The 115,343-nt window shown below is 61.1% G+C and carries 85 protein-coding genes, 2 tRNA genes, 3 rRNA genes and 2 pseudogenes (2 of these 92 running past the window's edge); 52 read left to right on the top strand and 40 right to left on the bottom strand.

Features of this window, described 5'->3' with window-relative positions; translation table 11 throughout:
- The 9 genes from J4D25_RS17160 to soxR all read right to left on the bottom strand — a co-directional run.
- Nucleotides 1–868: the 5' portion of a metal ABC transporter permease gene (locus J4D25_RS17160; protein ID WP_003226663.1), read on the bottom strand. 32 nt of this gene lie to the left of the window's left edge; the window shows 868 of its 900 coding nt (coding positions 1–868); the start codon lies at nucleotides 866–868; the stop codon falls past the left edge of the window.
- A complete protein-coding gene (locus J4D25_RS17155; RefSeq protein WP_198530257.1) occupies nucleotides 868–1,626 on the bottom strand; it encodes a metal ABC transporter ATP-binding protein in 759 nt (252 codons plus the stop codon). The genes J4D25_RS17160 and J4D25_RS17155 overlap by 1 nt, the downstream gene beginning before the upstream one ends.
- A gap of 74 nt (nucleotides 1,627–1,700) precedes the next feature.
- Nucleotides 1,701–2,627 (bottom strand): metal ABC transporter substrate-binding protein, encoded by a 927-nt coding sequence (locus J4D25_RS17150; RefSeq protein WP_057713872.1) that lies wholly within the window; start codon nucleotides 2,625–2,627, stop codon nucleotides 1,701–1,703.
- Nucleotides 2,628–2,662: 35 nt separating this feature from the next.
- Nucleotides 2,663–3,238, bottom strand: coding sequence for a DUF6162 family protein (locus tag J4D25_RS17145; protein ID WP_057713873.1), 576 nt, complete (start codon nucleotides 3,236–3,238; stop codon nucleotides 2,663–2,665).
- A complete protein-coding gene (locus J4D25_RS17140) occupies nucleotides 3,235–3,564 on the bottom strand; it encodes a hypothetical protein (RefSeq protein WP_057713874.1) in 330 nt (109 codons plus the stop codon). Before J4D25_RS17140 ends, J4D25_RS17145 begins: the two co-directional genes overlap by 4 nt.
- Nucleotides 3,561–4,103, bottom strand: coding sequence for a hypothetical protein (locus J4D25_RS17135; protein ID WP_057713875.1), 543 nt, complete (start codon nucleotides 4,101–4,103; stop codon nucleotides 3,561–3,563). The genes J4D25_RS17140 and J4D25_RS17135 overlap by 4 nt, the downstream gene beginning before the upstream one ends.
- Complete coding sequence (locus J4D25_RS17130; RefSeq protein ID WP_057713876.1) at nucleotides 4,100–5,302, bottom strand: PepSY domain-containing protein; 1,203 nt, start codon at nucleotides 5,300–5,302, stop codon at nucleotides 4,100–4,102. The genes J4D25_RS17135 and J4D25_RS17130 overlap by 4 nt, the downstream gene beginning before the upstream one ends.
- Before the next feature lie 289 nt (nucleotides 5,303–5,591).
- Nucleotides 5,592–6,050: a VOC family protein gene (locus J4D25_RS17125; protein ID WP_057713877.1), complete on the bottom strand. Its 459-nt coding sequence runs from the start codon at nucleotides 6,048–6,050 to the stop codon at nucleotides 5,592–5,594.
- A gap of 126 nt (nucleotides 6,051–6,176) precedes the next feature.
- A complete protein-coding gene (soxR, locus tag J4D25_RS17120) occupies nucleotides 6,177–6,632 on the bottom strand; it encodes a redox-sensitive transcriptional activator SoxR (protein ID WP_057713878.1) in 456 nt (151 codons plus the stop codon).
- 96 nt (nucleotides 6,633–6,728) lie between these two features.
- On the opposite strand from soxR, the gene J4D25_RS17115 reads away from it, so the two are divergent.
- The 5 genes from J4D25_RS17115 (at nucleotide 6,729) to J4D25_RS17095 (ending at nucleotide 11,441) form a co-directional block, all read left to right on the top strand.
- Complete coding sequence (locus tag J4D25_RS17115) at nucleotides 6,729–7,100, top strand: antibiotic biosynthesis monooxygenase (protein ID WP_057713879.1); 372 nt, start codon at nucleotides 6,729–6,731, stop codon at nucleotides 7,098–7,100.
- A 117-nt stretch (nucleotides 7,101–7,217) separates the two neighbouring features.
- The gene (locus tag J4D25_RS17110) at nucleotides 7,218–7,487 is read left to right on the top strand and encodes a hypothetical protein (RefSeq protein WP_057713880.1); all 270 of its coding nucleotides are present in this window, start codon (nucleotides 7,218–7,220) and stop codon (nucleotides 7,485–7,487) included.
- Between the two features lie 101 nt (nucleotides 7,488–7,588).
- Nucleotides 7,589–8,203 carry a LysE family translocator gene (locus tag J4D25_RS17105; RefSeq protein ID WP_057713881.1) on the top strand — a complete coding sequence of 205 codons (615 nt, stop codon included), beginning with the start codon at nucleotides 7,589–7,591 and terminating at the stop codon, nucleotides 8,201–8,203.
- Between the two features lie 206 nt (nucleotides 8,204–8,409).
- The gene (locus tag J4D25_RS17100; protein ID WP_057713882.1) at nucleotides 8,410–9,567 is read left to right on the top strand and encodes a cysteine desulfurase family protein; all 1,158 of its coding nucleotides are present in this window, start codon (nucleotides 8,410–8,412) and stop codon (nucleotides 9,565–9,567) included.
- 65 nt (nucleotides 9,568–9,632) lie between these two features.
- Nucleotides 9,633–11,441, top strand: a complete 1,809-nt coding sequence (locus J4D25_RS17095) for an aminopeptidase P family protein (RefSeq protein WP_057713883.1) — start codon at nucleotides 9,633–9,635, stop codon at nucleotides 11,439–11,441.
- Between the two features lie 108 nt (nucleotides 11,442–11,549).
- Here J4D25_RS17095 and J4D25_RS17090 read toward each other — a convergent pair whose 3' ends face one another.
- Nucleotides 11,550–12,140, bottom strand: a complete 591-nt coding sequence (locus J4D25_RS17090; protein WP_057713884.1) for a 2-hydroxychromene-2-carboxylate isomerase — start codon at nucleotides 12,138–12,140, stop codon at nucleotides 11,550–11,552.
- Nucleotides 12,141–12,179: 39 nt separating this feature from the next.
- Complete coding sequence (locus J4D25_RS17085; protein WP_057713885.1) at nucleotides 12,180–12,908, bottom strand: SDR family oxidoreductase; 729 nt, start codon at nucleotides 12,906–12,908, stop codon at nucleotides 12,180–12,182.
- A gap of 93 nt (nucleotides 12,909–13,001) precedes the next feature.
- Between J4D25_RS17085 and J4D25_RS17080 the strand changes: the two genes are divergently transcribed.
- Nucleotides 13,002–13,562, top strand: coding sequence for a TetR/AcrR family transcriptional regulator (locus J4D25_RS17080; RefSeq protein WP_057713886.1), 561 nt, complete (start codon nucleotides 13,002–13,004; stop codon nucleotides 13,560–13,562).
- A 14-nt stretch (nucleotides 13,563–13,576) separates the two neighbouring features.
- Here J4D25_RS17080 and J4D25_RS17075 read toward each other — a convergent pair whose 3' ends face one another.
- A complete protein-coding gene (locus tag J4D25_RS17075; protein ID WP_057713887.1) occupies nucleotides 13,577–13,858 on the bottom strand; it encodes a hypothetical protein in 282 nt (93 codons plus the stop codon).
- Nucleotides 13,859–14,027: 169 nt separating this feature from the next.
- Nucleotides 14,028–14,915 carry a threonine/homoserine exporter RhtA gene (rhtA, locus tag J4D25_RS17070; RefSeq protein ID WP_057713888.1) on the bottom strand — a complete coding sequence of 296 codons (888 nt, stop codon included), beginning with the start codon at nucleotides 14,913–14,915 and terminating at the stop codon, nucleotides 14,028–14,030.
- Nucleotides 14,916–15,528: 613 nt separating this feature from the next.
- Here rhtA and J4D25_RS17065 point away from each other — a divergent pair.
- The 6 genes from J4D25_RS17065 (at nucleotide 15,529) to mrdA (ending at nucleotide 22,919) form a co-directional block, all read left to right on the top strand.
- A 16S ribosomal RNA gene (locus tag J4D25_RS17065) occupies nucleotides 15,529–17,065 on the top strand.
- Nucleotides 17,066–17,187: 122 nt separating this feature from the next.
- Nucleotides 17,188–17,264, top strand: a tRNA-Ile gene (locus J4D25_RS17060).
- Nucleotides 17,265–17,274: 10 nt separating this feature from the next.
- A tRNA-Ala gene (locus tag J4D25_RS17055) sits at nucleotides 17,275–17,350 on the top strand.
- Between the two features lie 234 nt (nucleotides 17,351–17,584).
- Nucleotides 17,585–20,476: ribosomal RNA gene (locus J4D25_RS17050) — 23S ribosomal RNA — on the top strand.
- 156 nt (nucleotides 20,477–20,632) lie between these two features.
- A 5S ribosomal RNA gene (rrf, locus tag J4D25_RS17045) occupies nucleotides 20,633–20,748 on the top strand.
- The 16S, 23S and 5S rRNA genes sit together here with 2 tRNA genes alongside, the layout of an rRNA operon.
- A gap of 278 nt (nucleotides 20,749–21,026) precedes the next feature.
- Entirely contained in the window at nucleotides 21,027–22,919 is a 1,893-nt protein-coding gene (gene mrdA / locus J4D25_RS17040) for a penicillin-binding protein 2 (RefSeq protein ID WP_057713889.1), read from the top strand.
- Between the two features lie 12 nt (nucleotides 22,920–22,931).
- On the opposite strand, the gene J4D25_RS17035 is transcribed toward mrdA, so the two are convergent.
- Nucleotides 22,932–23,891: a LysR family transcriptional regulator gene (locus J4D25_RS17035; RefSeq protein ID WP_057713890.1), complete on the bottom strand. Its 960-nt coding sequence runs from the start codon at nucleotides 23,889–23,891 to the stop codon at nucleotides 22,932–22,934.
- Between the two features lie 155 nt (nucleotides 23,892–24,046).
- On the opposite strand from J4D25_RS17035, the gene J4D25_RS17030 reads away from it, so the two are divergent.
- The 6 genes from J4D25_RS17030 to J4D25_RS17005 all read left to right on the top strand — a co-directional run bounded on the left by J4D25_RS17030 (nucleotide 24,047) and on the right by J4D25_RS17005 (nucleotide 29,639).
- A complete protein-coding gene (locus J4D25_RS17030) occupies nucleotides 24,047–25,348 on the top strand; it encodes an MFS transporter (RefSeq protein WP_057713891.1) in 1,302 nt (433 codons plus the stop codon).
- On the top strand, nucleotides 25,345–26,100 hold the full coding sequence (locus tag J4D25_RS17025; RefSeq protein WP_007988289.1) for a class II aldolase/adducin family protein: 756 nt from the start codon (nucleotides 25,345–25,347) through the stop codon (nucleotides 26,098–26,100). The genes J4D25_RS17030 and J4D25_RS17025 overlap by 4 nt, the downstream gene beginning before the upstream one ends.
- Nucleotides 26,097–27,038, top strand: coding sequence for a glyoxylate/hydroxypyruvate reductase A (locus J4D25_RS17020; protein WP_198530233.1), 942 nt, complete (start codon nucleotides 26,097–26,099; stop codon nucleotides 27,036–27,038). Before J4D25_RS17025 ends, J4D25_RS17020 begins: the two co-directional genes overlap by 4 nt.
- A gap of 206 nt (nucleotides 27,039–27,244) precedes the next feature.
- Nucleotides 27,245–28,624 (top strand): MFS transporter, encoded by a 1,380-nt coding sequence (locus tag J4D25_RS17015; protein ID WP_057713892.1) that lies wholly within the window; start codon nucleotides 27,245–27,247, stop codon nucleotides 28,622–28,624.
- A gap of 18 nt (nucleotides 28,625–28,642) precedes the next feature.
- Nucleotides 28,643–29,035, top strand: a complete 393-nt coding sequence (locus J4D25_RS17010) for a RidA family protein (RefSeq protein WP_057713893.1) — start codon at nucleotides 28,643–28,645, stop codon at nucleotides 29,033–29,035.
- The gene (locus J4D25_RS17005) at nucleotides 29,028–29,639 is read left to right on the top strand and encodes an RraA family protein (RefSeq protein ID WP_057713894.1); all 612 of its coding nucleotides are present in this window, start codon (nucleotides 29,028–29,030) and stop codon (nucleotides 29,637–29,639) included. The genes J4D25_RS17010 and J4D25_RS17005 overlap by 8 nt, the downstream gene beginning before the upstream one ends.
- Here the strand turns inward: J4D25_RS17005 and J4D25_RS17000 are convergent.
- The 9 genes from J4D25_RS17000 to J4D25_RS16960 all read right to left on the bottom strand — a co-directional run bounded on the left by J4D25_RS17000 (nucleotide 29,636) and on the right by J4D25_RS16960 (nucleotide 39,704).
- Nucleotides 29,636–30,553: a LysR family transcriptional regulator gene (locus J4D25_RS17000; protein ID WP_057713895.1), complete on the bottom strand. Its 918-nt coding sequence runs from the start codon at nucleotides 30,551–30,553 to the stop codon at nucleotides 29,636–29,638. The genes J4D25_RS17005 and J4D25_RS17000 overlap by 4 nt on opposite strands.
- Nucleotides 30,554–30,699: 146 nt before the next feature.
- Nucleotides 30,700–31,830 (bottom strand): glycosyltransferase family 4 protein, encoded by a 1,131-nt coding sequence (locus J4D25_RS16995; protein WP_057713896.1) that lies wholly within the window; start codon nucleotides 31,828–31,830, stop codon nucleotides 30,700–30,702.
- Between the two features lies 1 nt (nucleotide 31,831).
- Entirely contained in the window at nucleotides 31,832–32,962 is a 1,131-nt protein-coding gene (locus J4D25_RS16990; protein ID WP_057713897.1) for a glycosyltransferase family 1 protein, read from the bottom strand.
- On the bottom strand, nucleotides 32,946–34,322 hold the full coding sequence (locus J4D25_RS16985) for a glycosyltransferase family 1 protein (RefSeq protein ID WP_057713898.1): 1,377 nt from the start codon (nucleotides 34,320–34,322) through the stop codon (nucleotides 32,946–32,948). The genes J4D25_RS16990 and J4D25_RS16985 overlap by 17 nt, the downstream gene beginning before the upstream one ends.
- On the bottom strand, nucleotides 34,319–35,578 hold the full coding sequence (locus tag J4D25_RS16980; RefSeq protein ID WP_057713899.1) for an ABC transporter ATP-binding protein: 1,260 nt from the start codon (nucleotides 35,576–35,578) through the stop codon (nucleotides 34,319–34,321). The genes J4D25_RS16985 and J4D25_RS16980 overlap by 4 nt, the downstream gene beginning before the upstream one ends.
- Complete coding sequence (locus tag J4D25_RS16975; protein ID WP_057713900.1) at nucleotides 35,578–36,375, bottom strand: ABC transporter permease; 798 nt, start codon at nucleotides 36,373–36,375, stop codon at nucleotides 35,578–35,580. Before J4D25_RS16975 ends, J4D25_RS16980 begins: the two co-directional genes overlap by 1 nt.
- The gene (locus tag J4D25_RS16970; RefSeq protein ID WP_057713901.1) at nucleotides 36,376–37,818 is read right to left on the bottom strand and encodes a mannose-1-phosphate guanylyltransferase/mannose-6-phosphate isomerase; all 1,443 of its coding nucleotides are present in this window, start codon (nucleotides 37,816–37,818) and stop codon (nucleotides 36,376–36,378) included.
- 3 nt (nucleotides 37,819–37,821) lie between these two features.
- Nucleotides 37,822–38,793, bottom strand: a complete 972-nt coding sequence (gmd, locus tag J4D25_RS16965; protein ID WP_057713902.1) for a GDP-mannose 4,6-dehydratase — start codon at nucleotides 38,791–38,793, stop codon at nucleotides 37,822–37,824.
- A complete protein-coding gene (locus tag J4D25_RS16960; protein WP_057716581.1) occupies nucleotides 38,790–39,704 on the bottom strand; it encodes a GDP-mannose 4,6-dehydratase in 915 nt (304 codons plus the stop codon). Before J4D25_RS16960 ends, gmd begins: the two co-directional genes overlap by 4 nt.
- Before the next feature lie 423 nt (nucleotides 39,705–40,127).
- Between J4D25_RS16960 and J4D25_RS16955 the strand changes: the two genes are divergently transcribed.
- The 5 genes from J4D25_RS16955 to J4D25_RS16935 are packed head-to-tail and all read left to right on the top strand — an operon-like array spanning nucleotide 40,128 to nucleotide 45,856.
- Nucleotides 40,128–41,714, top strand: a complete 1,587-nt coding sequence (locus J4D25_RS16955) for a glycosyltransferase (RefSeq protein WP_057713904.1) — start codon at nucleotides 40,128–40,130, stop codon at nucleotides 41,712–41,714.
- Nucleotides 41,708–43,012, top strand: a complete 1,305-nt coding sequence (locus J4D25_RS16950) for a glycosyltransferase (protein WP_057713905.1) — start codon at nucleotides 41,708–41,710, stop codon at nucleotides 43,010–43,012. Before J4D25_RS16955 ends, J4D25_RS16950 begins: the two co-directional genes overlap by 7 nt.
- The gene (locus J4D25_RS16945; RefSeq protein WP_057713906.1) at nucleotides 43,009–43,875 is read left to right on the top strand and encodes a bifunctional 2-polyprenyl-6-hydroxyphenol methylase/3-demethylubiquinol 3-O-methyltransferase UbiG; all 867 of its coding nucleotides are present in this window, start codon (nucleotides 43,009–43,011) and stop codon (nucleotides 43,873–43,875) included. The genes J4D25_RS16950 and J4D25_RS16945 overlap by 4 nt, the downstream gene beginning before the upstream one ends.
- Nucleotides 43,872–45,029, top strand: a complete 1,158-nt coding sequence (locus J4D25_RS16940; RefSeq protein ID WP_057713907.1) for an acyltransferase — start codon at nucleotides 43,872–43,874, stop codon at nucleotides 45,027–45,029. Before J4D25_RS16945 ends, J4D25_RS16940 begins: the two co-directional genes overlap by 4 nt.
- Entirely contained in the window at nucleotides 45,023–45,856 is an 834-nt protein-coding gene (locus J4D25_RS16935) for a class I SAM-dependent methyltransferase (protein WP_057713908.1), read from the top strand. Before J4D25_RS16940 ends, J4D25_RS16935 begins: the two co-directional genes overlap by 7 nt.
- A gap of 74 nt (nucleotides 45,857–45,930) precedes the next feature.
- Here the strand turns inward: J4D25_RS16935 and J4D25_RS16930 are convergent, their stop codons facing one another.
- From J4D25_RS16930 to J4D25_RS16910, 5 genes are all read right to left on the bottom strand, one after another.
- Nucleotides 45,931–46,719: an SDR family oxidoreductase gene (locus J4D25_RS16930; protein ID WP_057713909.1), complete on the bottom strand. Its 789-nt coding sequence runs from the start codon at nucleotides 46,717–46,719 to the stop codon at nucleotides 45,931–45,933.
- A 46-nt stretch (nucleotides 46,720–46,765) separates the two neighbouring features.
- Nucleotides 46,766–48,313: an amino acid ABC transporter permease/ATP-binding protein gene (locus J4D25_RS16925; RefSeq protein ID WP_057713910.1), complete on the bottom strand. Its 1,548-nt coding sequence runs from the start codon at nucleotides 48,311–48,313 to the stop codon at nucleotides 46,766–46,768.
- 64 nt (nucleotides 48,314–48,377) lie between these two features.
- Complete coding sequence (locus J4D25_RS16920) at nucleotides 48,378–49,172, bottom strand: ABC transporter substrate-binding protein (protein WP_057713911.1); 795 nt, start codon at nucleotides 49,170–49,172, stop codon at nucleotides 48,378–48,380.
- Between the two features lie 46 nt (nucleotides 49,173–49,218).
- Nucleotides 49,219–50,289, bottom strand: coding sequence for an isopenicillin N synthase family oxygenase (locus J4D25_RS16915; protein WP_057713912.1), 1,071 nt, complete (start codon nucleotides 50,287–50,289; stop codon nucleotides 49,219–49,221).
- Nucleotides 50,290–50,303: 14 nt separating this feature from the next.
- Complete coding sequence (locus J4D25_RS16910) at nucleotides 50,304–51,155, bottom strand: sugar phosphate isomerase/epimerase (protein ID WP_057713913.1); 852 nt, start codon at nucleotides 51,153–51,155, stop codon at nucleotides 50,304–50,306.
- 563 nt (nucleotides 51,156–51,718) lie between these two features.
- On the opposite strand from J4D25_RS16910, the gene J4D25_RS16905 reads away from it, so the two are divergent.
- From J4D25_RS16905 to J4D25_RS16870, 8 genes are all read left to right on the top strand, one after another.
- The gene (locus J4D25_RS16905; RefSeq protein ID WP_057713914.1) at nucleotides 51,719–53,029 is read left to right on the top strand and encodes an MFS transporter; all 1,311 of its coding nucleotides are present in this window, start codon (nucleotides 51,719–51,721) and stop codon (nucleotides 53,027–53,029) included.
- Between the two features lie 25 nt (nucleotides 53,030–53,054).
- Entirely contained in the window at nucleotides 53,055–54,284 is a 1,230-nt protein-coding gene (locus J4D25_RS16900; protein WP_057713915.1) for a Zn-dependent hydrolase, read from the top strand.
- 151 nt (nucleotides 54,285–54,435) lie between these two features.
- The gene (locus tag J4D25_RS16895; RefSeq protein ID WP_057713916.1) at nucleotides 54,436–55,461 is read left to right on the top strand and encodes a histone deacetylase family protein; all 1,026 of its coding nucleotides are present in this window, start codon (nucleotides 54,436–54,438) and stop codon (nucleotides 55,459–55,461) included.
- Between the two features lie 221 nt (nucleotides 55,462–55,682).
- Nucleotides 55,683–57,587 (top strand): sigma-54-dependent Fis family transcriptional regulator, encoded by a 1,905-nt coding sequence (locus J4D25_RS16890; RefSeq protein WP_057713917.1) that lies wholly within the window; start codon nucleotides 55,683–55,685, stop codon nucleotides 57,585–57,587.
- Entirely contained in the window at nucleotides 57,587–59,305 is a 1,719-nt protein-coding gene (locus J4D25_RS16885; protein ID WP_057713918.1) for an ABC transporter ATP-binding protein, read from the top strand. The genes J4D25_RS16890 and J4D25_RS16885 overlap by 1 nt, the downstream gene beginning before the upstream one ends.
- A complete protein-coding gene (locus J4D25_RS16880) occupies nucleotides 59,295–59,972 on the top strand; it encodes a S8 family serine peptidase (protein ID WP_057713919.1) in 678 nt (225 codons plus the stop codon). Before J4D25_RS16885 ends, J4D25_RS16880 begins: the two co-directional genes overlap by 11 nt.
- Nucleotides 59,969–61,267, top strand: a complete 1,299-nt coding sequence (locus J4D25_RS16875) for a lycopene cyclase family protein (protein WP_057713920.1) — start codon at nucleotides 59,969–59,971, stop codon at nucleotides 61,265–61,267. The genes J4D25_RS16880 and J4D25_RS16875 overlap by 4 nt, the downstream gene beginning before the upstream one ends.
- 94 nt (nucleotides 61,268–61,361) lie before the next feature.
- Nucleotides 61,362–62,360: an acyltransferase gene (locus tag J4D25_RS16870; RefSeq protein WP_057713921.1), complete on the top strand. Its 999-nt coding sequence runs from the start codon at nucleotides 61,362–61,364 to the stop codon at nucleotides 62,358–62,360.
- A gap of 103 nt (nucleotides 62,361–62,463) precedes the next feature.
- Here the strand turns inward: J4D25_RS16870 and J4D25_RS16865 are convergent, their stop codons facing one another.
- Nucleotides 62,464–63,954, bottom strand: coding sequence for an aldehyde dehydrogenase (locus J4D25_RS16865; protein ID WP_057713922.1), 1,491 nt, complete (start codon nucleotides 63,952–63,954; stop codon nucleotides 62,464–62,466).
- A 525-nt stretch (nucleotides 63,955–64,479) separates the two neighbouring features.
- Between J4D25_RS16865 and peaA the strand changes: the two genes are divergently transcribed.
- The 4 genes from peaA (at nucleotide 64,480) to peaD (ending at nucleotide 69,037) form a co-directional block, all read left to right on the top strand.
- A complete protein-coding gene (gene peaA, locus J4D25_RS16860) occupies nucleotides 64,480–66,060 on the top strand; it encodes a quinohemoprotein amine dehydrogenase subunit alpha (protein ID WP_057713923.1) in 1,581 nt (526 codons plus the stop codon).
- A gap of 81 nt (nucleotides 66,061–66,141) precedes the next feature.
- A complete protein-coding gene (peaB, locus tag J4D25_RS16855; protein WP_057713924.1) occupies nucleotides 66,142–67,572 on the top strand; it encodes a quinohemoprotein amine dehydrogenase maturation protein in 1,431 nt (476 codons plus the stop codon).
- A gap of 1 nt (nucleotide 67,573) precedes the next feature.
- Nucleotides 67,574–67,897, top strand: a complete 324-nt coding sequence (gene qhpC / locus J4D25_RS16850; protein WP_008016081.1) for a quinohemoprotein amine dehydrogenase subunit gamma — start codon at nucleotides 67,574–67,576, stop codon at nucleotides 67,895–67,897.
- 21 nt (nucleotides 67,898–67,918) lie between these two features.
- Nucleotides 67,919–69,037: a quinohemoprotein amine dehydrogenase subunit beta gene (gene peaD, locus J4D25_RS16845; RefSeq protein ID WP_057713925.1), complete on the top strand. Its 1,119-nt coding sequence runs from the start codon at nucleotides 67,919–67,921 to the stop codon at nucleotides 69,035–69,037.
- 282 nt (nucleotides 69,038–69,319) lie between these two features.
- Here peaD and J4D25_RS16840 read toward each other — a convergent pair whose 3' ends face one another.
- Nucleotides 69,320–69,721, bottom strand: coding sequence for a lysozyme inhibitor LprI family protein (locus tag J4D25_RS16840; protein WP_057716582.1), 402 nt, complete (start codon nucleotides 69,719–69,721; stop codon nucleotides 69,320–69,322).
- A 62-nt stretch (nucleotides 69,722–69,783) separates the two neighbouring features.
- Nucleotides 69,784–70,182, bottom strand: coding sequence for a GFA family protein (locus J4D25_RS16835; RefSeq protein ID WP_057713926.1), 399 nt, complete (start codon nucleotides 70,180–70,182; stop codon nucleotides 69,784–69,786).
- Between the two features lie 197 nt (nucleotides 70,183–70,379).
- On the opposite strand from J4D25_RS16835, the gene J4D25_RS16830 reads away from it, so the two are divergent.
- Nucleotides 70,380–70,868: an SRPBCC family protein gene (locus J4D25_RS16830; protein ID WP_057713927.1), complete on the top strand. Its 489-nt coding sequence runs from the start codon at nucleotides 70,380–70,382 to the stop codon at nucleotides 70,866–70,868.
- Between the two features lie 285 nt (nucleotides 70,869–71,153).
- Here J4D25_RS16830 and inhA read toward each other — a convergent pair whose 3' ends face one another.
- Complete coding sequence (inhA, locus tag J4D25_RS16825) at nucleotides 71,154–71,840, bottom strand: isonitrile hydratase (protein WP_057713928.1); 687 nt, start codon at nucleotides 71,838–71,840, stop codon at nucleotides 71,154–71,156.
- Between the two features lie 89 nt (nucleotides 71,841–71,929).
- Between inhA and J4D25_RS16820 the strand changes: the two genes are divergently transcribed.
- A complete protein-coding gene (locus tag J4D25_RS16820; RefSeq protein ID WP_057713929.1) occupies nucleotides 71,930–72,913 on the top strand; it encodes a GlxA family transcriptional regulator in 984 nt (327 codons plus the stop codon).
- Nucleotides 72,914–72,951: 38 nt separating this feature from the next.
- Here the strand turns inward: J4D25_RS16820 and J4D25_RS16815 are convergent, their stop codons facing one another.
- On the bottom strand, nucleotides 72,952–73,584 hold the full coding sequence (locus J4D25_RS16815; protein WP_057713930.1) for a BRCT domain-containing protein: 633 nt from the start codon (nucleotides 73,582–73,584) through the stop codon (nucleotides 72,952–72,954).
- Between the two features lie 11 nt (nucleotides 73,585–73,595).
- Nucleotides 73,596–73,985, bottom strand: a complete 390-nt coding sequence (locus tag J4D25_RS16810) for a hypothetical protein (protein WP_057713931.1) — start codon at nucleotides 73,983–73,985, stop codon at nucleotides 73,596–73,598.
- Nucleotides 73,986–74,235: 250 nt separating this feature from the next.
- Between J4D25_RS16810 and J4D25_RS16805 the strand changes: the two genes are divergently transcribed.
- The 9 genes and pseudogenes from J4D25_RS16805 to J4D25_RS16775 all read left to right on the top strand — a co-directional run bounded on the left by J4D25_RS16805 (nucleotide 74,236) and on the right by J4D25_RS16775 (nucleotide 103,068).
- Complete coding sequence (locus J4D25_RS16805) at nucleotides 74,236–75,408, top strand: MFS transporter (RefSeq protein WP_057713932.1); 1,173 nt, start codon at nucleotides 74,236–74,238, stop codon at nucleotides 75,406–75,408.
- Nucleotides 75,409–75,595: 187 nt separating this feature from the next.
- Nucleotides 75,596–76,330 carry a thioesterase II family protein gene (locus J4D25_RS16800; RefSeq protein WP_057713933.1) on the top strand — a complete coding sequence of 245 codons (735 nt, stop codon included), beginning with the start codon at nucleotides 75,596–75,598 and terminating at the stop codon, nucleotides 76,328–76,330.
- A gap of 259 nt (nucleotides 76,331–76,589) precedes the next feature.
- Nucleotides 76,590–85,796 carry a non-ribosomal peptide synthetase gene (locus tag J4D25_RS16795; protein ID WP_109790566.1) on the top strand — a complete coding sequence of 3,069 codons (9,207 nt, stop codon included), beginning with the start codon at nucleotides 76,590–76,592 and terminating at the stop codon, nucleotides 85,794–85,796.
- A 72-nt stretch (nucleotides 85,797–85,868) separates the two neighbouring features.
- Nucleotides 85,869–86,927: a TauD/TfdA family dioxygenase gene (locus J4D25_RS16790; RefSeq protein WP_057713934.1), complete on the top strand. Its 1,059-nt coding sequence runs from the start codon at nucleotides 85,869–85,871 to the stop codon at nucleotides 86,925–86,927.
- 11 nt (nucleotides 86,928–86,938) lie between these two features.
- Nucleotides 86,939–90,037, top strand: a complete 3,099-nt coding sequence (locus tag J4D25_RS16785; RefSeq protein WP_057713935.1) for a non-ribosomal peptide synthetase — start codon at nucleotides 86,939–86,941, stop codon at nucleotides 90,035–90,037.
- Nucleotides 90,034–91,443, top strand: a pseudogene (locus J4D25_RS27370) (condensation domain-containing protein); the annotation flags it as partial. The gene J4D25_RS16785 and the pseudogene J4D25_RS27370, both read left to right, overlap by 4 nt.
- Nucleotides 91,444–91,476: 33 nt before the next feature.
- Nucleotides 91,477–97,518 (top strand): annotated as a pseudogene (locus J4D25_RS27365) (amino acid adenylation domain-containing protein); the annotation flags it as partial.
- Between the two features lie 135 nt (nucleotides 97,519–97,653).
- Nucleotides 97,654–101,838 carry an amino acid adenylation domain-containing protein gene (locus J4D25_RS27360; RefSeq protein WP_373423042.1) on the top strand — a complete coding sequence of 1,395 codons (4,185 nt, stop codon included), beginning with the start codon at nucleotides 97,654–97,656 and terminating at the stop codon, nucleotides 101,836–101,838.
- Nucleotides 101,839–102,102: 264 nt separating this feature from the next.
- Entirely contained in the window at nucleotides 102,103–103,068 is a 966-nt protein-coding gene (locus J4D25_RS16775; protein WP_057713937.1) for an alpha/beta hydrolase, read from the top strand.
- Between the two features lie 147 nt (nucleotides 103,069–103,215).
- On the opposite strand, the gene J4D25_RS16770 is transcribed toward J4D25_RS16775, so the two are convergent.
- On the bottom strand, nucleotides 103,216–103,575 hold the full coding sequence (locus J4D25_RS16770) for a DUF6124 family protein (RefSeq protein ID WP_057713938.1): 360 nt from the start codon (nucleotides 103,573–103,575) through the stop codon (nucleotides 103,216–103,218).
- Between the two features lie 504 nt (nucleotides 103,576–104,079).
- Here J4D25_RS16770 and J4D25_RS16765 point away from each other — a divergent pair.
- The 5 genes from J4D25_RS16765 to J4D25_RS16745 all read left to right on the top strand — a co-directional run bounded on the left by J4D25_RS16765 (nucleotide 104,080) and on the right by J4D25_RS16745 (nucleotide 106,787).
- The gene (locus J4D25_RS16765) at nucleotides 104,080–104,487 is read left to right on the top strand and encodes a VOC family protein (RefSeq protein ID WP_057713939.1); all 408 of its coding nucleotides are present in this window, start codon (nucleotides 104,080–104,082) and stop codon (nucleotides 104,485–104,487) included.
- 50 nt (nucleotides 104,488–104,537) lie between these two features.
- Complete coding sequence (locus J4D25_RS16760; protein WP_057716583.1) at nucleotides 104,538–104,993, top strand: GNAT family N-acetyltransferase; 456 nt, start codon at nucleotides 104,538–104,540, stop codon at nucleotides 104,991–104,993.
- 19 nt (nucleotides 104,994–105,012) lie between these two features.
- Nucleotides 105,013–105,465, top strand: coding sequence for a hypothetical protein (locus tag J4D25_RS16755; RefSeq protein WP_057713940.1), 453 nt, complete (start codon nucleotides 105,013–105,015; stop codon nucleotides 105,463–105,465).
- Nucleotides 105,466–105,671: 206 nt separating this feature from the next.
- Nucleotides 105,672–106,208 (top strand): glyoxalase superfamily protein, encoded by a 537-nt coding sequence (locus J4D25_RS16750; RefSeq protein WP_057713941.1) that lies wholly within the window; start codon nucleotides 105,672–105,674, stop codon nucleotides 106,206–106,208.
- 66 nt (nucleotides 106,209–106,274) lie between these two features.
- A complete protein-coding gene (locus tag J4D25_RS16745) occupies nucleotides 106,275–106,787 on the top strand; it encodes a PaaI family thioesterase (RefSeq protein WP_057713942.1) in 513 nt (170 codons plus the stop codon).
- 241 nt (nucleotides 106,788–107,028) lie between these two features.
- Here J4D25_RS16745 and J4D25_RS16740 read toward each other — a convergent pair whose 3' ends face one another.
- From J4D25_RS16740 to pvdM, 5 genes are all read right to left on the bottom strand, one after another.
- The gene (locus J4D25_RS16740; protein WP_057713943.1) at nucleotides 107,029–109,446 is read right to left on the bottom strand and encodes a TonB-dependent siderophore receptor; all 2,418 of its coding nucleotides are present in this window, start codon (nucleotides 109,444–109,446) and stop codon (nucleotides 107,029–107,031) included.
- A 126-nt stretch (nucleotides 109,447–109,572) separates the two neighbouring features.
- Entirely contained in the window at nucleotides 109,573–111,222 is a 1,650-nt protein-coding gene (locus J4D25_RS16735; RefSeq protein WP_057713944.1) for a cyclic peptide export ABC transporter, read from the bottom strand.
- Nucleotides 111,223–111,417: 195 nt separating this feature from the next.
- Complete coding sequence (locus J4D25_RS16730; RefSeq protein ID WP_057713945.1) at nucleotides 111,418–112,305, bottom strand: formylglycine-generating enzyme family protein; 888 nt, start codon at nucleotides 112,303–112,305, stop codon at nucleotides 111,418–111,420.
- A 29-nt stretch (nucleotides 112,306–112,334) separates the two neighbouring features.
- Nucleotides 112,335–113,615 carry an aminotransferase class V-fold PLP-dependent enzyme gene (locus J4D25_RS16725; protein ID WP_057713946.1) on the bottom strand — a complete coding sequence of 427 codons (1,281 nt, stop codon included), beginning with the start codon at nucleotides 113,613–113,615 and terminating at the stop codon, nucleotides 112,335–112,337.
- 30 nt (nucleotides 113,616–113,645) lie between these two features.
- The gene (pvdM, locus tag J4D25_RS16720; RefSeq protein ID WP_057713947.1) at nucleotides 113,646–114,995 is read right to left on the bottom strand and encodes a pyoverdine-tailoring dipeptidase-like protein PvdM; all 1,350 of its coding nucleotides are present in this window, start codon (nucleotides 114,993–114,995) and stop codon (nucleotides 113,646–113,648) included.
- A 252-nt stretch (nucleotides 114,996–115,247) separates the two neighbouring features.
- Between pvdM and J4D25_RS16715 the strand changes: the two genes are divergently transcribed.
- Nucleotides 115,248–115,343: the start of a hypothetical protein gene (locus J4D25_RS16715; protein WP_057713948.1), read on the top strand. Its footprint extends 1,524 nt past the window's final position; 96 of the gene's 1,620 nt are visible here — the first part of the coding sequence; the start codon lies at nucleotides 115,248–115,250; the stop codon falls past the right edge of the window.

Here is a 115,343-nt window from a genome sequence, read left to right as displayed (position 1 = left end):
CGCCGCGCGCGATGGCGGCCAGGGCGAAGGCGATACCGGCCACTAGGATGATCGCGGCGCCGGACGGGATCGGCAGGTCGAAGACAATCGGTGCAAGAATCCCGCACAGTGTGCTGACCGTGGCGATCAGCACCGAACACCAGAAAAAGCCCTTCAGCGATTGACTGAGCAGGCGTGCCGCGGCGGCCGGAATCACCAGCAGGGCGCCCACCAGTATCGCGCCGATGACCTTCACGGCGGCGACGGTGATCAGCGTCACCAGAATCACGAACAGATAATCCAGGGTTTTCACCGCCACCCCGCGCACCGCCGCCAACTGCGGGTTGAAACTGGCGAGCATGATGCGGTTGTACAAAGGCAAGGCCAGGGCCATGACCAGCGAACCGACGATGGCCAGCACCAGCAGGTCATTGCCATTGACCGTCAGCACCGAGCCGAACAGCACGTTTTCCAGAATGTGCACGTTGATCTTGCCCGCCAGAATCAGCAGCAGGCTAGCGCCCAAGGCGAGCGACACCGAGAGAAACACGCCAATCAAGGTATCTGGCGCCAGACCGGTGCGGTTGCGCAGGTAATTGAGCAGGATGCCGAACAGCAGGCAGTAGCCGAACAGGCTGCCGTAGGGGCCGGTGTAGGGTTCGCCGAGCAGGATGCCGATGGCCACGCCGGTCAGAGCGGCGTGACCGACCGCCTCGGAGAAAAACGCGAAGCGCTTGACCACCACCAACGTGCCCAGGCCTCCCAGTACCGGGCCGATCAACAGGCCGGCGAGCAGGGCGTTAACCACGAATCCATAGGCCAGCGCCTCGGGCAGATAACCCGACGACGCCCAGCCCTGGACCATCAGGCGAAAAGCTTCGTAACTCATCAGGCAAGGCTCCGTGGGTGGGTCGAGAACAGATTCAACAGACGCTCCGGTGTCAGCGCCTGTTGCGGCGTGGCGTCGAACAGCACCCGGCGATTGAGCCCGGTGACGTGATCGGCCAGGCGTCCGACCGCTTCCAGGTCGTGCTCGATCCACAGTACGGTGATGCCCGCCGCTCGCCAGTCGCCGAGCAAGCGTTCGAACACCCGGATACCAGCTTCATCGAGGGCCGACATCGGTTCGTCGAGCACCAGCAATTGCGGAGACGGAATCAGCCCCTGGGCCAGCAACACCCGTTGCCGTTCGCCGCCGGACAGCGCGCCCATGCGGCGCTTGCGTTTGTCCTGCATGCCGACCCGCTCCAGCGCCTCGCCAATCGCCGTCGCGTAGTGTTTGCTCAAGCCGAGAAAGGCCGGGCGACGCTGGCACATGGCGGCCATGAAATCGTCGACGGTCATTGGCAAGCCCCGGTCGAACTCCAGTGCCTGTGGCACATAGCCGATGGTCCCCGGCTCGCCTGGCCAATGCAGGCTCAAGCGGCCCTGGTGAGGCATTTGCCCGAGCAGGGTCTTGATCAGCGAACTCTTGCCGCCGCCATTGGGGCCGACCAGTGCGTGCACGCTGCCGGGGCGGACTTGAAATGTCACGTTGTCGAGGATCGTCGTGCGCCCGAGGGTCAGGCTGACGCCTGCAAAATCCAATGTCGGCCCCGAAACCTGTGGGAGCGAGCTTGCTCGCGATGGCGGTGTATCAGGCAACATGGTGGTCGACTGACACGACGCCTTCGCGAGCAAGCTCGCTCCCACAGGGGATTCACTGAGTGTTTCTTTGGCGGTCATGCGCCCGACTCCTGAATCGCCCGCACCACAGTGTCGAGGTTGCCGGTCATTTCCTTTTCGTACTTGTCGGCGGTGTATTCGCCGTAGGAAATATGCGACAGCGGATACAGCTTCACGCCGGATTCGCGCTGGATGGTGTCGACGTAAGTGGAAGGAAAGTCCATCTCCGAGAAGATCACCTTCACGTCCAGTTCACGCAGTTGATCGATGGTTTTTTTCAGCTGGCTCGGGCTTGGCTCGATACCGTGGGCCGGCTCGACCACGGCCGTCACTTCGAGGCCGAATTCGCGCAGCAGATAGTCGTAGGCCGCGTGTACCGTGGCCACCCGCAGTTCCGCGTTCGGTGCCTGGGTCAGTTTGGCCAGGGCGTCGGCGCGCATCTTGCGCAGGCGCTTGCCGTAGGCGCGGGCGTTCTCGGTGTAGGTTTTGGCATTGGCGGGATCGAGCTTGCCTAGCTCCCGGGCAATGTTGTTGACCTGGGCAATCGAGGCGCTGATCGACAGGAAGGTGTGCGGGTTCACCACCTTGCCGGCACCGCGCGCGGCCACGCCGGTGGCGGCCAGTAGCGGTACGTTCTCGTTGGCTTCGATTACCGGCACGTTCGGGGTTTCGCTGGCGGCGATCATGCGGTCGGCGAAGTCGTCATGGCCGACACCGTTGAGCACAATCACGTCCAGCCCGCTGATGCGCTTGATGTCTTCGGCGCGGGGCTCGTAGGCATGTGGGTTGAAACCGGCCGGAATCAGCGGCACCACCTCGGCCTTGTCGCCGACGATGTTCGCCACGTAGCTGTAGTAGGGATGCAGGGTGATGCCGATGCGCAGGCGCTTGGCTTCGTCGGCGCTGGCCAGGGATGGCAGCAGGCAGGCGAGCAAACCGACCAGCAGCAGGCGCAAAAAAGAACATTGAGATGAATTGGGCATGGGAAAGCGGTCTTCTCTCGGAAAAAGGCGAGGGTTCAGTGCCGGTGCTGGCGGGTCACACCGGCATCGAATTGCGCGATGACCTGCTGCCAGCCGGCGCTTTCGAGCGCGGCATCGCTGAGGTCGGCCGGTGCCGTGAGCGTGCTGGTGCGGTTGAGCCAGATGTCCGGTGCAGCGTCGGCGGTTGCGCTCAGGCGCAGCAGAAACGAACCGGCGACCGTCGGCATCTGGCTCTGGCCGAAATAGGCCTTGGCGTCGAGCATTTGCCAGGCATGGCCACCCCGGCTGACGGAGCTGGCGTCCCGGGCAAACGGGGCAAACCCTTCCTCGGCCAGCAACTCGGGTGTCGGCAGCGCTTGCTGTTCCTGGCGCAGCAAATGGATCTCGTCCAGCGTCACCCGCAAATCGGCGTAGATACCTTGCTCGGATGCACTGAGGTCACGGCGCGCATCCAGTTGATGGCTGCTGACGCTGCTCACCTCATGGGATTCACCGCGCCAGAGCACCACCGAGCCGGCCACCGCCAGGATCGTCAGGCACAGCAGCAGAACATAAAGGGTTTCGTGACCGGCCCCGGCCGGGCGCACGACTTGGGTCGTTGGAGTGCTCATGGTGCCTCGATGTCCGCTTGGTCGATTTCCACGACGTGACCGGGGCCGGCATCGAACAGCACATAGAACTCGGCGCCGGGCTTCTTGAAGGTCAGGGTCGAATCAGGCCCGAGCTTGCCCGGCACCAGGATGGTTTCGTCGTAGCCGATCACATCGAGGGTCACGCCAGGAGCGCCGCTGCCGTCGGAAAAACCGCCGGTGCACTTGATCTGCTCCGCGTCGATGGCCTTGCATTCGCACATCGGATTGTGGGCCAGGGCGGCGGCGCTGAAGCCGGCGCAGAGCACCAGCAACACGGCGTTGAGCGGGCGAAGAGGGGTGATCATGGTTTGCCTCCTTGTTTGTTCAGCCAGGCGATAGTGGCGGGGGAGGCCTGGCTCAAAGGAATGGATGCCTGATGCATGGCGCCGTCCCAGCCTTCCATGGTGATCCACAGTTCGGCGTCGGCCGTGGACTTTTCCGGGACGGGCAGCGAGGCACCCATGCGGTACGGGGTGCCGAAGAAAATCACCCCGGCGGCGCGCAGGCTGCGGGGCTTGCCGATACGCAGGTAAGTGGCCTTGACCTGGCCGATACAGGCCTCGCACAACGCGGCGTTGAAACCTTTCATGTAACCGGCCGGGCCGTCGAGCATGGGCGCGGCATTGCGCAATTCCGCCAGGCGCAGGCTCCAGGGACCGACCCGGACTTCGCCGACCTCCCGTTCGCCAAGGCCACTGTCGCCGCGCATCAATGCCTCGTCGGCGAAGTACTTGGGCATGAAACCCAGGGGAATCAGCAGTAACAGGACGTTCAGATGAAAGCGCCATTTGTGCCAGAACACGTGCAGGCGCGAGGGTTGCGAGACCGCAGTGACTTTGCTCACAGGTGGGCCTCCGACGGTTCGTTGTTCGTGACCGGTTGCGCGGCGGTGCCACGCTGTTTTTTGTTGCTGCGCTTGAAGGCATTGGCCGTGGCCAGTGCCGTGCGTTTGGTCCAGATCAGCAGACCGCTGAGCACCATCATGCTCAGCAACAGGCCGAAGAACGCCCAGATCAGCTTGATCCACAGGCCACCGAAATCGCCGGTGTGCAGCGGGCGCATGGACTCGGTGACGAACTCCAGGGTCGAACGGTCCGAGATCAGGCGCGAGGCGGCGATTTCGCCGTTGTACGGGTTGATCGTGGCGGTCTGGAACATCAACGGATACCAACCGCGTCCGCCGACATCCAGGTGGCTGTAGGCATTGCCCGGCAAGCTGACAAAGCTGGCCTCCAGCCCGGAGATTTTCTGCGTGGCGATTTCAATTGCGCGGTCGAGGTCGATACGCGGCGGGGGCGAGCCATCGGCTGACAGCGGCACCGCTTCGCGGGACATCGCCGGGATGATCTTTTCCGTGGAAATGGAAATCTGGTTATCGAACAGCAATGCCTGAATCAGGAACCAGGTGCCGGTGATGGAAATCACCGCGATGAACCAGATCGACCAGATGCCGCTCAAGCGGTGAAAGTCGCCCCAGAAAATCCGCGCGCCGTGGCGAATACGCAGGGTTGGCCGAAAAAAGCCTTTCCAGAAGCGTTTGTAGACCACCAGCCCCGTGACCAGTGACGCCAGTAGCGGCAAGCCGAGAAACGACACCAGGTACCAGCCCCAGCTGTAACCGTTGGTGAACGGCACCAGCCACCAGCCGTGCAGCGCCCGGGTGAAGGCGCGGAAGTTGAACTCCGGCGCGACACCCTGGATCACGCCGCTGTACGGATTGACATAAATCACCACCGAGCGCCCGTCGGGGTAGCTGACTTCGACGTCCAGGGCAAAATGCGACTCGTCGGGGCGGCTGATGCTCTGCACCACGGTCTGCGGTTCGGCCTTGTTGATGGCCTCGATGACCTGCTGATAACTGAGTAGCGGGGCGTCGTCCGAGGGCTGGCTGGCGCGCATTGGCGGGTTGGCCAGCCAGACGATCTCCTGACTGATGACGGCCAGGGTTCCGGTTACACAGACGATCAGCACGAAAAACCAGATCGGCAATGCCAGCCAGCTATGGACCAGAAACCAGATTTTTGAACGGGACTTCTTTGACATGTTGGAGGTCTTGCCTGGATGAGGGGCAGCTCGGCTGCGGGCTTCGCAGGGATGAGCGCCCAGAAGGTCCGGTCGTGGCTTTTGCCTACGCGAAAGGACTGCATCTAAGTAGGACGGATGAGCAGGGGAAATCCCGAAAGGGGAAATGAAAGAAAATGTTTCTCATTGTCGACAGGTCGCGGGCGGGCTTGCTTGCGCAAGTGATTGGCATGTCGGCGGTGCTGCTGAAGACGGGACCCTTGTGGGAGCGAGCCTGCTCGCGAAGAGGCCCGCTCCATCACCAGGGATTTCAACCCTGGGCAAACATCTCCTTGGCCCGTTGTTCGATCTGTTCCTGGGTAAGGTCTTCCTTGTGCGTGGCCAGGAACCACAGGTGCCCGTAGGGATCTTTCAAGGTCCCTGAACGGTCGCCGTAAAACTGATCCTTAACCTCCGATACAACGGTTGCGCCGGCATCGATCGCCTGTTTGTAGGACTTGTCGACATCCGTCACGTACAAATGCAGACCCACGGACGGCGAATTGTCCGGGTTGCTCAGCGGTCCTTGATCGCATGGCGTGCCCAGCATGATCGGGCAATCGCCGATGCGCAGTTCCGCGTGGCCGACACCGCCATCGGGCATGTCCAGGCGCATGATTTCAATGGCGCCGAAGGCTTTTTTGTAGAAGGCGATGGCTTCGGCGGCTTTGTTGATGCCCAGATAGGGGGTGACGCTGTGATACCCCTCTGGAATGGGTTTGACGCTCATGATGGAACTCCCTGTTGTTGTTTTGTGAATGGAAAGTACCTGTGCCGTTGTACGACCGAATAAATATAGGCCAGCCTCTTTCGCCTCACCGAGTGCCCGACGAGCAGCAGCGCCATTCAAGTGCTATCAGGTCGGCTCCAACCAGTGCGCTCCCGGCCCGCGCTCTCCCAGCACATCGCCTGCGTTGCGCAATGGACAAGCCTCCATCGACAGGCAACCACACCCGATACAGCCGTTGAGGCGATCGCGCAGCAGGGTCAGTTGGTTGATGCGCTCATCCAGTTCCCGGCTCCATTGCGCCGACAGCATTTTCCAGTCCGCCGCCGTCGGCGCCCGGTTGTCGGGCAGTGACTTGAGGGCTTCGCCGATTTCCGCCAAAGGAATTCCCAGGCGCTGGGCAACCTTGATCAAGGCCACCCGTCGCAGCACTTCCCTGGGATAGCGGCGCTGGTTGCCCTGATTGCGGTTGCTCTTGATCAGCCCCCTGGACTCATAGAAGTGCAGCGCCGTGACCGCCACACCGCTGCGCGCCGCGACTTGGCCGACGGTAAGTTCCTTGTGCAGGTTTTCCGGGGTGATCATTTAAAAATTGCCTCTTGACCTCTAGTTAACTTGAGGTTTTACCCTGCACACCTTCGGATCGCAAGATTCGCCTTACATGTGAGTGGGGGACATTTCATGCAAGCCTCAGAGAACAATCGCAGCTTTACTCAACTGATCGAGTTCCAGATCGAGCCGCATCAACAACCCGCGCTGGTATTGGCATTGTCGGCGCAGACCGAACATCTGGCCCGGCAGCACCGCGGCTTTCTCAGTGCCAGCATCCAGGCCAGCGATGATGGCCGGCGGGTACTCAATTATCTGCAATGGCAAACCCGCGAAGCCGGGGAGGCTGCGTTCCGGTCCTTTGAAAACGGCGAAGAGGATTTCTGGCAGTTGATCCGCGCCCATCAGGCGAAGGCCGTGACCTTCGGCTCGTTCCAGGTCCTGCACAGCCTGGAGCGCAGCCACGACAATGCATTGCACTGCAGCCTGGTGGGCTGGCGCTGACAAGGGCAATGATCGCCATTTCTTGATAGCCACTATTGAAAGCGTTGATTTCTGCTGCCCGGGAGGCGCGGGTAGCCTGTGTTCATTGCCTCGAACCCAGTTGCCAGGACGCCAGAAATGAAACCGATGATCGCCACTTTGCTGATGCTCGCCGTCTCCGTACTCGCCGGATGTGCCAGCCATGTTTCCCCTGAGCTTCGGCCTTACACGGCGGAAGAAAGCAAGGAACTGGCGCTGGAAGCGCTGAACCGCCGCGGATTGTCCTTCGACGAATACCACGCGAAAAAAGCCGAGCTGCTCGGTCAGCCGCAAAAGTCGTTCGGTTTCGACAACCAGGGTGAAATGAACGTTGGGCGATCTGTACAGCTTCACGGTCGTCCGAGCTGAGGCGAAACTGTACTGCTCCAAGTTTCGCGTAACTGTCCATGGGTTTCGCCGAAGGTGTGCGATAGGGTCAACACCTGACCGACCCTGACGGACTGCCACCCATGACGCTCTCACTCGACCTGCTGCTGGGCTTCGCCCTGTTTGCCCTCGTCACCTCGATCACGCCCGGCCCGAACAACACCATGTTGCTGGCCTCCGGGGTGAACTTCGGCTTCAACCGCACGATTCCGCACATGCTCGGCATCACTTGTGGCTTCTTCGTACTGGTGGTGGCGGTCGGCTTTGGCCTTGGCGCGGTGTTCCAGACCTACCCTTTGCTCTACACCGTGCTGCGTTATGTGGGGGCGGCGTATTTGCTGTATCTGGCGTGGAAAATCGCCCATTCCGGGCCAATGTCGGAGAGCCAGCAGGGCGAGGCGAAACCGATCAGCTATCTGGGGGCCGCCGCGTTCCAGTGGGTCAATCCCAAGGCCTGGATCATGGCCATCGGCGCTATCAGCACTTACACGCCGATGCAGGGGTACTTCACGAATGTGATCGTGATCGCGGCCGTCTTTGCGATCATCAACCTGCCGAGCGTGGGTGTCTGGGCCGCTTGCGGCACGCTGTTGCGCAATGTTCTGAAGGATCGCCGCTGGCTGCGCCTGTTCAATTGGGGCATGGCCGCGCTGCTTGTGGGTTCGCTGTATCCGCTGATACTCGAAAGCTTTAGCTGATGCATTGCTTCAACCGGTTGCCCGATGCCTGTTAAGCTGACTTTTCAGGAGCGTTCCTACGCACTTTTAAATGAAGTAATTCTTCTTTAACGGCATCCGATCAGGTATTGGTAACGTTCTGAAAACCGCGCGCAGCTCACAAGGCTGCGCTTTGCCGTTTGCAGTCACGAGCTTCCTGATCCCGGAACACGCTCTGCGAGTCTTTTATGAATAAACGTCCGTTGTATTTCGATTACGCCGCCACCACGCCGGTGGATGAGCGGGTCATCAAGGTGATGATCGAGTGTCTGGGCTTTACCGGCAATTTCGGCAACCCTGCTTCCAGTTCCCACGTCTTCGGCCAGCAGGCCCGGCAATCAGTCGAACAGGCGCGACGCCAGGTCGCCGAACTGGTCGGCGCGACACCCGGGCAGATCGTCTGGACCTCCGGCGCCACCGAATCCAACAACCTCGCGCTCAAAGGCGTGGCCCAAGCCCGCCGCATTGGCGGGGGCCATATCATCACCAGCCAGATCGAACACAAGGCCATTCTCGATACCGCCAGGCAACTGGAGGATGCCGGTGTAGCCGTGACTTATCTGGCGCCGGACGCCGAGGGCCTGATCACGGCGCAAGCAGTCAGCGAAGCCATGCGCGAAGACACCTTCCTGGTGTCGCTGATGCTGGTCAACAACGAACTGGGCACCCTCAACGACATTCCCGCCATCGGTCAGATCGTGCGTGATCGCGGGGCGTTGTTCCATGTCGACGCCGCACAGGGCGCGGGCAAAGTGGCGATCGACCTCGCACTGTGGCCGGTGGACCTGATGTCGTTTTCCGCGCACAAGCTCTACGGCCCCAAGGGCATCGGCGCGTTGTACGTCGGTCCGCGTGCACAACAGCGTTTGCAGGCGCAGATCCATGGCGGCGGGCATGAGGGCGGTTTGCGTTCCGGCACGCTGGCGACCCATCAGATCGCGGCCATGGGCGCGGCCTTTGCACTGGCGGCGGCTGCGTTCGATGAAGAGAAAGCCACCATCGTGCGTTTGCGTGAGCGCTTGCTCGAGCAATTGCAGAGCGTTCCCGGCGTGCGTCTCAACGGCAGCCCGACCCGGCGCATTCCCCATACCCTGAGCCTGACCTTCGACGAAGGCGAGTTCAACCCGGCGGCGTTGCTGGCCTCGATCGCGTTTTCCGCGACCTCGGCCTGCAATTCCGCGAGCAATACCCCATCCCATGTACTGCTGGCCCTGGGGCACGATGCCCGCTCGGCCGGTCGCACCATCCGCTTGAGCCTCGGGCGTTTCACCACCGAGCAGGACATCGACCAGGCGGTTCAACTGATCAAGGCAGCCTGCGCCAGTGCTCCGGCATTCTGGCAATAGGGCGACGAAGCGCCGACATTGATCGGCACTCAACAATAATGATGAAGTGGTTAGCAGGAGACACGATGAATACGCAGCTTTCGATCAATGGATCGGTGCCCCAGCGCCTGGCGCAAACCCGCGAACTGATGAGCCGGGAGGGCATTCACGCCTTGCTGGTGCCGTCGGCCGATCCGCACCTGTCCGAATACCTGCCGGGCTACTGGCAGGGGCGCCAGTGGTTGTCGGGTTTCCATGGTTCGGTCGGCACCCTGATCGTGACTCCGGATTTTGCAGGTGTCTGGGCCGACAGCCGTTACTGGGAGCAGGCGACCAAGGAACTCAACGGCAGCGGCATTGACCTGGTCAAGCTGCAACCGGGTCAACCCGGACCACTGGAATGGCTGGCCGAGCAAACCCCCGAGGGTGGTGTTGTCGCGGTCGATGGCGCGGTCATGGCCGTGGCTTCGGCACGGACCCTGGGCGGTAAACTGGAAGAGCGTGGCGCTCGCCTGCGCACCGACATCGACCTGCTGAACGGCGTCTGGAGCGACCGCCCCGGCCTGCCGAACGAACCGATCTATCAGCACTTGCCACCACAGGCGACCGTCAGCCGTGGCGAAAAACTCGCCAAACTGCGTGAAACCCTGCAGGCGCGGGGTGCCGACTGGCATTTCATCGCCACCCTGGATGATATCGCCTGGCTGTTCAACCTGCGTGGCGGCGACGTGTCGTTCAACCCGGTGTTTGTTTCCTTCGCCTTGATCAATCAGCAACAGGCCACGCTGTTTGTCGCCTTGAGCAAAGTCAGCGCCGAACTGCGCGCCATCCTCGAACGGGACGGGGTGACCTTGCGCGATTACAGCGAAGTCGCTACTGCATTGCGTGCCGTACCGAGCGGCGCGAGCCTGCAAGTCGATCCGGCGCGGGTCACGGCGGGCTTGCTGGACAACCTCGACAGCGGGGTGAAACTGATCGAAGGCCTGAACCCGACCACCCTGGCCAAATCGCAAAAAAGCCTGGCCGATGCCGAACACATCCGGCAGGCCATGGAACAGGACGGCGCAGCACTGTGCGAATTCTTTGCCTGGCTGGACTCGGCGCTGGGGCGCGAGCGCATCACCGAACTGACCATCGACGAAAAACTCACCGCGGCCCGTGAACGCCGTCCGGATTATGTGTCTCTGAGTTTCAACACCATTGCCGCGTTCAACGCCAATGGCGCGATGCCGCACTACCATGCCACCGAAGAAGAACACGCGGTGATCGAAGGGGACGGCCTGCTGCTGATCGACTCCGGCGGCCAGTATCTGGGCGGCACCACCGACATCACGCGCATGGTTGCTGTGGGCACACCGACCGATGAGCAAAAACGCGATTGCACCCGAGTGCTCAAGGGGGTGATTGCCTTGTCCCGCGCCCAGTTCCCGAAAGGCATTCTGTCGCCGCTGCTCGATGCCATCGCCCGTGCGCCCATCTGGGCGGAAAGTGTCGACTACGGTCACGGCACCGGTCATGGCGTCGGTTACTTCCTGAACGTCCACGAAGGTCCGCAAGTCATTGCTTATCAGGCCGCGCCAGCCCCGCAAACCGCGATGCAACCCGGCATGATCACCTCCATTGAACCGGGCACCTATCGTCCGGGTCGTTGGGGTGTGCGCATTGAAAACCTGGCGATGAACCGTGAGGCGGGCAAAAGCGAATTCGGCGAGTTCCTCAAGTTCGAAACACTGACCCTGTGCCCGATTGACACGCGTTGCCTGGAAACCTCGCTGTTGTCCGAGGACGAGAAGCAGTGGTTCAACGCTTACCACGCCGAAGTGCGCGAGCGCCTGAGTCCGTTGGTCGAAGGTGCCGCGCTGGAGTGGCTCAATACCCGCACGGCGGCTATCTGATCGGGAGCTTTTATTGGTTCCGGCGTAGCTATTTGTTTATGTGCAGCTCAGGCGCTTTATCCAGCGCCTGAGCCATAGAGCGGCGAAGGGGCGGTTGGTGGTCGAGTTTCAGCTCAAGGCTTCGAGCACGAAGTCCAGCCGATCCTGGCCGAAGTACAGCTGATTGTCGACAAACATGCTTGGGGCTCCGAATACGCCTCGCTGTACGGCTTTTTCGGTGTTGTCCTTGAGCAGGGCTTTTACTTCTTCATCGGCGGTCAGGGCCAGCACCTCTTGCGGATCGAAAGCGTTTTCGCTGAGCACTGCCGCGACGGTTGCCGGTTCATCCAGGCTGCGACCCTCGACCCATATGGCCTTGAACAGGCAATCGATGAAAGCTGCAAAGCGTTCAGGGTGGCGCAACTGCATGCCTGTTACGGCGCGCATGAGCATCAAGGTGTTGATCGGGAAGTGGGGATTGAATTTCAGAGGCACGCCATAGCGTTTGGCGTAGCGGTCCAGATCCTCAAACATGTAGCGGCCTTTGGCGGGGACAGTCGCCGGAGAGGCGTTACCGGTGGCTTTGAACACTCCGCCCAACAAGAGCGGAATGTAGATCAACCGGGTGTCGGTTTGCGCGCAGATCTTCGGTAGCTGAGTGTAGGCCAGATAGGTGGCGGGGCTGCCGAGGTCGAAGTAGAACTCCACGGTTTTGCTCATGTTCAAGGCGCTCGTCTTGTTGTTGTGTGTGGGGGGGAATTACCAGCGTTCGCTCCAGGGACGCAGGTCCAGTTCGAAAGTCCAGGCGTCGCGGGGCTGGCTGTGCAGGTACCAGTAATTCTCGGCAATGTGTTCGGGGTTAAGGATGCCGTCCTGATCCTTGGTCGCGTATTTCTCGGGGAAGCTGTCGCGGATGAAATCGGTATCGATGGCGCCGTCGACGACGACATGGGCAACGTGAATATTCATAGGGCCGAGCTCTCGGGCCATGCTTTGCGCCAGCGCACGAATGCCGTGCTTGGCACCGGCAAATGCGGCGAAGCCGGCTGCGCCACGCAGGCCTGCAGTGGCGCCGGTGAACAGGATCGTGCCCCGCTGGCGCTTGGCCATGCGTTTGGCCACTTCACGCGCATTGAGAAAACCGGAAAAACAGGCCATTTCCCAGATCTTGAAATACTTGCGTGCGGTTTCTTCGAGAATGCTGCACGGCACGTTCGCGCCGATGTTGAACACGAATGCCTCGATAGGGCCGATCTCGCTTTCTATCTGCTCGACCAGTGCGACTACGTCGTCTTCCTTGCGGGCGTCGCAGGCGAAACCGTGGGCCTCGCCACCATCGGCCTTTATGGCATCCACCAGTGGCTGGAGCTTGTCCGCACTGCGGCGGGTAACGCAGGTGACAAAACCCTCCCGGGCAAAACGCTTGGCAATGGCGCCACCCGTGGCATCACCTGCACCGACGATAAGAACGACCTTCTTGTTATTCATGGGTAGATCCCTTTTGGTAAACGATCGTTAACTAAACGAACGTTATGCTATGATTCGACAGACGTCAAGGCGAGCAAGCTAGGGAGAAAGGCAATGCGTTATTCGGCCAGTCACAAGCTGGAAACCAGGCAAAGGCTGCTGGAAAGCAGTGCGGTATCGGCCAAGAAGTCCGGATTTTCAACGGTGGGCGTGGACGGCCTGATGAAAGCGATTGGCTTGAGTGGCGGCGCCTTCTATAGCCATTTCTCGTCGAAAGACGAGTTGTTCGCCAGCATTGTCGAGCGTGAGTTGGGGCAAAGCCTGGCGCGACTGGGGGAGGGAAAGGACCGTGACAAGCTTGAACGCTGCTTGAAGCAGTACCTGAGTATGTCTCACGTCGAGAATCCGGAAACCGGTTGTGCATTGCCGGCATTGGGGGCGGAAATTGCCCGTTCCGACCTGACTGTCCGTCAACAGGCAGAGCACTGGATTTGTCGGCTTCAGGAAAGTTGGGCGGGTATTCTGCAAAGCGACAGCCTGGCGTGGGCGATTCTGTCGCAATGTATTGGCGCGCTGGTCGTAGCGCGCATGCTGGCTAGTCCGGATATCCAGCGCACAGTGCTGAACTCCAGCTACGAGGAAATTGGCCGTCAGATCGCAAGCCCGAGAACCTGACCCGACGGCCCTGCCTATTTGCAGATGACAATCATGCTGCGGCTGGTATAGCCCGCAGGATTGAGGCCAAACGGGTAATCGCCGGGCTCTTCCACTGCATCTCCCGACTTGGCAATGACCTTGTATCCCTTGGGGGCGCAGGAATTGGCGGCGCTGGCGTAGCACTTGTCCCAGGACGAAGACAGTCCGGAACAGTTGATGTGCAGCCCTTTCTTACCGTGCTTGATCTGTGTTTCCGAAGTCGCTGCGCAGCCCGCAATTGCAAGTACGGCGATCAGCATCAAAAATCGTTTCATTACTGTCCTTATAGCGTCCCCGGATCTTGTGCCCGGGTTTGGCCGCTTTCACTTTCGCTTGACGCGTACCGATATCCCTATCTGAAATGGTCCATGTCATGACACTGGGGTGCGGGGCTAAACATGGCCTAATTGAGCGGCAAATACCAGAGCCGTTTCATATCTGCTTTCAATCCGCCGCTACGGCTGGTCTGGTGCTAGTGCTCATGGTCATGGTGGCACCGACGGATGCCAGAATGATGCACATGATTGCCATCCATTGTGACAGCGAGAGGTATTCATGAAGGAACAGCAAGCCAGATAGCGCGCCGAAGGCTGGCTCGATACTCATCAGTGTGCCGAAGGTTCTGGCCGGCATGCGGGTCAGCGCGACCATCTCCAGGGTGTAGGGGAGGGCTGTGGACAGGATGGCGACGCCAAGGGCTATAGGGATCAATGACGGGCTCAGCAGAGCTGAGCCTGCATGGACAATACCGATGGGGGCTACGAAGAGCGCAGCGATCATTACCCCCAGCGCGGCGGTTTGCACGCCATTGTCGGCCCCGGCTTTTTGACCGAACAAAATGTACAGTGCCCAGCAGACCCCTGCGCCCAAGGCATAACCGGCGCCTACAAGATCGATGCCGGTGGTCGTTTCTCCCGTCGGTATCAGTAACAGTAAGCCTGCGGCAGCCAGGGCAATCCACAAAAAGTCGATCGCGCGACGCGAGGCGTAGATCGCCACCGCCAGTGGGCCGGTGAATTCAAGCGCCACCGCGATGCCCAGCGGGACGGTTTGCAACGACATATAGAAGAGGAAGTTCATGCCGCCCAGCGCCATTCCGTAGACGATGACGGTGCGCAGGGACTTTGCAGTGAATTTTGCCCGCCATGGACGCAGTATCAGCATCATGATCACACTGGCAAAAATCAGTCGTAATGTTGTCGTCCCCTGAGGACCGACAACGGAGAACATGCTTTTGGCCAGGGAGGCTCCGGACTGGATCGATGCCATGGCTATGAGCAGCAGCCCAACCGAGAACAGAGTAGAGGCTAGGCTGCGAGGCTGGTCATTCATTACGTGGCATCGTCCGAAATATAGGAATCAGGGCGTTTCTATTTGTGTTGGGCAATATACTGCGCATTCCTTGCAGGCGCGTCTATATATAAGCAGTGTTTTTGCACATATCGATAGAAAACCTAAATCAGTGCTTGACGGCAGATTTCAGATCTCTATAATTCGCCCCACTTCCGGCGCAGTCGAAACGGAAAACTCCTTGGTAAACAAAGAGTTACGCAGTTTTCGGCAGCAGGTTGCTTCAGTTTATCGAAGTCGAAAGGGAGTTGAAAAAGAGGTGTTGACAGCAGCGTGTAACGCTGTAGAATTCGCCTCCCGCTGATGAGAGATCTGAAGCGCAAGTGGTTGAAGTTACAAAGGAAACTTTGAAAGCTTCTGAAAATAATCACTTGACAGCAAATGAGGCTGCTGTAGAATGCGCGCCTCGGTTGAGACGAAAGATCTTAACCAACCGCTCTTTAACAACTGAATCAAGCAATTCGTGTGGGTGCTTGTGGAGTCAGACTGCTAGTCAACAGATTATCAGCATCACAAGTTACTCCGCGAGAAATCAAAGATGTAACCAACGATTGCTGAGCCAAGTTTAGGGTTTTCTCAAAACCCAAAGATGTTTGAACTGAAGAGTTTGATCATGGCTCAGATTGAACGCTGGCGGCAGGCCTAACACATGCAAGTCGAGCGGATGACAGGAGCTTGCTCCTGAATTCAGCGGCGGACGGGTGAGTAATGCCTAGGAATCTGCCTGGTAGTGGGGGACAACGTTTCGAAAGGAACGCTAATACCGCATACGTCCTACGGGAGAAAGCAGGGGACCTTCGGGCCTTGCGCTATCAGATGAGCCTAGGTCGGATTAGCTAGTTGGTGAGGTAATGGCTCACCAAGGCGACGATCCGTAACTGGTCTGAGAGGATGATCAGTCACACTGGAACTGAGACACGGTCCAGACTCCTACGGGAGGCAGCAGTGGGGAATATTGGACAATGGGCGAAAGCCTGATCCAGCCATGCCGCGTGTGTGAAGAAGGTCTTCGGATTGTAAAGCACTTTAAGTTGGGAGGAAGGGCAGTAACTTAATACGTTGCTGTTTTGACGTTACCGACAGAATAAGCACCGGCTAACTCTGTGCCAGCAGCCGCGGTAATACAGAGGGTGCAAGCGTTAATCGGAATTACTGGGCGTAAAGCGCGCGTAGGTGGTTTGTTAAGTTGGATGTGAAAGCCCCGGGCTCAACCTGGGAACTGCATTCAAAACTGACAAGCTAGAGTATGGTAGAGGGTGGTGGAATTTCCTGTGTAGCGGTGAAATGCGTAGATATAGGAAGGAACACCAGTGGCGAAGGCGACCACCTGGACTGATACTGACACTGAGGTGCGAAAGCGTGGGGAGCAAACAGGATTAGATACCCTGGTAGTCCACGCCGTAAACGATGTCAACTAGCCGTTGGGAGCCTTGAGCTCTTAGTGGCGCAGCTAACGCATTAAGTTGACCGCCTGGGGAGTACGGCCGCAAGGTTAAAACTCAAATGAATTGACGGGGGCCCGCACAAGCGGTGGAGCATGTGGTTTAATTCGAAGCAACGCGAAGAACCTTACCAGGCCTTGACATCCAATGAACTTTCCAGAGATGGATTGGTGCCTTCGGGAACATTGAGACAGGTGCTGCATGGCTGTCGTCAGCTCGTGTCGTGAGATGTTGGGTTAAGTCCCGTAACGAGCGCAACCCTTGTCCTTAGTTACCAGCACGTTATGGTGGGCACTCTAAGGAGACTGCCGGTGACAAACCGGAGGAAGGTGGGGATGACGTCAAGTCATCATGGCCCTTACGGCCTGGGCTACACACGTGCTACAATGGTCGGTACAGAGGGTTGCCAAGCCGCGAGGTGGAGCTAATCCCACAAAACCGATCGTAGTCCGGATCGCAGTCTGCAACTCGACTGCGTGAAGTCGGAATCGCTAGTAATCGCGAATCAGAATGTCGCGGTGAATACGTTCCCGGGCCTTGTACACACCGCCCGTCACACCATGGGAGTGGGTTGCACCAGAAGTAGCTAGTCTAACCTTCGGGAGGACGGTTACCACGGTGTGATTCATGACTGGGGTGAAGTCGTAACAAGGTAGCCGTAGGGGAACCTGCGGCTGGATCACCTCCTTAATCGACGACTCAGCTGCTCCATAAGTTCCCACACGAATTGCTTGATTCATTGAAGAAGACGATAGAAGCAGCTTTAAGCTCCAAGCTGATAGCTCCAAGCTAACAGTTACGCGCTCGAAATTGGGTCTGTAGCTCAGTTGGTTAGAGCGCACCCCTGATAAGGGTGAGGTCGGCAGTTCGAATCTGCCCAGACCCACCAATTTTGTTATGGGGCCATAGCTCAGCTGGGAGAGCGCCTGCCTTGCACGCAGGAGGTCAACGGTTCGATCCCGTTTGGCTCCACCATATAACTGCTTCTGAAAGTTTAGAAATGAGTATTCCGATGTGAATATTGATTTCTAGTCTTTTGATTAGATCGTTCTTTAAAAATTTGGGTATGTGATAGAAAGATAGACTGAACGTTACTTTCACTGGTAACGGATCAGGCTAAGGTAAAATTTGTGAGTTCTCTTAGTTGAGAAATTCGAATTTTCGGCGAATGTCGTCTTCATAGTATAACCAGATTGCTTGGGGTTATATGGTCAAGTGAAGAAGCGCATACGGTGGATGCCTTGGCAGTCAGAGGCGATGAAAGACGTGGTAGCCTGCGAAAAGCTTCGGGGAGTCGGCAAACAGACTTTGATCCGGAGATGTCTGAATGGGGGAACCCAGCCATCATAAGATGGTTATCTTGTACTGAATACATAGGTGCAAGAGGCGAACCAGGGGAACTGAAACATCTAAGTACCCTGAGGAAAAGAAATCAACCGAGATTCCCTTAGTAGTGGCGAGCGAACGGGGACTAGCCCTTAAGTGGCTTTGAGATTAGCGGAACGCTCTGGAAAGTGCGGCCATAGTGGGTGATAGCCCTGTACGCGAAAATCTCTTAGTCATGAAATCGAGTAGGACGGAGCACGAGAAACTTTGTCTGAATATGGGGGGACCATCCTCCAAGGCTAAATACTACTGACTGACCGATAGTGAACTAGTACCGTGAGGGAAAGGCGAAAAGAACCCCGGAGAGGGGAGTGAAATAGATCCTGAAACCGTATGCGTACAAGCAGTGGGAGCCTACTTTGTTGGGTGACTGCGTACCTTTTGTATAATGGGTCAGCGACTTATTTTCAGTGGCGAGCTTAACCGAATAGGGGAGGCGTAGCGAAAGCGAGTCTTAATAGGGCGTCTAGTCGCTGGGAATAGACCCGAAACCGGGCGATCTATCCATGGGCAGGTTGAAGGTTAGGTAACACTGACTGGAGGACCGAACCGACTACCGTTGAAAAGTTAGCGGATGACCTGTGGATCGGAGTGAAAGGCTAATCAAGCTCGGAGATAGCTGGTTCTCCTCGAAAGCTATTTAGGTAGCGCCTCATGTATCACTGTAGGGGGTAGAGCACTGTTTCGGCTAGGGGGTCATCCCGACTTACCAAACCGATGCAAACTCCGAATACCTACAAGTGCCGAGCATGGGAGACACACGGCGGGTGCTAACGTCCGTCGTGAAAAGGGAAACAACCCAGACCGTCAGCTAAGGTCCCAAAGTTATGGTTAAGTGGGAAACGATGTGGGAAGGCTTAGACAGCTAGGAGGTTGGCTTAGAAGCAGCCACCCTTTAAAGAAAGCGTAATAGCTCACTAGTCGAGTCGGCCTGCGCGGAAGATGTAACGGGGCTCAAACCATACACCGAAGCTACGGGTATCACTTAGGTGATGCGGTAGAGGAGCGTTCTGTAAGCCTGTGAAGGTGAGTTGAGAAGCTTGCTGGAGGTATCAGAAGTGCGAATGCTGACATGAGTAACGACAATGGGTGTGAAAAACACCCACGCCGAAAGACCAAGGTTTCCTGCGCAACGTTAATCGACGCAGGGTTAGTCGGTCCCTAAGGCGAGGCTGAAAAGCGTAGTCGATGGAAAACAGGTTAATATTCCTGTACTTCTGGTTATTGCGATGGAGGGACGGAGAAGGCTAGGCCAGCTTGGCGTTGGTTGTCCAAGTTTAAGGTGGTAGGCTGAGATCTTAGGTAAATCCGGGATCTTAAGGCCGAGAGCTGATGACGAGTGTTCCTTTGGAACACGAAGTGGTTGATGCCATGCTTCCAAGAAAAGCTTCTAAGCTTCAGGTAACCAGGAACCGTACCCCAAACCGACACAGGTGGTTGGGTAGAGAATACCAAGGCGCTTGAGAGAACTCGGGTGAAGGAACTAGGCAAAATGGCACCGTAACTTCGGGAGAAGGTGCGCCGGTGAGGGTGAAGGACTTGCTCCGTAAGCCCACGCCGGTCGAAGATACCAGGCCGCTGCGACTGTTTATTAAAAACACAGCACTCTGCAAACACGAAAGTGGACGTATAGGGTGTGACGCCTGCCCGGTGCCGGAAGGTTAATTGATGGGGTTAGCTAACGCGAAGCTCTTGATCGAAGCCCCGGTAAACGGCGGCCGTAACTATAACGGTCCTAAGGTAGCGAAATTCCTTGTCGGGTAAGTTCCGACCTGCACGAATGGCGTAACGATGGCGGCGCTGTCTCCACCCGAGACTCAGTGAAATTGAAATCGCTGTGAAGATGCAGTGTATCCGCGGCTAGACGGAAAGACCCCGTGAACCTTTACTATAGCTTTGCACTGGACTTTGAATTTGCTTGTGTAGGATAGGTGGGAGGCTTTGAAGCGTGGACGCCAGTTCGCGTGGAGCCATCCTTGAAATACCACCCTGGCAACTTTGAGGTTCTAACTCAGGTCCGTTATCCGGATCGAGGACAGTGTATGGTGGGTAGTTTGACTGGGGCGGTCTCCTCCTAAAGAGTAACGGAGGAGTACGAAGGTGCGCTCAGACCGGTCGGAAATCGGTCGTAGAGTATAAAGGCAAAAGCGCGCTTGACTGCGAGACAGACACGTCGAGCAGGTACGAAAGTAGGTCTTAGTGATCCGGTGGTTCTGTATGGAAGGGCCATCGCTCAACGGATAAAAGGTACTCCGGGGATAACAGGCTGATACCGCCCAAGAGTTCATATCGACGGCGGTGTTTGGCACCTCGATGTCGGCTCATCACATCCTGGGGCTGAAGCCGGTCCCAAGGGTATGGCTGTTCGCCATTTAAAGTGGTACGCGAGCTGGGTTTAGAACGTCGTGAGACAGTTCGGTCCCTATCTGCCGTGGACGTTTGAGATTTGAGAGGGGCTGCTCCTAGTACGAGAGGACCGGAGTGGACGAACCTCTGGTGTTCCGGTTGTCACGCCAGTGGCATTGCCGGGTAGCTATGTTCGGAAAAGATAACCGCTGAAAGCATCTAAGCGGGAAACTTGCCTCAAGATGAGATCTCACTGGGACCTTGAGTCCCCTGAAGGGCCGTCGAAGACTACGACGTTGATAGGTTGGGTGTGTAAGCGCTGTGAGGCGTTGAGCTAACCAATACTAATTGCCCGTGAGGCTTGACCATATAACACCCAAGCAATTTGACTACTCGAAAGAGCATCAGATTGCGGTGTGTGAAGACGAAAGAACCGAAAGTTCGACGCTCACAAAACACCGAAAGCTGTCACATACCCAATTTGCTGAAGCGAGGCCAGCCGGCCACGACTCAGTACCCGAATTTCTTGACGACCATAGAGCGTTGGAACCACCTGATCCCATCCCGAACTCAGCAGTGAAACGATGCATCGCCGATGGTAGTGTGGGGTTTCCCCATGTGAGAGTAGGTCATCGTCAAGATTAAATTCCGAAACCCCTATCTGCGTATGCAGGTAGGGGTTTTGTTTTTGTCCGCAATGTAGGCACGAGCCCGCTCGCGAAAAACCCGCGAGCGCTGCGGGGCGTCAGGTTTCCCGCGTCATCGTTGGCGTTCTTCGCGAGCGAGCTCGCTCCTACAAGGTCATTGTAAAAAAAATCACATAAACCTGACTCCGCGCTTTTGCTAAGGTGCAGCTCATTTTTAATGGACTGAGTTTGCGCCCACGGATCGGCATTCTTTTCAAAGAGTTGCTGTAGAAATGCCCGAACCGATACCCATCAAGGACCACGAGAAAGAGACACGCCTGGTCAATAAAAGGCTGATGGCCTGCGGCTTGTTCGTTGCCGCTGTCACCTGTGCGCTGGTAGTGCGCCTGTATGTCCTGCAGGTAGTCGAGTTCGACTATCACTCGACCATCTCCGAAAACAATCGCGTACATGTCCTGCCAATTACACCGACTCGCGGGTTGATCTACGACCGCAACGGCGTACTCCTCGCGGATAACCGTCCCAGCTACAACCTGACCATCACCCGCGAACGTGCTACCGATGTAAACGAAGAGCTGGACGAGGTAGTCAATCTCCTGCATTTGCCCGCTGAAGACCGCTCGCAGTTCGACAAGGCGATGAAGCAGGCACGTCACCCCTTCGTACCCGTGACGTTGTTCTATGAACTGAGCGAAGAGCAAATTGCCGTACTCGCCGTCAACGAGTTCCGCTTGCCGGGCCTCGATGTCGAGCCTCAGTTCGTTCGGCATTATCCATTGGGCGAGCACTTCGCCCATTCGGTCGGCTACGTCGGACGTATCAACGAGAAAGAATCAAAGGCTCTGGATACCGTGGAGTATCGAGGCACCCAATCCATCGGCAAGACCGGGATTGAAAAATTCTACGAGAAGCAACTGCACGGCCATGTCGGTTATGAGGAAGTCGAAACCAATGCCCAGGGCCGCGTGCTGCGAGTGCTCAAGCACACTGACCCGGTGCCAGGCGAAAACATTGTCCTGAGCCTCGACGTCAAGCTTCAGGAAGCCGCCGAGCAAGCCTTGGGCGATCGCCGTGGCTCGGTGGTCGCACTGGATCCCTCGACCGGTGAAGTGTTGGCCATGGTCAGCAACCCGAGTTTCGATCCGAATCTGTTCGTCACCGGTATCAGTTCCAAGGAGTACTCCACGCTACGGGACTCCATCGACCGACCGCTGTTCAACCGTGTGCTGCGCGGTCTCTATGCGCCGGGTTCGACCATCAAGCCGGAAATGGCAATCGCTGGCCTCGATGCCGGTGTCGTCACGCCACAGACCCGTGTGTTCGACCCCGGTTATTACCAGCTGCCGGATTTCGATCACAAATACCGCAACTGGAACCACAGCGGCGACGGCTGGGTGGATATGGATGCGGCGATCATGCGTTCCAACGACACCTACTTCTATGACCTGGCACACAAGCTCGGTATCGATCGTCTGCACGACTACATGGCCATGTTCGGACTGGGTGAGAAAGTCTCCCTGGACATGAATGAAGAGTCCGCCGGCCTGATGCCATCCCAAGCCTGGAAACGCGCCACCCGTCGTCAGGCCTGGTTTCCGGGCGAGACGGTGATTCTCGGTATCGGCCAGGGCTACATGCAGGTCACGCCACTGCAGTTGGCCCAGGCGACGGCGCTGATTGCCAACAAAGGCGTGTGGAATCGCCCGCACCTGGCCAAAACCGTGGACGGTGTCGCGCCGGTGGATGAGCATCCGATGCCGAACATTCTGCTCAAGGATCCTCGCGACTGGGAGCAGGTCAACCATGGCATGCAGATGGTGATGCACGATGCCCGCGGGATTGCCCGGGCCGCAGCCGCGGGCGCGCTGTACCGTATCGCCGGCAAGAGTGGTACCGCGCAAGTGGTGGCGATCAGGCAGGGTGAGCGTTACAACCGGGAGAAAACCCGCGAGCGTAACCGCGACAACGCCTTGTTCGTTGGTTTTGCCCCGGCCGAGCACCCGAAAATCGTGATTTCGGTGATGATCGAAAACGGCGAGGCCGGTGGTCGTGTCGCCGGACCGGTCGTGCGGGAGATCATGGACGCCTGGCTACTTGATCAGGACGGGCACCTCAAGCCGCAGTACGCAGCGCCGAGCAAGGCACCGGGCGAACCTCACGTCTGAACCTTCATGGCTTCACAGCACAGGCTCACGGATGCTGAGCATGTGCTGGAAGCTCTCGAGGAACACCGTTTCGGCCTGGCTCATCTTCTGTTCGCGATTCCACAACAACTGAATATCGAAATCCACCACCCCGTCTTCCGGCGGCAAGCGCCAGAGCAGACCTTGCTCGACATCCCGGCGCACCAGATGGGTGGGCAAGGCGCCGATGCCGTAACCCGCGCAGATCAAGCGGTAAATTTCTTCGAAACTGGTGGAGGAGGCGACGATCTTGCCGGTGAAGCCTTGCTGGTCGCGGAACAGCGTCAGGGGTGAAAGATTGCCGCCGAGTTGATCGCTGGTGAAGCTGACGAAGTTTTCCGCCGCCAGTTGTTCCAGAGTCAGATTCTGTTGCCCGAACAGCCGGTGACGTTGGCCACAAAAGTAAGCATAGGTCTCGCGAAACAGTACCCGTTGTTCCAGTCGTGGCTGTGGCAAGCGGCACAGGCCAACGCCGACTGTCGCAGTTTTTTGCAGCAGCGAACTGATGATGTTCGAACTGCCCATGACCTCGACTTCCAGCTCGATTTTCGGATGGGTTTCATGGAAATCAGCGAGGAAGTCATCGTAATGCCGAGCCTGCACACCGCTGACGGTGAGGATGCGGATCTTGCCCACCACGTCGTCGTGACGACTCTCTACTACCGTCCCCAGGCGTGAAATATCCCCGTAGATATCCGCCGCTATGCGCAGGACTTCTTCCCCGGTTTCCGTCAGATCAAAGCGTCGTCCGCTGCGGGCAATCAACACGCATTCCAGTTGTTCTTCCAGTCGTTTCAGCGCCTGGCTGACGGCCGACTGGGTGATGTGCAGTCGCGCGGCGGCGCGGCTCATGCTGCCTTCCTGGCCGATGACCAGATAGGTGCGCAGCAGGTTCCAGTCGAGGCGGTCATTGAGAAAGCGACGCCCGACCCACGGGTTGGAATTAGAAGGCATAAAACCTCATGCAGTAGCGGTGCTAATAGTAAAGATAAGGAATTGAAAATTGACTAATCCTGGCATGGAAGCGATAAAGCCCACAAGTGCCACAGAGCGCAACCGTCATCAGCCTTAACACCTGCCCAAAAACTATAAGTACACAGGGTCCTTGCATGCACACTACTCCCCAACCGCGCCGAGCCGCGGCCGCTGCCTTCATTGGCACGACCATCGAGTTCTACGACTTTTACATCTACGCCACCGCGGCGGCGCTGGTCCTTGGGCAAGTGTTCTTCCCCAGCAGCGACCCGGTCATGAGTACCCTGGCGGCGTTCGGCAGTTTCGCGGTCGGCTTCATTGCCCGTCCCATGGCCGGGATGGTGTTCGGTCATCTGGGCGATCGTCTCGGGCGCAAGAAAATGCTGTTGGTGACCATGGCCTTGATGGGCGTCGCCACGGCGGGTATTGGCCTGTTGCCGAGCTACGCCAGTGCCGGCATCTGGGCACCCATTGGTCTGATCGTGCTGCGTGTCATTCAGGGCATTTCGGTCGGTGGTGAGTGGGGTGGGGCGGTGTTGATGGCGAGCGAACACGCGCCGGCCAAGCGCAAGACGTTCTACGCATCGTTCGCCCAGCTCGGCAGTCCCGCCGGTTTGTTGCTGGCACTGATCGCTTTCCGTCTGGTGACGTCCCTTGAGCCAGAGGATTTCCTCGCCTGGGGTTGGCGCTTGCCGTTCCTCGCCAGCGGCGTGTTGATGATGGTCGGGCTGTTGATCCGTTCCGGCGTTCACGAGTCGCCGGAATTCGCCAAGGCCAAGGACAACAACGAGACCGCCAAATACCCGGTGATGGACGTGATCCGTACCTGCTGGCGGCAGATCCTGTTCGCCGCCGCTGCCGTGACCATCGGCTCGGCCGGGTTCTTCTTCACCAACACCTTCATGATCACCTATGTCACCCAATATCAGGGCATTGCCCGTTCGACGATTCTCGATTGCCTGTTTCTGGTGACCGTCATCCAGTTGCTCTCACAACCGCTCTCGGCGCTGATCGCCGAACGTATCGGCGAAGGTCGTTTTCTCAAATGGGTCGCGTTGCTTTGCATGGTCACGCCATACCCGATGTTCCTGCTGGTAGGCACGCAGAACATTGTGTTCATGACTGCCGGCATTGCCCTGGCGGTGGTGATTCTTTCGGCGCTTTACGCGGTGATCGCCGGCTACATGACCCAGGCCTTCCCGGTGCACCTGCGCTACTCGGGCATTTCCATCGCGTACCAATTGGCTTGCGCCGTGGCCGGCGGCACCACGCCGCTGATCGGCACCCTGCTGGCCAGCAAGTTTTCCGGACAATGGTTGCCGCTGGCGGTGTTCTTCACCTTGCTCTCGGCCCTGTCCCTGATCGGTGTTTGCGGCCTGGCCCGCCTGCGCGCCAACCCGGTCGTCACCCACGCTGCTAAAGAGGTGTATTCGTGAGTAAACCTGCACACATCGACCCGGTTGAATGGCAAGCCCGTTGCGAACTGGCTGCGCTGTATCGACTGGTCGCGCACTTTCGCATGACCGACCTGATCGACACCCATATCACCCTGCGGATTCCGGGACCTGAGCATCACTTCCTGATCAACCGCTACGGGGTGATCTTCGACCGCATGCGCGCCTCGGACCTGGTGCGCATCGATCAGGAAGGGCGGGTGGTCGACCCGGAGTACGCGGGCCATCGGGTCAACGCTGCCGGCTTCGTGATTCACTCGGCGATCCACATGGCGCGTCCGGACCTGAACTGTGTGATCCATACCCACACGGCGGCCGGCATGGCGGTCGCGGCGCAGAAGCAGGGCCTACTGCCGATCAGTCAGCATGCGCTGAAGTTCTACGGCAAGCTGGCCTATCACACCTATGAGGGCATCGCGCTGTCGCTGGATGAGCGCGAGCGCTTGATTGCCGACCTCGGTCCGCACCGGGCGATGATCCTGCGCAACCACGGTTTGCTGGTGGGTGGATCGGGCGTGGCCCAGGCGTTCCAGGAAATCCACTTCCTGGAGCGGGCCTGTCAGGCCCAGGTGCAGGCGCTGGCTGGTGGTTCGGCACTGCATTACCCGTCGCCGGAAGTCTGCGCGCACACCGCCGAGCAGTTCGACCGTGATGAGCAGGACAACATCATCGACCTGGCCTGGGAGGCCGCCCTGACGTTGATCGAATCCCAGCGCGAGTCATATTTGTCATGAACGCCGTCATCAACACTGTGGTTCTGCTGTCCCGCGACACCTTGCTGCTCAAGCAATTGCAGGCGGCGTTTGCCCGCAGTGCGCCGCAGCTCACCGCCGTGCTGGCCGACGATTCCCGGGCCGCCAATGCACAGATGGCGGCGTGCTGGTTTCCCTTGCCGGGCAGTCTCGGTGCCTTGCCGAACCTGCAGGTGATTCACTCGGTGGCCGCCGGTATCGATCACCTCGATCACGATCCGTCGTGCCCGGACCTGCAGGTTTGCCGTGTGGTCGACCCGGGCCATCGCCAAGGCATGACCGAGTACGTGCGCTGGGCGGTGATCCACTATCACCGCGGTTTCGATCAGGTGTTGTCGCACCAGCGGGAGCAACGCTGGGAGCGGCCGCTGCAACGGGCGGCGGGGCAGTTCAAAGTCGGTGTGATGGGGCTCGGATCGCTGGGCAGTGCGATTGCTCTGGATCTGGTCGCAGCCGGTTACGACGTGCGCGGCTGGGCGCGGCGCAGCAAGGATTTGCCCGGTGTGCGCACGTTCGCCGGGGGTGATGCGTTGCATCCTTTTCTCGACGGCGTCGAGTTGCTGATCAACCTGTTGCCACTCACCAGCGAAACCCGCGGGATTCTCGGACGAGCCACTTTCGAACAGCTCGCCAGCGGCGCGGCACTGATCAACTGTGGCCGGGGCGGTCATTTGAACATCGACGATCTCGAACAGGCCCTGGCGAGCGGGCATTTGCGCGGCGCCATGCTGGATGTTTTCGAGCAGGAACCGCTGCCGGTCGATCACCGGCTCTGGACAATGCCCGGTGTCACCATCACCCCGCACATGGCTTCGGCGGCGTCCCATGACTGTATTGCCGAGCAAGTGGCAGAGAACTTTCGTCGATTGAATGCTGGCGAGCCGTTACTCAACTGCGCCGACCGAGTATTGGGATATTGAACTAACTCACCCCCTGTAGGAGCGAGCCCGCTCGCGATGGTCGTTAACGATTTCGCGTGTTTGTCGGTTAAACGCGGTGTTCTTGAGTTCATCGCGAGCAGGCTCGCTCCTACAGGAACCAGTTTCCCGTAAGCCATAACAACAACCGTCGCCTCAACCGTTTTACTGCCAGTTCAAAACAATTAAATAAATTCCTGGAGACAGTGATGAGCGATCTATCGTCCGCAGAAAAGTCCGGCGCACCACCGGAAGTTGCAATCAGCATGAAAAAAGTCGCGGTGGCCAGTGTGATTGGCACCACCGTGGAGTGGTACGACTTGTTCGTGTTTGCCACGGCTTCAGCGCTGGTGTTCAACAAAGTGTTCTTCCCGGATTTCGTGCCGCTGATCGGAACGCTGCTGGCGTTCGGCACCTTCGCTTCGGCGTATCTGGCACGGATTGTCGGCGCGGCGTTGTTCGGGCATTTCGGTGATCGCCTGGGGCGCAAGTCGATGCTGTTGATCTCGCTGCTGACCATGGGCGCGGCCACCTTCGCCATCGGCTTGTTGCCTGACTTTGCAACCATCGGTATCTGGGCGCCGATCCTGTTGTTGCTGCTGCGGGTCGTGCAAGGCCTGGCATTGGGGGGCGAATGGGGCGGGGCGGTGCTGATGGCGGTGGAGCATGCGCCGGCCAACAAGCGTGGCTTGTACGGCTCCTGGGTGCAGATCGGCGTGCCGGCCGGGACCATGATTGCCAACCTGGCATTCCTGTTGATCGCGGCGTGGCTGTCCCCGGAGGATCTGTTGGCCTGGGGGTGGCGTATTCCGTTCCTGGCCAGCGTGTTACTGATCGCCGTCGGTTTGTATATCCGCCTGAACATCTCGGAAACCCCGGCTTTCAACAAGGTCAAGGAAGCCGAAGTGCAAGTGAAAATGCCGTTGGCGGAAGTATTCCGCAAATACTGGAAGCAAGTGCTGCTGGGGGGTATTGCCACCATGTCCACGGGCGCTTCGTTCAACATTATCGTGGCGTTCGGCTTGACCTATGGCACACAGAATCTCGGCTTCAGCCGCAGCGTGATGCTCGGTGTGGTGCTGCTGTCCTGCGCCTGGTGCATTGTCATGTTGCCGGTGTTCGGTGCGCTTTCGGACCGCTTCGGACGCAAACCGATCATTGTCGGCGGCATCATCGCCGAAGCGCTGGTGGCGTTCCCGATGTTCTGGCTGATGGACACCAAGGAGCTGTCGATGGTGGTGTTCGGTTATCTGTTGTTGATGACCGCGTTCGCCGCCAACTACGGGCCGATCGCGACCTTCCTCGCCGAGCTGTTCGGCACCCGGGTGCGTTATTCCGGTTTGTCCATCAGCTACATGTTGTCCGGCCTGCTCGGCAGCGCGGCGACGCCTATCGTCACCACGGCATTGCTGGCCGCGACGGGCAAAGGTTCGTCGGTGGCCTGGTACATGATCGGTGCGGCATTGATTTCCCTGGTGGCCCTGTTGCTGTTGACCGAGACCTTCAAGAAGGACATCAGCGAGATCCCCAGCGTCGTCCCCACAGACGATCCGGCTCCCGGTAAACCCTTCAAATCGGCTACGGCCTGACATCTGGAGTTCTACAACATGCGCAGAATTCAATCGGCCCCGGGCTACATCGACCCGGTCGGGCCTTACTCCCAGGCCGTGGTCAGCGGCCACCTGGTGTTCACCGCCGGGCAGATTCCGGCCCACGGCAGCCTCGACGAACAGCCTGCTGATTTCCCCGAGCAGGTACGGCAAACCTTGCGCAACCTCGAAGCGATCCTGATCGAGGCGGGCTCCGGTTTCAGCCATGTGATCAAGGTCAATGCCTACCTGACCGACCCCGCGCAACTGGAGCCGTTCAACGCCGTGTACCGCGAGTTCCTGGGCCATGCGCCACCGGCGCGCACCACGGTGTGCGTGGCATTGTGGGGCGTATCGCTGGAGATCGACTGTGTTGCCGAACTGATTGCCGGGGAGCCGCAGCATGGATGAGTCGCAACTGATCGAACAGCTCAAGGCCGTGAGCTTTCCGACCCTCGGGCACTTTCTCGAAGAAGGTTTTGCCGATCCGCAACTGCGGGCCATGGTGCCCAATGTAAAAGTCGTTGGCCGTGCGTTGACCCTGAAACTGGTGGGCGCCGATGCCATTGCCGTCAACCGGGCCCTGGCGCAAATCAGGTCGGGCGACGTGCTGGTGATCGACACCGGTGGCGATCATCGGCACGCGCCGGTCGGTGCGGTGACCAGTTGCGCAGCACGCTGTGCCGGGGCTGTGGGTATTGTGGTGGATGGTGCAGTGACCGATCTGCTGGAGCTGCGTGAAGCCGGGTTGCCGGTGTTCGCCCGAGGCACCAGCCTGTTGACCACCAAGCTGCACGGCCGTGGCGACAGCGCCATCAATCAGCCCATCCACTGCGCCGGCGTGACGGTGCAGCCGGGGGATTGGGTGCTGGCGGACGACAACGGCGTGTTGTTTCTCGACACGGCATCGGCGGTGGCAGTCATCGATCAGGCGCTGGCTTCGGATCGCAGCGAGCCGCGCTTGCTCGAACGCTTGCAGGCCGGTGAACCGGTGACGCAAGTCTTGCGCGTTTAGTCCGTCAGCCGTTGTTGCAGGCTTTCGAGAAAGATCGTCTCGGCACGGCTCATGCGCTGTTCGCGGTTCCACAGCAAATGAATGTCCACATCGGCAATCCCCTCGTGGGGCGGCAGGCGCCAGAGCAATCCGGCGTCGACGTCGGCCGCCACCACGTGTTCGGGCAGACAGCCGATACCGAAGCCGGCGATCACCAGTCGCCGGACTTCTTCCAGGCTCGGTGAGGACGCGACGATGCGACCACTGAAACCCTGCTGATCGCGGAAAATCGTCAGCGGCGAGAGCATGCCGCCGATCTGGTCACTGGTGAAACTGACGAAGTTCTCCCGTTGCAAATCCCCTTCGGCGACGTCCTGCTGGCCGAACAGCCCATGGTGCTTGCCGCAGAAAAAAGCATAGCGTTGACGCAGGAACAAGCGCTGCTCCAGGCGTGGCTGCGGGCGCCGATTGAGGCTCAGGCCGAGGGTCGCGGTTTTTTCCTGGAGGGCGCTGATGATGTCGGAACTGCGCATCACGTCGACTTCCAGATCCACTCGCGGGTATTGACGATGGAAGTCGGCGAGAAAGTCATCAAAGCGCTCGGAGAAGATCCGGCTGATGATCAGCAACCGCACTTTGCCGATCACTTCGTCGGCCGGTTGTTCCAGCACGCTACTGACCTGGGACATTTGCCCGTAGATTTCCCCGGCCAGGGCGAAGATCTGCTCGCCGACTTCAGTCAGGGCAAAACGTGGCCCGCGACGGGCAATCAATTGGCGGCCCAGTTGTTCCTCCAGGCGCTTGAGCGCCTGACTCACTGCCGGTTGCGTCAGGTGCAGGCGGGCGGCAGCGCGGCTGATGCTCTGCTCCTGGCCAATCACCCGAAAGGTGCGCAGCAGGTTCCAGTCCAGGCGGTCATTGAGCAGACGTTGCATAGGCGGTCAGCAGAAAGTCGGGGGGGCCAATAGGAAGAGTCGACGGCTTGCACACATCCTGCGCAAGCCATGGAAAATCTACAGTCGCGGGATCGTAACACTGTTAGAGCACAGCAGCAGAGACAACTCGGATCTGCAAAAAAACCTCATGCGTAGGCGAGGGCTTTTTCTTCCAGCAGTTCCTCATACAGCGCTGCCCATTTGCGACCCATTTCGTCCGCGGTAAACAGATTTTGATAACGGGCCTGCGCCTTCTCGCCCATTTGCGCCGTCAGCACCGGGTTTTCCCAAAGCGTGCGCATCGCCTCGCGAAACGCCGATGGATTGCTCGGTGGCACCACCAGCCCGGTCTCGTTATGGATGTTGATGTAACTGGTGCCAGTGCCAATTTCACTGGAGATCATCGGTTTGCCATACATCGCGCCTTCCAGCAGCGAAATGCCAAAGGCTTCGGAGCGCAGGTGCGACGGGAACACCACCGCATAACTCAACTCGAGCAAGGCGACCTTGTCTTCGTCGCCCAGGAACCCGAGAAAGTGCAGGTTCCTCAGGCCCAGCGCCCTGGCCTGGGCATGCAGCTCCGCTTCCAGCGGGCCGGCGCCCACGATCACCACGGGATAGTTCAGCCCCTGCATCGCTTCAAGCAGGATGTGCAGCCCCTTGTAGTAGCGCATCACACCGACGAACAGGAAGAACTTGTCCCCCAGCTTCTGGCGCCAGCGCTCGGTCCGCGCCGCGTCTTGCGTCGGATAACCCGACTTGTCCAGGCCATAGGTGATGACACGGGTCTTATCGTGGTAGTCCTTGAGCACGTCGCTGGTGTGAAAGTAGTTGGGGGACGCCACGGCGATTCGATCCGCGCTGTCCAGGAACCGACGCATCAACGGACGGTACAGTTTGAGCAGATGGCGTTGGCGAATGATGTCGGAGTGGTAACTGACCACGCTGGGCTTTTTGATGTCGCTGACAAAATGCACCAGGTCCATGAAGGGCCAGGGGAAGTGATAGTTGACCACGTCGGCTTCAGCCGCGAGCTCTCGAAACTGCTTGAACACGCTGTAGGAAAAACCGGTGGAGGCGAGTTGAAAATCCATCCTGGCCTGATGCACCTGGTGCTCGCGGATCTGCAACACGCCCGGTGCCGGATTATTGCTCAGGGTCAGCACAGTGCTGTCGACACCATGGCGCGCGCCACTTTCGCTCATCTGGAAAATGACTTGTTCGATGCCACCCATGGAGTCGGGCAAGTAGGTTTTATAAAAGTGCAGAACGCGCATATCAGTTCTCCATTGCCTGGCGGTAGGCGCGGGCGGTCACCGTCGCGCAACGCTCCCAGGAAAAAAGCTTCGCTCGCTGCAAGCCTGCCTCGCGACAGACCTGCCAATGCGCCGGGTCGTCGATCAACCGCAGCAAGGCATCGCGCAAGGAGTCGGGGTCGTGCGCCTCGATGTAGTTGCCGGCATCGCCAGCGACCTCCGGCATCGCCGACTCACCCGTCAGAATCACCGGAGTGCCACTGGCCATGGCTTCCAGCACCGGCAGGCCGAACCCCTCGTACAACGAAGGGAAGACCAGCGCCCGGGCTCCGGCCAGTAGCTGCGCCAGATCGTCGTCCGACAAGTAACCCAGAAGGCACACATGACCTGACGCGAGGGCCGAACGTAATTCGTCGTTGAACTGCTGACGTTGCCAGCCGGCCATGCCGGCGATCAGCAACGGAAAACGCTGGCGCACGGTTTCCGGCAGCCGGGCATGGGCGCGCAGGGCCAGGGTCAGATTCTTGCGTGGCTCCAGGGTACCGACGCAAAGGAAATACTCCCGCGCCTCGACGCCGTGGGCCTTGAGGACCTGATCGATGGCCTCGGGTTCACGGGGGTGGAAGCGCGCGGCCACACCCAGCGGTGCCACCACGAAGCGCTCGGCCGGCAGTGCGAACCAGGCCTGCGCTTGCTCGGCGATGTACTGCGAGTCCGTCAGAATCAGGCGCGCCCGCTGTACGCCGTCGGCCAGTCGCCGCTCGATTTCGCGCAGGCGTGCCGGTGGTTGGGTGTCGGGATAGTGCAGGTGCGTGAGGTCATGCAGTGTGATGATGGTCGGGCCGTTGAACGACAGCGGCCACAGGCTTGGCTCGTGATACAGATCGATGGCCTGGGAAGGGCGCTGGTCAAAACGCTTCTGCTCCAGCCAGCGCCGCGCCTGATAGGCCCCCGGAATCTGTCGCAGCAACGGCGTCAGACGCGAGTAACCGGGCATCGCCGCCTCAGGCAGAGTCGAACTCCAGCCCCAGCCGTGGAACAACGACAACTCGACGTCCGATTCGCGGGCCAGGGCCGTCGCCAGTTCGGCGACGTAGTGGCCGATGCCCGTGCGCGGGGCCTGAAGGATGCGGGCGTTAAGGGCAATTCGCATGTTGACTCTCAGGCACCTTCGCATCGCTGTGCAGATTGCGCTGGATGCGATCGACCAGTTGGGCACTCGCCTCGCGCCAGCTCAGCCAACGCCAGTTATCCAGGTTGAGGGGCGCGGGAAATGCGCCGCCGCTTTCCATGTCGATGACCAGATCGGCCAGGTTCTGCGGGTCGGAGAGGTCGAAATACGCCATGTACTCGCCACCGATTTCGCGGAACACCGGGATGTCGCTGGCCATGGCCGGCAGGCCTCGCTGCATGGCTTCCACCAGCGGCAAACCGAACCCTTCGACGTAGGACGGGAACACCAGCGATGTCGCGTGGGAATAGGCGTGTTCCAGGCTCTTGTCCGAAAGGTTGTTGAACATGAACAAACGCAGGTTCAATTGCGGATGCTGGCGTATACGCTCGATCAGCGCCTCGCATTTCCAGCCAATCTTGCCGACGATGCACAACCGGGCTTTGGACCCGGCCGCCCAGGCGCGCTCGAACGCGTCCAGCAGATACGCATGGTTCTTGCGCGGCTCGATGGTGCTGACCATCAGGAACACAGGGTCCGGCGTCTTGAACATCTGCAGCAGCCCCGGGTCGACGGTAGACCGGGCATCGGTCAGGTCGAGTTCGGAGCCGAGGTGAAAATAGTCGAACCAGCGTTGCTGAACCTGCGCGGTACCGATCCTGCGGGTCATCTCCTGGCGGACCTGGTCGCGGATGGTGGTCGAGATCGCCACGTAGCCATCGGCGGTGCGGGCGATCCAGTCGAACCATTCGTTGAAGACCTTCACCAATCCTGCGTCGCAAAACTGCGGGTGGGTCAGGGGAATCAGGTCGTAGATCACCGAAACGATGCCGACCCCGTCACGCTTGAGTTGTTCGGCCAGGGGGAAGAAGTTGGCGTGCCAGGACGAGTCTAGCAGCACCAATTGGTCGCCGGCGCGATGCTGCAACGGCACGCAACGCTCGGGAACCTTCTGGCCCTTGAGTGCCCGATCGAGCAGGCGCATCGGCAGGCTCAGGCAGGCGAACGCGGTCAGACGGCAACCGACGTAAAGCACCCGGCGGGCGAACTTCGATTGGCTGAAAGGACGGCGACGTTCCAGCGCGCGGTGGCGCAGCCAGAACTGATTGGCGAACTGTTCGAGCTTCACCCGCAGGCTCACCAGATCCACTTTGACGGTCGGCAGGGGCGCCAGGCTTTTCACCTCGAACAACGCGCCATTGATCATCACCACCGGAACGCATTCGCGCTGGGCGTTCGCGGCCGGCAATTGCTGAATCACATTGCGAACGACCCGCTGGATGCCCGAGTTGGCATCCGGGTGTTCGAAGACGTAGGTACATTCCACCAACAGTCTGGTCATCGTGTTTCCCCAATGGATTCCACCCGATTCTCACTGGAACGGGTCACGCTGGTCTGCGCTTCGAGCCAGGAGCAACCCACGAAGTCTTCCTGGCGATTGTTGATCACGTGGAAGACCAGCCCGTAGTCACGCCATTCGAAATTGCGATCCAGGTGCGAATCCAGCCGCGACAGGCTCAGGGCCACCGAATAATTGCCCTTGCCCAGGCGCATGTCGAAGGCAAAACGGTAGGTGACGCGTTCGCCGGCACTCAGGTCGGTGAGGGCTTTGTCCACCCGGTGGGTATTGATGCCGTACATGGGCTGGCCAAGGCGATCCTTGATCATGAAGCCGAGAATCAGTCGCTCGATGTCCTGGCGCACCTCGACCTGCACTTCCAGGACCATCGCCTGGCCGACTTCAGCCACCTCCACCGAACGCCCCTTGGGGTCAAGCAGGCGGACGCTGAGAATGCCCGCTTCGCCTGTCCCGGAAATGGTTTGCACCTGCCCGTTGGCGAGCATTTCCTGGCGCACCGTCTGGCCCTCGCGCTGGGCGAGCATGGCGTTGTAGTAGTCCATCACTTCTTCGGGCTTGCCGCGCATGGCCATGCGCCCGTTCTCCAGGAGGATGGCGGTGTCGCAGATCGACTGGATCGCCGAACGGTCATGGGACACGATCAGCAACGTGGTACCGGCCTTGCGGAAGTTGCGGATGCGATCGAAGCTTTTGTGCTGGAAGTAGGCGTCACCCACGGACAGCGCTTCATCGACGATCAGGATGTCCGGCCGCCGCGCGGTGGCCACGCTGAACGCCAGGCGCATCTGCATGCCGCTGGAATAGGTGCGCACCGGATGGTCGATGGCCTCGCCGATTTCGGCGAAGCTTTCGATCTCTGGCATCAGCGCTTCGATTTCTTCGACCTGCATGCCGAGCAACTGGCCGGCCATGAAGGTGTTCTGCCGACCGGTGAAGTCCGGATGGAAACCCATGCCCAACTCCAGCAGCGCCGCTACGCGACCTTGCAGCTGGATGTCGCCGCAGGTGGGCTGGGTAGTGCCGGTGATCATCTTCAGCAGCGTGCTTTTGCCGGCACCGTTGACCCCGACGATGCCCACGGCTTCACCCGGCTGAATCTCGAAATCGACCCCTTGCAGGACCCAGTGCAGGTGATGCCGGGTGCGGGAAAACGGCACCAGCCATTCGAACAGCCGGCTCCAGCGATTCGGGTACTGCTTGTAGGCCTTGCCCAGGCCACTGACACGTATATGTCCCATCAGAGCTCGTCCACCATTTCACCGACACGCTGGCGGAACAGCCGCAGCGCCATCCCACAGAACAAAAGGCCGATCACCAGCAACGGGACCAGCGAGCTCCAGTCTGGCCATTGGTTGTAGAGAAACAGGTTCTGGTAGCTGTTCATCAGTGCCGTCATCGGGTTCAGCTCGATAAAGCGCTGGATGCCCGTCGGCAGGATCGACAGCGGATAAACGATCGGCGTCAGCCAGAACCAGAATTGCAGGCAGATGCCGAAAAACTGCCCGACGTCGCGAAAGAACACGTTGAGCACGCCCAGAATCATTCCCAGCCCCGCAGCGAAGATCACCTGCAGGACCAGCAACGGCACCAGCGCCAGCAGCGCCATGCCGGGCAGCCGTCCGCTGATCAGCAGGAAGCCGAGGAACAACCCCAGGATGATCGCGAAATTGATCCCGGCATTGAGCAGCACGATGACCGGCAGGCAGATGCGCGGGAAGCTGATTTTCTTCAGCAGGTTGGCGTTTTCCAGGAACATGCTCTGGCTGCGCGTCGTGATCTCGGCGAACAGGCCCCAGGTCAGCAGGCCGGCGCACAGGTAGACGCTGTAGGCCAACCCGTCGTCCACGCCCGGCAAGCGGGCGCGCATGATGGTGGAGAAGATCACCGTGTAGACCAGGATCATCGACAGCGGATTGAGCACGGTCCACAAGGCACCGAACAGCGAGTTGCGATAACGCGCCTGAAACTCCCGTTTGACGCTGCCGAGGATGAAACCCCGGTAACTCCACAGCGATTGGTAAAGATTACGCAGCATTCAAACCGTCCTGCCGTATTGATCTTCGAAGCGGACGATGTCGTCCTCTCCCAGGTATTCGCCGCTTTGCACTTCGATGATCACCAGGTCGATCACGCCGGGATTTTCCAGGCGATGCTTGTGACCGGCGGCAATGAAGGTCGATTCGTTCTTGGCCACCAGGTGCGTGCCGGTGCCATTGTTGGTGACCTTGGCCATGCCTTCGACCACCACCCAGTGTTCATTGCGATGGTGGTGCATCTGCAACGACAACTTGGCGCCGGGCTTGACCACGATGCGTTTGATCTTGAAGCGCGGACCTTCCTCGAGCACGGTGTAGGTGCCCCATGGCCGGCTGACTGTACGGTGCAGGCGATAGGCTTCGTGCTCTTTATCCTTGAGTTGCCTGGCCACCCGGCGCACATCCTGGGCACGGTCGGCGTGGGCCACCAGCACCGCGTCGGCGGTGTCGACGATGATCAGGTTATCCACGCCCACGGTCGCTACCAGACGGTTTTCGCTCTGGACGAAGTTGTTGTGGCTGTCGATGAAAATCGATTCGCCGACGGTGCGGTTGTTCTGTGCATCCGCCGGTACCAGCGCGGCCACCGCCCCCCAGGAGCCGATGTCGCTCCAGTCGAAACGGGCCGGCACCACGACCACTTTGTCGGAGCGCTCCATCAACGCGTAATCGATGGAAATGTCCATGATTTCGCCAAACAGGGCCGGTGACAGTTCCTGTTGCAGGCTCCCGGCGTTTTCCACCGCGGCGCTGGCGGCCATGCAGGTTTGCGTCTGCTCCAGCAAGTCGGGAGCATGGGTTTGCAGTTCGGCCAGCAGGGTGGCGACCGAGAAGCAGAACATCCCGGAGTTCCACAGGAAGTTGCCGCTTTCCAGGTAATGCGTCGCGGTTTGCAGGTCGGGTTTTTCGACGAAGCGCCGCACACTGGCAGCACCTTTATCGTCCAGTGGCATGCCGGCCTCAATGTAGCCGAAACCGGTTTCCGGGGCGGTCGGCACGACACCGAAGGTCACCAGGTGACCGCGCCTGGCCAATGCCACGGCATGCTCGACCGCGTCCTTCAGTGCGTCGACATTGACGATCAGGTGGTCGGCGGGCATGACCAGCATGATCGCGTCGTCGCCATGCAGGGCGTGGAGGGAGAGGGCGGCGGCGGCAATGGCCGGCGCCGTGTTGCGCCCGGTCGGCTCCAGCAGGAAGTGTCCGCGATGGCGGCCAAGGTGCGCGTCCCGAAAGTGATCCTTGCTCTGGAAGTAGTACTCGCGGTTGGTCACCGTGACGATATCGCCCCAGCCGTCGAGCAGGTCCGCGGCACGCCGATAGGTCTTGCCCAGCAGCGACTGGCCGTCGGGCAATGCCATGAACGGTTTGGGATGGCCTTCACGCGACACCGGCCACAACCTGGTCCCGGCACCGCCGGAGAGAATCACGGGAATCAGCATGGCCTACTCCTTGGCGACGCGTTTCATGTCCGCATCCATCATCATGCGGATCAAGGTATCCAGGTCGGTTTTTGGTTTCCAGCCCAGCACACGCTGGGCCTTGGCCGGGTTGCCGAGCAGCACTTCGACTTCGGCCGGGCGGAAGAACGCCGGGTCGATCTTCACGAAGTCGCGGTAGTTCAGGCCCACGTGATCGAAGGCGATCCGGCACATCTCGCGCACGGTGGTGGTGACGCCGGTGGCCACCACGAAGTCATCGGGCTTGTCCTGTTGCAGCATCAGCCACATGGCTTCGACGTAGTCCCCGGCAAAGCCCCAGTCGCGCTTGGCGTCGATGTTGCCCAGGCACAGTTCCTGCTGCTTGCCCTGCTTGATGCGGGCGGCGGCGTCGGTGACTTTGCGCGTCACGAACTCGATGCCGCGCAACGGTGATTCATGGTTGAACAGAATGCCGCTGCTGGCGTGCAGGTTGAAGCTTTCGCGGTAGTTCACGGTGATCCAGTGGCCGTACAGCTTGGCCACGCCATAAGGGCTGCGCGGATAGAAGGGGGTGTTCTCGTCCTGCTGCTCGGCCTGGATCAGGCCGAACATTTCGCTGGTGGACGCCTGGTAGAAACGCGTGTGCGGGCTGAACTGACGGATCGCTTCGAGCAGGTGGGTAACGCCCAGGCCGTCGACGATGCCGGTGGTCACCGGTTGATCCCAGGAAGCCGCGACAAAGCTTTGTGCGGCAAGGTTGTAGATCTCGTCCGGCGCCGATTTGATCACCGCACGCTGCACTGAACAGGCATCGGCCATGTCGCCGTCCAGGTAGACGATGTCCGCCTCGACCCCCATCTCGCGCAGGCGCCAGCGTGAGTCGCTGCTGCGACGCGCCACCAGGCCGTGGACTTTGTAGCCCTTGTCGAGCAACAGTTTCGCCAGATAAGCGCCATCCTGGCCGGTGATACCTGTGATCAATGCACTTTTAGTCATTCTTGTCGTACTCGCTTCTCCCAGTCGGACAGGATCGCCCGCAGGGATTGTTGTGTTGTGATTTCAGGCTTCCATTCGGTGGTTTGGGTCAGCCTGGCAGGGCTGCCACACACCCGTCGCTGATCCGCGCGGCGAAGTCGCGCAGGGTCCTGGACCAATTGCAGGTCGACCTGGGCAAGATCTGCCAGCTGTTCGATCAAACTGCGAATGCTCTGCTCGCGCCCCGAGCAAATGTTGTAGACCTGCCCCGGCGTACCTTTTTCCAGCAATGCCAGGTAGGCCGAGACCACGTCCCCGACATCGAGGAAATCGCGCGTGACGTCGATGTCCCCGACCTCCAGTCGTGGCCCTTGCAGGCCTTGCTTGATCCGGCAGATCTGACGGGCGGCGCTGGCGATGACGAAGCTGTCTTTCTGCCCGCTGCCGATGTGGTTGAACGGGCGGGCGACCAGTACGGGCCAGCCTTCGCTCACGCCCCATTGCAGGCTCAGGAACTCGGCCGACAGTTTGCTCACGGCGTATGGGTTGCGCGGGCAGGGTGGCTGCAATTCAGTGATGGGCAGATGCTCTTCAGCGACCTGGCCATAGACATCGCCGGAGCTGACGTACAGGAACGTGCCGCTGAAGCCGCGTGCCTTGAGGGCTTGCAGCAGGTTCAGGGTGCCCAGCAGATTGATATTCAGGGTACCGGCCGGATCACGAAAAGCCTCCGGGACGAACGTCTGGCCGGCCAGGTGGATCACCGCATCGGGCATGACCGGCCACAAGCCTTCGAGGCTGTCCGGCGCGGCAAGATCGTAGCGGCCGGGAACAGGCAGCAGCTCCCATTCCGAGGCGTCAGCCTGCAAACGCGATTGGATGTGTTGTCCTACGAATCCAGTCAGACCCGTGACAAACAGACGTTTTTTCAACAGCGACCCCCGGTCATACATTTCATCCATTTCCTACTGGCTTAATGGAAGGGTCTCACGAATCAACAGGATCGCTCGTAAGACAGATGAAATGTTTTGTTGTAGTTGTTTGGTAGCCAATCTGTGCCATTTGCTCGGCAATTTCAACAGGTCCAACCGTGACTGGTCAGTTCTCGTCTGCGTAGCCTGATTTATTCTCGTCGGGCGGTTCACGAATCCTCAACGGATGTGGTTAGAATGCCCCTCGTCACGATTACCCGGGGTTCGGCAGCGTCGCTTCGAAACTGCGAGAAACTGACCACTAAAACAAGAACGAAGACGGGCAGGAAGACGATGGACGAGCGCCAGTAAACACGGACTCGAACCGTATCCTCCCCGTCATAGCGTGAGGCTGCCGGGATGGCGGTGTCACCGTGGGATGCCATGAATTTTATTCTTTACTCCGACGTCAACGACAGCTCCATCAGCCAGAGTCTCGGCCGTCCCGAGTACAGTTACTACTTCGTGCTCAAGGCGTACCGACCGTTGTTCGAAAGCCTCGGGCCGGTGCATGTGGTGTCATCGGCCGCCGAGGTCGACCCGCTGTATCGGCAGTTGCAGCAGGCCGGTCAGGACTGCCTGTTCATTTCGTTCGCGCCACCGCACAAGACCCCCACCGACTTGCAATGCCCGATGGTGTGCGTGGTCGCCTGGGAGTTCGATACCATTCCCGCCGAGCACTGGGACAACGATCCGCGTCAGGACTGGAGCCAGACACTGGCGCGCTTGGGACGAGTGATCACCTTGTCCACCCACACCGCCGAAGCCATCCGCCGGACCCTGGGCGACGACTTCCCGGTGTTGGTGCTGCCGACGCCTTTGTGGGAACGCTTCGCCGACATTCGCCAGCAATATCCCGGTACGCCGGTGAACGCGGGTGCCACGTTGCAGATCAAGGGTTGCATCCTGGACAGCCGCTCGATGGGGTTGTCCGCCGATGGTTTGATCGCGCCGATCATCGAGCAACCGCCGCAGGAAATCGCCGAGCCCGAGCCGGAATCCGAACCCGAGCCTGAACCTTCGGTGCCGCCGTTGACCCTGCGTCGACGCCTCTTCATAACCAGACACTACCTGCTGTTGTGGTATCGCGAAGCCGTACGCGATCTGGTGCCGGATGCCGTTCGGCCGTGGCTGGCCAGGTTTCGGACACCTCAAGCGTTGCCGGTTGAACACGCAGTCGGCGAGGCGCCCGCGCCGGATGAGCCCGCAATCAGCGAACCCCCCGTGCAGGACGAACATCCGCAGGCGGCTTTCCCCGACACCAGCGAAACTGTTGAAATCGAGGTCGATGGCGTCATCTACGTGAGCGTGTTCAACCCCGATGATGGTCGCAAGAACTGGCATCACCTGATCACGGCGTTCTGCTGGGCGCTGCGTGATGTGCAAGACGCCACGCTCGTGTTGAAGATGACCCAGAACGACCTGTCGACCTATTACGTCGAGCTCATGACCTTGCTGTCCCAGCTCTCGCCCTTCGCCTGTCGCGTGGTGGTCATGCACGGTTATCTGCAGGACGAGCAGTTCGCCCGGCTTTATGGCGCGGCGAGCTACTACGTCAACGCTTCACGTTGCGAAGGCTTGTGCCTGCCGCTGATGGAGTTCATGTCCTGCGCCCGGCCTGTCATCGCCCCGAACCACACGGCGATGCGCGACTACATCGACGAGCGTGTGGCTTTCGTCGTCAAGTCCAGCCAGGAGCCGACGATCTGGCCGGAAGACGCGCGCATCCTGTACCGCACATTGCGCCACCGTCCGGACTGGGGGTCGTTGAAAACGGCTTATGAGAACAGCTACGCGATGGCAAAAAATCAGCCGGACGCCTGGCAGGCCATGGCGGACGCGGCCAGCGAACGCATGCGCCAGTACTGCAGCTTCGCGCCGGTGCAGCAGCGGCTGGCGTTGTTCTTCAAACAGGAACCTGTCCGTGACGTCGTGCCGGTGGTTGCCGAAACGGGGGCTGCATCGTGCTGATCATCATTCATTCGGAAACCAACAAGAGCAACATCCAGCAGAATCTTGGGCGGCCCGAGTACAGCTATTACTTCGTCCTCAAGGAATTCCGCCCGGTGCTCGAACGGCTGGGGCGGGTGATCGAGGTCAGCAACCCGGACGAGCTGGTCGATCGGCTGTATTTCGATTGCCTGAGCCGGGGCGAAGACTGCGTGTTCCTGTCCTTCTCCCCGCCGCATCGCACGCCGGTCCACTACGCGTGTCCGACGATTCCGGTGTTCGCCTGGGAGTTCAGCACCATTCCCACCGAGAGCTGGCAGGGCGAACCACGGCATGACTGGCGGACGGTGTTGGGCTCCAGCGGGACGGCGATCACCCACTCCAGTTTTACCGTGAATGCCGTACGCGATGTGATGGGCCCCGATTACCCGATCAGCGCTATCGCAGCACCTGTCTGGGACCGTTTTGCCGCCCGTGGCGAGCTTCTGGACAAGCGTCCGGTCGTGGGCCCTACACGTCTGAACCTGCGCGGGCTGTTGATCGACAGTCGCACCACGGACTTGCGTCCCTACGGCCCCGAACGTTTGCGCGAAGGCACGCCGATCGCCTTCGACCAACCGCCGCGCGATTGTGAGCTGGTGCTCGAGGGCGTGGTCTACACCTCGGTGTTCAATCCCTACGACGGACGCAAGAACTGGAAGGACATGATCAGTGCATTTTGCACTGCCTTTCGCGACACGCCCGACGCGACCCTGGTGCTCAAGCTCACGCACCATGACATCGCCAATGCTTTGAACGACATGCTGCACCACGTCTACAAGAATCAGTCCTACCAGTGCCGCATCGTGCTGATCCACGGCTTTCTGTCCGACATCGACTACGAGCGCCTGGTCGAGGCCACCAGTTACGTCGTCAACTGCTCCTACGGCGAAGGGCAATGCCTGCCGTTGATGGAGTTCATGTCCTGCGGCAAGCCGGCCATTGCGCCGCTGAACACCGCCATGGCCGACTACATCGACCGTGACAACGCGTTCATCGTCGAAGGCACCGACGAACTGACCTCCTGGCCCCACGATCCTCGCGCCGCGTATCGTACTCTGCGCTACGTCACGGATTGGGACTCACTGTGTACGGCATTTTCCGCCAGCCATGACGTCGCCAGACAGGACGTCGAGCGCTATCAGCGAATGTCGGCCCATGCCGTGGGCAGCCTGCAGGAATTCTGCAGCCAGGCCGTTGCCGAACAGCGCCTGAAGGCGGTGTTCGAGCAGTTGCTGCAACGGCGTGAAGCAAACTGCGCACAAGCGTCGAGCACATGATTCGGCGCCTGCTTGCGAAGTTGCGGCCCGCACCGGTAGCGGTCGCCCCACCAGAAACGCGGGTCTCGCCCAGGGACATCGGTTTGTACGATGCCCTGCTCGACGGCTGGTTTCTCGGTGACAGCGGTGAATTGCTCAAGGGGTTTGCCATCACCGCCGACGACACCTTGCTGGATGTCGGCTGCGGTGAAGGCGTGGCGACTTTGTTCGCGGTCCGCCAGGGCGCTTCGGTGATTTTCACCGACAGTGAACACGACAAGGTCCTCGAGCTTGCCCGACAAGTGGCGGCGCAATCAGACAAGCCGAGCCTGGGGCTGGTCAGCAACAGTTTGCCGCTGCCATTGGCCGAGGGCTGCGCCAGCAAAGTCGTGTGCATGGAAGTTCTGGAACACATCGATCAGCCAGAACCCTTCATGGCCGAACTGGTGCGCATGGGCCGCCCCGGCGCGCTGTACCTGCTGAGCGTACCGTCCCCGGTGGGCGAACATTTGCAGAAAGGCATCGCTCCGGCCAGCTATTTCCAATCGCCCAATCACGTACAGATTTTCAGCCCCGAGCGATTCGCCGCGCTGGTGGAAGACGCGGGCCTGGTCATCGAGCATCGCCAGGCGTCCGGTTTTTTCTGGGTCATGGGCATGATTTTTTTCTGGGCCAGCGAGCGGGCTGCCGGGCGTGAATTGGGTGGCGCGGTTCGCGACCGGATTCAGGCGCCGTATCCGCCGCTGATGGAGAGCTGGGCGAAAACCTGGCAGGACTTGCTGGCCCAGCCCGACGGGTTGGCAATCAAGCAGATGCTGGATCAGTTCATGCCCAAGAGTCAGGTGATCATTGCTCGCAAACCTCATGTCCAGGAGGGCGCATGAGCAACGAAAAACGGATCATGGACATCGAGTTGTTGCGCGGCATTGCGGTACTCGGCGTGCTGTTTCATCACCTGCAGGACAGCCTGTTCGCGGCGGCCGTGCCGTTGTTGCAGGCCATCACGCTGTACGGTCAGCCGTGGTGGGGCGTGGATCTGTTTTTCGCGATCTCGGGCTTCGTCATTGCCCGCAGCCTGATCCCGGCCTTGCGCCGTTGCAAATCGCGTCAGGAATATTGGCAACAGACGCGTAATTTCTGGTTGAGACGGGCCTTTCGATTGCTCCCTTCAGCCTGGTTATGGCTGGCGCTGATGTTGCTGGCGTGCCTTTTTCTCAACCGCTCCGGCGCGTTCGGCACCCTGCACGCGAACATTCAGGCGACCCTGGCCGGCATCGCCCAATATGCCAATTTCCGCTTTGCCGACAGTTTTTATCACTACGAGTACGGCACCAGTTTCGTGTACTGGAGCCTGTCGCTGGAAGAGCAGTTCTACCTGCTGTTTCCGCTGATGATCGTGCTGTTTCGCAAGCACCTGGTGTGGGCGTTGCTGGCGCTGGTTGCGGTGCAATTGTTCACCTTGCGCACGCCGATCCTGATGGTAGTGCGCACCGATGCGCTGGCCCTTGGCGTGCTGTTGGCGATGTGGAGTACACAACCGTCGTACCTGCGCTGGGAGCCAAAATTCTTGCGTCGTCCATGGGCGGGCGTTGCCGCATTGATCGCGCTGTCGTTGCTGCTCAGCTTCATGGCAACGGATCGTTTTACCTTCACCTCTTACCGGATCGGCGTGATTGCGGTGCTGTGCGCGCTGCTGGTCTGGATCGCTTCTTACAACCGCGATTATCTGTTGCCGCGCGGCGTGTTCAAAAACCTGATGACGTGGGTCGGCAGCCGTTCCTACGGGATTTACTTGATCCATATCCCGGCCTATTTGCTGGTTCGTGAATTCATTTTCCGTTTGCAGGCTGCCGGGCTGCCCAGTCCGGCTGGCCATCCGATCTTGATGTTGCTGATGGCTGGCGGCCTGATCGTGCTGCTGAGCGAACTCAACTATCGCGTCATCGAAATGCCCATGCGCAACCGCGGCGCCTCGCTGGTCAAACGCTTGGGCACTTCCCGAACAGCCGTCACATCCTCTGGAGCCACCTCATGCTGAGCCTTTTGAAGAAACTCACGGCGGGCACGCCCGCGCCTGTGCAGCCAGAGACCCCGCCCGCGGCGCCAGTGGCGGAGAAAGTCGACCCTTACATGCTCGGCCTGCACGATGCGATGCTCAGCGGCTGGTTCAATCAGCAGACCGGCGAACTGTTCAGCGGATTCCCGGTGACCCCCGAGGACACGCTGCTGGATGTTGGCTGCGGCGACGGTGGCAACGTGCATTTCTGCGGGATGCGCGGGGCGAAGATCATCATCGCCGATATCGACGCGGCCAAGGTTGAAGCGACCCGCCTGCGCCTGAGCGATACACCGGCCCGCGACGTCGAATGCCATGTCACCGACTGCAACCCGCTACCGATTGCCGATGCGACCGCCACGCGGGTGGTGTCGACCGAGGTCATCGAGCACGTGGACGATCCGGCTCAGTTCCTCGCTGAACTGGTGCGGGTCGGTAAACCGGGCGCGCTGTACCTGCTGAGCGTCCCGCACCCCAGCTCCGAAGACCTGCAGAAAGATATCGCGGCGGCCGAGTATTTCCAGAAGCCCAACCACATCCGCATCATCAGCGAAGAGCAGTTCAAGGCCATGGTCAGCGATGCCGGCCTGGAAGTGATCAGCCACAGCCAGTACGGATTCTACTGGTCGATGTGGATGCTGTTGTTCTGGGAAGCCAAGGTCGATTTCAGCAACCCGGACCATCCGTTGCTCAACCACTGGGCGGATACCTGGCAGGCGATCCTGGCTTCGCCACGGGGCGCACAGATCAAGCAGGCGCTGGATGCCGTGGTGGCGAAAAGTCAGGTGATCATTGCGCGTAAACCCTGATCAGCAATACTCACCCGGGCGAGGCCACGAACTCCAGCCTGATTGCCCGGGTACACCTGCATAGCCCTTGCCCATTATTGGCTGGAGCGAACGGCCCCTCCATCAATCAACAGATTCTGCCCGGTCAGGTAGCCCGCATGGTTGCTGCAAACGAAGGCACACAGCGCACCGAACTCTTCGGGTGAGCCGAAGCGTTTGGCAGGAATTTCGCTACGGCATTGGCCAAGGAATTCCTCGCTGTCCTGCCCCGACTCCTGGGCAGCAGCGACCAGGTTGTCACGCAATCGATCGGTGTCGAATGAGCCTGGTTGCAGGTTGTTGATCGTCACATTGCGACTGGCGATGTTTTCTTGCCGGGCAAGCCCTGCGATAAAACCTGTCAGACCACTGCGCGCACCGTTGGACAGGCCCAGGCTTTCGATAGGGGACTTCACGGCACTCGACGTGATGTTGATGATTCGACCAAATCCACGTGCCGCCATACCGTCTACCGTTGCCTTGATCAACTCGATAGGCGTCAGCATGTTGGCATCCAGCGCCTTGAGCCAGGCGTCGCGATTCCATTCGCGAAAATCCCCGGGGGGAGGGCCTCCAGCGTTGTTGATCAAGATATCGAAATGCTCATGGGCCATGAGCGCTGCCGCCCGACCCTCGGCCGTCGAAATGTCTCCGGCTACGGCGATGACCGTTACTTCAGGATTTAGCGCTCTGAGCTCACGGGCTGTTTCATTGAGCGTGTGCTCGCCGCGTGCGGTGATCACCACGTTCACGCCTTCATGGACGAGTGCCTGTGCGCAGGCTTTGCCCAGACCTTTGCTGGCGGCGCATACCAGCGCCCAGCGTCCTGCTATTCCCAGATTCATGTGCGTTTTCCTGAAAGAAGAAAGCTCAAAGAAAGTAGTTGCCTATTCATGCATGATCCACCGTTGCAGACCGGCTTGGCGATCGAGCACTGATGCCCATGAAGCGCCGCACTCGTTCTCCTTCGGCATCGCATCGTATGGTTTCAGGTGCGGCATCCAGTTGGATATTACCGTTCTCCATGAATACGACCCGGTCGGATATCGACATGGCAAAGTCCATTTCGTGGGTCACGATCAGCATGGTCATGCCTTCTTTGGCCAGGTCGCGGATCACGTTCAGCACGTCGTTGACCAGTTCCGGGTCGAGGGCCGAGGTCGGCTCGTCGAACAGCATGATCTGCGGTTCCATCGCCAGGGCTCGAGCGATCGCCACACGCTGTTGCTGCCCACCGGAGAGCTGGTGCGGGTACTTGTGGGCATGGGCCAGCAGGCCGACCTTGTCCAGTAGCGCATAGGCACGATGTTCACTCAGCTCGCCCGGCTGGCCATGGTAACGGGGCGCCAGGGTGACGTTGTCGAGAATGGTGCGGTGCGGGAACAGGTTGAAGTTCTGGAACACCATGCCGATGTGCCGCACGCCTTTGCGCAGGCGGGTGCTGTTGGGTTTGTCCGACGCTTCGATGAATTTTTCGCCGAACAACAGAATGTCGCCGGTATCGATGGTTTCCAGGCCGTTGACGGTGCGGATCAGCGACGTCTTGCCGGAGCCGGATGGCCCGATGATCGAGACCACCTGGCCGTACTCGACATTCAGGTCGATGCCCATCAGCACCTGGTGGGTGCCATAGCTTTTCTGGATGTTCTTCAGTTGCAGGATGGGCGTCGCATTGTTGCCTGCCGCTTTGCGCGCAGTGTCGGGCAATGCTTCGGCGCTGGCCCTGAAGTTGGCTATGGCGGCCGCGTCGAGTGTGTGAGGCTTGCGGAAGTTCAGGTCCAGGTAGCGCTCCAGGCGCTGCAGGAAAAAACCGAACACGGTGACGATCAACACGTAATAGACGCCTACCGCCGCCAGGGTTTCCATGACCAGAAAGTTGGTGGCATAGAGGCGTTGGCCGACCGTGAGGATTTCGGTCAGGGAGATGACCGAGACCAGCGATGTCAGCTTGACCACCGTGATGTATTCATTGATCAGCGTGGGCAGCGAAATACGGAATGCCTGGGGGATCACGATCAAGCGTTGCATGCCGAACAGGCCGATACCCAGCGCGCGCCCGGCTTCCTTCTGGCCTTTGGCCACGGAGATCAGGCCACCACGATGGATTTCCGCCATGTACGCCGCTTCAGTGACCACCAGGGCCAGCAGGCCCGAGTAGAAGGGGTTGGACAGAATCGGTCCGCTACCGGGAAACAGTTGCGGCAGGTTGTAGACGAAGACCACCAGCACCAGCAACGGAATGCTGCGGAAGAACCAGATGTAGACCGCTGCGGGAATGCGCAGCAAGGGCGTGTGGGACAGCTTGGCCGTGGCCAGGACAAAACCCAGCAGCATGCCGATGAACCAGGCCAGGGCGCTGAGCTGGACCACCGTTACGCAGGCCTTCCAGAAGTCCGGCAGGGAGAACAGGGACAGGAAATATGACCAATCGAATTGCATGGGGCACCTCGATCTGCCGCCCCGGTGCAGGGGAGGCAGATGACCAGACTACAAGGACAGGTTCTTAATTGGCAGTCGGTTCTTCCAAGCCATATTTCTGGAGAATTGCGGCGTATTCACCGCTCTTTTTGCTCTCCTCGAAGGCCTTTTGCACGGCCTGGAAGGTTTCGTCGTTACCTTTTTTGACGAAGATGCCCAGGGTTTGCTGATAAATCGGATGCTCGGTGGTGATCACTACCCGGCCGTTGGTCTTTTCCGCGATCATTTTTGCCGCGCCGGCGATTTCAACCTGGGCCTGAATGTTCCTGGACAACAAGGCCTGGGTCACTTCGGGGGCCGAAGGGTACTCGCTGACGGTGATGGCGCCTTTGTTGTTCGGCACGCAGTAGTCGTCGGAGAGCTTCTTGAATTCCTTGACCCAGGTGGTGCCCTGTTCCAGGCCCAGTTTCAGGCCGCACAGATCTTCAGGCTTCTTCGCATTGATCTCGCTGCCCTTGGGCACCATGACCGCGGCACCGGTGTTGGCGTAGGCGATGGTCTGGGCCTGAGTCTGGCGCTCAGGCGTGATGTACATGCCGGAAATGACTGCGTCGTACTTGCCGGAGTTCAAGCCCAGGATCAGGCTTGGGAACTTGGTGTCGACGAACTCCACCTTGGCGTTCATGTGTTTGGCCAGTGCCGTTGCCAGTTCGGGGTCCGAACCCACCACGTTTTTGTCCTTGTCATAGGACTCAAAGGGAGGGTAGGTGATCTCCATGCCGACCTTGAACGTGTCTGCCGCGGCCATGCTCACCGAGGCACCGAACATACCGGCTGCCAATACAGCCAGGCTCAAAAGGTTTTTCTTATTGTTTTTCATGATGTACTGACTCCGGCGTAGGTAGGGGGTTAGCTGAAAACTTCAATCAGGACGGTTGAGCCTGATTTTTCAAATGTCCGAAACTGGCGGGCTTGCGTGCCTTGCCTGGCAGTTGAACTTCCCCGTTGGCCACCCTCTGGCGCAGATACTGATAGGTCTGCAGCGCCTGGCCATACATGTGTTCGCCGATGGTGATTTCTTCGTAGTCGTTGCCTGCCTGTGCGAACCCGGGCAGTGGTTTGATCTGGGTGTGATAGTCGCAGGCATAAAACAGCGGAAAGGAATAACGTTCCTCCTTCACGCTGCGCACCCGGTGCGCGGTGGCAACGAATGCGCCTGCGGTCATCACTTCCAGCATGTCGCCGATGTTGACCACAAAGGCATCGGCAATCGGTGGTGCATCGATCCATTGGCCAAGGTTGTTCATCACCTCAAGGCCTGGTTTGTCGGCCAAAAGGATGGTGAAACACTCGTAATCAGTATGGGCTCCAAGACCCGGTGCGTCATGGGCGGCACCGTCGAAGGGGTAGTGGATGAGGCGCAGCTTGGACGGGGGACGGGTGACCAGGCTGTCGAAATAGTTTTCTTCCAGGCCCAGGGTCAGGGCGAAGCCGCCGAACAGGCGCCGGCCCAAGGCGAAGATGGCTTCATAGTAGGCCTGCACCGACGCCTTGAAGCCTTGCAGCTGCGGCCAGTCATTGGGCCCCAGCAATGGCGTGTTGGTCAGCACCAGCGGGTCATCGGCCGGGACTTCGAAGCCGACGTCAAAGGCTTCCTTGTGGTCCGGCTTGCCCTTGGAATAGACCTCTTCGCCTTCGGGCACAAATCCCTTGTGGGTTTGGGAGGTGCCGATGTAGTGCTGCATCTTGGTGTCGAAGGGTTGGTCGAAAAAGTCCTTGGCAGCCTGGCGCAGGTTGGCGATCAGTTGCGGGTCGATACCGTGATGGGTGATGTAGAGGAACCCGACCTCGCTGGCGGCGCGCCCCAATTGTTCGGCCACGGCCAGGCGGTGTTCCAGTTCAACGCTGAACAGACCGGCGATATTGACCTCCGGGATGCTGTTGAAGTTGGCTTTGTGTGTGTCAGTGCTGGCGCTGTTGTTTTTATTGTCAGGCATGACGCATCGGCTCCCTAAGGATGGCTTGAGTGGCTGAAACGGTCGAAGTGTTCGCGCTCGGTCTGGCCCATCCACACGTTCAACGACCATAGGTCGGCGACCGGGACATTGGTGAAGGGCAAATGATGCAGGTAGCCGTCGGCGCCGAATTCCGGGGTCAGGGTGCTGACCTGGTAACCGCGGGCTTGCTGCGAGCGCCAGATGCTTTCCCAGTGCTGCTGATGGAAAGCCAGTTCTTTTGCATATTCGGGAGCTGCCGGGTGCGGAACCTGCGGGCCCTGGTCGTAACCGACCCGGGCCTGGATATGGTGAACCCGCTCGATGAAAGCGCTCAGGTCATCGGCCGGGTCATTCAACAGGCGTTCGCAGGTCACGACCCAGTGGCTGATGTCACTGGTGAACAACAGATCGGGCAGTTGCCGGATCAACTCCAGGGTCACCCAGGGGTTGAACAGCGAACGCGAACGGTGGGTTTCGAAACTGCAGACCTGGCCGTGCTTGCGCGCCAGATCCAGCGCCTGGCCGAAAAACTCCACTTGCTGTGGCAAGGACCAGCGGTCATTGCCCGCCAGCACGTTGACGAAGCGTGGGCCGAGTTCAGCGGCCCAGGCGAGTTTCTGGTCGAGGTCATTGAGGTGAATGGCGGGGGACGCAGACTGGTCCGGCAGCACGTCATACGCGGTGAAGACTGTGCTGATATAGCCCAGGCGATTGGCCTGGAGAAAGGCGCCAAACTCGGTCCGTTCACGGGCGTCCAGTGGCAGGCGTGCTTCCATGCCATCAAAGCCCGCTTGCAGCAACTCCTCGAGTGCCTGAGCCTTGCTGGCGGTGTAACCCCACAGCGTGCGAAAAATTTCCAGCTTCATCGGTGATCCTCAAAAATCCCAAGGCCTACTGCAAAAGCACTTCGACGGCGCCAGGCTGCCAAGAGGCAGGTTCGCTGTGGAGCCGATGTTAGGCACAGGCCGCGCGCTGAAAGAATCTGAAAGTTCAAATGAATACTTCAGACTTTCATTAACAAATAGCTTGCTACTTATAGCGCTGGCCAGGAGGGATTTTATGGGCGAGAACGTGTCTGCGTTGGCTATTAGCGAGAGATGCCATTGTTACGACATCATTTTGAGGAGTCCCAAGCTACCCCCGGGCCGATGAGGGTTCGCTTTTGATCGATTGCTGCCTGTCGAGAAGAGCCGCGACCTGTAACTGACATTGCAGCCCCCCGTTTACATTCTGCTCGACGCCTGTGCGTTGCACATCGCATTCGACTGCCACCCTCAATTATAAGTTGTGTTAATAATTCGAATAATAAATAGAAAATTGACTAATCATGGCCCGGGAACGAAAAATCATCCCCAGACCGGCGCCGCCAGAGCGCCGCGGATTTGCCGTTTCTCTCCTGCCAGAAAAATAACCAAAGGAGCCCGACCCCATGAAGCCTCAAGCTTCGTCCCAGCCGCGCCGTGCGGCCGCCGCTGCCTTCATTGGCACCATGATCGAGTGGTACGACTTTTACATCTACGCCACCGCCGCCGCGCTGGTGTTCGGTGCGCTGTTCTTCCCCTCGGACGACAAGCTGTTCAGCACCATGGCCGCTTTCGGCACCTTCGCCGTGGGTTTCTTTGCGCGGCCGTTGGGCGGGATTGTCTTCGGTCATATCGGTGACCGCATCGGCCGCAAGAAGTCGCTGATCATCACCTTGTTGATGATGGGCGTGGTCACGGTGTGCATCGGCTTGCTGCCGACTTACGCGCAAATCGGCGCCGCTGCCCCGGTGCTGCTGATTCTGTTGCGCATCGTCCAGGGCATTGCCGTGGGTGGCGAGTGGGGCGGGGCGGTGCTGATGGCCGGCGAGCATGCGCCGAAAGGCCGGCGCAATTTCTTCGCCTCGTTTGCGCAACTGGGCAGCCCGGCGGGTTTGATCCTGTCGCTGCTGGCCTTCAGCGCCGTCACCCGTCTGCCGGAAGAAGACCTGATGAGCTGGGGCTGGCGCCTGCCGTTCCTCGCCAGTTCGCTGTTGCTGCTGGTGGGCCTGGCGATTCGCCTGGGGGTCAATGAGTCGCCGGAGTTTCTTGCCAGCCGCGAATTGGCGAGCAAAAACAAACGCAAGGAGCAGGCGCCGGTCATGGAAGTGCTGCGCACCGCGTGGCGTCCATTGTTGCTGTGCATCGGCGCCAACACCCTGGGGATCGCCGGGGTGTATTTCACCAACACCTTCATGATCGCCTACACCACTCAGCAACTGGAACTGCCGCGCTCGCTGATCCTTGAGTGTCTGTTTGTCGTCGCGATCATCCAGTTCTGCATCCAACCGCTGGCGGCCTGGGTCGCCGAGAAGATTGGCGCCACCCGCTTCCTGTGTCTGGTGTCGCTGCTGGCGATGGCTTCGCCGTACCCGATGTTCGTGCTGGTCAGTTCGGCCCAGGCGCCGCTGATCATCCTCGGCATTGCGTTGGCGGTGGTGTGCATGGCGTCGTTCTACGCGGTAATCGCCGGCTACGTCAGCGGCATGTTCGAGACCCGCGTGCGCTACACCGCGATCTCTCTGGCGTACCAGATTTGCGGCGCTGTGGCCGGTGGCCTGACGCCACTGATCGGCACGCTGCTGGCACACAGGTTCGTCGGCCAGTGGTGGCCGATGGCGGTGTTCTACAGCCTGATCGCCGCGACTTCGCTGCTGTGTGTGCTGTCCCTTGCCCGTCGGCATGCCAGCGCTGAACGCCTGGAACTGGCCAAAGCCTGACCCCTGAATTTTCCTGGAGAAACACATGTTGAAGATCAATGGCGAACGCCTCTGGGCGAGTCTGATGGCGATGGCCGAAATCGGCGCCACCGCCCGTGGCGGCAGCTGCCGCCTGGCCCTGAGCGACGAGGACAAGGCCGGTCGGGAACTCTTTGCCCACTGGTGCCGCGAAGCCGGCATGACCCTGAGCGTGGATGCCATCGGCAACCTGTTTGCCCGCCGCGCCGGCACCGATCCTGATGCCGCGCCGGTGATGATGGGCAGCCACCTCGACACCCAGCCCGAAGGCGGGCGTTTCGACGGCGTGTACGGCGTGCTCGCCGGTCTGGAAGTGGTGCGCTGCCTGAACGATCTGGGCATCCAGACCCGCAAGCCGCTGGAAGTGGCGGTGTGGACCAACGAAGAAGGCGCACGCTTCACCCCGGCGATGTTCGGCTCGGCGGTGTTCACCGGGATCATGGATCTGGACGCTGCGCTGGCGGTGCGCGATATCGATGGGATCAGCGTCGCCGAGGCGTTGCAACGTACCGGTTATGCCGGCGAGCGCCCGCTCGGCGGCGCGGTGGATGCGTACTTTGAAGCCCACATCGAGCAAGGGCCGATCCTCGAAGACAACGCCAAGAGCATCGGCGTCGTCAGTGGCGGCCAGGCGATTCGCTGGCTCGACGTACGGGTCGAAGGCATGGCGGCCCACGCCGGCACCACGCCTATGCCGCTGCGCAAGGACGCCTTGTACGGCGTGGCGCAGATGATCCAGGCCATCGAAGTCCTGGCGGCGGACTTCGCTCCCGAAGGCCTGACCACGGTCGGTGAATTGAGCATCAACAAATCGTCGCGCAATACCATTCCGGGGCTGGTGAACTTCACCGTCGACCTGCGTCATCACCGTGATGAAACCATCGAGACCATGGAACAAAAGGTCCGTGCGCGGCTTCAGGCGATTGCCGACGCTCGCGGTTTGAAACTGGCGATCACCCCGCACTGGATCAGCCCGGCGACGCCGTTCGACGTGGACTGCGTGGCGGCGGTGCAACAGGCCGTGGACGCCCTGGGCTACGCTCAACAATCGATTGTCAGCGGCGCCGGACATGATGCGATCCACCTGGCGCGGTACTGCCCGACAGCGATGGTGTTCATCCCGTGCGTGGGCGGCCTGAGCCATAACGAAGCGGAAGATGTGCTGCCCGAGGATGTGCGCCAGGGCACCGATGTGTTGCTCAATGCCGTATTGGCCCGCGCGGTAAAAACTGAATAAACGCAGTCAATGTGGGAGCGAGCTTGCTCGCGATAGCGGTGGATCAGTCGCCATGAATGTTGAATGTGCTGACCTCATCGCGAGCAAGCACGCTCCCACAGTGGGGCGCGGCTGGGTTCAAGATCCAAGTTAACTGACAGGTATTCACTCCATGCGCAGTTTTTTCCATCCCGAACAATTGCTCCACCACCCACGCAGCTACTACTCCCGTGGCCAGATGCGCACGCCGCAGGAAGTACCGGAGCGTGCGCAGCGCCTGGTGCAGGCGTCTCACGCGTTGGGTTTTGCCGTTGAGCAACCGAACGATGCCGGGCTCGATCCGCTGCTGGCGGTGCATGGGGCACCGTACCTGGCGTTCCTGCAGGAAGCCCATCAGCGCTGGAAAGAGATTCCCGAGGATTGGGGCGACGAGGTGATGTCGAACATCTTTGTCCGCGAACCCAATGCCCTGCGCGGGATTCTCGCGCAAGCGGCGCGCTATCTGGCCGATGGCAGTTGCCCGGTGGGCGAGCAGACCTGGCGTTCGGCCTACTGGTCGGCGCAAAGCGCCATCGCCGGTGCCCGGGCTTTGCTCGATGGCGAGCCGGCAGCCTATGCCCTGTGCCGGCCACCGGGTCACCACGCCCGGGCCGAAGCGGCGGGTGGTTTCTGTTATGTGAACAACGCGGCGGTGGCGGCGCAGGTATTGCGCGCCGGTTTTTCGCGGGTAGCGGTGCTGGATACCGACATGCACCACGGCCAGGGTATTCAGGAGATTTTCTACGACCGCGATGACGTGCTCTACGTGTCGGTGCACGGCGATCCGACCAACTTCTATCCGGGGGTCGCAGGTTTTGCCGAAGAGCGTGGTGTCGGTGCAGGCGAGGGTTTCAACCTCAACCTGCCGATGGCCCATGGCGCCAGCGAGGCGGTTTTTCTCGGGCAATTGGAAGTAGCGCTGAAGGCGCTGAAGGACTTCGGCGCCGAGGTGCTGGTGCTGTCCCTGGGCTTCGATATTTTCGAGCTGGACCCGCAAAGCAAAGTAGCGGTGACCCGCGAAGGGTTTGCCCTGCTCGGTGAGCGCATTCGCAGCCTCGGGTTGCCGTGCCTGATTGTGCAGGAGGGCGGGTATCACCTGGAGAGCCTGGAGGATAATGCCCGGGCGTTTTTTGTGAATGCCGAGGTGTGGCAGCTCTGAGTTGTGGCGAGGGGGCTTGCCCCCGTAGGGCTGCGCAGCAGCCCCAAAACTAGCGACCTTGTATTCCTGCAAATACGACGTTCGTCGGTTTACGACTGCTGCGCAGCCGAACGGGGGCAAGCCCCCTCGCCACAGGACTTGCCATAGCCCTGACGTTAACGTAAAGATTGCTCCAGGGCGCCGACGTATGAAGGCGCAGGGTGGATGACCCGGAGCGCTTGATGACGCCAATAAAAACAAACTCCCCCAAACTGCATCGCGAAGCCCGGCTGGCTCGGGAAAAGTTGCACCTGGAAGGCGAAGTGCCGGATGGCGTCCTGCGTGCGGAAATCGATGCCTCGTGGCGACGCAGTCTCAGCCATGGCGTGCATTTCAATGCCAAGCATGAGCTGGCGCTGGAATCGAGTGCCAGCCTCGACGTGTTGCTGGCCAGCAACCGCTTGCTGATCGACGCCGCGTTGCCGGCCATCGATTACCTGGCCGAGCGTCAGGGCAAGGAAGGGCTGATCATCCTCGCCAACTCCGACGCCACCATCCTCGCCGTCGAAGGCCGCGCCGACCGTCTCAAGGGCAGCGGCCTGCAGGACATTACCCTCGGCACCTGCTGGAGCGAAGCGGTTCGCGGCACCAACGCCCTGGGCACGGCACTGGTGGAAGCCCGGCCGACCCTGATCGATTGCGGCGAACATTACCTGGATCGCCTCAGTGATTTTTCCTGCACTTCAGTGCCGATCCATTGCCCCCAGGGTGACATTCTCGGCGTCCTCGACCTGACCCGCGAAGGCCCGCTCGGCCGTGCCCACGACAGCACTGCGCTGCTGGCCATGGCGGTCAGCCAGATCGAAAGCCGAGTGTTCAACGCCAGTTATCCGGACGAAATCGTCCTGGCCTTCCACAGCCGCAGGCAATATCTGGAATCCCCGTGGCAAGGCCTGCTGGCCGTGAGCCTCGGCGGGCAGATCCTGGCGGTCAGCGCCCAGGCCTGCCAGTTGCTCCACGCCGAGCGCTCGGCCCTGGTCGGTCGGCGCTGCGAAGAGTTTCTCGGAGTCGACGGCCTGCAATTGTTGGCGCGTCTGCATCAGGGTGGAGCCGGCAGCCTGCAAACCGCCAAGGGTGAATTCTTCTACAAGACCCTGCGCGCGCCGCAACGCTCGATCAACGTCAGCAGCCCGCCGCGCACAGTCGCGAAACCGGCCAAGGCGCAACCGGACCTGGAAGCGCTGGCCGGCAGCAATACCCGCTACGCCCGTGCCTTGCGCATGGCCCGTCAAGGCCTGGCCAATGAACTGCCGGTCCTGTTACTGGGCGAAACCGGCACCGGTAAAGAGGTGATCGCCCGCGCCCTGCACATGGCCGGAGCGCGCTGCGACAAACCCTTCGTGGCGGTGAACTGCGCGGCCATTCCCGAAGGCCTGATCGAGTCCGAACTGTTCGGCTATCGTGAAGGCGCGTTCACCGGTTCACGCCGGGGCGGCATGGTCGGGCGTTTGCAGCAGGCCCATGGCGGCACCTTGTTCCTCGATGAAATCGGCGACATGCCTTTGGCTTTGCAGGCCCGGTTGTTGCGGGTGCTGCAGGATCGCAAGGTCGCGCCCCTGGGTGCAGGCGAAGAGCAGGACATCGACGTCGCGCTGATCTGCGCCACCCACCGCGACCTCAAGCGTCTGGTGGAAGAAAAACACTTTCGCGAGGACCTGTTCTACCGGGTCAATGGCATCAGCGTGATGCTTCCGGCCCTGCGCGAACGCGAAGATTTCGGCGCGCTCGTCACTCGCATGCTGACGACATTGGGCGCACCCGCCGTGGTCCTGCACGATGATCTCGATCGCTTGCTCAACGGTTATCAGTGGCCGGGCAACATCCGCCAACTGGAGATGGTCCTGCGCACCGCGCTGGCCATGCGCGAACCGGGCGACACCGTGCTGACCCTCGACCACTTGCCCGACAGCATGCTCGACGAGTTGACCACCAGCGAACGGCCCCAGGCCGGCAGCATCCGGGAAAACGAACTGGAGCTGATCCGTCAGTCCCTGGACACGCACCAGGGCAATGTCTCGGCCGCCGCCGACGCTCTGGGCATCAGCCGCGCGACGCTTTATCGCAAGCTCAAACAGTTGCGTTCGTGATGCAGCGCTTGATCGTTCGGCTGATCGACAGCCAGAACCCCGAGGCTCTGCAAGCGGCATTGCGTTGGCTGTACAGCTTCGTGCGACCCCATCGCCTGGCGATTGCCGGGCTGCTGGGTTTGTCGGTCTGCGCCTCGGCGCTGGTGCTGGTGCAGCCGTGGCTGACCAAACTGCTGATCGACGATGGCCTGTTGGCGCGCAACTTCCCGATGCTGGTCATGATCGCCGGGCTGATGATCGTTGCCGGGTTGCTGGGCACGGCACTTTCGGGCATCAACCGCTACCTGCACACGCGACTGTCCGGGCGCATGCTGTTTGCCCTGCGCGATGACCTGTACCGGCATTTGCAAACCCTGTCGCCGAGCTTTTACGGCCAGCGGCGTATCGGCGACCTGATGTCGCGCCTCGATGGCGATGTCGCGGAAATCCAGCGGTTCGCCGTGGACTCGCTGTTCTCGGCCGTGTCCAGCGTGATCGGCCTGGTGGTGGCCGTGGCGATGCTGTTGACCTTGTCCTGGAAACTCTCGTTGCTGGCCCTGGTGCTGATTCCCCTCGACGTGCTCTGGCTGCGCTGGATGCGGCGCAAGGTGGAGCGCGATGTGCGGCAGTTGCGCGAGCGTTCGGCGGACATGTCGTCGTTCATGGTCGAGACGTTGCCGGTGATGAAGTTCATCCAGTCCGCCGGCCAGCAACAGCGCGAAGCGCGACGCCTCGAGACGCTGGGGCAGGGCTACATGAGCCAGTTGCTGCGCCTGCAAGTCACCGAGTTTTTCACCCAGGCCGTGCCCGGTACCCTGACCTCGCTGTCCCGCGCCTGCGCATTTCTGATCGGCGGTTACTGGGTGGTGCAGGGCACCTGGCAACTCGGCGCCCTGATTGCGTTTTCCACCTACCTGGGCATGGCCGTGGGGCCGGTGCAAAGCCTGCTCGGGCTCTACGTCGCGATCCAGCGGATGACCGTCAGCCTTGGCCGGGTCATGGAGTTGCGCGGCGAACAACCGACGGTGTTGACGCCCGCCACGCCAAGGGCAATGCCCACTGGCGGCGATCTCTGGTTCGACAACGTGCACTTCGCCCATCCCGGCCGCCAATCGACCCTGCGCGGCATCGAGGCGCGGATTCCCTACGGTATGAAAGTGGCCCTCAGCGGCGGCTCGGGCGTGGGAAAGTCCACCCTGATCGACCTGCTGCAACGTCATCACGATCCGCAATCGGGCCGGGTACTGCTGGGCGACGTCGATCTGCGCGAGCTGGATCTGTTCCAGTTGCGTCGGCGCATCGCCATCGTCAGCCAGGACATCGTGCTGTTTCGCGGCAGCCTCGCCGACAACCTGGCCTACGCGGCACCGGACGCCAGCCGCGAGGCGATTGCCGACGTGGCGCGACTGGCGCAACTCGACAGCCTGATCGAGTCCTTGCCCGAAGGTCTCGACAGTCCCTTGGGCGAGCGGGGCCAGCAGTTGTCCGGCGGGCAGAAACAACGCATCGCGATTGCCCGGGCACTGTTGCAGGACCCACTGATCCTGGTGCTCGATGAAGCCACGTCCGCAGTGGATGAAGCCACCGAACGCGAGGTCATCGACGCCATCGACCGCCTGTTTGCCGGACGTACGCGCATCCTGATCAGCCATCGCCCTTCAACCCTGGCCGACGCCGACCTGCGCTTCGAATTGCTCGACGGCGTACTGACCTCGAAAACGGTGCTGCATGAAACCTGAGTTGCGCATTGGTGTGGTGGACAGCGGTCACTCGGCGGCACAACGGGTGCAAGTGATCGCCGGTCGACGCTTTTCATTGCTCGAAGACGGCCTGGCCGAGGGTGACTTGCGCGAAGACCCGCTGGGGCATGGCAGTGCGGTGATCGAGGCCATTGGCCGGCGTGCACCCTCGGCGCTGTTTTGCGTGGCTCAGGTGTTCGACCAGCGGGGTGTCACCAGCGCCTTGCAGATCGCCTCGGCGATTGACTGGCTGCTGACGCAGGACGTGCGACTGATCAATTTGAGCCTTGGCCTGCGCCAGGATCGCAGCCTGTTGCGCGCGGCCTGCGCGGCGGCGGTGGCGCGGGGCGTGCTGCTGTGTGCGTCGAGCCCGGCCCAAGGGGAAGGGGTGTTTCCGGCGAACTATCCGCAGGTGTTGCGGGTGACCGGCGATGCGCGGTGCGCCGAGCACGAATGGTCGTGGCTCAACAGCGCCCAGGCGGATTTCGCCGCGTGTGTGCATGGCACCTACCCGGGGCAATCCGGGGCGAGCCTCGGTTGTGCCGCCTTGAGCGGACACATTGCCGGGTTCCTCGTCGAACAGCCTGGTGCCAGCAATGAGCAAGTCATCGAGTGGTTGCGCGAGCATGCCCGTTACCGTGGTCCTGAACGGCGTTTCGGGCCGTGAACGACATCGTCATTCTGGGCGCCGGCCCGGCGGGGGCCGCGGTCGCGCTGGGTTTGAAGCGGCTGGGCCATGGCGTCACGCTGATCAGCGAATGGCGCCGGTTTGCGGCGCTCGAAGGCGTGTCCGTACGGGTTCTCGAGGCTTTGCGCGGCGCGGGCCTGCACCAGGCGTTGGCGCAAGCAGCGCTGCCTTCTCAACGCCAGGTTAACTGGAATGGCCAGCAGCATGCGCAGAACATCGAATACTTGCTCGACCGTCCGCTGTTTGACCGAGGCCTGCGTGAGGATTTGCGCCTGGCGGGGGTCGAGTTGATCGAAGGCCGGGTGCTGACGGTTCAGTCATCGACCAATGGCCACCGAATCGAAATCGACGGCCGCGAACCACTGCTCGCGCCGTTTCTCGTAGAGGCCCGAGGACGACAGGCCCCCGCTATCGGCAAAGGCTTGCGTGGGCCCGAGACCGTCAGCTTGCTCAATCGCTGGCAGGGTTCGCCGGGCAGCACTGCCAGCGCAGTGGAAAGCCTTGAGGACGGTTGGGCGTGGATGGCGCGGCGCGCCGACGGCCAGTGTTACTGGCAATGGACGGTGGATGTGGCCAGTGCCGGGTTGCCGGGCAAGGCTATGTTGCTCGATTACTGCCGACAGCGGCGCGAGGGTTCGCGGCTGGCCACTGCATTTTTCGCTGGCGCAGCGCAAAGCGATCTACAACTGCACGCCCGCAGCAGCACGGCGATTCTGAGCCCGCAGGTGTGTGGCGAAAACTGGATTCGGGTCGGCGATGCGGCAATGGCGGTGGACCCATTGTCGGGCAACGGGATCTTTCAGTCCTTGTCTTCGGCGTTGCAGGCGCCTGCGGTGATCAACACGCTGCTGTGCAAACCCGAACGAACGGCTCTGGCCCAGCGTTTCCACCAGCAGCGGGTGGAGCAGTTGTTTTTGCGGTTTGCGCGGATCGGCCGGGATTTTTATGCCGATGAGCAACGCTGGCCGGACCAGCCGTTCTGGCAGGCACGGCGGAGCTGGCCGGATGCCGAGGTGGCCCATGCCGAGGCGGATTTCAATGCGCTGAGGATTGAACGGGCGCCGGTGTTGCGTGATGGACTGGTCGATGAAGCCGAGGTGGTGATCACGGTGGATCAACCGCTGGGTATCTGGCATGTGCATGGGGTTGAGGTGGCGGCGTTGGTGCAGAGGTTAAAGCAGGGAGAGCCGGCGGATCAGGTGTTGGCCGGGCTGACGGTGGAGCAGGGGCGGATGGTTCGCAGCTGGTTGCTGGGCCAGGGTTTCAAACCCTGAATGAAGAATGTCCGGATACGGCGAAAAAGCCTGTTCTCCCAGCGCAAAGCATCGTAATTTACGCGCCATAATGACAAGGAATGTTGGGGTGTAAGTGGGAGCTTATCGTCTGCTATTGGCCGTTCTGGTGGCCGTTTCTCATATGGGCAAAACGTTCATGGGGCTAAACCCCGGCGTGATTGCCGTGATTTCTTTCCTGATCATCAGCGGTTTCGTGATGACCTCGCTGATCGAACGCAACTACAAGGCGCCGGAGAAAGTCGGCCTGTTCTACCTGGACCGCGCCCTGCGGCTCTATCCTCAATTCCTGTTCTACTTCGTGGTTTCCTGTGCGGTGATCTATTTCCTGCTGCCCGGCACGCCTCAAGCCGCCGAGCTGACGCTGCGAAACATCGCCGCAAGCCTGGCTATCGTGCCACTCGGCTTCTACATGTTCGGCGCGGCGGGATCGTGGATCTTGCCGCCGGCCTGGTCTTTGGGGCTTGAGATGTGCTTCTACCTGATGATCCCTTTCCTGATCATCTATAGGGCGCGGGGCGTTGCGTTTGCTCTATCCGTCGTCGTCTTCATGGCCGCGTGCCTGGGTTTCATCAACACCGACCTGTACGGCTACCGTCTATTGCCGGGTGTGCTGTTCATGTTCCTGTGCGGCAGCTACCTGTACAAAGCGCAGCCGAAGGATTTGGCGATCGCTGCCGGCACCGCCGTGGTGGCGGCCCTGATGTTTGCGGCCATCATGGCGGGATGGATAGAGCGCCGACCGTTCAATGCCGAAGTGACCGCCGGCATAGCGCTGGGTGTGCCCGCCGTGTACCTGCTGACAAAGCTCAGGTTTCACCGGATTGACGAGTTCCTCGGCAATATCAGCTACGGCGTGTTCCTGAATCACTATGTGGTGATGTACTTCCTGCACGCTGTCTGGTCGGTTGCCTACGATGGGGCCGTTGTTGCAACAGTGCTGGCCTTGTCGTTGCTGCTCAGCGGCGTTTCGTACTACTGCGTCGAACGGCCGGCCCTTAAGCTTCGTCACGCGCTTCGGGCCGGCGCAAAATATGGGGTGGGTCAACCACAGGGCCGCGAAACAGTGGCGTAGTGGCTGTGGGGGCGCCTTCGCGGGCAAGCCCGCTCCCACAGGGGAACGCATTCCAATGTGGGAGCGGGCTTGCTCGCGAAGGCGGCCTGAAGGACGCTACGAATCACAACTTGATCAACACCGACTTCAGCTCGGTGTAATGCTCGATTGCCGCATACCCCATCTCACGCCCGACCCCGGACATCTTGTAGCCTCCGAACGGCAGCGCCGGGTCCAGGGCGCTGTGGCAGTTAACCCACACCGAGCCTGACTTGATGCGCGGAATCATCCGGTGCACCGCCGCCAGGTCATTGGACCAGATGCTCGCGCCCAACCCATACGGACTGTCATTGGCCATGCGCAGGGCATCGGCTTCGTCATCGAACGGGATGGCCACCAGCACCGGGCCGAAGATTTCTTCCTGCACCAGTGAGTGCTTCTGATCGACGTCGACAATTACCGTTGGCTTGACGAAGAACCCAGGCCCGAACTGCTCGCCACCGCAGGCGATGGTCGCGCCGCTTTCCCGGCCCTTTTCGATGTACCCGTAGACGCGTTCCTGCTGGCGCGCCGAGATCAAGGGCCCCATGTCGACGCTTGGGTCCAGGCCGTTGCCGAGTTTCATGGCGTTGGCAATGTCGCTGATGTCCGCCACCACATTGTCGAAGTGCTTGCGCTGCACATACAGCCGCGAGCCTGCGCAGCAGACCTGGCCCTGGTTGAAGAAGATCGCGCTGGCAGCCCCGGCCGCGGCGGTTTTCAGGTCGGCGTCGGCCATGACGATGGTTGGTGATTTACCGCCTAGTTCCAGGGTGACCCGGGTCATGGAATCCATGGCGATCTTGCCGATCTGCTTGCCGACGGCGGTGGAGCCGGTGAAGGTCAGCTTGTCCACCAGCGGGTTGTGGGTCAAGGCAGAACCTGCGGTGATGCCGGTGCCGGTGACCACGTTGAATACGCCTTCGGGATAACCGGCTTCCAGCACCAGTTCGGCAAGTTTAAGTGCGGTCAGCGGGGTTTCGTCGGCGGGTTTTAGCACCACGGTGCAGCCGGTGGCCAGGGCCGGGCCGAGTTTCCAGCAGGCCAGCAACAGCGGGAAGTTCCAGGCGACTATGGCACCGACCACGCCCACCGCTTCACGGCGGATGAAGCTGTGGAACTGGTCGTTGGGCATCAGCGGTGCCGACACGTCAACCGTAGAACCTTCGATCTTGGTCGCCCAACCGGCCATGTAGCGCAGGAAGTCGATGGCCAGTTGCACGTCCATCACTTGGGCCACCGCCGCGCTTTTACCGTTGTTCAGGCATTCCAGCTGCGCCAGCAGTTCGGCGTCGCGCTGCATCAGGTCGGCGAGTTTCCACAGCAGGTTCTGCCGCTCCCGGGGACGGGTGCGGGTCCAGGCCGAATCGTCGAACGCCTGGCGGGCGGCGAGCACCGCACGGTCGACATCTTCCGGTGTTGCCCGTGGCACCACGCACAGCACCTCACCGGTGGCCGGGTTGTGCAGGGGCATGGTCTGGCCGTCGGCGGCCTCGACCCAGTCACCGCCGATGAGCATGCGCGGGGCGCGCTGGATGAATGCCGAAGTGGCGGGAAGCAGGTTTGGGAGCGACATTGGCGAGGCCTCTTGTTGTTCGTGAGAACCGGGCTTTCGCAATGCCTGTGCCAGTTGTGTTTTTTCGGCCCGAAGGCCCGATCTAGTGGGGTGACAGATATTTTCCGGATCACCGTGAGATCGATAAACGTCGCAAATTGCGACGACGTGAGACGCCCCGAACACAACACCCTGTAGGAGCGAGCCTGCTCGCGATGGACGAAAGAGCACTACGTTTAGCCTGTAAGCACGCGATATCGTTAACGACCATCGCGAGCAGGCTCGCTCCTACAGAAAACTATGCTTGTCTCAGAGTGAAACAGTTGTCGCGAAATTAAACGTGCAACGCCCATGACGTCTCCCGAAAAAAACCGGTTAATAGTCACAAGTCATTGATTCATTGAGATATTAATAAGCTGGCACGCTCCGTGTATTGCTCATCGCAGACGTTTCTCTTGCCTCCGTCAGCGGATCAACGCCGGCGGCAGAAACCATAAAAACGATAAGCCACAACAATAAGAACGCACCGTGCGAGGTTCGACGTTGATGAAGAGAAAACTCCGATCAGGCATGAGCGCCAGCCTGCTGGCCGTAGCCGCTTGTGTAGCGCTGCATTCGCCTCATAGCCTGGCAGCCCGCGACGCCCAGACCATCCTCAAGGAAACCTGTCAGGGCTGTCACACCCCCGAAGCCGATAACGCCCTCAGCCGCATCAGCCACCAGCGCAAAACGCCGGAAGGCTGGCTGATGAGCATTGCCCGGATGCAGACCATGCACGGTTTGCAGATCAGTGATGAGGACCGTCGCACGCTGGTCAAATACCTGGCCGACACCCAGGGCCTGGCGCCGAGCGAAACCGACGGCGTGCGCTATGCACTGGAGCGCCGGCTCAATACCGTCGAGCAGTTCGACGACCAGACAAGCCAGATGTGCGGCCGCTGCCACTCCGGTGCGCGGGTCGCCCTGCAACGGCGTCCGGCCCAGGAGTGGGAGCGTCTGGTGAACTTCCACCTCGGCCAATGGCCATCCCTGGAATACCAGGCGCTGTCCCGGGACCGCGACTGGTTCGATATGGCCCGCAAAGAGATGGTACCGCTGCTGGCCAAGCGTTATCCGCTGGACAACCCGGCCTGGAAAAAATGGCAGAGCGTCGCGCCGAAAGCCGATGCCCTGGTGGGCGACTGGAGCTTCAGCGGCCACTTGCCGGGCAAGGGTGAGCTGGCGGGTGTAATGACCGTGAGTGCCGATGGCAGCGACACTTTCAAGGTCAGCGTCAAAGGCCAGTACGCCGACGGCACGCCGTTCAACGGCGACGGCAGTGCAATCCTCTACACCGGCTACGAATGGCGCGGCAACGTGACCATCGATGGCGTGACCATGCGCCAGGTGTTTGCCGCCCAGGGCAATGCGATGCAAGGCCGGATGTTCGAGGCCGAACACGACGAGCGTGGCCTGGACTTCGTCGCCGCCAAGCAAGGCTCCAACCGTTTGCTGGCGGTGCAGCCGGGTTATCTGAAGGCCGGCAGTGAAACCGAAGTGACCCTGATCGGCAGCGGCCTGACCGGCAAGCCGGACTTCGGCAAAGGCGTGGAATTGCTCGAAGTGGTCGAGCAGAGCCCTGAGCGGATCAAGGTCAAGCTCAAGGCCGCCGCCAATGCCCAACCGGGCGTGCGCGCGGTCAGCGTCGGCACGCTAAAGGGCCCGAGCCTGTCGGTGTATAGCAAGATCGCCTCGGTCAAGATTGTGCCGGAATTCTCGGTGGCACGGATCGGCGAGGGTGGTGGTTCGACGCCGAAAGTCCAGGGCCGTTTCGACGCGGAAGCCTGGGGCAAGGGCGCTGATGGCAAGCCGTACCGCATCGGTGTGTTCCCGGCGCAGTGGAAGGTCGAAGCCTTCGACGACCGCGCCAAGGAAGACGAAGACGTCAAGTTCGCCGGCACCATGCAGGCCGACACTGGCGTGTTCACTCCGGGCGATGCCGGGCCGAACCCTGCACGCAAGATGTCCACCAACAATGCCGGCAACCTCAAGGTGATCGCCGCCGTCGACGATGCAGGGAAATCCCTGACCGGCGAAGGCCACCTGATCGTGACCGTGCAACGCTGGAACAATCCACCCATTCCGTGAGTTGGCTGACGGCACAGGCTTCAGACACTTTTCGGAATGACCGCAAGCCCCGCCAAGCGGGGCCTGCACAGGAGGTTTGCCATGGGCGCTATATTGAATCTGGTCGAACGCAACCTGCACGAAGTGCAGGTCGATGCCGACCGCATGCTGTTTCACATCCCCAGCAGTTCGCTGTTCGCCAGCGATGAACTGACGGGCACCATCATCGACACCTTGCGCGGGCCAGGTTGTTCCTCGGACGACCTGATCCAGCGCCTGGCCGCGCGTTTCAACGGCGAGGAAATCACCGAGACCCTGCGCGAGCTGATGGCCCTGGAACTGGTCAGCGACGGCTCGCCGCTGACCCCCGACATCGCGACCAAGCGGGTCGAGCGTACGGCGATCAATACCGTGGTGCTCAACGTCAACACCGGCTGCAACCTGAGCTGCACGTATTGCTACAAGGAAGACCTCGACAAGCCGTCGGCGGGCAAGAAGATGGACGTCGAAACGGCGATCGCCTCGGTGGAAATGCTGCTGCGCGAATCCCCGGACGAAGAGCGTTTCACCGTGGTGTTCTTCGGCGGCGAACCGCTGAGCAACCGCAAGCTGATCGAGTACATGGTCGACTATTGTGAGAAGCGTTTTCGCGAGGCGGGCAAGTTCGTCGAATTCGTCATGACCACCAACGCCACGTTGCTCACCGAAGAAACGGTGGATTACCTCAATGCCCATCGTTTCGGGCTGTCGGTTAGCATCGACGGGCCGAAGACCGTGCACGACCGCAACCGCATCACCGTGGGCGGGCAGGGTACCTATGACGTGGTGCGACGCAAGGCCGAGATGCTGTTGTCGCGCTACAACAGCCGTCCGGTCGGAGCTCGCGTAACGCTCACCACCGGCGTGACCGACGTCGAAACCATCTGGGATCACCTGTTCAACGAACTGGGTTTTGCCGAAGTCGGCTTTGCCCCGGTGACCTCCGGCGACATCAGCAGCTTCAATCTCACCAGCGATGAACTGGTGCAGGTGTTCGCCAACATGAAGGCGCTGGGTCGTCGATACCTGGAAGCGGCGCTGGAGCACCGCAACATCGGTTTCTCCAACCTGCACCAGCTCATCACCGACATCCACGAAGGCCACAAGAAAGCCCTGCCGTGCGGCGCGGGCCTGAAGATGCTGGCGGTGGATCACAAGGGCGAGCTGAACCTGTGCCACCGTTTTACCGGTTCGAGCCTGCCGACCTTCGGCAACGTCCATAGCGGTGTGAAACAGGTGGAGTTGAACGACTTCCTGTCCCAGCGCCTTGACCGTACCAACACTGGCTGCGAAGACTGTCAGATCCGCAACCTGTGTTCCGGCGGCTGCTACCACGAGAGCTACGCCCGCTATGGCGATCCGACCCACCCAACCTATCACTACTGCGAACTGATGCGTGACTGGGTCGACTTCGGCATCGAGGTCTACACCCGGATCATGACCAATAACCCTGCGTTCATCAGCAGTTACATCACTCCGCGCAAGGCTCACTGATATGAAACATCTCAAGGCAATCAATAACAAAGCGTTGAAGCTGGATCAGGCCGCGGATGAAAACCGCATAGAAGAAGTGGTGGCCATGAGTTCCGTGGCGGGCTGTGCCTCGACCACCGACCCGGGCTGGGAAATCGATGCGTTTGGCGGTGTGTCGTCGCTGTGCCAGCCGATGGAGGCCGACCTCTACGGGTGCTCCGACCCTTGCTGGTGGCCGGCCCAGGTGCCCGACATGATGAGCACCTACCCGGACTGGAACAAGGATGCCCAGGCGTCCAACGACAACTGGCGCAACCTCGGCACTGTCTTCCCCAAAGACAAGTGATCACAGAAGAAGGATTCCAGCATGCGTAACATCAAAGCCTGCGGCCTGGCCGCGTTCGCCGTCCTGAACAGCTGTTCTGTCAGTGTTCTGGCCGATGAAAATACCGCGCTGCAAGTCGGTCACGAATACATGGTGACCACCAACTACCCGAACTACCTGCACGTGATCGACCTGGCCACCGACACGCTGTTCAAGACCTGCAAGATGCCCGATGCCTTCGGCCCCGGCTCCGTGCAGTTGTCGCCGGACCGCAAGACCGCCTACGTGCTGAACAATCACTATGCGGATGTCTACGGTGTCGAACTGGACAACTGCAAGCAGGTGTTCCACGCCAGCATCACCCAGAAGCCGGGTGAGAAGGCCAGGTCCATGTTCGCCTTCACGGTCAGCCACGACGGCAAGGAACTGTACACCGTCGCCAACCCGACGCTGATGATGAACGATCGCTACGAAGTGCAGCAGCCACGGCTCGACGTGTATTCGACCGATGCCGGCATGGACGCCAAGCCGCTGCGCAGTTTCCCGGCGCCGCGCCAACTGACCATCATGCAGAGCGGTGACGACGGCACGCTGTACGTGGCCGGGGCGGACGTTTACAAGGTCAATGTGCAAACCGGCAAGTTCGACGTACTGATCCCCAGCCGTCACTGGAAACGCCCGAACTACAGCGCGCCCGACGTGCTCTACGTGTGGAACCAGCAGACCTACCGGCATGACTTCTCGCTGCTGTACACCGCGGCGAAATTCAAGGACAAGAAACAGGACCCGGCCACCGCCGAATACCTGTACGGCCTGTTCAGCGTCGACCTGAAGACCGGCAAGACCGAAACCACCGACTTCGGGCCTCTGACTGAAATCTACTTCAGCGGCATGCGTTCGCCCAAGGACCCGAACCTGATGTTTGGCGTACTCAACCGCCTGGCCAAGTACGACATCAAGCAGAAGAAAATGCTCCAGTCCGCCACGCTCGATCACTCGTATTACTGCATTTCCTTCAACAAGGACGGCAGCAAGATCTACCTGGCGGGGACGTTCAACGACGTGGCGATCTTTGATGCCGACAGCCTGAAACAGACGGGCAGCATCAAGTTGCCGGGCGGAGACATGGCGATTACCACGGCGCAGATTTTTGTCCGGTAATTGCGGCGCCTGAACTGACGCCTTCGCGGGCAAGCCCGCTCCCACAGTGGATTTTTGGTGTGGTCACTATTGTGTGAACACCACTGAACCCTGTGGGAGCGAGCCTGCTCGCAATGGCGGCATGTCAGGCAACATCAATGTTGAATGTGCCGACCTCATCGCGAGCAAGCTCGCTCCCACAGTTTTTGTGGTGACGCCGGCATTGCGAGTACACCCTAATCCCCTGTGGGAGCGAGCTTGCTCGCGATGGGACCCTCAAAAACACCGCAAAAACAGCAAAAATCAAACCCCCGGCACCGGGCAACTCATATCCCCCTCCTGGCACTTCAGGTAGTTCTTGAACGTCTGAACCCGTGCCTTGGTCAGTTCCGTGGTGCAGTTGCTGTATATCAGCGGATACACACTCCCGCCTTCCACCCCGGATGCCGAAAACTTGCACTCGGCATCGCGGAACGCAACCCACGCCCGCTGCGCACCCACCAACTGCTTCTTGCTGTCCGGGTTGCTCTTGAGCCGCGAAGTGATTTGCTGGTACAGCGCATTCAATTCCTTGTCGGCGGCCGCGTTCTGCTGCGCCGCGCACTGGTTCATCGTCGCCTGATCGCTGGCGTTGTCGCAGTCCACGGCGAACGCCATGGAGGTGAACAACAGGGGTGTCAGCGCCAAGAGTAAGCGTGGGTTCATGCTGGAGTGCTCGCTGTGACCGAAAGAGAGGTGCAGTGTAGCGCCGAGGGGCATTTGGCTCTCTACGCTTGCCATTGCACGTGCTTTTCCACCGAATCGTATTCAAGCCATGGCACATCGTGAGACGTCCAGATATGCGCTTGGGGCGTCATCCGCGGATCGGTATCCAGCGTCGCCACCCGAACAATCACGTGAGGCTGGGCCGGCCGTTCGGCCATCAGGTGTGAACCGCAGACTGAACAGAAATACCGAAACTTGCCCGGCGACGATTCATGGTGGCTCAGGCGATCCTGGCCTTTGGTCCAGCGAAAATGCTCGCGCATGACTCCGGCGGTCGATGCAAAAGCCGCTGCGTGTGCCTTGCGGCAGGTTTGGCAATGGCAGTGGCTGATGGGCATGTCGAGGCTATCGAGCTCGTATTCGATGGCCTTGCACAGGCAACTGCCGCGCAGATTTTTCATGTCGCTATCCTTTTCGATGCTGTTTCGAGGGCGAACGTTAGCAGTTTCGACCCGCTGACTTTGCGATTGCCCAGAACTTATTCACGCAAATGCAACCGAATATCTCAGGTATGGTTGATTGCACATCCCGATTGGTACAACTTTAGAGTTGGTCTTGTGGTCTTACTGGCCTACTGTTCAAGTACAGGAGGTGACTTATGAACCCAGCATCTGATCGCATCGAAAGGAAAATCCTGCTCAAGGCCAAGCGTTCACAGGTCTGGCGTGTGCTGGCCAATGCCGAAGTGTTCGGACAGTGGTTTGGCGTGGCGCTGGAAGGCAAGCGTTTTGTGGCAGGCGAATGGACCCAGGGGCAGGTTACCTATCCCGGTTATGAACATTTGCGCTGGAATGTACTGGTAGAGCGGGTCGAGCCGGAACGGCTGCTTTCGTTTCGCTGGCACCCGTATGCCGTGAACCCTGAAGTCGATTACTCCCAGGAACCCACCACCCTGGTGAAATTCGAGCTCGAAGACATGGACAACGGCACGTTGCTCAAGGTCTCCGAGTCCGGTTTCGATCACATTCCCCAGGCTCGTCGCGAAAGGGCTTTCCGCATGGACAGTCGTGGCTGGGAAGAGCAAATGAACAATATCGAGCAGTTTTTGATCGACAATGCCAAAGCCCACGAGCAACAGAGTGGCTGAAGTCGGCTCGAAACCTGAGGCGTCTAAGGGTTTTCGGAGGATGGTTTATAGCGAATGTCTTACACGCGATGGTAGCGATATCGCCTGTTACAAATTGGATCCGAAGCGTAATCTGGTTTCACCCACTGAAGCACAGGATGTGCTCAGGATCATGGATGATCGACCATATGCAAGGAACGCTACGACAAGGAGTCGTCATGGTCTTGGAAAAACCCGCTACGGCGGGTTTTTTTTGCGCGCATGAAAAGTCGTGGCGGCAGGAACCGGGTTCCCGCCGCCATTTTTTCACTCTCGGTCGAGTTTCGCCGCCGCGCGCTCGGTGATCTGCGCCCGCAGTTTCAACGAGCCGGCAGCCCGCTGGCGAGCCTCTCCCAACACGCTGGCCGGGGCCGTCTCGGGGCTGCCCGCGGTAAACGGTGGGGCCGGGGCGTATTCCAGTTGCAGTTGCACCAACTCGGCGGTGGCCTGGTCGAACAGCTCGGCGGCCAGGGTCAGGGCGAAGTCGATACCGGCGGTGATGCCGCCACCGGTCAACAGATTACCGTCACGAACCACCCGGTCTTGCACCGCGATTGCGCCCAGCGGCTTGAGTAGTTCGTGATATGCCCAGTGAGTGGTGGCGCGTTTGCCCTTGAGCAATCCCGCCGCACCCAGCACCAGCGAGCCGGTGCACACCGACGTGATGTACCGCGCGTTGGCGGCCTGGGCCTTGAGAAAGTCCAGAGTCTGGTCATCTTCCATCAAGGGTCCGACACCACTGCCACCGGGCACGCAGATCACGTCCAGTGCTGGGCAATCATCGAAGGTGGTGGTCGGTTTCAACAGCAGGCCGGTGCTGGCGGTGACCGGCATCAGGTCTTTCCAGATCAGATGCACTTTCACATCCGGCAGCGAGGCCAGTACGTCGTAAGGGCCGGTCAGGTCCAGTTGCTGAACCTGTGGAAACAACAGAAAACCGATCTGCAACGTCATGGTGTTTTTTCTCGTGAAGTGGGTGGACGGTTTGACTCTAGGCTCGTAGGCTTTGGCGCATACGCCAATATCCCCACGAATTACGCCAAATGTCGAAAACCATCCATGTACTCGCTTTCGCCAACGTGCAAATACTCGACGTCACTGGGCCGTTGCAGGTTTTCGCTTCGGCCAACGACATAGCCCGCCAGCAAGGCCTGCCGCCACCCTACGCACCGACCGTGATTGCCAGTGGCGGCGGGGCGGTGATGTCGTCGGCGGGGTTGGCGCTGTTGGCCGAACCGTTGCCGGATGAGGGCACTGATACCCTGATCATCGCCGGTGGCTGGGGAGTTTACGCAGCGGCGCAAGATGCGCCGTTGGTCGCCTGGGTGCGCGAACATGCCCGTGGCTGCCGGCGGGTTTCCTCGGTATGCACCGGTGCGTTCCTGCTGGCGGCCAGCGGCTGGCTCGACGGCCGGCGCGTGGTCACCCACTGGACCCGTTGCGAGCAACTGGCGCAGCAGCATCCGCAATTGCACGTCGAGCCCAACCCGATCTTCATAAACGACGGCCCGGTCTGGACCTCGGCCGGGGTGACCGCCGGCATCGACCTGGCGTTGGCCATGGTCGAAGAAGACCTGGGACGCACCATGGCCCTAGAAGTCGCGAGGCAACTGGTGGTGTTTCTCAAACGTCCGGGTGGCCAGTCGCAATTCAGCGTGACCCTGTCACTGCAACAGGAAGGCAACCGTTTCGATGAACTTCACGCCTGGATCAGCGAAAATCTGGCCCACGACCTTGGCATTCCGACCTTGGCCTTGCAGGCCGGCATGAGCGAACGCAGCTTCGTGCGCCACTACCGCGCCGACACCGGCCAGACCCCGGCCCGGGCCATCGAACTGATCCGCGTCGAAACCGCGCGACGTTTGCTCAGCGATACCGGCGTGCCGATCAAACGAGTAGCGGTGCAATGCGGCTTCGGCAGCGAAGAAACCCTGCGCCGCAGTTTCCTGCGGGCCATGGGCGTGACGCCACAGGCTTATCGGGAGCGGTTTTCGGTCAGTGTTGGTGCAGATTCAATGGTGCCTTGAGCATCTTTTAGCCTGAGCCTGATGCAGTTACCCCACGGTCACCCGAACAGCACCCTTTGCCAGTGTTCTTCACTGATGATCGCGATAGGAACACCGCTCTCTCTTAGCTCGACCGCTTTTTTGATCTTGGTTCCATAAGTGCTATGAAGCCACTGATCGTTTCCGATGCTGCCCACCACGAGATAGTTGATTTTTCTGCTGACCGAACCACCGATCTGACCGCCGCGTTCGACAATCAGCGATTCACATTCTTTGCGCGGACCGTAAGCCATGACTCCGGTGAACAGGAAAATCCGATCAACCAAGTTCAGTGTGGGGGCAGGGTTGTCGAGTGGAAGACTGCAAGGCGTTGTGAAGATCTGGTCAGAGCCAACCGGCAGACCTGCAAACTGGTGCAGCATATCCAGTAGCTCAGCCGATTCTTCGGAGTCCAGCACACCATCACTCAGCATGTCGGAGAGGCGTTTGTAGAGGATGTTCACGACCGGATCACCCAGATGACACAAATGAACTTCGATCCAGCTCTTGAGAAACTCGGCTTCCTGCTGGTTGATCTGGCCATCGGCAGCGAGTCCAGCCGTAATGCCTACCAGTGCGTCGGCTGAACGTCTATCAATGCGTGCTTCGTGGAAAAATCCACTGTTTTGAAATTCCTGATGCAAATCGACCATCGTCCCTGCTCCTAGGATTCAACTTCCGCTATTTGATTGAAATACTTCGCCCGGTCCGGGGTAAACGTCACCACCATCCCGGTTCGCGAGTAAGTCAGCGCCCGCTCCTGGTTCAAATCAACATCCAGATCTTCCCCACGCAGCCCCTGCCACTGCGCGAGGTATTTGAGGGAGCCGTACTTTTCGAGTTTCTTCAGGCTGCGGCTGACGCCACCTTTCCAGCCCAGTACCGGCAACTCGCCGGCGAGGCACTGTCGGGCGAGGTCGGGGAAGCGGGCGGCGCGCTGGCGGCCGACTTCCCAGCATTTGATCAGGCCCTTGTCGTCGGCCTCCCAGAGTTCTTCGCGGTTCAAACCGTTTCGGAGCGGGGAGGCGATGCTGCGATGGATGCGTTGGGTCATTCTGGTTCCTTGAATTCGGGTGGTTCTGCACAGCTCCGCTGTACCCGTTCATCAAGGATGTTAGGTGGGGATGTCATGGCTGGCAACAAGGTATTTCCGTTCGGCTCGCTTCCACAAAGAACTGCCTGCACCAATCAATTGTGGGAGCGAGCTTGCTCGCGATGGGACCTTCACATTCAACCAACAATTCCACGCTTCCCCCGCAATCAGCCCTTATGGCAACGTGCAGTCCCCTGATGAGACCCGTCCCATGGCAAACCCCTATCGCGAGTTGTTCAAAGCCCCCGGCAGCCGCGCATTCGTGCTGGCCGGAATGATCGCGCGTATGCCGATTTCCATGACCGGCATCGGCCTGATCACCATGCTCTCGCAGTTGCAGGGTGGCTATGCAATGGCCGGCGCGGTGGCGGCGACGTTCGCTCTGGCCACGGCGTTTTGTGCGCCTCAGGTGTCGCGGCTGGTGGATCGATTTGGCCAGGGGCGGATTCTGCCGGTATCGGCGTTGCTGGGCGGTGGGGCACTGTTGCTGTTGTTGCTGTGCACGCGGTTGCAGGCGCCGCACTGGACGCTGTTTTTCTTCGCCGCGCTGGCCGGTTGCATGCCGAGCATGTCGGCGATGGTGCGGGCACGCTGGACTGAGGTGTATCGCGGCCGCCCCGAGTTGCAAACCGCCTACGCCCTGGAGTCGGTGCTGGACGAAGTCTGCTTCATTGTCGGGCCACCACTGTCGGTGGGGTTGTGCGTGGTGGCATTCCCCGAGGCCGGGCCGCTGGCGGCCTTGCTGGCGCTGGCCATCGGTGTCACCGCGTTCGTCCTGCAGCGCAGCACGGAGCCGCCGGTGCATCCCCATGAAGAGCATCACCAGGGTTCAATCATCCGTTCCCGCGACATTCAGTTGCTGATGCTGTTGATGGTCGCCATGGGCACCATTGTCGGCGTGGTGGATGTGGTCAGCGTCGCCTTCGCCCAGCATCAGGGCCAACCGGCGGCGGCGAGCATCGTGCTGTCGGTGTACGCCATCGGCTCGTGCCTGGCCGGGTTGGCGTTCGGCGCACTGCGCTCGAAAGTGCCGCTGGCGCGCCTGTTCCTGTACGGCGGGGTGGCGACGGCGGTGACCACCTTGCCGTTGCTGCTGGCGACGAACATTTTCGGTTTGTCACTGGCGGTGTTTGTCGCCGGCCTGTTTTTCGCGCCGACGCTGATTGTCGCCATGGCTCTGGTGGAGCAGATCGTACCGCCGGCCAAACTCACCGAAGGCCTGACCTGGCTGGTCACCGGCTTGAGCATCGGCGTGGCGATCGGCGCCGCCGGCTCCGGCTGGCTGGTGGACGCCTTCGGCGCGCGCAGCGGGTTCTGGCTGGCGATTGCGGCGGGGGCAGTGGTGCTCGGTTCGGCAATCCCGAGCTATCGCCATCTGAAATAAAGATTCAATGCTGGAAACAGCCTCCTGTGGGAGCGAGCTTGCTCGCGATGACGGTGTGTCAGGCACTCATGATGTCGACTGACACTCCGCTATCGCGAGCAAGCTCGCTCCCACAGGGTTACTCACATGGCTAATTCTTTGGGCACCTCATCCGTTCTCTTTACAGATAACTTTCGAGGAAAGCCCGGTGACCCCGCTGACATTGCTGTGCCTGCCCTATTCGGGCGCGAGTGCCATGGTCTATAGCCGTTGGCGGCGAAAACTGCCGGAGTGGCTCAAGCTGCAACCGGTGGAGCTTCCGGGGCGGGGCGCGCGCTACGGTGAGCCCTTGCACACCGACATGCGCCGCCTGGCGCTGCAATTGGCCCAGGAACAAAAAGCCACGCTCAAGGCGCCGTACGCGTTGTTCGGCCACAGCATGGGGGCGCTGCTGGCCTGCGAGATGGCCCATGCGTTTCGCTCGCTGGGTTGCCCGGAACCGGTGGCGCTGTTCGCCTCGGGCACCGCCGCACCGACGCTGCGCGCCGATTACGACCGTCAGTATGCCGAGCCGAAAACCGACGCCGAACTGATCGAGCAATTGCGCACCCTCAACGGCACCAGCGAAGAGATCCTGGCCAATGAAGAGTTGATGAGCCTGACCCTGCCGGTGTTGCGCGCGGACTTCCTGCTGTGCGGGCGTTTCGAGCCGGTGCAGCGCCCGTTGCTCAGGTGCCCGGTGCACGTGCTCGGCGGCAAGGCCGACCGCGCCACCACCGAACAGTTGATCGGCTGGAGCCAGGAAACCCGTGGCAGTTTTTCGGTGGACATGCTGGCTGGCGGGCACTTCTTCATCCATGAGCAGGAAGCGAAGGTGCTGCGGGTGATCAAGGATCAGCTTGAGGTGCATCATCGGCGGCTTTCCATGGCTGCCGTGGGTTAACACCACTCCAAAATTCTACCCGATCCCTGTGGGAGCAAGCTTGCTCGCGATGGCGTCGTGTCAGCCGGCAATAATGGTGCCTGACACACAGCTATCGCGAGCAAGCTCGCTCCCACATTTTTGATTTTCAGCGGCCCAGAATTTCGCGTTTCACTCCCTCCTGATACTTGTTCCCATCCGCTAATTTTTCCCGCCTGCATTCGTTTTATAGGGACGACGCGCCCTTGCGCCTGCTGCCTACTGATGCGGATGCCGATAGATGAATGCTGAAGACTCCTTGAAACTCGCTCGCCGGTTTATCGGGTTGCCCCTGGAAAAGCGTCAAATGTTCCTTGCGGCCTTGCACAAGGAGGGCGTGGATTTCGCCCGTTTTCCGATTCCGGCCAGCATCGAGGCTGAGGATCGCCAGGCGCTGTCGTACGCCCAGCAACGCATGTGGTTTCTCTGGCAACTGGATCCCCTCAGCGGTGCCTACAACCTGCCGGGTGCGGTGCGGCTGACCGGTTGCCTGAACCTGTCGGCGCTGGAGCAGGCGTTCGCCAGCCTGGTGGCGCGGCATGAAACCCTGCGCACGGTGTTCGCTCGTCAGGCCGATGACAGCCTGTTGCAAGTCCCGGCCACCGCGCCGCTGGTCATCGAGCAGGTGGATTTCAGCGCACTGCCCGCCGAGGAGCGCGAGCGTGCCGTGGCTGAAACCGCCGAACAGCAATCGGTACTGCCGTTCGATCTGTCGACCGGTCCGCTGCTGCGGGTCACCTTGCTCAAGCTCGCAGGGCTTGAGCACGTGCTGTTGCTGACCCTGCACCACATCGTCTCCGACGGCTGGTCGATGAACGTGCTGATCGACGAATTCATCCGCTGCTACGACGCCTTCGATGCCGGCACGCAACCGCAGCTGACGCCGCTGCCTATCCAGTACAGCGACTACGCCCTGTGGCAGCGCCGCTGGCTGGAGGCGGGCGAGCAGGCGCGGCAACTGGCGTACTGGCAGACGCAATTGGGCGATGAACATCCTGTGCTGGAACTGCCGCTGGATCATTCGCGCCCGGCGATGCCGAGCTATCGCGGTACCCGCTACGAATTTGCGGTCCAGGCGCAACTGGCCGAGCAACTGCGCAGCACCGCACAGAAGCACAACATCACCCTGTTCATGCTGTTGCTCGGCGCTTTCAACACTTTACTGCATCGCTACACCGGGCAAACCGACATCCGCGTCGGCGTGCCCATCGCCAACCGCAACCGCGCGGAAATCGAAGGCCTGATCGGCTTCTTCGTCAACACCCAGGTGCTGCGCACCCAACTGGACGGCCAGACCCGGGTCGACGACCTGCTGCGCGCCATCAAGGAAACCGCCCTTGGCGCCCAGGCCCATCAGGACCTGCCGTTCGAGCGCCTGGTCGAAGCGCTGAAACTGGAGCGCAGCCTCAGCCACACGCCGCTGTTCCAGGTGATGTACAACCACCAGCCGCATGTGGCCGACATGGCCTCGGTCAGCACTGCGTCCGGCCTGGAGCTGGGCAGCATCGACTGGCAAAGCCGCACCACCCAGTTCGACCTGACCCTCGACACCTGGGAAAAGGGCGGCAAGCTGCACGCCGCGCTGACCTACGCCAGCGACCTGTTCGAGGCCGATACCATCGTGCGCATGGCCCGGCACTGGACGCGCCTGTTGCAGGCGATAGTCGACGACTCGACGCAAAAAATCGGCGAGTTGCCGATGCTGACGGCGGATGAGCAGCAAGTGTTGGTACAGGACTGGAACCGCACCGCCGAGATCTATCCGGTCGAGCAGTGCATGCACCAATTGATCCAGGCCCAGGCCCGACGCACCCCCGGCGCGCCGGCACTGGTGTTTGGCGATCGTCAGCTCAGCTACGTGCAACTCGACGCCCGCAGCAATCAACTGGCGCACTGCTTGCGCGAGCAGGGTGTCGGCCCGGATGTGCTGGTGGGGATCTGTGTCGAGCGTTCACTGGAAATGGTCATCGGACTGCTGGCGATTCACAAGGCCGGTGGTGCCTACGTACCGCTGGACCCGGAATACCCGGCTGAACGCCTGGCCTACATGATCGAAGACAGTGCGATTGGCCTGCTGCTCACCCAAAGCACTTTACTCGGCGCACTGCCCACCGAGGGCGTCAAGGTCATCGCCCTGGATCAGGAGCAAGACTGGCTCGACGGCTATAGCGAGTCCTGCCCGCCAGTTGAAGTGCATCCACTGAACCTGGCCTATGTGATCTACACCTCCGGTTCCACCGGCAAGCCCAAAGGCGCCGGCAACAGTCACGCGGCGCTGGTCAACCGCTTGTGCTGGATGCAGCAGGCTTACCGGCTGGATGGCAGCGACTCGGTGTTGCAGAAGACCCCGTTCAGTTTCGATGTGTCGGTGTGGGAATTCTTCTGGCCGCTGATGACCGGCGCGCGCTTGGTGGTGGCGCCACCGGGGGCGCATCGTGAACCGGCGCGGTTGATCCGCCTGATCGGTGACCACGGCATCAGTACGCTGCACTTTGTGCCGTCGATGCTCCAGGCGTTCATCCACGAACCGGGTGTCGAGGCGTGCGCCGGCCTCAAGCGCATCGTCTGCAGCGGTGAAGCCTTGCCGCTGGATGCCCAATTGCAGGTGTTCAAAAAGCTGCCGGGTGCCGGGTTGTACAACCTTTACGGCCCGACCGAGGCGGCCATCGACGTCACCCACTGGACCTGCATCGACGAAGGCGCCGACAGCGTGCCCATCGGCCGGCCCATCGCCAACCTGCGCACCCATGTGCTGGATGCGCAATTACTGCCGGTTCCGGCCGGCGTGGCGGGGGAGTTGTACCTCGGTGGCGCCGGGCTGGCGCGCAGTTATCACCGGCGTCCGGCGCTCAGCGCCGAGCGTTTTGTGCCGTGCCCCTTCCATGACGGTGCGCGTTTGTACCGCACCGGCGACCGCGTGCGGCAGCGCGCCGATGGGGTGATCGAATACCTCGGGCGCCTCGACCATCAAGTCAAATTGCGCGGCCTGCGCATCGAACTGGGGGAAATCGAAACCCGGCTGATGCAGCATGCGTTGGTGCGTGAGGCCGTGGTGCTGGTGCAGGGCGGCAAGCATCTGGTGGCGTATCTGGTGCTGGAAAACGCCGACACCGATGCGCAGTGGCCGCAAACCCTCAAGGCCTGGCTGCTCGACAGCCTGCCGGAATACATGGTGCCCACCTACCTGATGCCGCTGGACGCCTTGCCGGTGACCGCCAACGGCAAGCTCGACCGCAAGGCTTTGCCGCCGCCCGATGCCACGCCGCAACAGGCATTCGTTGCGCCACAAGATGCGATGCAGATCGCGCTGGCGCAGATCTGGCAGGACGTATTGGGCGCGGAACCCGTGGGCCTCGAAGACAATTTCTTCGAGCTCGGCGGCGACTCGATCATTTCCATCCAGGTGGTCAGCCGTGCCCGCCAGGCGGGCATTCGCCTCAGCCCGCGGGATCTGTTCCAGTACCAGACCGTGCGTAGCCTGGCGCTGGTCGCGGCGTTCGACAGCCGCAGCACTGTCGATCAAGGCCCGGTCAGTGGCGAGGTGATCCTGACCCCGGCACAGCATTACTTCTTCGAACAGGCCATCGCCCAGCGTCAGCACTGGAATCAGTCGCTGCTGCTGACGCCCCGGGACGCGTTGAATCCTGAGGTGTTGGAGCCGGCTTTGGTTACCGTCATCAACCACCACGACGCCTTGCGCCTGCGCTTCATCGACGGTGCCGAAGGCTGGCAGCAGCGCCACGCAGCGCCAGTCGAATCAGCTGGATTGTGGCAACGTCGGGCGTCTTCGACCGAAGCCTTGACCGCCCTGTGCGATGAAGCGCAACGCAGCCTCGATCTGGCAAGTGGGCCGCTGCTGCGTGCCTTGCTGATCAGCCTCGACGATGGCAGTCAGCGCCTGTTGCTGGTGGTTCATCATTTGGCCGTGGACGGGGTGTCATGGCGGGTATTGCTCGAAGATTTGCAACAGGCTTACCGGCAAGTGGCGCTGCCCGAGAAAACCAGCGCCTATCAAGCCTGGGCCGCGCATCTGCAACAGCATGCCGGCACCTTGCCTGGGCAAATGCCGTACTGGCAGGCGCAACTGGCGGACGCCCGGGACCTGCCGTGCGACAACCCCCAGGGCAGCTTGCAGCAGCGCCACGGGCACAAGATCGAATCCAGACTGGATGCCGAACTGACCCGTCAGTTGCTGCAACAGGCCCCGGCGGCCTATCGCACCCAAGTCAATGATCTGTTGCTCACGGCGTTGGCGCGGGTCATCTGCCGCTGGAGCGGGCAGGGCTCGACGCTGATCCAGCTGGAAGGCCACGGCCGCGAAGACCTGTCCGACGACCTCGACCTGAGCCGCACCGTCGGCTGGTTCACCAGCCTGTTTCCGGTCCGCCTGCAACCCGAGGCCGGGATGGTAAATTCGATCAAGTCGATCAAGGAGCAACTGCGCGCCATTCCCGGCAAAGGCCTGGGCTATGGACTGCTGCGCTATCTGGGCGAACCGGCGCAGCGCCAGGCCCTGCAAGACTTGCCGGCGCCACGGATCACCTTCAACTACCTGGGGCAGTTCGATCGTCAGTTCGACGACGCCGCGCTGTTCGTCCCGGCCCCGGAAAGCGGCGGCCAGGCTCAGGGCGACGATGCACCGCTGGCCAACTGGCTGACCGTGGAGGGCCAGGTCTATGGCGGGCAGCTCTCGCTGCAATGGGGCTTCAGCCGTGACATGTTTGCCGAGTCCACAGTGCAACGACTGGCCGATGCCTATACCGAAGAACTCAAGACGCTGATCGAGCATTGCTGCGCGACAGCGCCAGGCCAGGTTACGCCGTCGGACTTCCCGCTGGCGCGCATCACCCAGGCACAACTCGATGCCTTGCCTGTTGCGGCGCCGGCCATCGAGGACGTTTACCCGCTGACGCCGATGCAACAGGGCATGCTGTTCCACACCCTGTACGAACCCCAGGCCGAGGCCTACATCAATCAATTGCGCCTGGACATCCAGGGGCTGGAGTTGGCGGCATTCGGCCGGGCCTGGCAGGCGGCGATCAACCGACACGACATCCTGCGCAGCAGCTTTCACTGGCTGGGGCTTGAGTGCGCGCATCAGGTGATTCATCGCCAGATCGACCTGCAACTGCAAGTGATCGAAGCAGCCGACATCGACCTCGATGCACTGGCCGCCGAGGAGCGCAGCCGTGGCTTCGAACTCGGCACCGCGCCATTGTTCCGCCTGCTGCTGGTGCGTCGGGGCAGTGAAGGCTGGCACCTGATCCATACCAGCCATCACATCCTCATGGACGGCTGGAGCAACGCCCAGTTGCTCGGCGAAGTGATCCAGCACTATGCCGGCCAGACGTTGGCCAGGCCATTGGGGCAATACCGCGACTATCTGGGCTGGATTCAACAGCAGCCGCTGCTGGCCGCCGAACAGTTCTGGAGACAGGCGCTGGCGCCGCTGGAAACGCCGACGCTGCTGGCGCAAGCCTTGCCGACGCCTGCCCAAGGGTACGGCATGGGTGAACATCAATTGACCCTTGAAAGCGTCGCGCTACAGCGCCTGAGCGATTTTGCCCGCCAGCAGAAAATCACCCTCAACACCTTGCTGCAAGGCGCCTGGGGCCTGCTGTTGCAACGCTACACGGGCCAGTCCTGTGTGGCGTTTGGCGCAACGATTGCCGGACGCTCCGCGCCGCTGCCGGGCATAGAGCAGCAGTTGGGGCTGTTCATCAACACCTTGCCGATCATCGCCGCGCCGCAAGCGGGGCAGTCGGTGGCCCAGTGGCTCAGCGACCTGCAAGCCCTGAACCTGAGCCTGCGCGAGTTCGAACACGTGCCGCTGTACGACATTCAGGGCTGGGCCGGGCAACAGGGGGCGCTGTTCGACAGCCTGCTGGTGTTCGAGAACTTCCCGGTGGCCGAAGCCCTCAAGCAAGGGGCGCCGGCGGGCCTGACCTTCGGTGCGCTGCACAATCACGAAATCACCAGTTACCCGCTGACCCTGGGCATCGAAGTCGGCGCCAGCCTGCGCCTGGATTTCAGTTTCGACCGAACCCGGTTCAGTGCCGCGCAGATCAGCCAGTTGGGCGCCAGCCTGTTGCAGGTGCTGGAGCAGTTCGTCGCACAGCCACAACAGGCATTGGGCGCGGTCAGCTTGCTGGATGCACAGGCGCAAGCAATGGTGCTGGCGTGTTCCCGTCCGCCGGCGCCGCCAATCGATAGCCCGTTGTTGGCTCATCAGCGGTTTGAGCAACAAGCGGCACGCACCCCCGATGCGCTGGCGGTGATGGTCGGTGACGAGCGCCTGACCTACGCCCAGCTCAATGCGCAAGCCAACCAGCTCGCCCATCGCCTGCGTGCCCAGGGCGTGGCGCCGGGGCAGCGGGTGGGCCTGTCGGTGCGGCGCAATGGGCAGATGATCGTCAGCCTGATGGCGATCCTCAAGTCCGGCGCCGGTTATGTGCCGCTGGACCCGGATTACCCGGCCGAGCGCCTGGCCTACATGATCGAAGACAGCGGCATGGACCTGCTGCTGGCGCAACCGGGCCTGCTGGCCGATGTAGCGCTGCCGCAAGGTTTGCCGCGCCTGGCGCTGGAGCCGGGCGCAGACACCGGGTATTCCACCGACAACCTGATCAACCTCGCCAGCGCCGAAGACCTGGCCTATCTGATCTACACCTCCGGCTCCACCGGACGCCCGAAAGGTGTGTGCCTGGCCCATGCCGCACTGCGCGAGTTTTGCGTGATCGCGGCGCACTATTCACAACTCACCCCGCAAGACCGCGTGCTGCAATTCGCAACGTTCAGCTTCGACGGCTTTGTCGAGCAGTGCTACCCGCCATTGTGCGTGGGCGCGGCGCTGGTGATGCGCGGCGATGAACTGTGGGACACCGACACCCTCTATCGCCAGATCATCGAGCATGGCGTGACCCTGGCGGATTTGCCGGCGGCGTACTGGTTCCTGCTGTCTCAGGAGTGGTCCGCGCACCCGCAGCGGGACAAGGGGCGTTTGCGTCAGGTCCACGTCGGCGGCGAAGCCATGTCGCTGGAAGGTTTGAAGCTGTGGCACGCCGCCGGCCTGGGCGATGTGCGCCTGCTCAACACCTACGGGCCAACCGAAGCCACGGTGGTGTCCAGTACTCACGAATGCACACTGGCCGATACCCGCAATCACATTGGCGTGCCCATCGGCAAAGCCCTGCCGGGGCGTGCGCTGTATGTGCTGGACAGCGAAGGCCACCTGCTGCCGACCGGTTGCGTCGGCGAATTGTGCATCGGCGGCGACGCCGGCCTTGCCCAGTGTTATCACCAGCGACCGGGCTTGAGCGCCGAACGCTTCATCGCCGATCCATTTTCCAGCACGCAGGGCGCGCGGCTGTACCGCAGCGGCGACCTGGCGCGCTATCGCGAGGACGGTGCGCTGGAGTACCTGGGACGCATCGATCATCAAGTGAAAATCCGTGGTTTCCGGGTTGAGTTGGGTGAGCTGGAAGCGCATCTGCAAGGCTTGCCGATGATCAGCGAAGCCGCAGTGCTGGTGCATGAAGGCGTTGGTGGCAAGCAATTGATCGGCTACGTAGTGCTGGCCAGTGATGAATGGCTGAACTCGGATCCCCGTCAACTCACCGACACCGTGCGCCGCGCCCTGGGCGAGCGCCTGCCGGACTACATGCTGCCGGCGCAACTGGTGTTGCTGGCCGCGTTGCCGCTCAACCGCAACGGCAAACTCGACCGCGCCGCGTTGCCGGCCCCGCAGGTCTGGGAGGCCGACGTTGGCAGCGCCCCGCAAGGCGCACTGGAAATCGAACTGGCGCAGATCTGGCGGCAGGTGTTGCAGGTCAATCGCGTCGATCGGGAAAACAGCTTCTTCGAATTGGGCGGGCACTCGTTGCTGGCGACGCAAATCATCTCGCAGATCCGCCAGCGCCTGGGCCTTTCGGTGAGTTTGCGCAGCCTGTTCGAACACCCGCGCCTCGAGGATTTCGCCGCTCAGGTGCAGGCGCTGCAACACAGCTGTGAGCGCCCGGCGCTGGTGGCGGATACCTCCGGCGAACGCCAGCCGTTGTCCTTTGCCCAGCAGCGCTTGTGGTTCCTGTGGAACCTCGAACCGGACAGTTCGATGTACAACATGCCGGGTGCCTTGCGCCTGCGCGGCGAACTGAACCTCGACGCCCTGCGCCGAACCTTCGAAACCCTGGTGCAGCGTCATGCCGTGTTGCGCACCACCTTTTACGAACAAGACGGCCAGGCCTGGCAGCGGGTGCACAGGCAATTGCCGTTGAGCTTCGAGGCCAGCGACCTGCGGCATCGACCGGCGCCGGACGTCGAAGCGCAGCAACTGGCCCGCGAGGAGGTCGCCCGGCCATTCGACCTGCGCCACGGTCCGTTGCTGCGGGTGCGGGTGCTGCGGGTCGCGGATGACGAACATGTGCTGTTGCTGACGGTGCACCACATCGTCGCCGATGACTGGTCGTTCCGCGTCCTGATCAATGAATTCGTCACGCTCTATCCAACCCTCAACCGTGGCCAGACCCCGCAACTGCCGGCGCACAGCGTGCAGTACGCCGACTTCGCCAAATGGCAGCGCCAGTGGCTGGAGCAGGGCGGCGAGTTGCAGCGCCAACTCGACTACTGGCAGCAGCGCCTTGCCGAGCCACAAGCGGTGCTCGAGTTGCCCGCCGATGGCGACCGGCGCACGGCGCAAGAGGGTGCCAGCGCCCATTTCACCTTCAGCGCCGAACTCAGCCAGCAGGTGCGCGACTTTGCCCAACAGCGCGATCTGTCGCTGTTCATGCTGCTGCTGGCCGGTTTCACCCTCGTCCTGCGCCAGCGTACCGAGGTCAGTCGGGTGCGTATCGGCACCGATATCGCCAACCGAAATCAAGCCGAGCTTGAAGAAATGGTCGGCTTCTTCGTTAACCAATTAGTACTGCAAGTGGAGGTCGATGCCGAGCAGTCGGCGGCGCAGTTGCTGGAGGCCTGTCGCCGGGCGGTGCTGGAGGCTTCGGATCATCAAGACCTGCCGTTCGAGCGTCTGGTGGAAGCCTTGCGCTTGCCGCGCCGGGCCGGCCGTTCGCCGCTGTTCGACATCAAGCTGATCTACCAGGAAGGCGTCGGTCGCTTGTCGTCGATGGAGGGCCTGGAGGTCGAGGACTTCCCATCCGGGCGTCAGGCTGCCGAGATCGGCATGGTCGCCGCGTTCTACAACGATGCCGAGCACATTCACCTGAGTTTCGAAACGCCGGTGGGCCAGTACCTGGCGAGCACGCTGGAGTGTTTGTTCGAACAGATCCGGGCGGTACTCCAGACGCTGATACGCGCTGACGGAGTGCAGGTCGGTGAGTTGCTGGACCTGGCCGCCGATGTGCAACGCCGTGCCGATGCGCGCTTGAACGAGCAACGCAAGGCGTTGCTCGGCGGCGCCATGGCGATCAAGCGCCGCTCGGCGCACCGGTAACGCAATCCGCGGCGGACTGATTCAGTCGGCGGCGCCTTTGAGCGCCGCCGTCAACATTTTCTGGAGGGGTTTATGACCGTTTCAACGACCAAGTCCATTCCCAAGATGGGGCGTGGTGCCCGCAAGAGCCTGTCCACCGATCCGACGCGGCTGGTGAGTTTTGCGCCGATGTTCGAAGGCCTGAGCATGCCGCTGGTGTGCCGTCCGGCCGTGTCCGGCGTGAGCCTGGTGGAATGGGCGACCCAGAATCGCGCGCTGATCGAAAGCAAGCTGCTGGAACACGCGGTGATCCTGTTCCGTGGCTTCCAGGTGGCTGATATCGGCGAGTTCAACCGCTGTGTCGACGGAATTTCCGGCGGTGCCCTGGAATACCTGTTCCGCGCCTCGCCACGGACCCAGATCAGCGGCCAGTTCAAGATCTACAGCTCCACCGACTACCCTGCGCCGGAGAAAATCTTCCCGCACAACGAACACTCGTACTCGCCGGTGTTCCCGCGTCACCTGTACTTCTACTGCGACACGCCGTCGACCACCGGTGGTGAAACACCCTTTGGCGATACCCGCCGGATCCTCGCGCGGATCGACCCGGCGGTGCGCGAAGAGTTTGCCCGCAAACGCATCATGTACGTGCGCAACTACGGCGACGGCATGGGCCTGCCATGGCAGACCGTGTTCCAGAGCGAGGATCGCGCCGAGGTCGAAGCCTACTGCGCCAAAATCGGTATCCAGGCCGAATGGAAGCCGGGCAATCGCCTGCGCACCCGGCAGAACGGCCCGGCCATCGTGCGCCATCCACTGACCGGCGAGCGCATCTGGTTCAACCACGGCACCTTCTTCAACGCACTGACCCTGCCGGACAGCATCCGCGACAACCTGCTGCGTGAATTCGGCCCGCAAGATTTGCCGCAAAACACCTTCTTCGGCGATGGCTCGCCGATTCCCGAGGACGTGATTCGTCACCTGCAAGGCATCTACCGCGAGGTGATGGTCGAGTTCGCCTGGGAGAAGGGCGACGTGGTCCTGCTCGACAACATCCTCAGTGTGCATGCGCGCAACGAATTCACCGGCTACAGAAAAATCCTCACGGCCATGGCCATCGCGCAGAAAAGCGCCGACCTGGAACAGGAATAAGGACACCCGACATGAACACCACCGCCCTCGAACCTTCGGTAGACGTATTCCAGACTTCGGCCCAGCAGGCCTTTTATTTGCGTGCCCAGGAGCTGGGCGCACGACCGCTGTTCGCCACGCTGACGTTGCCGGTCGCCCGGCCAGTGGACGCTCAGGCATTGCGCAGGGCACTGGAAACACTCAGTCAGCGCCATGAAATCCTGCGCACGCTGTACCGTCGTCTGCCGGGCATGAAGTGGCCGGTGCAGAGCCTGTGCGATGGGTTGCCGCTCACCCTTCCGGGTAACCAGCCTTCAGTGGCCGGTGCCTTGAGCCGCAGCCGTGAAGTCATGGTTGAAGATTCGAATCAGGCGCTGGTGGTGGCGCAGGTTGAAGACGAGGCAGGGCAGCCTTTCATCACCCTGCTGGCCCCGGCATGCAGCATCGACGAGGCATCGCTGCGGGTGCTGGCGAGTGAACTTGGCAGCCTGTTGCGTGGTGAAACCCTGGTCGACGACGAGGACGCGCTGCAATACCTGGACTACAGCGCATGGCAGGAAGAACTGCGCGAAGAGGACATCGGCCACCAGGGCGCGGCGTTCTGGCGCAACCTGCAATCGCAGTTCGTCGTGGCCCATCGCTTGCCGTTCGAAAAAGCCGTCGAAGTCACTCTGGTTCGTCGTCAGGCAACGTTGATTGACGCCCCATGGCTTGCTGGCGTGCAACAGGTCGCTGCCGAAACGGGCGCCGAGGCAGAGCAATTGGCGCTTTTGCTGTGGACCGCATTCGTTGCACGCATCGGCCACCAGGAAAAGCTGCTGATGGGCTGGCAGGTGGAGGGGCGCAACGAGCAAACCGTCGCCACCCTCGGACGCTTCGCCCGGCGTTTGCCGGTGGCCTTCGATCACCGCAGCCAGCAGACACTGGCACAAGCGTTGGTGGCGTTTGCCGCCAGCGTCGAACAGTCGCTGTCGTGGCTCGATTGCCTCAATGAATTCGAACTGAGCGCCGAAGGTACCGCGCCGCTGCGTTACGGCTTCGTCTATCAGGCCGCCATTGAAAGCGCTATCGAGGTGGACGACGGCAACCCCGAAGTCCTTCGCCTGCGTGTGCAGGGCGATCAGTTGCAGTTGTCGTGTCTTGACGGTGCGCTGCCCGAATCGATGCTGGTTGAATGGCTGGAGCAGTTTGTCGAGTTCAGTCACCAATTGCTGGGCTCGCCCGAAATGACCCTGGCTCAGGCGAATCTGGTCAATGACGCACAACTGACCCGATTGGTCGAAGGCTTCAACCCGAACGCCACCGAGCAAGCATTGCCGTTCCGCTTCCTGCAAGAACTGTTCAGCGAACAGGCGCGCCTGCATCCGCAACGCATCGCCCTGAGCGTCAACGGTCAGCGCCTGAGCTATGCCGAACTGGATGCGCGCTCCAATCAGGTGGCCAATGCCTTGCGCGGCCAAGGCGTGACACCGGATGAAATTGTTGCGGTCTACGGCCAGCGCTCCGTGGAAATGGTCATCGCCCTGTTGGGCACGCTCAAGGCTGGCGCTGCGTACTTGCCGCTGGACCCGAACTACCCGATCGAGCGTCTGGCGTTCATGCTCGCCGATACCGGCGCGCGCCATGTGCTGGCCTGCCAAACGCTGCCGGATGCATTGCCTGGTGAGCGGACAATTTCCCTGATGCCGGGGGCCGAAGTCTGGTCCGCCGCGCAAACCCGGCCTGAGCCACAAGGCGACAGCGCCAATCTGGCCTACGTCATCTACACCTCCGGTTCCACCGGAAAACCCAAGGGCGTGATGATCAGCCATGCCAACGCCGTGGCCTCGACCTTGGCGCGCAATGCCTTTTATCGCCAGCCGCTGCGCGGGTTCCTGATGCTCTCGTCGTTCTCCTTCGATAGCTCGGTGGCCGGGGTTTTCTGGGCGTTGGGGCAGGGCGCGACCCTGTGCCTGCCGGACGAAGACAGCTACAAGGATCCGGCGCAACTGGCCGAGTTGATCCAGCGCGAAGAGATTTCCCACTACCTGACCTTGCCGTCGTACCACGCACAGATTCTCGAACACCTCGACCGCCAGGCGCTGGCCTGTGTGATCGTCGCCGGCGAAGCCTGCAGCAACGCACTGGTACAGCGACATCGCGAGGCATTGCCGGGGGTGGCGCTGGTCAACGAATACGGCCCGACCGAGGGCACCGTGTGGTGTTCGGCCTGGGAGTTGCCCCTCAGCGACGATGACGACAGCATTCCCATCGGCCAACCGATTGCCGGCATGCGCATCCATGTGCTCGGTCCGGACCTGCAACCGGTGGCCGTGGGCGTCGAAGGCGAGTTGTATGTCGGCGGGGCCGGCATTGCCCGAGGTTATCTGCAACAGGCACCGCTGACGGCCGAGCGTTTTGTCCCCGACCTGTTCGCGAAGGCGGCGGGCCAGCGCCTGTACCGCACCGGCGACCTGGCGCGCTATCGCGCCGATGGCGTGCTGGAGTATCTGGGTCGGGTCGATCACCAGGTGAAAATCCGTGGCTTCCGCATTGAACTGGGCGAAATCGAGTCGGCCATGCGCAACGCGCCGGGCATCGAGGACGCCGCCGTGATTGCCCGGGAAACCCCGACCGGCCCGCAACTGCTTGGCTTCGTGGTGTCCCCGGCCGACACCGCCGACATCCGCCTCAACGAATTGCGCAGCCACTTGGCCGAGGCACTGCCCGAGCACATGCAACCGGCGCGCTTGCAGGTGCTGGAGCGCTTCCCGTTGATGCCCAACGGCAAACTCAATCGCCAGGCCTTGCTCGATCTCGATGTGCGCCGCAGCGTCTTCGTGGCGCCACGCAACGACCTGGAAAAAAACCTGGCGGCGATCTGGGCCGAAGCGCTGCACGTCGAGCGCGTCGGCGTGCATGACAACTTTTTCGAACTCGGCGGGCACTCGCTGCTGGCCACGCGCATTCGTGCGCGGATTCAGGAAGAACTGAACCTGGCGATCCCGCTCAAGCTGTTTTTCGACGGTGACACCCTGGAACGCCTGGCGGCGCAGATCGAGCAGTTCCGTCAGCACAGTGAACATAAAGAAAACGATGTAGACGCCCTTGAAGCGTTGTTCGACGAAGTGGATGAGGAACACGCGCGATGAGTGCTGCACCGGACAGAATGATGACCCTGGCCCAGCGTTTCTGCGGCTTGAGCGCGGACGCCCGGCGCGCGTTGCAACAGAAGATGCATGCCCAGGGGCTGACCCTGGAACTGCTGCCGATCCCGCCACGGGACCGCGCCGTCGACACGCTGCCGGCGTCCTACGCGCAGCAGCGCTTGTGGTTCCTCAAGCAGATGCAGCCCCAGGCCACTGCCTACAACCTGACCGGTGCCTTCCGCCTGAGCGGCGAGCTCAACCCTGAGGCGCTGGCGCAAACCCTGAGCGCGCTGGTGCAGCGTCACGAAGTGCTGCGCACCACCTTCGTTTTCGACGACCGGCAAGTGCTGCAAAAGATTCACCCACGGATGGATGCGCCGCTGCTCGAAGTCAGCGCTGGCGACGAGGCCGAACTGCAACGGCAGATCGCCCTCAACGCCGAGCAGCCGTTCGACCTGCACAGCGGTCCGTTGATGCGCTGCCGCTTGATCCGCCTCGATGCGCAGCAACATGTGCTGGTGCTGACCTTCCACCACATTGTCACCGACGGCGGTTCGCTGCCGATCCTGTTGCAGGAGTTCACCCGGCTCTATGCACAACTGAGCGCCGGGCAGACCCCGCAGCTACCGGAGCTGGGCATTCAGTACGCCGACTTCGCCCGCTGGCAGCGGCTGTGGCTGGAGGCCGGCGAGGCCGATCGCCAGCTCGATTACTGGCGCGTGCAGTTGGGCCGCGAACACCCGCCACTGAACCTGCCGACCGACCGTCGTCGCCCGGCGATCCCGAGCCTGCAGGGGGCTAGCGTCGAGCTGGAAATCCCCACTGCGTTGACTGCTCAACTGCGTGAGCTCGCCCGCCGCGAAGGCTGCACCCTGTTCATGGTGCTGATGGCAGCGTTGCAGACACTGTTGCATCGCTACAGCGGCGAGCAGGACATTCGTGTCGGCGTGCCGATTGCCAACCGCACCCGCCAGGACGTGGAAAACCTGCTGGGCTTTTTCGTCAATACCCAGGTGTTGCGCAGCCAGCCCCGGGCCGACCGGCCATTTGTGCAGTTGCTGGCCGAGATCAAGACCGCGGCACTCGGCGCACAGGTCCATCAGGACCTGCCGTTCGAGCAACTGGTCGATGGCCTGGGCGTGGAACGCAGCCTGAGCCACACGCCGCTGTTCCAGGTGATGTTCAACCACCAGCGCGACAGTGGCGGCCCGCAACGTTGGGACCTGCCGGGGCTGAGCGTCGAACCGCTGATCTGGGATGAGAAAACCACCAAGTTCGACCTGATGCTCGACACCGTCGAGGGCGACGAGGGCATCCACGCGTCGTTCGTCTACGCCACCGAGCTGTTCGACGCCTCGACCATCGAGCGTCTCGGCCGGCACTGGCTGAACCTGTTGCAGGCGATTTGCACTGACAGCACGGTTGCCTTGGCGGACCTGTCCATGCTCGACGCCTCTGAGCAGCAGGCCACCTTGCGCGACTGGAATCGCACTGCCGGGTTGAACAGCGATCAGGCGAACCTGTTGTGCGCCCATCAACTGATCGAAGCCCAGGCCGTCGCGCACCCGAACAACATCGCTGTGACCTGCGACGGCGTCACCCTCAATTACGCCGAACTGAACCGACGCGCCAACCGCATCGCCCATCGCCTGCGCGAGCGCGGTGTCGGCCCCGATGTGTTGGTGGGCATCGCCCTGGAGCGTTCGCTGGAGATGATCGTCAGCCTGCTGGCGATCCTCAAGGCCGGTGGCGCCTACGTGCCGCTGGACCCGCAATACCCGCAGGACCGCCTGGCCTACATGCTCGCCGACAGCGGCACGCGCCTGTTGCTGACCGATTCCGCGCTGTTGCCGCAGCTGCCGTTGAACGAAGGCATCGAAGTGATCTGCCTCGATCACGCCAGCGACTGGCTGCTTGAAGCCAGTGCCGACAACCTGCCGAACCTGACCGCTCCAGAGAACCTGGCCTACGTCATCTACACCTCCGGTTCCACCGGCAAACCCAAAGGCACGCTGCTGCCCCACAGCAACCTGACGCGGCTGTTCAGCGCCACCGAGCACTGGTTCGGTTTCAATGCGCAGGATGTGTGGAGCCTGTTCCACTCCTATGCCTTCGACTTTTCCGTGTGGGAAATCTTTGGCGCGTTGTTCTACGGCGGCAAGCTGGTGGTGGTGCCCCACGCGGTTAGCCGCTCCCCGGAAGACTTCGCCCGCTTGCTCAGTGATGAGGGAGTCACGGTACTCAACCAGACCCCTTCGGCCTTTCGCCAGTTGATGCCGTTCGCCTGCGCCAATGCGCCAGACATGTCCCTGCGGTATGTGGTGTTCGGTGGCGAGGCGCTGGACGTGGCCAGCCTGCGTCCGTGGTATGACGCCTTCGACGACCGGCAGCCGTTGCTGATCAATATGTACGGCATCACCGAAACCACGGTGCACGTGACTTACCGCCCGCTGTCCCGCGCCGACCTCGATGGTGCCAATAGCTCGCCGCTGGGGGAGCCGATCGGCGATCTGCGCTGGTACGTGCTCGACCCGCGCCTGAACCCGGTGGCCAAGGGCTGCGTCGGTGAGCTGTACGTCGGCGGTGCCGGCCTTGCCCGCGGTTATCACCAGCGGCCCGATCTGACCGCCACGCGGTTTGTGCCGGACCTGTTCGCCGCCGAGTCGGGCGCGCGCCTGTATCGCACCGGCGATCTGGCGCGTTATTGCGCCGATGGCAGCATCGAGTACGCCGGGCGTATCGACCATCAGGTGAAGATCCGTGGTTTCCGCATCGAACTGGGGGAAATCCAGGATCGTCTGCAAAGCCATCCGGCCATCGAGCAGGCGCTGGTCCTGGCACCGCAGGTCAATGGCAGCCCGCAATTGGTCGCGTGGTTCACCGCGAGCGGCGACGACAGCGATTTGCGCCACTCCCTGCGCGAATATTTGCAGGCCGGTTTGCCGGACTACATGGTGCCGGCGCATCTGATCAAACTCGACCAATGGCCGCTGACCGGCAACGGCAAACTGGATCGCGCTGCATTGCCCAAGCCCGACGCAACGCTGGCGCAGCAGGCCTACACGGCGCCGATGGATGAGCTGCAAACCGAGTTGGCGGCGATCTGGCAAGACGTGCTCAAGCTCGAGCGCGTAGGCATCGACGACAACTTCTTCGAACTGGGCGGCGACTCGATCATCTCGATCCAGGTGGTCAGCCGCGCGCGTCAGGCCGGGATTCGCATCACCCCGCGGGACCTGTTCCAGCACCAGACCGTGCAGAGCCTGGCGAAGGTCGCGATACGCAGCGCCGGGTTGCTCATCGACCAGGGGCCGGTGCGTGGCGAGGTGCTGCTGACGCCGATCCAGCACTGGTTCTTCGAGCAAGACATCGAGGCTCGTCACCACTGGAACCAGTCGCTGCTGCTGGAACTGCGCGAGCCGCTGGACAGTGCCAGCCTGCAACAGGCCTTGGCCGCGCTGGTAGAACATCACGACGGGTTGCGTCTGCGGTTGCGTCAGGTCGACGGCGTCTGGCAACAGGCCCAGGCCGAGCAGTGGAACAGCGCCGAGGTGCTGTGGCAGCGCCAGGCCGCCAATGCCGATGAACTGCTTGAACTGTGCAACGCCGCGCAAGCCAGCCTGAATCTGCAGGACGGCCCGCTGTTGCGTGCCTTGCTGGTGGACATGGGCGCGGCGGGCCAGCGCCTGTTGCTGGTGGTGCATCACCTGGCGGTGGACGGCGTGTCCTGGCGATTGCTGCTGGAAGATTTGCAAACCGCGTATCAACAAGCGCAGCAATCTCAACCCCTGCGTCTGCCAGCGAAAACCAGCGCCTATCAGGCCTGGGCCGCTCGCCTGCAATCCCATGCGCAAAGTGCTGTATTGGCCAGCCAAGCCAGTTACTGGCAAGACCAATACCGCGACGTACAGGTGCAACTGCCCGCCGACAACCCCCAAGGCAGCCTGGCCAGCCAGCATGCCGTGAGCGTGGAAACGCTGCTCGACAGCACATTGACCCGCCAACTGTTGCAGGACGCCCCGGCGGCTTACCGCACCCAGGTCAACGACCTGTTGCTGACGGCACTGGCGCGGGTGTTGGGCAACTGGACCGGTCAAACTTCGACGCTGGTGAAACTGGAAGGCCATGGTCGCGAAGACCTGTTCGACGACATCGACCTGACCCGCACCCTGGGCTGGTTCACCTCGATCTTCCCGGTGAAACTCACCCCAGCGGGCGATCTGGCTGCAAGCATCAAAGCGGTCAAGGAACAGCTGCGCGCCGTGCCTGACAAGGGCATCGGTTTCGGCATCCTGCGTTATCTGGCCGACGCCGGCCTTGAGGATCTGCCGTCACCGCACGTCACCTTCAACTACATGGGCCAGTTCGATGCCAGTTTCGACGAACAGGCGCCGTGGCGTCCGGCCCGGGAAAGCGGTGGCGCCGAGCAGGGCGCATCGGCCGAACTGGACCGGGGCCTGAGCATCAACGGTCAGGTGTATGCCGGGCAACTGCGCCTGAGCTGGACCTTCAGCGGTGACGTGTTCAACCCGCAGACCGTGAAACGTCTGGCCGATGCCTACGCCCTGGAGCTGCAACAGCTGATCGAACATTGCCTGAGCGGTGCCGGCGGGTTGACCCCGAGCGACGTGCCACTGGTGCGCGTCGATCAGGCGCAGCTGGATGCCTTGCCGTTGGCGGCCAGCCAGATCGAAGACATCCTGCCGTTGTCGCCGATGCAGCAGGGCATGCTGTTTCACAGCCTGTTCACCCCGGATGCCGGGGCCTACATCCCGCAGATGCGCGTGGATGTGCAGGGGCTCGACGTCGAGGCGTTCCGCGCTGCCTGGCAGCAGACGCTGCAGCGCCATGAAGTGCTGCGCGCGGCGTTCTTCAGCGAGAGCAATGGCTCGCGGCCGCTGCAAGTGATCCTGGCCGACGCCACGCTGCCGCTGACCGTGCTCGACTGGTGCGATCAACCCAAGGTTACCGAAGCGCTGGATCGCCTGGCCGAGGACGACCGTCTGCGCGGTTTCGACCTGACATTGGCACCGTTGCTGCGCCTGACCCTGGTGCAGACCGCCGATGACCGCCATCACCTGATCTTCACCAACCACCACATCCTGCTGGACGGCTGGAGCACTTCGCAGTTGTTCGGCGAAGTGCTGCAGCGGTATTGCGGAATCATGCCGGCGCCGAGTGTTGGCGGTTATCGCGATTACATGACTTGGCTGGGCACCCGCGATCGCGCCGCGTGCGAAGCGTTCTGGCTGGAGCAATTGCAGTCGTTCACCGAACCGACGCGACTGGCCGGCGCCTTGCCGGGGCCGGTTGCCGGGCAGGGCGATGCTCATCGCACCCTGCACCTGAGCCTGGACCGCGCGGCCACCGAGCGCCTGAGCGGGTTCGCCCGTCAGACCCGAGTCACGCCCAACACGGTGCTGCAAGCGGCGTGGCTGTTGCTGTTGCAGCGCTACACCGGGCAGCAAACAGTGGCGTTCGGCGCCACGGTGTCGGGGCGTCCAAGCGAATTGCAAGGCATCGAGCAGCAGATCGGTCTGTTCATCAACACCTTGCCGGTGATCGCCACACCGCACCCGGAGCGCACGGTCAGCCAATGGATCGATGAAGTCCAGGCGCTCAACCTCAAGTTGCGCGAAGTCGAATACACACCTCTGGCGGATGTGCAGCGTTGGGCCGGTCACTCTGGCGAGGCGCTGTTCGACACGCTGCTGGTGTTCGAAAACTACCCGGTGGCCCAGGCGCTGGAGGAGGGCAATGCCAGCGCGCTGAAGTTCTCCGGCATCAGCAACCACGACCAGACCAGCTTCCCCTTGGCCATTGCCGCCGAGCTGGGTGAATGCCTGGATTTGCGTTTCAACTACGACACGGCGCTGTTCAGCGCAGAGGCTATCGAAGGTCTGAGCACACGTCTGCTGGCATTGCTCGATGCCATGGTCAGTGCGCCGCAGCAGCCATTGGGGCGCTTGAACCTGCTCGATGCCGCACAAACGGCGCAGCAGATCGAGGGTTTCAACCGCACCGCGCAGGCCTGGCCGGATGTGCGTCCGGTTTACCAGTGCTTCGAAGCCCAGGTGCAGCAAACCCCAGAGGCTCCGGCCCTGGTGTTTGCCGGCCAGACCCTCAGCTATCGCGAACTCAATCAACAGGCCAACCGGCTGGCGCACTACCTGCGCAGCCAGGGCGTCGGCGCCGAAGTGCTGGTGGGCATTGCCGCCGAGCGTTCGCTGGAACTGGTGATCGGCCTGCTGGCGATCATGAAGGCCGGTGGCGCCTACGTGCCGCTGGACCCGGACTACCCGCGCGAACGCCTGGAGCACATGTTCGACGACAGCGGCGTACACCTGCTGCTGACCCAGCGTCATTTGCTTGAGCAGTTGCCGATTCCGCCCGCCACCACGGCGATTTGTCTCGATGACATGGCCGGTTTGCTGGACGGCCTGGGCAACGAAAACCTGCCCTGTGTGGTCGAGCTGCAATCGCTGGCCTACATGATCTACACCTCCGGCTCCACCGGCAAACCCAAGGGCGCGGCCAACCACCATGAGGCCTTGTACAACCGCTTGGCGTGGATGCAGGGCGCGTACCCACTGGACGGGCGCGACACCGTATTGCAGAAAACCCCGTTCAGTTTCGACGTGTCGGTCTGGGAGTTTTTCTGGCCATTGATGACCGGCGCACGCCTGGCCGTGGCCGAGCCGGGTGCCCATCGCGATCCGGCGCAACTGGTCAGCCTGATCGAGCAGTACCAGGTCAGCACCCTGCATTTCGTGCCGTCGATGCTGCAGGCGTTCGTTCAGGGCGAAGGCTTCGAACGTTGCGCCAGCCTGCGGCAGATCATGTGCAGCGGCGAAGCCCTGTCGGCGGACTTGCAGCAGAGCCTGTTCCGCGTGCTGCCCAACGTTGGCCTGTACAACCTGTACGGCCCGACCGAAGCGGCCATCGACGTGACCCACTGGACTTGTGTCGACGACGGCGGCTTCAACGTGCCGATCGGTCAGCCGATTGCCAACCTGGTGACCTACATCCTCGACGACAGTCTGCAACCGCAAGTGCAAGGTTGTGTGGGTGAGCTGTATCTGGGCGGCATCGGCCTGGCCCGTGGTTATCACAACCGTCCGGAGCTGACCGCTGAACGCTTCGTTGCCAGCCCGTTCGGTGAGCAGGGCGAGCGCCTGTACCGCACCGGCGACCTGGCGCGTTACCGCGCGGACGGCGTGATCGAATACGTCGGGCGCATCGACCATCAAGTGAAGATCCGCGGCTTGCGCATCGAGCTGGGGGAAATCGAAGCCTGCCTGCTGGAGCATCCATCGGTGCGCGAGGCCGTGGTGATCGCCCTCGACGTTGGCAAGTCCAAGCAATTGGTGTCTTACGTCACAGGTCCTGTTGCCGTTGATCCACTCAAACAACACCTGCGCAACGCACTGCCCGAGCACATGCAGCCGAGCCACGTGCTGTTGCTCGATCAGTTTCCGGTAACGCCCAACGGCAAGCTCGACCGCCGCGCATTGCCGCAACCGGACCTGCAAGTGCGCGAATACGTTGCGCCGCGCAGTGCCGTGGAAGCGACGCTGCAAGCCGTGTGGCAGGCGTTGTTCGAAGTGCCGCAGATTGGCATGCACGACAACTTCTTCGAACTGGGCGGCGATTCAATCGTCTCGATCCAGGCTGTCAGTCGCGCACGCAAGGCCGGGTTGAGCATTTCGCCCAAAGATGTGTTCAGCCATCCGACCATCGCCGAACTGGCCGCGGTCGCTCAACCGCTCACGGCAGATCAAGCCGTACAGACGGTGTTTGCACCGACCGCGAACATCGAACTGAGTGACGCGCAGTATCAGGCGCTGGAACTGACAGCGGACGAAGTCGAGGATGTTTATCCGCTGTCGCCGATGCAGCAGGGCATGCTGTTCCACTCGGTGCAGGACGGCGACTCGGGGCTGTACGTCAATCAGATCGAAGTGGGTGTGCGCGGCGTCGACGGTGCGCGTTTCCGTGCAGCCTGGGCGGATGCTGCCCAACGTCACGGGATTCTGCGCACCGCATTCCTCTGGGAAGGCGACAAGGAACCGCTGCAAGTGGTGCTGCGTGACGCGCCGTCACTGCTCACTGAATTGGACTGGCGCGGGCTCGATGATCAGCCTGAGCGCGTCCGCCAACTGGCCCTCGAGGAGCGCGAACGCGGCTTCTCGTTGAACCGCGCGCCGCTGTTGCGCCTATTGCTGGTGCGCCTGGAAGACGACCGCTATCGCCTGATCTGGACCTACCACCACATCCTCATGGATGGCTGGAGCGTGTCGCGCCTGATCGGTGAAGTGCTGCGCCATTACAGCGGCGAGGAGCACGAGCCGGTGGCCGCCTATCGCGACTACATCGACTGGCTCGGCCAGCAAGTCGCCGAGGCCAGCGAGGCGTTCTGGAAAGACAAACTCAGTAACCTCGAAGGCGCCACGCACCTGGCCCGCGCACTGCCGGTCAAGGCGCCGCAAACCGGTTATCACGCGATCTATACGCACCTGAGCGCCGGGGAGACCGCGGGTTTGCAGGCCTTTGCCCAGCAACAGCAAGTGACCCTCAACACCCTGGTGCAAGCCGCGTGGCTGTTGCTGTTGCAGCGCTACACCGGCCAGCGCACGGTGACGTTCGGCGCCACGGTGTCCGGGCGCCCGGAAACACTCAACGGCTCGGAGAACATGCTCGGGCTGTTCATCAACACCTTGCCGGTGGTCAACACGGTGCCGACCGAAGCCAGCGTCGGCGACTGGCTGCGGGAGATCCAGGCCTTCAACCTCGACATCCGCGACTTCCAGCAAACCCCGCTCAGTGATATTCAGCGCTGGGCCGGGCAGGGCGGGCAGTCGTTGTTCGACAGCATCATCGTGTTCGAAAACCAGCCGGTGGACCGTACCCTTCGCGAGTGGAACGGCGATTCCCTGCGCTTCGAGGACGTCTCCGATTTCGGCCTGACCAGCTTCGCCATGGACCTGATGGTCAGCCTCGACGAGGGGCTGCGCATCGAGTACATGCACCAGCGCGATCAGTTCGATCTGGCCACCGTGGAAATCCTGCGCAGCCACATGGAAAGCCTGATGCAGCGCTTGTGCGACGACGCCGGGCGCGCCGTTGGTGAGCTGGGCCTGCTGACCCAGGACGAAGGCCGGGCGCTGGACGGCGAACTGCCGGTGGTGGCTGAGGGTGACGAGACGCCGGTGCACGAACTGATCCGTCAGCGTGCGCGACTGCAACCGGATCACACGGCGCTGGTGCTCAGTTATGCCGATCGCGACGCCGAGCAGTTGAGTTATGCCGAGCTTGACCATCGCTCCGATGCCCTGGCAGTGCATCTGCTGGAGCAAGGCGTGCAGGCCGAAGATGTGATCGGTGTGTTCATGGAGCGCTCGCTGGAGCTGGTGGTGTCGCTGCTGGCGGTGATGAAGTGCGGTGCGGCCTACGTGCCGCTGGACCCGCAATACCCGCAGGAACGCCTGCGCTACATGATGGCCGACAGCGACATGCGCTTGTTGCTGACCCAGGAGCGTCTGTGCGATAGCGCGCAACTCAATCCGGGCACGGCGATGGTCGCAGTGGATCGCTTGAACCTCGACGTCGATGTTGCGGTGCCATCGAGTTCCGTGCACGCCGGGCAACTTGCCTACCTGATCTACACCTCGGGCTCCACCGGCAAGCCGAAAAGCGTCGCCGTCGCCCACGGGCCTTTGAGCATGCACGTGCAAGCCATCGCCGAGCTATACGAGATGGACCCGGACAATCGCGAGCTGCATTTCATGTCGTTCGCCTTCGACGGCGCCCATGAACGCTGGATCACCGCGCTGATCAGCGGCTCGACCCTGGTGATCCGCGATAACACCTTGTGGACCGCCGAACAGACCCTGGCCGTGCTGCACCGCCAGCGCATTAGCGTCGCCTGCTTCCCGCCGGCCTATCTGCTGCAACTGGCCGAACACGCCGAATTGCAGGGCGGTGATCCACCACCGGTGCGCATCTATTGCTTCGGTGGCGATGCGGTGCCGGACGCCACCTTCGAGCGGGTCAAGCACACACTCAAGCCGCAGTTCCTGGTCAACGGCTATGGGCCGACGGAAACCGTGGTCACGCCGCTGCTGTGGAAAATCGCCGCCGACGGCCACTGCCAGGCGATGTATGCGCCGATTGGCCAACGTGTCGGCAGCCGCAGCCTGCACGTACTGGACATGGACCTCAACCCGCTGCCGGTGGGCATGGTCGGCGAGCTGTACATCGGCGGACGGGGTGTCGCGCGTGGCTACCATCGTCACCCGTGGCAGAGCGCCGAGCGCTTCGTTGCCGATCCGTTCAGCACCGAAGGCGGGCGCCTGTACCGCACCGGCGACCTGGTGCGCCGTCGCGAGGATGGCGTGTTCGATTACGTCGGGCGTATCGACCACCAGGTCAAGGTGCGCGGCTTCCGCATCGAACTGGGTGAAATCGAAGCCCGCCTGCGCGAGCAGGCAGGGGTCAATGATGCGCTGGTGGTGGTGCGTGACAACGGTCAGGGGCCGCAATTGGTGGGCTATGTGGTGGCGGCGCAAGACGATGGCCTCGGCCCGCGTTGCCAGGCGGCATTGCGCGAGAGCCTGCCCGACTACATGGTGCCGACCCAGGTCGTGGTGCTGCCGCGTTTCCCGTTGACCCCCAACGGCAAGCTCGACCGCAAGGCCTTGCCGGACCCGGCCTTCACCGGCCGTGACTACGTGGCGCCGCGCACGCCTCTGGAATGGGCGCTGGCGGATATCTGGCAACAGGTGCTGGGCATCGAGAAGGTTGGCATTACCGACAACTTCTTCGAGTTGGGCGGCGATTCGCTGCGCACCCTCAAGGTGATCTCGAAAGTGCGCGCCCTGAACGAGCCGGGCTTCCAGCTCAAGCTGCGGGACATGATGGCCAAGCCGACGATTGCCGGGTTGTCCGGTGTCGATGAACAGCCGCTGCGACAGAGTCCGCAACCGCTGTTGCTGCTAAACCAGGTGGTGAATGATCAGCCGCCGCTGTTCTGCCTGCACGCCGGTTTCGGCACGGTGTTCGACTACGAGCCGTTGGCCCGGCGCCTGGATGGCGAGCGCACGGTGTACGGCGTGCAATGCCGGATGCTGCTCGACCGGCAGTGGCACGACAGCTCGCTTTCGCAGATGGCCCAAGATTACGTCGAGGCGATCCGCGCCCGGCAACCCCAGGGGCCGTACCACGTGCTGGGCTGGTCGCTGGGCGGGGCGTTGGCGTTGATGGTGAGTGACTTGTTCGAACAGCAGGGCCAGCGAGTGGCGTTTGTCGGCCTGGTGGACAGCTTTGTGCCGACCCAGGTCAATGCCGTCGCCAGCCCGGATGAGTGGCGCACGGATCTGGCCGAGTTCCTCGGTGCAACCTTGGGCATGGATGGCGAGGTGATTGCCCGGGTGTTGAGTACCGAGTCGACGGGGGACCACGAGGCAGTGGCGCGGATCATTCGTGCGGTGATCGACAGCGAAAGCGATCAGGCCAGCGGCTACGCGCTGCTCGGTGCCGATGAGCTGGCCCAGACGTTCATGGTCAGCACGCGGATGAAGGCGCTGTCGCGACAGGTCGAGACCTTGCCGATTCCGCAGGCCGAGCTGCATTGCTGGTGGGCCGATGGCAACCCGACGGCCGAACGCGCGACCCTGGAGCGTCAGCAACCACGGCTGAGCAAGGTGCAAACGGTAACGGCCGGCCACTTCGATATCCTGCAGCAGGAGGAGTGCCTGGACGCCGTGGTGGCTGCGCTTGGCCGGGAGGTGGTGGCGCAGGTCTAAACCGTTCATTCGTGGTCAGGCCCACTTACCTGTGGCGAGGGGGCTTGCCCCCGTTCGGCTGCGAAGCAGTCGCAATCCCGAACAACGCGGTATGTCTGACTAATCTCAAACGCTGGTTCTGGGGCCGCTTCGCGACCCAACGGGGGCAAGCCCCCTCGCCACATGTTTTCGTTCGGCATGGGAGGGTCTTCATTGAGCCCTAATGAACATCCCGCCCGGTTCGTTTACCAGGGCAAGACTGTTTATTTTTGGAGACTACCGCCCATGGCACTGCACCCGGACATCGAAGGGTTTCTAGAGCTGGCCGAGTTCGGCCGCCTCAGCGGCAAAAGCCAACCCATGCATGAGCTGAACCCGAGCGAAGCGCGGCAGCAATTCGAACAGACTTCGCAGTTGCTCGATGCGGCGCCAACGGGGGCGTTGACGGTGACGGAGGTCAGCATTGCTGCACGGGATGGGCATGTGCTCAATGCGCGGCTGTACGCCAAACCACAACCGGACAACGAGCCGCGCCCGGTGTTGCTGTACTTCCATGGCGGCGGCTACGTGGTGGGCAGCCTCGATTCCCACGACACCCTGTGCCGGCGACTGGCGCTGGCGGGGGAATTTGCCGTGTTGTCAGCGGACTATCGCTTGGCACCTGAGCACCGTTTTCCCACTGCATACAACGATGCCGAAGACATCACCCGTTGGCTGGCCATTACCGGTGCCAAAGCATTGGGTCTGGACGCGAGACGGATCGCACTGGCCGGGGACAGCGTCGGCGGCAGCCTGGTGGCCTCGCTGTGCATCGCCATCGCCCAGGACCCGTTGGGATGGCCGCTTGTGCCGCGCCTGCAAGTGTTGCTGTACCCGGTGATCGACGCGGTAAAAAAACGCCCGTCCCTCGAGCGATTCGCCGAAGGCTATCTGCTGGAAGCCACCACGCTGGAATGGTTCTACCAGCAATACCAACGCAGTGAAGCGGATCGTGCCGACTGGCGTTTTTCACCGTTGTACGCCGAGTGCGTGCAACGGCTGACGCCGACGGTGTTGTGGCTGGCCGAATACGACCCGTTGCTCGATGAAGGCCTGGCCTGGGCCGAGAAACTGCGTACTGCGGGGCAACCCCTGGTGCTGGAGGTCAAGGCCGGCATGACCCACGACTTTGCGCGCATGGGCGAGATGGTCCAGGAAGTGCCGGGGATGCTGGGGCAACTGGCGGCGCAGATCAGCGAGAGTCTGGCCTGACGCATGGCGTAGTGATCAGCGACGCCGTCCCCCTGTGGGAGCGAGCTTGCTCGCGATAGCGGCAGCACATTCAACATTGATGTGTCTGACACTCCGCCATCGCGAGCAAGCTCGCTCCCACAGTTTGTTTTGCGCTGACTCGGATAACTAAGGCGGATCAAGCCGATCCAGCGCCCGATTCACCGCCAGTTCCCCCAACATGATCACCTGCGCAATCCCCAACAGCGCATTGCGGCTTGTCCCTTCCAGATGATCCACCAGATCGTTGGCCATGACATTGGCCGACGCCAGCGACTCACAGGCGTGCACCAGCAGGGTTTCGGTACTGAGTTCTGGGTTGACGATGAACATCGTGTTGGGTGTGCGCGGGGTGGCCATGATGTTGGGGCCAGGGTTGAGGTGGTGATTGAGCGCGCGCTCGGCGGCTTCGTGGAATTGTTTTGAGTCGGGGCTTTCGTACGTCGAGGCCGGGTCGGAATCCGGCGGATTTGGCGTTACCTTGAACATCGATACTTACCTTTAAAGTAGGGCAGCACCAGTTCGCTACTAAACGAAAGGGTGGCAGCTGTGCGCAAGTTAGTAGACCGGCAAGGTGAGGAACCGGCGCGCCCGGGGGCGCCATGCGCACAGCCACCATCAAGCACAGGCGGATGCCTGACTGATGATACTCATGCGACCGTTCTAACCTTGGCCGGGCTACTAAACCCGATCACCGACAATCAGTGACCCGAATCAAGTTACCGACGACCTCCAAGGCGCACAAGCCGGCGGATTCTGGCGTACCTGTAGGCAACGACGCAAGGCGTTGTGGCTTTCATGAAGTAACCTGTAGGGCGCTTAAACAAGTGCTGCTGACTGGTGTTTGTCAGCGACGATCTGATTTCTGTACCGATTGTGTTTCGAACAAATAAACGGGAAACATCTGATGGGTTTTCGGTTTGGTGTCCCTCGACACTTCACTCAAAACTGCTAGATTCACCGCTCGATTGGCACGACAAGGAATGTTCGTTCATGAAATTTGGCTACCTGATCATCTACGTCAAGGATGTAGAGGCCTCTCTCAAGTTCTTCTCATCGGCCTTCGGGCTCGGCGTTCGGTTCATCCATGAGTCCGGCACCTATGGCGAACTGGAAACCGGCGAAACCGCGCTGGCATTCGCCGCCGATGAACTGGCCGCATCGAACTTCAGCACAGGTCATGTCCCGGCGCACTCATCCCTCAAGCCGCTAGGCATCGAAGTCGGGCTGGTAACCGAGGATGTCCCTGTGGCCCATGCCAAAGCGATTCAAGCAGGCGCCAACGAAATCGCTGCCCCGACTACCAAACCCTGGGGGCAAACCGTTTCTTACGTTCGATGCCCTGACGGAACGCTGGTTGAGCTGTGCACACCCGTAAACGCTACCGAGAGTGCGTCTTGAAAGCCGGGCGCGAAGGGAACCACGCAGACAAGTCTGGCAGTAACCTGCAAGTGGTCACGTCAACGGACCCTTTGGCGATACTTGAAATCTCAGGGATTACGCCGCAACTCCGGGAGCTGGAAACGCAGGCCGTTGCCGAAGGCTTCAGGTTCCTCTCCCGGTTGATCGAGGAATGGGAAAGCGGTGCCAATCGATTCGATCAGCAGGGTGAGTGTCTTTTCGGGGCGTTCCGGAACGGGCGGCTGATTGCCATTGGCGGGCTCTCGTGCGATCCATTTGCCGGGCGGGACACAGGAAGATTACGGCGGGTCTACGTCGCACGTGCATCAAGGGGCCAGAACGTGGGCAAAGCGTTGGTGCAGCACCTGCTGGAATTGGCGAGTGAGCATTTTCGCGTTGTACGACTGTCTACGGACACACCCGAGGGCGCCGCCTTTTACCTTCGCTGCGGGTTCCGGCCGATCCAGGATGATTTTGCGACGCATATGAAGTCATTGGCGTTCTGAAAAAACCAAGGATGATTCAATGATGAATCATAAAAAAAACCTCATCAGTTGCCTGATATTTCCCATCGCCCCGGTCGGCGTCATCTTTCTGACCTTTGCCCTGTGCAGGGAAATCTGGGCGGAAAACTTCTACACACCCGGCGAGGACGGCGGAGAAGTCGAGCCTACGCTGGCTCTCTTTATCATTCCGCTCCTGCTGGTCATTGCCGCATTTTTGTTTGCGGGCCTGACAGCGTTGACTCGATGGGTGGCGCGGCGTTTTGAACCCGGGGCCTGGTGGCGGTGGTTGATGGCGATTCCACGCGTCGTCCTGGCAGCCATTGCGTTGTTTCTGTTTCTGCTTTCGACCGGTTTCCTGATGGGAGATGTGCTCGGTCCCTTCAGGTATTGGCAGGTGGCTTGCGCATGGGCAGCCAGCGCGGTGACCGTCGGGGCATTTGTGGTTCAGCAACTTTCACGTCTAAAGGAGTAGTCCTCAGGCCTCGGACAGGGTTCTGCCGAGCCATCTTCCGCATTCCGTATCGGCTATGTATTATCGACCTCGGCCCGATGCTGCCCGCCGCTCGCTCCCGTTGGGAAAGGTGAAAGCGTCTCCTCCTTCTACAAACCCTGTCGCCTCTCTTGACGGTCGAGGTTTGGCAACGCGAGCACCAAAGCATCTCGGCTACAGGAGCAGTCATGTTTTCAATCGAGCAAGCCAAGCAAATGGCCAGACAGTTGCGCGCCTCGCTGGAGGAACGCAATCAAGTGGTGACCCATTCTACTGCGCTGGAACTGGTCGCCCAGCAACTGGGCTACAAGGACTGGAACACCGCGTCAGCGTTGCTTGCCCAGGCAAACACCCCGTCCACGCCTGCTGCAACGTTCGACAAACCTATTCCAATCTTACGGATGTTCGACGAAGCCAAGGCGCGTGAGTTCTATCTGGATTTCCTGGGCTTTAGCGTCGAGTTCGAGCATCGTTTCGAGGCGGATTTGCCGCTGTACCTGGGCATCAGTCGCGACGGGCTGCAACTGCATCTTTCCGAGCACCACGGCGATGCCAGCCCGGGCTCGACGGTGTTCGTGCCCATGCACAACATCGAACTGCTCAGGGACGAATTGCAGGGCAAGCGCTACGGATACGGACGCCCGGATATTGTTCAGCAGGGCTGGGGCAAGGAGCTGCAAGTCTACGACCCGTTCGGCAACCGGATTCGCTTCTGCCAGTATTGATCAGACGGTGCGGACCAGGGCGACCTGGTCCGTTTTGAACCACCCGGTATTAAGGATGGACACGGTATGACCACGCAGGACATTTCGCTTCAAGACATCGCCGCACCTGAAGGCGTTTGTTATGGCTGCGGCAGCCAAAACCCGCACGGGCTGCACATCAAGAGCTTCTGGCATGAAGACGGCGTGCATGTCATGGCGCAGCACATGCCGGATGACAAGTATTGCGGCTGGCCGGGTCTGGTTTACGGCGGTTTGATCGCGATGCTGGTCGATTGCCACTCCAACTGGGCAGCGATGGCTTATCACTACCGGGCAGAACAGCGCGAGGTGGGCAGCTTGCCCCACATCACCTGCGTCACCGGTAACCTGGGCATCAAGTACATCAAGCCCACCCCGATGGGTGTCCCCCTGACACTGCGTGCAAAAGTCGAGGGCGAGGTCGGGCGTAAAAGTCGGGTTATTTGCGAGGTCTTCGCCGGGGATGTCCTGACCGCTGTCGGGGACTCCACGTTTGTCCGTGTCGATACCGAGCAACTCAGGGCCGCTGCGCAAGCAGAAAACGGAACCGTGCCACTGTAGGAGCGAGCTCGCTCGCGATGGACTCACAGGCGCCGCGTTCAACCAGTAAACACGCGTAATCGTTAACGACCATCGCGAGCAAGCTCGCTCCTACAAGTGGTCGCAGTCAGCCATCAGGGCCGCTGTAGGAGCGAGCTCGTTCGCGATGGACTCATAGGCGCAGCGTTTAGCCAGTGAACACGCGTTATCGTTAACGACCATCGCGAGCGAGCTCGCTCCTACAGGTGGAGGCAGTCGGCCATCAGTACTGCGCGCGCAGGCTCAGGGTCAGGGTGCGCGGGTCGCCGTAGAAGTTGGTGCCCCAGGAGGCATCGACGCGGTCGTAGTACTTGCGGTCGAACAGGTTGTTGGCGGTCAGTGTCGACGACAGGTGTTCGTTGAACTTGTAGCCGACTTGCGCCGAGGTAACAGCATAGCCGCCTTGATGGAACTTCACGTCACGCTGGTAGTAGGTGTCGCTGACCACACGCACGCCACCGGCGACGCTGAAGTCCTTGAGCGGGCCGTCGGTGAATTCGTACTTGGTCCACAGGTTGAAGTTGTGCTTGGGCGTGATGGTGCTGAAGGTCTTGCCTTTGTTGGCCTGGTCGCCGTCCAGGAACTTGGTGGAGGTGTAGGCGTAACCGGTGACGATGCTCCAGTTGTCGGTCAGGTTGCCGCTCAGCTCGGTTTCCCAACCCTCGCTGCGTGCCTTGCCTTCGGTCATGTAGGCACCGGAGGTGTTGTCGTATTCGGCGCGGTTTTCATCGTAGATGCGAAAGGCGGCGATGCTGGCGTTCAGGCGACCGTCGTAGAATTCGCGCTTGAGGCCGATTTCGTATTGCTTGCCTTCGCGGGGGCCGACGGGCTCGCCGTTTGTGCCGATTTCGCTTTGCGGTTTGAACACGCCGGTGTAGCTGAAGTAGGTCGACAGTTCTGGGGTGATCTTGCCGATGATGGCGCCGTACGGCACGACCTTGCGGTTGATGCTGGTGTGGGCTTCGCCGAAGTTGTTGAAGAAGGCGTTGGCGTTTTTCGCATCACTTTCGTACCAGGTCACGCGGCTGCCGCCGATGACATCGAGCCAGTCGGTGACGTTGAACTTGGCGCGGGTGTAGACGCCGTACTGATCGGACTTGGACCAGTTGCCATTGACGTGCGCATAGTCGTTGCGGGGAATGTCGATGCTGCCCGGATTCCATACGTTGATCGGGAAGTACTCGCCGCCGCCGTAGGTGAAATCCTTGTCCAGGTGCTGGTACTCGGCACCCACGGTGAACTCGTGTCGGCGATCGGCGAACTCGAACGGCGTGGTGACAAAGCTGTCGACGCCGACGGTCTTGATGTGGGTGTAGTAGTCGTAGGCCACGGCCCAGCTGTCACCGGTGGCCGGGTCGACCGCGCCGTCGGCCCAGGTGAAGTTACGCTCCGGGGTTTCGGCATCGCGGTAGGTCAGGGTGGTCTTGAACTGACCGCCGTTGTCCAGTTCGTGGTCGAGCTCGGCGAAGGATTCCCAGACTTTTTCGTTGAGGGTGTTCCACTTGGCATCGACGAAGGTCGAGCGCGGCACGTCGAGCAATGAGCCGTCGGCGTAGGCCGGCAGGCCGAAGGCCGGGGTGGAGTTGTTCTTCTGGTAAGCGCCGCCGATCGACAGGGTGGTGGCCGGGTCGAGGTCGAATTCCAGGCGACCGTAGACCATCGGGCGTTCGTTCTGCGCGTAGTCGACGAAAGACTGGTTGTTCTCGTAGGCGGTGATGAAACGACCGCGCACGGTGCCCTGTTCGTTCAACGGGCCGGTGACATCCACCGAAGAACGGTAGCGATCGTAAGAGCCGGCAGCCAGCTCGCCACCGAGGGCGAATTTGCTCAGGGCGCGCTTGCGCACCACGTTGATGGTACCGCCGGGTTCGCCCGCGCCCTGGTACAGGCCCGACGGGCCGCGCAGCACTTCGATGCGGTCGTACATCGCCAGGTCGAAACTGGTGGCCATGTCGCCCTGGCCGGTGGGCTGCGAGACGCCGTCGACCTGCACCTGGTCGACGAGGAAGCCACGCATGTAGACGTCATTGAGGCTGGAGCCGGAGTTGTAGGTCTTGATGGTCACGCCGGTGACCTGACGCATGGCGTCCTGCAGGCTGTTCAGGTTCTGGTCGTCCATGCGCTGGCGCGTGACGACGGACACCGACTGCGGGATGTCCTTGAGCTTTATGTTGCCTTTGCCGATGGTGACTTCATTGGTGGTGTAGGAGTGCGAGCCTTCGGTGGTTGGCCCCAGCGCCACGCCGGTGATGGACGTCGCACCCAGTTGCAATGCACTGGAGTCACCGGCCGATGGCACCAGCGACACGGTGTTGCCATTCAACTGAAAATTGATGCCGCTCCCCAGCAGCAAGGTTTTCAGTGCCTGTTCCGGTTCCATGTTGCCGGACACCGCCGTGGACTTGATGCCGTTGACCATGTCCTGGCTGTAGAGAATCTGCAGGTTGGTCTGCTGGCCCAGTTGGCGCAATGCACTGGCCAGCGACTGAGCCGGTACATTGACGTTCACCGGGGCTGCCTCGACCTGGGACGTACCCAGCAGCAACAGGGTCAGCAGCGCGCCCGGCACGACCGTTCGGAATTTCTTTTGCCGTTCGATGGCTAACGCCAAGGGTGCGCGGGACAGAGTAAGGCTTTGCATTGCTCGAATCGCTCCAGAATAGTGTGTGCAGTTTTTTAGTTAATGATAATTATTATTAGACGGACCACTTTGGCTAAACCGGAAAACAAACTTCAAAAAACAAGGATTTGCGTGCGGCCACGGCGCTCAGGCGGTTGCGCGCTCGGTGACGACCCGGCCCGATTCCATGCGCACCAGTTGATCGGCCATATCGAAATAACGGTCGTCGTGGGAGATGACGATGATGGTTTTGCCCAGGCGTTTGAGGTCCGGCAGCAGCTCGGTGTAGAAGATGCGGCGGAAGGTCGGGTCCTGGTCGGCGGCCCATTCGTCGAACACCAGCACCGGGCGTTCTTCCAGCCAGGCATTGACCAGCGCCAGGCGCTTGCGCTGGCCGGTGGACAGGTCGGTGGTGGTGAAGCTGCCGTCCCTGACGCTGACCTTGTGCGCGATCTCCAGCCGTTGCAGGTAGGCGTTGGCATCTTCGGGGATGTGCTGGTCGCCCTGGACCACGTCATCGAACAGGTAGTAATCGGCAAAAATCGTGGTGAACAATTGGCGATAGTCGTCGCGATTGTGCGCATCGATGCCCTGGCCGTTGAGCTGGATCGAACCCTGTTGCGGCGCGTAGAGGCCCAGCAGCAACTTGATCAGGGTGGTCTTGCCGCAGCCGTTTTCGCCGACGATGAAAATGATGTCGCCTTGCTCGATGGTCAGGTTCACCGGGCCCAGGCGAAACGCGTCACTGCCCGGTGCGGCGGGGAAGGCGTAGCTGACGTTGTTCAGTTGCAGGCGGTCGACCACGGTTGGCCGGATGCCGTTGTCGTTGAGCAACAGGTGCGGCTCGGGCGAGGAAAACTGGCTCGACAGCTCGGCGATACGGCGGAAGGCAATCCGCGCCCGGCTCACGATCGGCAAGGTGCTGACCAGATGCTCGATCGGGCCTTTCATGTACAGCAACACCAGCACGAAACCGCTCATCACCGCTTGGTCGGCGCTCGGCCAGAACGATTGCAGCGCCAGCGCCAGGCCGATGACCACGAAGAACAACATCGAGCCCAGCGTCTTGGCGATCACGAAGGTGTTGATCGAACGCACCTGGGTGTTACAGATGAAATCGGCGGTGCCCTGGATGCCCTTGACGAACATGCGCTGGCGGCGCGGGCGGTGGATGCGCAACTCCTTGGCACCGCCGGCAATGGCGTTGTAGTGCTTTTGCAAATCGTCTTCGGCATCGCGGGCGGCCATGAAACCCTGGATGCCCTTGCCCTGCGCATAGAACTGGATGCCGGTGCCGATGGCAATTGCCAGCACCATCATCAGGAACATCGGCCACGACAACATCGCCAGGTAACCCATGCAGCCAAGGGTCACGGTCAGGGAAATCGCCAGCGGCGCGAAGGCGAAGGCGAAGTCGCTGATGGTGTCGACGTCGTGGGTCAGCACTGGGATCAGCCGGTGGCTGCGATAGCGCTCGATCTGCTCGATGGGGGCCGAAAGGACTTTCTCCCCCAGCGTTTTGCGCAGCCTGGCAATGATGTGCTGGCCAACATAGTTGGTGCCGATGTCGGAGCAGATCGAACTGCCCAGAGCCAGCAGGCACAGGCCGCCGAACAGCGCGACCACGCCTTGGGTCAGGCCGTGCGGCGAATGCAGCGCGTTGTTGATGGTGGCCAGCAACACCGTCACGCTCAGGCCACCCACCATGCCCAGGAAAATGGACGCGGCGACGATCAGTCGAAACGGTTTCAACAGGGCCAGTAATTCGCCGATGGCGCCTCGGGTAGGCTGGGTCATGGCAGGCAGTTCCTTGGGTCGTAAGGCAGATACCCAGTAGAACGTCTGGTGAAGGGCTTAATTTAAACGGTGGGAGACAGGTGGTGCCAAACCTGTGGGAGCGGGCTTGCTCGCGAAAGCGGTGGATCAGAAAAGTTGATGTTGGCTGACACGACGCCTTCGCGAGCAAGCCCGCTCCCACAAGGGCAAGGGGGGTCAGAGAGTGCGTACGACGCGAAAACCGATCCAGTCGCCACGGGTTTGCGGGTCGATGTCATTGCGGTTGCCCGAGCGGGAAAACACCGGTGCTTCGCCCCAGTCGTTGCCACGGATGCGCAGGGTGTCGCAGTTCGGTTCGGTCCAGGCGCTGCCATCGGTGGGAGCGCCGACGTAGTCCGGGTGGTAGCAGTCGGCGATCCACTCGTAGACGTTACCGTGCATGTCGTACATGCCGAAGGCGTTGGGCGGGTAGCTGCCGACCGGTGAACTGTAGCTGTAGCCATCGGTGGGGCCATAGGTGTTGGCGTGGGTGGCGATGCTGTACTCGGTGCCGGGGTCGAACGGGAAGGGGAAGGGTCCCGTTGCCCCTGCGCGGGCGGCGTATTCGCGCTGGGCCTCGCTGACGATGTGGTAGTGCTGGCCGGTCTTCATCGACAGCCAGGCGACGTAGGCACTGACCTCGGCGAAGTTCATGCACACTGCCGGCTGGCGCGGGCTCTGTGGATAACGCGGCTTGCTGTTGATGCACTCGCGGCCGGGGCGGGTGTCGCCATCGGGCAGGGTGATTCCGGTTTCCTTGAGGTACTGGTCCCATTCGCCAGCGGTGATCTGGTAGCGGCTCATGGCGAACGGCTTGTCGAACGTCACCTCATGCATCGGGCCTTCATCAGGCTCACGGCCGACTTCGTCTTCCGGGGTGCCCATGGTGAACGTGCCGGCGGGCAGCACGACCATTTCCGGGCAGTTACGGCAATCCTTGAAGACCTTGCCCGGAAGCGGCGCCGTATACGCCTGGGCGAGGCCGGGCATGGCACTGCCGAGCAATGCCAGCAGCATCAGGGCGCCCAGGCCTTTGGAACGCCCCCTGTTCAGGATGTTTTTCATAAGGGTTCTCGCTAAAGGGAATCGGCGGTTCAGAGCTTGCTGGCCATCAGTTCCATCAACTTGTCGATGTGCGCTTGGGTATTGAGCAGCCCCGGCGACACACGAATGATCGGCCCGACATCACGGTCCACGGCGTCACACACCACGCGCTGATCCATCAGGAAGTTGGCGACTTCGTCGCAGTCCTGGTTCCTGATGCGGAAGAAGGTGAAGCCGGCGGAATATTCCGGCGACAGCGGCGTGACCAGCTCCACCGACGGGTGTGCTTGCAAACGTTTCTTCAGGTAGCTGTTGATGTCGTGAATGCGCGTCGCGACCTCGGCCTTGCCCAGCTCCAGGTGCAATTTGAAAGCTTCGGTCAGTGCCCAGCGGTGTTCGAACGAGTGGTAGCCGCCGTAGGTCATCACGGTGGAAAACTGGGTGGCTTCAGAGAAGGTCGGGATGGTCGGGGTCACGTCCTTGAGCTCGTCGGAGCGGGCGCAGATGATTCCGGTGCCCCGTGGGCCGAACATCCATTTGTGGGTGCCGGCAATGAAGAAATCGCAGTGCATGTCCGGGAAGTCGACGTTCTCCACGCCGAAGCCGTGTACGCCATCGATTACGTAGAGGATGCGGTCCTTGTCGGCGCGGCCACGGTTTTTCTCCTCCACCAGTTTGCCGATCTCGCCGATTGGCAGCTTCACGCCGCTGCCGGAATGCACCCAGGTCATGCCCAGTACACGGGTTTCGGGGCGAATGTTGCGTTCAATCGCGGCCAGCACTTCGGCGGTCGAGACCTTGTACGGGTCTTCGAACAATTTGATCTTGCGAACCTGGGTGCCGTCCTTTTGGGTGCGGTATTCGAACACGCTGTTGGCGGCGTAGTGTTCGTGTTCGCTGGTGAGGATCTCCTGGTCCGGGCGCACGTGGATACCGGCGTAGATCATCGCCAGGCCTTCGGTGGTGCTGCCGGTCAGGGCGATCTGCGACGGCTTGGCCTTCAAGTAGCGACCGGCCCACACGCGCACCTCTTCTTCGCGGCGTTCGGTTTCGCCGCGATGCCAGTCCATGGCCAGGCCCGGGTTGCGATCGAGATTGGCGCGATGCATCTCGATGGCTTCACGCACAGGCAGCGGGTGCGAGGTCACCAGGAAGTTGGCGAAGTGCAGGTAGTTCGGGTCCTGGGTGAACAGTTGGCGCAACTGGTCCCATTTGTCCTTGGGCAGTGGCACGGGGCTGGCGGCGTGTGCTGGCAGGCTCACGGCGGAGGCCAGGGGGATGCCGGCCGCCAGAATGCCGGCCTGCTTGAGGAATGAACGACGGTTGGTCATGGATTCGGTTCGCTTTGGCAAAAGGAAAAATCAGTTTTTTACGACAGGCCGGGAAGACTTCTGCACCTGGTCCCAAACCCGCAGGAAGTTGCCGCCCCAGAGCTTGGCGATGTCGGCGTCGCTGTAGCCGCGGCTGATCAGTTCGGCGGTCACGTTGCGGGCCTCGCTGACGTCTTTCCAACCGTCCAGGCCTCCGCCGTCGTTGAAGTCGGAACTGATGCCGACATGGTCGATGCCGATTTTTTTCACTGTGTAGTCGATTGCATCGCCGTAATCCTTGAGGGTGGCCTTGGGTTCTTCGTCGAGGATCGAATAGAGCTGGCTGGCGTACTCGCCGAAACGCTGCTCTGGCCAGACGGTGATCACCGGATCGCCGGGCATCAATGCCATCTCCAGACCTTGCAGCGGTTGCAGGTCGAAACGGGCGCGCAGGGCGTTGAGTTTGTCCTGGGTGGCCTGGCTCAGCGGGCGGATGTAGGTGGGGAAGCCGACGATCTGCACCACGCCGCCGCTGTGCTTGATCAATTGCATTTCCGTGTCGCTGAGGTTGCGCGGGATGTCCACCAGGGCGCGTGGTGCCGAGTGGGAGGCGACCATCGGCGTGCGGCTCAGTTGCGCCACTTGCTCCAGGGCCTTGGTCGACATCTGCGACACATCGATGATCACGCCCAGGTCGTTGAGGCGATGCACCGCTTGCTTGCCGATGTCCGACAGCCCGCCCAAGGCATCCCGGGAGTCGTTGAAGAACGGCAGCGGCCGCGACGAATCGGCCCAGGCGTTGTTGCCCACGTAGCTGAAGCCGAACATGCGCATGCCGCGCGCTGCCCACTTGTCCAGGGCGTTGAGGTCATTGCCCAGCGGATAGGCGTTGAGCATGCTGATGAACACCGCGAACTTGCCTTCGCCGTGCAGGCGGCGCAAGTCGTCGGGGGTGTAGGCGATAGCCACTTGATTGGGGAAGTCACGCACCATCGCGCTGATGATCTTGTAGCGGGTTTCCTGCTCAAAGCGGGCTTCGTCGACGAAGCCGGCGGTAGGGCGATGGGGCGCGTTGGGACCGTTCCAGATTTCCGGCCAGCCGAAAATCGTCAGGGCTGCACCGGACAAGCGCCCGCGCCCGGTCTTGACCAGGTCGAACTGGCCTTCACCATCCTTGTCGACTTCGTTGCCGGCGGTGCCGAAGTCCATGGGCACGGTGATGTGGCTGTCGAACGAGAGGATGCGTTCCTGCAGTTGCTCGGCCTGTTTCATCACCTTGACCGGGTAGCCGGGGTTGTCCCTGAACCAGTGATCCCAGGCCGCGAAGCCTGCACCCGCGCTGATCGCCAGGGCCAGCGGCAGGCCGATGAAAAGAGCCTTTTTCGAACGTAATTTTGTCATTGCCGTCTCAGTCAGGTTCGCCGCCCCGGATCAGGCGCTGGGGCCTTTGCTATCTGGGGGGAACGAGTGGCTGACCGGAAAATTTAGCGTGGCTGATGGCCTCATCGCGAGCAAGCTCGCTCCCACAGGGATCTTCAGTGCGACATAGATCCAATGTGGGAGCGAGCTTGCTCGCGATGCTCTTAAATTCTGCGCTGCAACAATCGTTCTAGCTTGGATAAAGCCTGCTCCATGGCTGACACAGGTAGGGCAATGACGATTTCTCGACGATGGTTTCTCGCGGGTCTGGCGCTGACCGGTGCCGCCGTGCCGGCGGTGTATTACGGGCATCGCGAACTGACCAGGCCG

It is taken from the genome of Pseudomonas sp. GW456-L13 (assembly GCF_017350115.1).
In the GTDB taxonomy this organism is placed as follows: Bacteria; Pseudomonadota; Gammaproteobacteria; order Pseudomonadales; family Pseudomonadaceae; genus Aquipseudomonas; species Aquipseudomonas jessenii.
The sequence above is the reverse complement of the archived record's forward strand: the minus strand, read 5'-3'. Positions and strand labels throughout refer to the sequence as shown.

What these genes read in the sequence shown, in the direction of transcription:
- J4D25_RS17110 (WP_057713880.1), top strand. Translation starts at nt 7,218, where the DNA reads ATGAAACCGATGATCGCCACTTTGCTGATGCTCGCCGTCTCCGTACTC.
- J4D25_RS17150 (WP_057713872.1), bottom strand. Translation starts at nt 2,627, where the DNA reads ATGCCCAATTCATCTCAATGTTCTTTTTTGCGCCTGCTGCTGGTCGGT.
- J4D25_RS16735 (WP_057713944.1), bottom strand. Translation starts at nt 111,222, where the DNA reads ATGACCCAGCCTACCCGAGGCGCCATCGGCGAATTACTGGCCCTGTTG.
- J4D25_RS17105 (WP_057713881.1), top strand. Translation starts at nt 7,589, where the DNA reads ATGACGCTCTCACTCGACCTGCTGCTGGGCTTCGCCCTGTTTGCCCTC.
- J4D25_RS16840 (WP_057716582.1), bottom strand. Translation starts at nt 69,721, where the DNA reads ATGAACCCACGCTTACTCTTGGCGCTGACACCCCTGTTGTTCACCTCC.
- J4D25_RS17140 (WP_057713874.1), bottom strand. Translation starts at nt 3,564, where the DNA reads ATGATCACCCCTCTTCGCCCGCTCAACGCCGTGTTGCTGGTGCTCTGC.
- mrdA (WP_057713889.1), top strand. Translation starts at nt 21,027, where the DNA reads ATGCCCGAACCGATACCCATCAAGGACCACGAGAAAGAGACACGCCTG.
- J4D25_RS17010 (WP_057713893.1), top strand. Translation starts at nt 28,643, where the DNA reads ATGCGCAGAATTCAATCGGCCCCGGGCTACATCGACCCGGTCGGGCCT.
- J4D25_RS17020 (WP_198530233.1), top strand. Translation starts at nt 26,097, where the DNA reads ATGAACGCCGTCATCAACACTGTGGTTCTGCTGTCCCGCGACACCTTG.
- J4D25_RS16935 (WP_057713908.1), top strand. Translation starts at nt 45,023, where the DNA reads ATGCTGAGCCTTTTGAAGAAACTCACGGCGGGCACGCCCGCGCCTGTG.
- J4D25_RS17125 (WP_057713877.1), bottom strand. Translation starts at nt 6,050, where the DNA reads ATGAGCGTCAAACCCATTCCAGAGGGGTATCACAGCGTCACCCCCTAT.
- J4D25_RS17080 (WP_057713886.1), top strand. Translation starts at nt 13,002, where the DNA reads ATGCGTTATTCGGCCAGTCACAAGCTGGAAACCAGGCAAAGGCTGCTG.
- peaD (WP_057713925.1), top strand. Translation starts at nt 67,919, where the DNA reads ATGCGTAACATCAAAGCCTGCGGCCTGGCCGCGTTCGCCGTCCTGAAC.
- J4D25_RS16885 (WP_057713918.1), top strand. Translation starts at nt 57,587, where the DNA reads ATGCAGCGCTTGATCGTTCGGCTGATCGACAGCCAGAACCCCGAGGCT.
- J4D25_RS16880 (WP_057713919.1), top strand. Translation starts at nt 59,295, where the DNA reads ATGAAACCTGAGTTGCGCATTGGTGTGGTGGACAGCGGTCACTCGGCG.
- soxR (WP_057713878.1), bottom strand. Translation starts at nt 6,632, where the DNA reads ATGATCACCCCGGAAAACCTGCACAAGGAACTTACCGTCGGCCAAGTC.
- J4D25_RS16920 (WP_057713911.1), bottom strand. Translation starts at nt 49,172, where the DNA reads ATGAAAAACAATAAGAAAAACCTTTTGAGCCTGGCTGTATTGGCAGCC.
- J4D25_RS16865 (WP_057713922.1), bottom strand. Translation starts at nt 63,954, where the DNA reads ATGTCGCTCCCAAACCTGCTTCCCGCCACTTCGGCATTCATCCAGCGC.
- J4D25_RS16725 (WP_057713946.1), bottom strand. Translation starts at nt 113,615, where the DNA reads ATGACCAACCGTCGTTCATTCCTCAAGCAGGCCGGCATTCTGGCGGCC.
- J4D25_RS16740 (WP_057713943.1), bottom strand. Translation starts at nt 109,446, where the DNA reads ATGCAAAGCCTTACTCTGTCCCGCGCACCCTTGGCGTTAGCCATCGAA.
- peaA (WP_057713923.1), top strand. Translation starts at nt 64,480, where the DNA reads ATGAAGAGAAAACTCCGATCAGGCATGAGCGCCAGCCTGCTGGCCGTA.
- J4D25_RS16985 (WP_057713898.1), bottom strand. Translation starts at nt 34,322, where the DNA reads ATGACCAGACTGTTGGTGGAATGTACCTACGTCTTCGAACACCCGGAT.
- J4D25_RS16815 (WP_057713930.1), bottom strand. Translation starts at nt 73,584, where the DNA reads ATGGTCGATTTGCATCAGGAATTTCAAAACAGTGGATTTTTCCACGAA.
- J4D25_RS17155 (WP_198530257.1), bottom strand. Translation starts at nt 1,626, where the DNA reads ATGTTGCCTGATACACCGCCATCGCGAGCAAGCTCGCTCCCACAGGTT.
- J4D25_RS17005 (WP_057713894.1), top strand. Translation starts at nt 29,028, where the DNA reads ATGGATGAGTCGCAACTGATCGAACAGCTCAAGGCCGTGAGCTTTCCG.
- J4D25_RS16955 (WP_057713904.1), top strand. Translation starts at nt 40,128, where the DNA reads ATGAATTTTATTCTTTACTCCGACGTCAACGACAGCTCCATCAGCCAG.
- J4D25_RS16750 (WP_057713941.1), top strand. Translation starts at nt 105,672, where the DNA reads ATGTTTTCAATCGAGCAAGCCAAGCAAATGGCCAGACAGTTGCGCGCC.
- J4D25_RS16795 (WP_109790566.1), top strand. Translation starts at nt 76,590, where the DNA reads ATGAATGCTGAAGACTCCTTGAAACTCGCTCGCCGGTTTATCGGGTTG.
- J4D25_RS16995 (WP_057713896.1), bottom strand. Translation starts at nt 31,830, where the DNA reads ATGCGCGTTCTGCACTTTTATAAAACCTACTTGCCCGACTCCATGGGT.
- J4D25_RS17085 (WP_057713885.1), bottom strand. Translation starts at nt 12,908, where the DNA reads ATGAATAACAAGAAGGTCGTTCTTATCGTCGGTGCAGGTGATGCCACG.
- gmd (WP_057713902.1), bottom strand. Translation starts at nt 38,793, where the DNA reads ATGACTAAAAGTGCATTGATCACAGGTATCACCGGCCAGGATGGCGCT.
- J4D25_RS16975 (WP_057713900.1), bottom strand. Translation starts at nt 36,375, where the DNA reads ATGCTGCGTAATCTTTACCAATCGCTGTGGAGTTACCGGGGTTTCATC.
- J4D25_RS16940 (WP_057713907.1), top strand. Translation starts at nt 43,872, where the DNA reads ATGAGCAACGAAAAACGGATCATGGACATCGAGTTGTTGCGCGGCATT.
- J4D25_RS16805 (WP_057713932.1), top strand. Translation starts at nt 74,236, where the DNA reads ATGGCAAACCCCTATCGCGAGTTGTTCAAAGCCCCCGGCAGCCGCGCA.
- peaB (WP_057713924.1), top strand. Translation starts at nt 66,142, where the DNA reads ATGGGCGCTATATTGAATCTGGTCGAACGCAACCTGCACGAAGTGCAG.
- J4D25_RS16945 (WP_057713906.1), top strand. Translation starts at nt 43,009, where the DNA reads ATGATTCGGCGCCTGCTTGCGAAGTTGCGGCCCGCACCGGTAGCGGTC.
- J4D25_RS16765 (WP_057713939.1), top strand. Translation starts at nt 104,080, where the DNA reads ATGAAATTTGGCTACCTGATCATCTACGTCAAGGATGTAGAGGCCTCT.
- J4D25_RS16905 (WP_057713914.1), top strand. Translation starts at nt 51,719, where the DNA reads ATGAAGCCTCAAGCTTCGTCCCAGCCGCGCCGTGCGGCCGCCGCTGCC.
- J4D25_RS17015 (WP_057713892.1), top strand. Translation starts at nt 27,245, where the DNA reads ATGAGCGATCTATCGTCCGCAGAAAAGTCCGGCGCACCACCGGAAGTT.
- J4D25_RS16820 (WP_057713929.1), top strand. Translation starts at nt 71,930, where the DNA reads ATGTCGAAAACCATCCATGTACTCGCTTTCGCCAACGTGCAAATACTC.
- J4D25_RS17030 (WP_057713891.1), top strand. Translation starts at nt 24,047, where the DNA reads ATGCACACTACTCCCCAACCGCGCCGAGCCGCGGCCGCTGCCTTCATT.
- J4D25_RS17090 (WP_057713884.1), bottom strand. Translation starts at nt 12,140, where the DNA reads ATGAGCAAAACCGTGGAGTTCTACTTCGACCTCGGCAGCCCCGCCACC.
- J4D25_RS16970 (WP_057713901.1), bottom strand. Translation starts at nt 37,818, where the DNA reads ATGCTGATTCCCGTGATTCTCTCCGGCGGTGCCGGGACCAGGTTGTGG.
- qhpC (WP_008016081.1), top strand. Translation starts at nt 67,574, where the DNA reads ATGAAACATCTCAAGGCAATCAATAACAAAGCGTTGAAGCTGGATCAG.
- J4D25_RS17095 (WP_057713883.1), top strand. Translation starts at nt 9,633, where the DNA reads ATGAATACGCAGCTTTCGATCAATGGATCGGTGCCCCAGCGCCTGGCG.
- J4D25_RS16980 (WP_057713899.1), bottom strand. Translation starts at nt 35,578, where the DNA reads ATGGGACATATACGTGTCAGTGGCCTGGGCAAGGCCTACAAGCAGTAC.
- J4D25_RS16730 (WP_057713945.1), bottom strand. Translation starts at nt 112,305, where the DNA reads ATGAAAAACATCCTGAACAGGGGGCGTTCCAAAGGCCTGGGCGCCCTG.
- J4D25_RS17075 (WP_057713887.1), bottom strand. Translation starts at nt 13,858, where the DNA reads ATGAAACGATTTTTGATGCTGATCGCCGTACTTGCAATTGCGGGCTGC.
- J4D25_RS16835 (WP_057713926.1), bottom strand. Translation starts at nt 70,182, where the DNA reads ATGAAAAATCTGCGCGGCAGTTGCCTGTGCAAGGCCATCGAATACGAG.
- J4D25_RS17130 (WP_057713876.1), bottom strand. Translation starts at nt 5,302, where the DNA reads ATGTCAAAGAAGTCCCGTTCAAAAATCTGGTTTCTGGTCCATAGCTGG.
- J4D25_RS16895 (WP_057713916.1), top strand. Translation starts at nt 54,436, where the DNA reads ATGCGCAGTTTTTTCCATCCCGAACAATTGCTCCACCACCCACGCAGC.
- J4D25_RS16770 (WP_057713938.1), bottom strand. Translation starts at nt 103,575, where the DNA reads ATGTTCAAGGTAACGCCAAATCCGCCGGATTCCGACCCGGCCTCGACG.
- J4D25_RS16900 (WP_057713915.1), top strand. Translation starts at nt 53,055, where the DNA reads ATGTTGAAGATCAATGGCGAACGCCTCTGGGCGAGTCTGATGGCGATG.
- J4D25_RS17100 (WP_057713882.1), top strand. Translation starts at nt 8,410, where the DNA reads ATGAATAAACGTCCGTTGTATTTCGATTACGCCGCCACCACGCCGGTG.
- J4D25_RS16790 (WP_057713934.1), top strand. Translation starts at nt 85,869, where the DNA reads ATGACCGTTTCAACGACCAAGTCCATTCCCAAGATGGGGCGTGGTGCC.
- J4D25_RS16925 (WP_057713910.1), bottom strand. Translation starts at nt 48,313, where the DNA reads ATGCAATTCGATTGGTCATATTTCCTGTCCCTGTTCTCCCTGCCGGAC.
- J4D25_RS16775 (WP_057713937.1), top strand. Translation starts at nt 102,103, where the DNA reads ATGGCACTGCACCCGGACATCGAAGGGTTTCTAGAGCTGGCCGAGTTC.
- J4D25_RS16990 (WP_057713897.1), bottom strand. Translation starts at nt 32,962, where the DNA reads ATGCGAATTGCCCTTAACGCCCGCATCCTTCAGGCCCCGCGCACGGGC.
- J4D25_RS17000 (WP_057713895.1), bottom strand. Translation starts at nt 30,553, where the DNA reads ATGCAACGTCTGCTCAATGACCGCCTGGACTGGAACCTGCTGCGCACC.
- J4D25_RS16785 (WP_057713935.1), top strand. Translation starts at nt 86,939, where the DNA reads ATGAACACCACCGCCCTCGAACCTTCGGTAGACGTATTCCAGACTTCG.
- inhA (WP_057713928.1), bottom strand. Translation starts at nt 71,840, where the DNA reads ATGACGTTGCAGATCGGTTTTCTGTTGTTTCCACAGGTTCAGCAACTG.
- J4D25_RS16755 (WP_057713940.1), top strand. Translation starts at nt 105,013, where the DNA reads ATGATGAATCATAAAAAAAACCTCATCAGTTGCCTGATATTTCCCATC.
- J4D25_RS16930 (WP_057713909.1), bottom strand. Translation starts at nt 46,719, where the DNA reads ATGAATCTGGGAATAGCAGGACGCTGGGCGCTGGTATGCGCCGCCAGC.
- J4D25_RS27360 (WP_373423042.1), top strand. Translation starts at nt 97,654, where the DNA reads ATGCACGACAACTTCTTCGAACTGGGCGGCGATTCAATCGTCTCGATC.
- J4D25_RS16910 (WP_057713913.1), bottom strand. Translation starts at nt 51,155, where the DNA reads ATGAAGCTGGAAATTTTTCGCACGCTGTGGGGTTACACCGCCAGCAAG.
- pvdM (WP_057713947.1), bottom strand. Translation starts at nt 114,995, where the DNA reads ATGACAAAATTACGTTCGAAAAAGGCTCTTTTCATCGGCCTGCCGCTG.
- J4D25_RS17145 (WP_057713873.1), bottom strand. Translation starts at nt 3,238, where the DNA reads ATGAGCACTCCAACGACCCAAGTCGTGCGCCCGGCCGGGGCCGGTCAC.
- J4D25_RS16810 (WP_057713931.1), bottom strand. Translation starts at nt 73,985, where the DNA reads ATGACCCAACGCATCCATCGCAGCATCGCCTCCCCGCTCCGAAACGGT.
- J4D25_RS16890 (WP_057713917.1), top strand. Translation starts at nt 55,683, where the DNA reads ATGACGCCAATAAAAACAAACTCCCCCAAACTGCATCGCGAAGCCCGG.
- J4D25_RS16915 (WP_057713912.1), bottom strand. Translation starts at nt 50,289, where the DNA reads ATGCCTGACAATAAAAACAACAGCGCCAGCACTGACACACACAAAGCC.
- J4D25_RS16830 (WP_057713927.1), top strand. Translation starts at nt 70,380, where the DNA reads ATGAACCCAGCATCTGATCGCATCGAAAGGAAAATCCTGCTCAAGGCC.
- J4D25_RS17115 (WP_057713879.1), top strand. Translation starts at nt 6,729, where the DNA reads ATGCAAGCCTCAGAGAACAATCGCAGCTTTACTCAACTGATCGAGTTC.
- J4D25_RS17035 (WP_057713890.1), bottom strand. Translation starts at nt 23,891, where the DNA reads ATGCCTTCTAATTCCAACCCGTGGGTCGGGCGTCGCTTTCTCAATGAC.
- J4D25_RS16745 (WP_057713942.1), top strand. Translation starts at nt 106,275, where the DNA reads ATGACCACGCAGGACATTTCGCTTCAAGACATCGCCGCACCTGAAGGC.
- rhtA (WP_057713888.1), bottom strand. Translation starts at nt 14,915, where the DNA reads ATGAATGACCAGCCTCGCAGCCTAGCCTCTACTCTGTTCTCGGTTGGG.